Origin of the sequence: Pantoea agglomerans NBRC 102470 (assembly GCF_001598475.1) — a bacterium.
Classification (GTDB): domain Bacteria; phylum Pseudomonadota; class Gammaproteobacteria; order Enterobacterales; family Enterobacteriaceae; genus Pantoea; species Pantoea agglomerans.
Genome location: NZ_BCZA01000004.1, coordinates 57,289 through 172,631, shown reverse-complemented (window position 1 = coordinate 172,631; position 115,343 = coordinate 57,289). Strand labels below are relative to the sequence as shown.

General features: G+C 56.4%; 99 protein-coding genes, 3 tRNA genes and 1 other RNA gene (2 of these 103 only partly in view). 73 read left to right on the top strand and 30 right to left on the bottom strand.

Translation table 11 applies throughout. The features are described from left to right. Positions 1 to 432, bottom strand: the beginning of a protein-coding gene (gene metK, locus PAG01S_RS09280; RefSeq protein ID WP_062758390.1) for a methionine adenosyltransferase. It extends 720 nt beyond the left edge of the window; 432 of the gene's 1,152 nt are visible here — the first part of the coding sequence; it begins with the start codon at positions 430 to 432; the stop codon falls past the left edge of the window. Positions 433 to 1,275: 843 nt separating this feature from the next. Between metK and speA the strand changes: the two genes are divergently transcribed. The 3 genes from speA to PAG01S_RS09265 all read left to right on the top strand — a co-directional run bounded on the left by speA (position 1,276) and on the right by PAG01S_RS09265 (position 4,949). Further along, on the top strand, positions 1,276 to 3,252 hold the full coding sequence (gene speA, locus PAG01S_RS09275; protein WP_010248849.1) for a biosynthetic arginine decarboxylase: 1,977 nt from the start codon (positions 1,276 to 1,278) through the stop codon (positions 3,250 to 3,252). A 169-nt stretch (positions 3,253 to 3,421) separates the two neighbouring features. Next, positions 3,422 to 4,342 carry an agmatinase gene (speB, locus tag PAG01S_RS09270; protein WP_033769902.1) on the top strand — a complete coding sequence of 307 codons (921 nt, stop codon included), beginning with the start codon at positions 3,422 to 3,424 and terminating at the stop codon, positions 4,340 to 4,342. A 196-nt stretch (positions 4,343 to 4,538) separates the two neighbouring features. Continuing rightward, positions 4,539 to 4,949: a YidB family protein gene (locus PAG01S_RS09265; RefSeq protein WP_062758389.1), complete on the top strand. Its 411-nt coding sequence runs from the start codon at positions 4,539 to 4,541 to the stop codon at positions 4,947 to 4,949. Positions 4,950 to 5,004: 55 nt separating this feature from the next. Here the strand turns inward: PAG01S_RS09265 and loiP are convergent, their stop codons facing one another. Then, entirely contained in the window at positions 5,005 to 5,760 is a 756-nt protein-coding gene (gene loiP, locus PAG01S_RS09260) for a metalloprotease LoiP (RefSeq protein WP_031592558.1), read from the bottom strand. 271 nt (positions 5,761 to 6,031) lie between these two features. Between loiP and tkt the strand changes: the two genes are divergently transcribed. The 7 genes from tkt to PAG01S_RS09225 all read left to right on the top strand — a co-directional run bounded on the left by tkt (position 6,032) and on the right by PAG01S_RS09225 (position 14,445). Then, complete coding sequence (gene tkt, locus PAG01S_RS09255; protein WP_062758388.1) at positions 6,032 to 8,026, top strand: transketolase; 1,995 nt, start codon at positions 6,032 to 6,034, stop codon at positions 8,024 to 8,026. Positions 8,027 to 8,339: 313 nt separating this feature from the next. Then, the gene (gene epd / locus PAG01S_RS09250) at positions 8,340 to 9,359 is read left to right on the top strand and encodes an erythrose-4-phosphate dehydrogenase (RefSeq protein ID WP_010248839.1); all 1,020 of its coding nucleotides are present in this window, start codon (positions 8,340 to 8,342) and stop codon (positions 9,357 to 9,359) included. A 51-nt stretch (positions 9,360 to 9,410) separates the two neighbouring features. Next, positions 9,411 to 10,574 (top strand): phosphoglycerate kinase, encoded by a 1,164-nt coding sequence (gene pgk / locus PAG01S_RS09245; RefSeq protein WP_010248837.1) that lies wholly within the window; start codon positions 9,411 to 9,413, stop codon positions 10,572 to 10,574. A gap of 105 nt (positions 10,575 to 10,679) precedes the next feature. Further along, positions 10,680 to 11,759 (top strand): class II fructose-bisphosphate aldolase, encoded by a 1,080-nt coding sequence (gene fbaA, locus PAG01S_RS09240; RefSeq protein ID WP_010248835.1) that lies wholly within the window; start codon positions 10,680 to 10,682, stop codon positions 11,757 to 11,759. 190 nt (positions 11,760 to 11,949) lie between these two features. Continuing rightward, positions 11,950 to 12,831: a small-conductance mechanosensitive channel MscS gene (gene mscS, locus PAG01S_RS09235; protein WP_022623840.1), complete on the top strand. Its 882-nt coding sequence runs from the start codon at positions 11,950 to 11,952 to the stop codon at positions 12,829 to 12,831. 124 nt (positions 12,832 to 12,955) lie between these two features. Further along, positions 12,956 to 13,579 carry an arginine exporter ArgO gene (gene argO / locus PAG01S_RS09230; protein WP_062758387.1) on the top strand — a complete coding sequence of 208 codons (624 nt, stop codon included), beginning with the start codon at positions 12,956 to 12,958 and terminating at the stop codon, positions 13,577 to 13,579. 143 nt (positions 13,580 to 13,722) lie between these two features. Beyond that, positions 13,723 to 14,445 (top strand): oxidative stress defense protein, encoded by a 723-nt coding sequence (locus PAG01S_RS09225; RefSeq protein WP_010248826.1) that lies wholly within the window; start codon positions 13,723 to 13,725, stop codon positions 14,443 to 14,445. 256 nt (positions 14,446 to 14,701) lie between these two features. Here the strand turns inward: PAG01S_RS09225 and PAG01S_RS09220 are convergent, their stop codons facing one another. Next, entirely contained in the window at positions 14,702 to 15,607 is a 906-nt protein-coding gene (locus PAG01S_RS09220) for a LysR family transcriptional regulator ArgP (RefSeq protein ID WP_010248822.1), read from the bottom strand. A 182-nt stretch (positions 15,608 to 15,789) separates the two neighbouring features. On the opposite strand from PAG01S_RS09220, the gene rpiA reads away from it, so the two are divergent. Beyond that, the gene (rpiA, locus tag PAG01S_RS09215) at positions 15,790 to 16,449 is read left to right on the top strand and encodes a ribose-5-phosphate isomerase RpiA (protein ID WP_010248819.1); all 660 of its coding nucleotides are present in this window, start codon (positions 15,790 to 15,792) and stop codon (positions 16,447 to 16,449) included. Positions 16,450 to 16,728: 279 nt separating this feature from the next. Beyond that, positions 16,729 to 17,967, top strand: a complete 1,239-nt coding sequence (serA, locus tag PAG01S_RS09210; RefSeq protein ID WP_010248817.1) for a phosphoglycerate dehydrogenase — start codon at positions 16,729 to 16,731, stop codon at positions 17,965 to 17,967. A 344-nt stretch (positions 17,968 to 18,311) separates the two neighbouring features. Here serA and PAG01S_RS09205 read toward each other — a convergent pair whose 3' ends face one another. From PAG01S_RS09205 to zapA, 3 genes are all read right to left on the bottom strand, one after another. Next, the gene (locus PAG01S_RS09205) at positions 18,312 to 18,905 is read right to left on the bottom strand and encodes a 5-formyltetrahydrofolate cyclo-ligase (protein ID WP_010671060.1); all 594 of its coding nucleotides are present in this window, start codon (positions 18,903 to 18,905) and stop codon (positions 18,312 to 18,314) included. 92 nt (positions 18,906 to 18,997) lie between these two features. Then, positions 18,998 to 19,180: non-coding RNA, 6S RNA (ssrS, locus tag PAG01S_RS09200), on the bottom strand. A 39-nt stretch (positions 19,181 to 19,219) separates the two neighbouring features. Further along, entirely contained in the window at positions 19,220 to 19,549 is a 330-nt protein-coding gene (gene zapA / locus PAG01S_RS09195; RefSeq protein WP_008925677.1) for a cell division protein ZapA, read from the bottom strand. 170 nt (positions 19,550 to 19,719) lie between these two features. On the opposite strand from zapA, the gene PAG01S_RS09190 reads away from it, so the two are divergent. The 8 genes from PAG01S_RS09190 to PAG01S_RS09155 all read left to right on the top strand — a co-directional run bounded on the left by PAG01S_RS09190 (position 19,720) and on the right by PAG01S_RS09155 (position 29,762). After that, the gene (locus PAG01S_RS09190) at positions 19,720 to 20,298 is read left to right on the top strand and encodes a YecA/YgfB family protein (RefSeq protein WP_022623836.1); all 579 of its coding nucleotides are present in this window, start codon (positions 19,720 to 19,722) and stop codon (positions 20,296 to 20,298) included. A 46-nt stretch (positions 20,299 to 20,344) separates the two neighbouring features. After that, the gene (pepP, locus tag PAG01S_RS09185) at positions 20,345 to 21,667 is read left to right on the top strand and encodes a Xaa-Pro aminopeptidase (RefSeq protein WP_080717682.1); all 1,323 of its coding nucleotides are present in this window, start codon (positions 20,345 to 20,347) and stop codon (positions 21,665 to 21,667) included. Continuing rightward, complete coding sequence (gene ubiH, locus PAG01S_RS09180; RefSeq protein ID WP_062758385.1) at positions 21,664 to 22,842, top strand: 2-octaprenyl-6-methoxyphenyl hydroxylase; 1,179 nt, start codon at positions 21,664 to 21,666, stop codon at positions 22,840 to 22,842. The genes pepP and ubiH overlap by 4 nt, the downstream gene beginning before the upstream one ends. A 13-nt stretch (positions 22,843 to 22,855) precedes the next feature. Further along, the gene (gene ubiI, locus PAG01S_RS09175; protein WP_010671056.1) at positions 22,856 to 24,058 is read left to right on the top strand and encodes an FAD-dependent 2-octaprenylphenol hydroxylase; all 1,203 of its coding nucleotides are present in this window, start codon (positions 22,856 to 22,858) and stop codon (positions 24,056 to 24,058) included. Between the two features lie 432 nt (positions 24,059 to 24,490). Then, positions 24,491 to 25,588 (top strand): glycine cleavage system aminomethyltransferase GcvT, encoded by a 1,098-nt coding sequence (gene gcvT / locus PAG01S_RS09170; RefSeq protein ID WP_062758384.1) that lies wholly within the window; start codon positions 24,491 to 24,493, stop codon positions 25,586 to 25,588. Positions 25,589 to 25,611: 23 nt separating this feature from the next. After that, complete coding sequence (gcvH, locus tag PAG01S_RS09165; RefSeq protein ID WP_010248802.1) at positions 25,612 to 25,998, top strand: glycine cleavage system protein GcvH; 387 nt, start codon at positions 25,612 to 25,614, stop codon at positions 25,996 to 25,998. An 80-nt stretch (positions 25,999 to 26,078) separates the two neighbouring features. Next, a complete protein-coding gene (gcvP, locus tag PAG01S_RS09160) occupies positions 26,079 to 28,952 on the top strand; it encodes an aminomethyl-transferring glycine dehydrogenase (RefSeq protein WP_062758382.1) in 2,874 nt (957 codons plus the stop codon). A gap of 66 nt (positions 28,953 to 29,018) precedes the next feature. Beyond that, positions 29,019 to 29,762, top strand: a complete 744-nt coding sequence (locus PAG01S_RS09155) for an SDR family oxidoreductase (protein ID WP_010248798.1) — start codon at positions 29,019 to 29,021, stop codon at positions 29,760 to 29,762. A 30-nt stretch (positions 29,763 to 29,792) separates the two neighbouring features. Here the strand turns inward: PAG01S_RS09155 and PAG01S_RS09150 are convergent, their stop codons facing one another. After that, the gene (locus PAG01S_RS09150; RefSeq protein WP_062758380.1) at positions 29,793 to 31,232 is read right to left on the bottom strand and encodes a 6-phospho-beta-glucosidase; all 1,440 of its coding nucleotides are present in this window, start codon (positions 31,230 to 31,232) and stop codon (positions 29,793 to 29,795) included. A gap of 115 nt (positions 31,233 to 31,347) precedes the next feature. Then, complete coding sequence (locus PAG01S_RS09145) at positions 31,348 to 32,067, bottom strand: MurR/RpiR family transcriptional regulator (RefSeq protein WP_010248792.1); 720 nt, start codon at positions 32,065 to 32,067, stop codon at positions 31,348 to 31,350. Positions 32,068 to 32,236: 169 nt separating this feature from the next. Here PAG01S_RS09145 and trhA point away from each other — a divergent pair, with 169 nt between their 5' ends. Beyond that, entirely contained in the window at positions 32,237 to 32,902 is a 666-nt protein-coding gene (trhA, locus tag PAG01S_RS09140) for a PAQR family membrane homeostasis protein TrhA (RefSeq protein WP_062758378.1), read from the top strand. 58 nt (positions 32,903 to 32,960) lie between these two features. Here trhA and ygfZ read toward each other — a convergent pair whose 3' ends face one another. Next, positions 32,961 to 33,947, bottom strand: coding sequence for a tRNA-modifying protein YgfZ (ygfZ, locus tag PAG01S_RS09135; RefSeq protein WP_010248786.1), 987 nt, complete (start codon positions 33,945 to 33,947; stop codon positions 32,961 to 32,963). A gap of 226 nt (positions 33,948 to 34,173) precedes the next feature. Here ygfZ and sdhE point away from each other — a divergent pair, with 226 nt between their 5' ends. Further along, positions 34,174 to 34,440, top strand: a complete 267-nt coding sequence (sdhE, locus tag PAG01S_RS09130) for an FAD assembly factor SdhE (RefSeq protein ID WP_010248781.1) — start codon at positions 34,174 to 34,176, stop codon at positions 34,438 to 34,440. Beyond that, positions 34,415 to 34,825, top strand: coding sequence for a protein YgfX (locus tag PAG01S_RS09125; protein ID WP_010671050.1), 411 nt, complete (start codon positions 34,415 to 34,417; stop codon positions 34,823 to 34,825). Before sdhE ends, PAG01S_RS09125 begins: the two co-directional genes overlap by 26 nt. Before the next feature lie 128 nt (positions 34,826 to 34,953). Here PAG01S_RS09125 and fldB read toward each other — a convergent pair whose 3' ends face one another. Beyond that, positions 34,954 to 35,472, bottom strand: coding sequence for a flavodoxin FldB (gene fldB, locus PAG01S_RS09120; protein WP_010248777.1), 519 nt, complete (start codon positions 35,470 to 35,472; stop codon positions 34,954 to 34,956). A 102-nt stretch (positions 35,473 to 35,574) separates the two neighbouring features. On the opposite strand from fldB, the gene xerD reads away from it, so the two are divergent. The 5 genes from xerD to lysS all read left to right on the top strand — a co-directional run bounded on the left by xerD (position 35,575) and on the right by lysS (position 41,800). Continuing rightward, entirely contained in the window at positions 35,575 to 36,468 is an 894-nt protein-coding gene (gene xerD / locus PAG01S_RS09115) for a site-specific tyrosine recombinase XerD (RefSeq protein WP_010248689.1), read from the top strand. A gap of 21 nt (positions 36,469 to 36,489) precedes the next feature. Then, positions 36,490 to 37,203: a bifunctional protein-disulfide isomerase/oxidoreductase DsbC gene (gene dsbC / locus PAG01S_RS09110; RefSeq protein ID WP_010671049.1), complete on the top strand. Its 714-nt coding sequence runs from the start codon at positions 36,490 to 36,492 to the stop codon at positions 37,201 to 37,203. 3 nt (positions 37,204 to 37,206) lie between these two features. Then, positions 37,207 to 38,940, top strand: a complete 1,734-nt coding sequence (gene recJ, locus PAG01S_RS09105; RefSeq protein ID WP_033769918.1) for a single-stranded-DNA-specific exonuclease RecJ — start codon at positions 37,207 to 37,209, stop codon at positions 38,938 to 38,940. Between the two features lie 231 nt (positions 38,941 to 39,171). After that, positions 39,172 to 40,270, top strand: a protein-coding gene (gene prfB, locus PAG01S_RS09100; RefSeq protein WP_099257461.1) for a peptide chain release factor 2 whose coding sequence is annotated in 2 segments (ribosomal slippage) — positions 39,172 to 39,246 and positions 39,248 to 40,270 — 1,098 coding nt in all. Because the reading frame shifts where the segments join, the coding sequence is not laid out codon by codon here. Positions 40,271 to 40,279: 9 nt separating this feature from the next. Next, a complete protein-coding gene (lysS, locus tag PAG01S_RS09095; protein ID WP_010248682.1) occupies positions 40,280 to 41,800 on the top strand; it encodes a lysine--tRNA ligase in 1,521 nt (506 codons plus the stop codon). Positions 41,801 to 42,100: 300 nt separating this feature from the next. On the opposite strand, the gene PAG01S_RS09090 is transcribed toward lysS, so the two are convergent. Together PAG01S_RS09090 and PAG01S_RS09085 are read right to left on the bottom strand one after the other, a co-directional pair. Then, positions 42,101 to 42,727 carry a serine protease gene (locus PAG01S_RS09090; protein WP_029519406.1) on the bottom strand — a complete coding sequence of 209 codons (627 nt, stop codon included), beginning with the start codon at positions 42,725 to 42,727 and terminating at the stop codon, positions 42,101 to 42,103. A 45-nt stretch (positions 42,728 to 42,772) separates the two neighbouring features. Continuing rightward, on the bottom strand, positions 42,773 to 42,982 hold the full coding sequence (locus tag PAG01S_RS09085) for a hypothetical protein (RefSeq protein WP_062758376.1): 210 nt from the start codon (positions 42,980 to 42,982) through the stop codon (positions 42,773 to 42,775). Between the two features lie 105 nt (positions 42,983 to 43,087). Here PAG01S_RS09085 and PAG01S_RS09080 point away from each other — a divergent pair, with 105 nt between their 5' ends. After that, the gene (locus tag PAG01S_RS09080; RefSeq protein WP_010248677.1) at positions 43,088 to 44,251 is read left to right on the top strand and encodes an MFS transporter; all 1,164 of its coding nucleotides are present in this window, start codon (positions 43,088 to 43,090) and stop codon (positions 44,249 to 44,251) included. Here the strand turns inward: PAG01S_RS09080 and PAG01S_RS09075 are convergent. Continuing rightward, the gene (locus PAG01S_RS09075; protein ID WP_062758374.1) at positions 44,248 to 45,168 is read right to left on the bottom strand and encodes a LysR family transcriptional regulator; all 921 of its coding nucleotides are present in this window, start codon (positions 45,166 to 45,168) and stop codon (positions 44,248 to 44,250) included. The two genes, PAG01S_RS09080 and PAG01S_RS09075, sit on opposite strands and share 4 nt — an antisense overlap. Before the next feature lie 102 nt (positions 45,169 to 45,270). Between PAG01S_RS09075 and lysA the strand changes: the two genes are divergently transcribed. After that, complete coding sequence (gene lysA, locus PAG01S_RS09070) at positions 45,271 to 46,527, top strand: diaminopimelate decarboxylase (protein WP_062758372.1); 1,257 nt, start codon at positions 45,271 to 45,273, stop codon at positions 46,525 to 46,527. Positions 46,528 to 46,559: 32 nt separating this feature from the next. On the opposite strand, the gene PAG01S_RS09065 is transcribed toward lysA, so the two are convergent. Then, positions 46,560 to 46,868 (bottom strand): PTS lactose/cellobiose transporter subunit IIA, encoded by a 309-nt coding sequence (locus PAG01S_RS09065; protein ID WP_010671044.1) that lies wholly within the window; start codon positions 46,866 to 46,868, stop codon positions 46,560 to 46,562. Between the two features lie 178 nt (positions 46,869 to 47,046). On the opposite strand from PAG01S_RS09065, the gene PAG01S_RS09060 reads away from it, so the two are divergent. The 5 genes from PAG01S_RS09060 (at position 47,047) to PAG01S_RS09040 (ending at position 51,481) form a co-directional block, all read left to right on the top strand. Further along, positions 47,047 to 48,405 carry a PTS sugar transporter subunit IIC gene (locus PAG01S_RS09060; protein WP_010248669.1) on the top strand — a complete coding sequence of 453 codons (1,359 nt, stop codon included), beginning with the start codon at positions 47,047 to 47,049 and terminating at the stop codon, positions 48,403 to 48,405. Next, complete coding sequence (locus PAG01S_RS09055; protein WP_033772527.1) at positions 48,402 to 49,829, top strand: glycoside hydrolase family 1 protein; 1,428 nt, start codon at positions 48,402 to 48,404, stop codon at positions 49,827 to 49,829. Before PAG01S_RS09060 ends, PAG01S_RS09055 begins: the two co-directional genes overlap by 4 nt. A gap of 15 nt (positions 49,830 to 49,844) precedes the next feature. Continuing rightward, entirely contained in the window at positions 49,845 to 50,162 is a 318-nt protein-coding gene (locus PAG01S_RS09050; RefSeq protein ID WP_010248665.1) for a PTS sugar transporter subunit IIB, read from the top strand. A 96-nt stretch (positions 50,163 to 50,258) separates the two neighbouring features. Then, positions 50,259 to 51,032 carry an FCD domain-containing protein gene (locus PAG01S_RS09045; protein ID WP_010248663.1) on the top strand — a complete coding sequence of 258 codons (774 nt, stop codon included), beginning with the start codon at positions 50,259 to 50,261 and terminating at the stop codon, positions 51,030 to 51,032. Next, positions 51,029 to 51,481, top strand: a complete 453-nt coding sequence (locus PAG01S_RS09040; protein WP_022623821.1) for a GNAT family N-acetyltransferase — start codon at positions 51,029 to 51,031, stop codon at positions 51,479 to 51,481. Before PAG01S_RS09045 ends, PAG01S_RS09040 begins: the two co-directional genes overlap by 4 nt. A gap of 40 nt (positions 51,482 to 51,521) precedes the next feature. Here the strand turns inward: PAG01S_RS09040 and PAG01S_RS09035 are convergent, their stop codons facing one another. The 4 genes from PAG01S_RS09035 to mutH form a co-directional block, all read right to left on the bottom strand. After that, a complete protein-coding gene (locus PAG01S_RS09035; RefSeq protein ID WP_010248659.1) occupies positions 51,522 to 52,562 on the bottom strand; it encodes an NADP(H)-dependent aldo-keto reductase in 1,041 nt (346 codons plus the stop codon). A 140-nt stretch (positions 52,563 to 52,702) separates the two neighbouring features. Then, a complete protein-coding gene (locus PAG01S_RS09030; protein ID WP_003853956.1) occupies positions 52,703 to 52,921 on the bottom strand; it encodes a YgdI/YgdR family lipoprotein in 219 nt (72 codons plus the stop codon). Positions 52,922 to 53,039: 118 nt separating this feature from the next. Then, positions 53,040 to 53,750: a TerC family protein gene (locus tag PAG01S_RS09025; RefSeq protein ID WP_010248654.1), complete on the bottom strand. Its 711-nt coding sequence runs from the start codon at positions 53,748 to 53,750 to the stop codon at positions 53,040 to 53,042. Between the two features lie 99 nt (positions 53,751 to 53,849). Then, positions 53,850 to 54,527 (bottom strand): DNA mismatch repair endonuclease MutH, encoded by a 678-nt coding sequence (mutH, locus tag PAG01S_RS09020; protein WP_010248652.1) that lies wholly within the window; start codon positions 54,525 to 54,527, stop codon positions 53,850 to 53,852. A 684-nt stretch (positions 54,528 to 55,211) separates the two neighbouring features. Here mutH and rppH point away from each other — a divergent pair. The 12 genes from rppH (at position 55,212) to recD (ending at position 73,724) form a co-directional block, all read left to right on the top strand. After that, positions 55,212 to 55,739, top strand: a complete 528-nt coding sequence (gene rppH / locus PAG01S_RS09015; protein WP_009087042.1) for an RNA pyrophosphohydrolase — start codon at positions 55,212 to 55,214, stop codon at positions 55,737 to 55,739. 12 nt (positions 55,740 to 55,751) lie between these two features. Then, complete coding sequence (gene ptsP, locus PAG01S_RS09010; protein ID WP_010248647.1) at positions 55,752 to 57,998, top strand: phosphoenolpyruvate--protein phosphotransferase; 2,247 nt, start codon at positions 55,752 to 55,754, stop codon at positions 57,996 to 57,998. 326 nt (positions 57,999 to 58,324) lie between these two features. After that, positions 58,325 to 59,206 carry a prolipoprotein diacylglyceryl transferase gene (lgt, locus tag PAG01S_RS09005; RefSeq protein WP_010671040.1) on the top strand — a complete coding sequence of 294 codons (882 nt, stop codon included), beginning with the start codon at positions 58,325 to 58,327 and terminating at the stop codon, positions 59,204 to 59,206. Then, entirely contained in the window at positions 59,203 to 59,997 is a 795-nt protein-coding gene (gene thyA, locus PAG01S_RS09000; protein ID WP_062758370.1) for a thymidylate synthase, read from the top strand. The genes lgt and thyA overlap by 4 nt, the downstream gene beginning before the upstream one ends. A gap of 186 nt (positions 59,998 to 60,183) precedes the next feature. Next, positions 60,184 to 60,654 (top strand): prepilin-type N-terminal cleavage/methylation domain-containing protein, encoded by a 471-nt coding sequence (locus PAG01S_RS08995; RefSeq protein WP_062758368.1) that lies wholly within the window; start codon positions 60,184 to 60,186, stop codon positions 60,652 to 60,654. After that, positions 60,651 to 61,178, top strand: a complete 528-nt coding sequence (locus tag PAG01S_RS08990) for a prepilin peptidase-dependent protein (RefSeq protein WP_170933481.1) — start codon at positions 60,651 to 60,653, stop codon at positions 61,176 to 61,178. The genes PAG01S_RS08995 and PAG01S_RS08990 overlap by 4 nt, the downstream gene beginning before the upstream one ends. Further along, complete coding sequence (locus PAG01S_RS08985; RefSeq protein ID WP_033758709.1) at positions 61,175 to 61,579, top strand: DUF2509 family protein; 405 nt, start codon at positions 61,175 to 61,177, stop codon at positions 61,577 to 61,579. The genes PAG01S_RS08990 and PAG01S_RS08985 overlap by 4 nt, the downstream gene beginning before the upstream one ends. After that, positions 61,539 to 61,865, top strand: a complete 327-nt coding sequence (locus PAG01S_RS08980) for a prepilin-type N-terminal cleavage/methylation domain-containing protein (protein ID WP_244641243.1) — start codon at positions 61,539 to 61,541, stop codon at positions 61,863 to 61,865. The genes PAG01S_RS08985 and PAG01S_RS08980 overlap by 41 nt, the downstream gene beginning before the upstream one ends. A 101-nt stretch (positions 61,866 to 61,966) precedes the next feature. Then, a complete protein-coding gene (gene recC / locus PAG01S_RS08975; protein WP_062758365.1) occupies positions 61,967 to 65,344 on the top strand; it encodes an exodeoxyribonuclease V subunit gamma in 3,378 nt (1,125 codons plus the stop codon). Positions 65,345 to 65,452: 108 nt separating this feature from the next. Further along, positions 65,453 to 68,350, top strand: a complete 2,898-nt coding sequence (ptrA, locus tag PAG01S_RS08970; protein ID WP_062758363.1) for a pitrilysin — start codon at positions 65,453 to 65,455, stop codon at positions 68,348 to 68,350. Then, on the top strand, positions 68,347 to 71,886 hold the full coding sequence (recB, locus tag PAG01S_RS08965; protein WP_062758361.1) for an exodeoxyribonuclease V subunit beta: 3,540 nt from the start codon (positions 68,347 to 68,349) through the stop codon (positions 71,884 to 71,886). The genes ptrA and recB overlap by 4 nt, the downstream gene beginning before the upstream one ends. Beyond that, complete coding sequence (gene recD / locus PAG01S_RS08960; RefSeq protein WP_062758359.1) at positions 71,883 to 73,724, top strand: exodeoxyribonuclease V subunit alpha; 1,842 nt, start codon at positions 71,883 to 71,885, stop codon at positions 73,722 to 73,724. The genes recB and recD overlap by 4 nt, the downstream gene beginning before the upstream one ends. A 49-nt stretch (positions 73,725 to 73,773) precedes the next feature. Here recD and argA read toward each other — a convergent pair whose 3' ends face one another. After that, positions 73,774 to 75,102 (bottom strand): amino-acid N-acetyltransferase, encoded by a 1,329-nt coding sequence (gene argA, locus PAG01S_RS08955; RefSeq protein ID WP_010248624.1) that lies wholly within the window; start codon positions 75,100 to 75,102, stop codon positions 73,774 to 73,776. 232 nt (positions 75,103 to 75,334) lie between these two features. On the opposite strand from argA, the gene amiC reads away from it, so the two are divergent. Continuing rightward, positions 75,335 to 76,579 carry an N-acetylmuramoyl-L-alanine amidase AmiC gene (gene amiC, locus PAG01S_RS08950; protein ID WP_010248623.1) on the top strand — a complete coding sequence of 415 codons (1,245 nt, stop codon included), beginning with the start codon at positions 75,335 to 75,337 and terminating at the stop codon, positions 76,577 to 76,579. Between the two features lie 110 nt (positions 76,580 to 76,689). Here the strand turns inward: amiC and PAG01S_RS08945 are convergent. The 3 genes from PAG01S_RS08945 to PAG01S_RS08935 all read right to left on the bottom strand — a co-directional run bounded on the left by PAG01S_RS08945 (position 76,690) and on the right by PAG01S_RS08935 (position 77,039). Continuing rightward, positions 76,690 to 76,766: transfer RNA gene (locus tag PAG01S_RS08945), tRNA-Met, on the bottom strand. Positions 76,767 to 76,820: 54 nt separating this feature from the next. Further along, positions 76,821 to 76,897: transfer RNA gene (locus tag PAG01S_RS08940), tRNA-Met, on the bottom strand. A gap of 65 nt (positions 76,898 to 76,962) precedes the next feature. Continuing rightward, positions 76,963 to 77,039, bottom strand: a tRNA-Met gene (locus PAG01S_RS08935). 203 nt (positions 77,040 to 77,242) lie between these two features. On the opposite strand from PAG01S_RS08935, the gene mltA reads away from it, so the two are divergent. Both mltA and tcdA read left to right on the top strand, forming a co-directional pair. Further along, positions 77,243 to 78,391, top strand: a complete 1,149-nt coding sequence (gene mltA / locus PAG01S_RS08930; protein WP_010248620.1) for a murein transglycosylase A — start codon at positions 77,243 to 77,245, stop codon at positions 78,389 to 78,391. A 48-nt stretch (positions 78,392 to 78,439) separates the two neighbouring features. Continuing rightward, complete coding sequence (gene tcdA / locus PAG01S_RS08925; protein ID WP_033786744.1) at positions 78,440 to 79,252, top strand: tRNA cyclic N6-threonylcarbamoyladenosine(37) synthase TcdA; 813 nt, start codon at positions 78,440 to 78,442, stop codon at positions 79,250 to 79,252. On the opposite strand, the gene csdE is transcribed toward tcdA, so the two are convergent. Together csdE and csdA are read right to left on the bottom strand one after the other, a co-directional pair. Beyond that, positions 79,231 to 79,686, bottom strand: coding sequence for a cysteine desulfurase sulfur acceptor subunit CsdE (gene csdE, locus PAG01S_RS08920; RefSeq protein ID WP_062758357.1), 456 nt, complete (start codon positions 79,684 to 79,686; stop codon positions 79,231 to 79,233). The genes tcdA and csdE overlap by 22 nt on opposite strands. A 2-nt stretch (positions 79,687 to 79,688) precedes the next feature. Next, on the bottom strand, positions 79,689 to 80,897 hold the full coding sequence (gene csdA, locus PAG01S_RS08915) for a cysteine desulfurase CsdA (RefSeq protein ID WP_062758355.1): 1,209 nt from the start codon (positions 80,895 to 80,897) through the stop codon (positions 79,689 to 79,691). A 209-nt stretch (positions 80,898 to 81,106) separates the two neighbouring features. On the opposite strand from csdA, the gene PAG01S_RS08910 reads away from it, so the two are divergent. The 4 genes from PAG01S_RS08910 (at position 81,107) to rlmM (ending at position 84,122) form a co-directional block, all read left to right on the top strand. Continuing rightward, a complete protein-coding gene (locus tag PAG01S_RS08910; protein WP_010248613.1) occupies positions 81,107 to 81,331 on the top strand; it encodes a YgdI/YgdR family lipoprotein in 225 nt (74 codons plus the stop codon). A 334-nt stretch (positions 81,332 to 81,665) separates the two neighbouring features. Next, positions 81,666 to 82,583 (top strand): transcriptional regulator GcvA, encoded by a 918-nt coding sequence (locus PAG01S_RS08905; protein ID WP_003854641.1) that lies wholly within the window; start codon positions 81,666 to 81,668, stop codon positions 82,581 to 82,583. A 50-nt stretch (positions 82,584 to 82,633) separates the two neighbouring features. After that, entirely contained in the window at positions 82,634 to 83,029 is a 396-nt protein-coding gene (locus tag PAG01S_RS08900; RefSeq protein WP_010248611.1) for a DUF423 domain-containing protein, read from the top strand. Next, positions 83,022 to 84,122 carry a 23S rRNA (cytidine(2498)-2'-O)-methyltransferase RlmM gene (gene rlmM / locus PAG01S_RS08895; protein WP_010248609.1) on the top strand — a complete coding sequence of 367 codons (1,101 nt, stop codon included), beginning with the start codon at positions 83,022 to 83,024 and terminating at the stop codon, positions 84,120 to 84,122. Before PAG01S_RS08900 ends, rlmM begins: the two co-directional genes overlap by 8 nt. A 24-nt stretch (positions 84,123 to 84,146) precedes the next feature. Here the strand turns inward: rlmM and xni are convergent, their stop codons facing one another. From xni to queF, 3 genes are all read right to left on the bottom strand, one after another. Beyond that, positions 84,147 to 84,902 (bottom strand): flap endonuclease Xni, encoded by a 756-nt coding sequence (gene xni / locus PAG01S_RS08890; RefSeq protein WP_062758353.1) that lies wholly within the window; start codon positions 84,900 to 84,902, stop codon positions 84,147 to 84,149. Between the two features lie 34 nt (positions 84,903 to 84,936). Next, complete coding sequence (ppnN, locus tag PAG01S_RS08885) at positions 84,937 to 86,301, bottom strand: nucleotide 5'-monophosphate nucleosidase PpnN (protein ID WP_010672144.1); 1,365 nt, start codon at positions 86,299 to 86,301, stop codon at positions 84,937 to 84,939. Between the two features lie 169 nt (positions 86,302 to 86,470). Continuing rightward, positions 86,471 to 87,316 (bottom strand): NADPH-dependent 7-cyano-7-deazaguanine reductase QueF, encoded by an 846-nt coding sequence (queF, locus tag PAG01S_RS08880; protein ID WP_022623809.1) that lies wholly within the window; start codon positions 87,314 to 87,316, stop codon positions 86,471 to 86,473. 62 nt (positions 87,317 to 87,378) lie between these two features. Between queF and syd the strand changes: the two genes are divergently transcribed. The 4 genes from syd (at position 87,379) to PAG01S_RS08860 (ending at position 90,082) form a co-directional block, all read left to right on the top strand. Then, complete coding sequence (gene syd / locus PAG01S_RS08875) at positions 87,379 to 87,927, top strand: SecY-interacting protein (protein ID WP_062758351.1); 549 nt, start codon at positions 87,379 to 87,381, stop codon at positions 87,925 to 87,927. Between the two features lie 587 nt (positions 87,928 to 88,514). After that, on the top strand, positions 88,515 to 88,844 hold the full coding sequence (locus PAG01S_RS08870; protein ID WP_022623807.1) for a YqcC family protein: 330 nt from the start codon (positions 88,515 to 88,517) through the stop codon (positions 88,842 to 88,844). After that, complete coding sequence (gene truC, locus PAG01S_RS08865) at positions 88,844 to 89,623, top strand: tRNA pseudouridine(65) synthase TruC (RefSeq protein WP_033772508.1); 780 nt, start codon at positions 88,844 to 88,846, stop codon at positions 89,621 to 89,623. Before PAG01S_RS08870 ends, truC begins: the two co-directional genes overlap by 1 nt. 12 nt (positions 89,624 to 89,635) lie before the next feature. Further along, positions 89,636 to 90,082 carry a flavodoxin gene (locus PAG01S_RS08860; RefSeq protein ID WP_033758703.1) on the top strand — a complete coding sequence of 149 codons (447 nt, stop codon included), beginning with the start codon at positions 89,636 to 89,638 and terminating at the stop codon, positions 90,080 to 90,082. 78 nt (positions 90,083 to 90,160) lie between these two features. Here PAG01S_RS08860 and garD read toward each other — a convergent pair whose 3' ends face one another. Further along, entirely contained in the window at positions 90,161 to 91,720 is a 1,560-nt protein-coding gene (garD, locus tag PAG01S_RS08855) for a galactarate dehydratase (protein WP_010672140.1), read from the bottom strand. Positions 91,721 to 92,294: 574 nt separating this feature from the next. On the opposite strand from garD, the gene PAG01S_RS08850 reads away from it, so the two are divergent. The 6 genes from PAG01S_RS08850 to PAG01S_RS08825 all read left to right on the top strand — a co-directional run bounded on the left by PAG01S_RS08850 (position 92,295) and on the right by PAG01S_RS08825 (position 99,276). Beyond that, on the top strand, positions 92,295 to 93,656 hold the full coding sequence (locus tag PAG01S_RS08850) for an MFS transporter (protein ID WP_010248591.1): 1,362 nt from the start codon (positions 92,295 to 92,297) through the stop codon (positions 93,654 to 93,656). Next, positions 93,653 to 94,999, top strand: a complete 1,347-nt coding sequence (locus PAG01S_RS08845; protein ID WP_062758349.1) for an enolase C-terminal domain-like protein — start codon at positions 93,653 to 93,655, stop codon at positions 94,997 to 94,999. The genes PAG01S_RS08850 and PAG01S_RS08845 overlap by 4 nt, the downstream gene beginning before the upstream one ends. A gap of 10 nt (positions 95,000 to 95,009) precedes the next feature. After that, entirely contained in the window at positions 95,010 to 96,341 is a 1,332-nt protein-coding gene (gene gudD, locus PAG01S_RS08840; RefSeq protein ID WP_010248587.1) for a glucarate dehydratase, read from the top strand. 45 nt (positions 96,342 to 96,386) lie between these two features. Then, positions 96,387 to 97,157: a 2-dehydro-3-deoxyglucarate aldolase gene (garL, locus tag PAG01S_RS08835; protein WP_010248585.1), complete on the top strand. Its 771-nt coding sequence runs from the start codon at positions 96,387 to 96,389 to the stop codon at positions 97,155 to 97,157. A gap of 19 nt (positions 97,158 to 97,176) precedes the next feature. Continuing rightward, positions 97,177 to 98,061 carry a 2-hydroxy-3-oxopropionate reductase gene (garR, locus tag PAG01S_RS08830; RefSeq protein WP_060680910.1) on the top strand — a complete coding sequence of 295 codons (885 nt, stop codon included), beginning with the start codon at positions 97,177 to 97,179 and terminating at the stop codon, positions 98,059 to 98,061. Positions 98,062 to 98,136: 75 nt separating this feature from the next. Further along, positions 98,137 to 99,276, top strand: a complete 1,140-nt coding sequence (locus tag PAG01S_RS08825; RefSeq protein WP_031291930.1) for a glycerate kinase — start codon at positions 98,137 to 98,139, stop codon at positions 99,274 to 99,276. Between the two features lie 54 nt (positions 99,277 to 99,330). On the opposite strand, the gene barA is transcribed toward PAG01S_RS08825, so the two are convergent. After that, positions 99,331 to 102,060 carry a two-component sensor histidine kinase BarA gene (gene barA / locus PAG01S_RS08820; RefSeq protein ID WP_062758347.1) on the bottom strand — a complete coding sequence of 910 codons (2,730 nt, stop codon included), beginning with the start codon at positions 102,058 to 102,060 and terminating at the stop codon, positions 99,331 to 99,333. Between the two features lie 94 nt (positions 102,061 to 102,154). Between barA and rlmD the strand changes: the two genes are divergently transcribed. From rlmD to queE, 6 genes are all read left to right on the top strand, one after another. Further along, on the top strand, positions 102,155 to 103,471 hold the full coding sequence (gene rlmD, locus PAG01S_RS08815) for a 23S rRNA (uracil(1939)-C(5))-methyltransferase RlmD (RefSeq protein WP_033758700.1): 1,317 nt from the start codon (positions 102,155 to 102,157) through the stop codon (positions 103,469 to 103,471). A 29-nt stretch (positions 103,472 to 103,500) separates the two neighbouring features. Further along, positions 103,501 to 105,732: a GTP diphosphokinase gene (gene relA / locus PAG01S_RS08810; protein WP_010248576.1), complete on the top strand. Its 2,232-nt coding sequence runs from the start codon at positions 103,501 to 103,503 to the stop codon at positions 105,730 to 105,732. 158 nt (positions 105,733 to 105,890) lie between these two features. Then, positions 105,891 to 106,679: a nucleoside triphosphate pyrophosphohydrolase gene (gene mazG, locus PAG01S_RS08805; protein ID WP_050680051.1), complete on the top strand. Its 789-nt coding sequence runs from the start codon at positions 105,891 to 105,893 to the stop codon at positions 106,677 to 106,679. Positions 106,680 to 106,908: 229 nt separating this feature from the next. Then, a complete protein-coding gene (gene pyrG, locus PAG01S_RS08800) occupies positions 106,909 to 108,546 on the top strand; it encodes a glutamine hydrolyzing CTP synthase (protein WP_010248572.1) in 1,638 nt (545 codons plus the stop codon). A gap of 76 nt (positions 108,547 to 108,622) precedes the next feature. Beyond that, positions 108,623 to 109,918 carry a phosphopyruvate hydratase gene (eno, locus tag PAG01S_RS08795; RefSeq protein WP_010248571.1) on the top strand — a complete coding sequence of 432 codons (1,296 nt, stop codon included), beginning with the start codon at positions 108,623 to 108,625 and terminating at the stop codon, positions 109,916 to 109,918. 400 nt (positions 109,919 to 110,318) lie between these two features. Continuing rightward, positions 110,319 to 110,990 carry a 7-carboxy-7-deazaguanine synthase QueE gene (gene queE, locus PAG01S_RS08790; RefSeq protein WP_062758552.1) on the top strand — a complete coding sequence of 224 codons (672 nt, stop codon included), beginning with the start codon at positions 110,319 to 110,321 and terminating at the stop codon, positions 110,988 to 110,990. Between the two features lie 109 nt (positions 110,991 to 111,099). Here queE and queD read toward each other — a convergent pair whose 3' ends face one another. Then, positions 111,100 to 111,459 carry a 6-carboxytetrahydropterin synthase QueD gene (gene queD / locus PAG01S_RS08785; protein ID WP_010248568.1) on the bottom strand — a complete coding sequence of 120 codons (360 nt, stop codon included), beginning with the start codon at positions 111,457 to 111,459 and terminating at the stop codon, positions 111,100 to 111,102. A 299-nt stretch (positions 111,460 to 111,758) separates the two neighbouring features. Between queD and cysJ the strand changes: the two genes are divergently transcribed. The 3 genes in view from cysJ to PAG01S_RS08770 are tightly spaced (each overlapping or abutting the next) and all read left to right on the top strand, a layout consistent with a single transcriptional unit that may run on beyond the window. Then, positions 111,759 to 113,570, top strand: coding sequence for an NADPH-dependent assimilatory sulfite reductase flavoprotein subunit (gene cysJ, locus PAG01S_RS08780; RefSeq protein WP_062758345.1), 1,812 nt, complete (start codon positions 111,759 to 111,761; stop codon positions 113,568 to 113,570). After that, positions 113,570 to 115,291: an assimilatory sulfite reductase (NADPH) hemoprotein subunit gene (gene cysI, locus PAG01S_RS08775; protein ID WP_022623798.1), complete on the top strand. Its 1,722-nt coding sequence runs from the start codon at positions 113,570 to 113,572 to the stop codon at positions 115,289 to 115,291. Before cysJ ends, cysI begins: the two co-directional genes overlap by 1 nt. Next, on the top strand, positions 115,288 to 115,343 hold the 5' portion of the coding sequence (locus tag PAG01S_RS08770; protein ID WP_010248562.1) for a phosphoadenylyl-sulfate reductase. It continues 679 nt past the right edge of the window; the window shows 56 of its 735 coding nt (coding positions 1–56); it begins with the start codon at positions 115,288 to 115,290; its stop codon lies beyond the right edge, outside the window. The genes cysI and PAG01S_RS08770 overlap by 4 nt, the downstream gene beginning before the upstream one ends.

The window sequence follows — 115,343 nt, the reverse complement described above, 5'->3', positions numbered from 1 at the left end:
ACGGTGCGCATAGGTCACCGGCGCAGGCATCAGCACGTCTGTTTCGTTAGTGGCATAGCCGAACATCAGGCCCTGGTCGCCCGCGCCCTGTTCCAGCGGATCGGTACGGTCAACGCCCTGATTGATATCCTGAGACTGTTTACCAATCGCGCTTAATACCGCGCAGGAGTTGGCGTCAAAGCCCATATCGGAATGGACATAGCCGATTTCACGTACGGTTTTACGGGTGATCTCTTCGATATCAACCCAGGCGCTGGTGGTGATTTCACCGCCAACCAGCACCATACCGGTTTTAACGTAGGTTTCGCAGGCCACGCGCGCTTTAGGATCCTGTTCAAGGATCGCATCCAGCACAGCATCGGAGATCTGGTCGGCGATTTTATCGGGATGTCCTTCTGATACAGACTCGGACGTAAAAAGGTGTTTAGCCATTCTGTTCTTTACCTTAAATATGGTTTGAGTACGACTGCATAGCGCCAGTGAGGTGGTCTGACCTGACGCCCCTTCAGGCAAAGCCGCGAGCAGTGAGGTTGTGTCAGCACAGCAGGCCAACACCGCCTGGATAGTAACCTGTTTAGATGGAAAACCATCTGGACGGCTATTTTAGGATAGAGGGTAAACCAATTACCAGCCCTTTTTCTGTTTCAGCCTTTAACCTGTCTCTGTTATCGGCATAATTTGCTGACGCTACACGCAATTCCCCGATAATATTTTTGCATTTTACGGCTGTAAACTGTATAAAACGCCGCTGCTTTGATAGCAGCAGCAAGGATGACGCCACTGTTTGCGTCGCGCCTGTCAGACTCTGGTCTGGCTTTCACCCAGGTTGTTTTCCATGTGCCCCTGGCATATGCGGAGGTGATACAAGTAATGAACCACGCTTTTTCTTCTTCCGGTTCTCTGCGCTGCGGCGCTGCGCTGGCTCTCTCCTGCCTCCCATCTGTTTCTCTTTCCTGCCGACGCGATGTCCGATGCGGTAATTTTACCGACACAGGCGCAGGCTAATCTTTATCTCTGCTCGATCGGTTTTGTCTCTTCTCTGCGTTCGCGCAGCGGAACGACGCAGGTTATCCATGGTCAATACAGATCAGTTAAATGTTCTCTGTTTAAACGGAGATGGCCCGGGTGTTTTACACTTAACTCTCATGCGTGAATCGCGCTGACGGCAACGTAAGGTGAACAGGACATTGCGTTTAATGTGGCAACAGGTTTTCAGATTAGCGGCCATAAAGCCGGTTAACAGTTTCATCTTTCAACGGAAAATTGAGGTTCGCGATGTCTGACGACATGAAGAATATCAAAGGTTCGTCAGCTGGCGAACAGGGTACACTCCGCTCCATGCAGGAGGTTGCAATGAACGATCAGGATGCGAGCAAAATGTTGCGTACGTACAACATCGCCTGGTGGGGCAACAACTATTACGACGTTAACGAACTGGGCCACATCAGTGTCTGTCCCGATCCGGATCGTCCTGACGTGCGCGTCGATTTAGCCCGTCTGGTCAAAGAGCGCGAAGCGCAGGGCCAGCGTCTGCCTGCTTTGTTCTGCTTCCCGCAGATCCTGCAACACCGTCTGCGTTCCATTAACGCCGCCTTTAAACGTGCGCGTGAATCCTACGGTTACAAAGGCGACTACTTCCTGGTTTACCCGATTAAAGTTAACCAGCACAAACGCGTGATTGAGTCACTGATCCACTCCGGCGAACCGCTGGGACTGGAAGCGGGCTCAAAAGCCGAACTGATGGCGGTGCTGGCCCACGCCGGTCAGACCCGTTCGGTGATCGTCTGTAACGGCTATAAAGATCGCGAATATATTCGTCTGGCGCTGATCGGCGAGAAGATGGGCCACAAGGTCTATCTGGTGCTGGAGAAGATGACCGAAGTGCGGCTGGTGCTGGAAGAAGCAGAGCGTCTGAATGTGGTGCCACGTCTTGGTATCCGTGCGCGTCTGGCTTCGCAGGGCTCCGGTAAATGGCAGTCGAGCGGCGGCGAAAAGTCGAAGTTTGGCCTGTCAGCCACCCAGGTGCTGAAACTGGTTGAGATCATGCGCGAAGCGGGTCGCATCGACAGCCTGCAGCTGCTGCATTTCCATCTGGGCTCGCAGATGTCCAACATCCGCGATATCGCTACCGGCGTGCGTGAGTCGGCGCGCTTCTATGTCGAACTGGCCAAGCTGGGCGTCAACATCAAGTGTTTCGACGTCGGCGGCGGTCTGGGCGTCGATTACGAAGGAACGCGCTCGCAGTCTGACTGCTCGGTCAACTACGGCCTGAATGAGTATGCCAACAACGTAATCTGGGCGATTGGTGCTGCCTGTGATGAGCACGGTCTGGAGCATCCGACGGTGATCACCGAGTCGGGCCGTGCGGTAACCGCGCACCACACGGTGCTGGTCTCCAACATCATTGGTGTGGAGCGCAACGAGTTCAGCGAACCTGAAACGCCGGATGCGGATGCGCCGCGCCCGATCCTCAGCATGTGGGAAACCTGGCAGGAGATGCACGAGCCAAGTACCCGCCGTTCGCTGCGTGAATGGCTGCATGACAGCCAGATGGATCTGTTTGATATCCATACCGGCTACTCGTCAGGCACCTACGATCTCAAGCAGCGTTCATGGGCTGAGCAGCTCTATCTGAGCATCTGCCACTATATTCAGCAGCATCTCGATCCGAGCAACCGTGCACACCGTCCAATCATCGACGAACTGCAGGAGCGGATGGCGGATAAGATTTACGTTAACTTCTCGCTGTTCCAGTCAATGCCGGATGCGTGGGGTATCGATCAGCTGTTCCCGGTACTGCCGCTGGAAGGGCTGAACAAGAAGCCGGAGCGCCGTGCCGTGCTGCTCGACATCACCTGTGACTCCGATGGCACCATCGATCACTACGTGGATGGCGACGGTATCGCGACGACCATGCCGATGCCGGAATATGACCTTGATAACCCACCCATGCTGGGCTTCTTTATGGTGGGTGCTTATCAGGAAATTCTGGGCAACATGCATAACCTGTTTGGTGACACCGAAGCGGTGGATGTCTACGCACGCGAAAATGGCGATGTGGAAGTGCAGCTCTCCGATGAAGGCGACACCGTGGCGGACATGCTGCGTTACGTACAACTTGATCCCAACGAGCTGATGGCGCTGTTCCGCAATCAGGTTCAGGCATCCGATCTCGACGAAGAGCTGCGCGCGCAGTTCCTGGAAGAGTTCGAGAGCGGCCTCTACGGCTATACCTATTTAGAAGATGAATAATCGATTATGGCGACCGGTAATCGCATATTGCAGTTGCCGTTAACTATGTCGATAATCTGACTCACTCAATCCCTTCCTCGTCGGGCCTAACGACGCGGAGGGGATTTTTTTCATCTCAACCTTAATGGTTTGCGGGCTGGCCCGACTTACGCACATAGAGAGAGCAATTATGCATAACACGCTTGGCAATCAGTACGACAACTCCCTGGTTTCTAACGCCTTTGGTTTCATGCGTTTTCCGCTGAATTTTCAGCCTTACGACAGCGACGCCGAGTGGGTTATCACCGGCGTGCCGTTTGATGCCGCGACCTCGGGTCGTCCGGGCAGCCGCCTGGGTCCGGGCGCGATTCGCCAGATCTCCACCAATCTGGCCTGGGAAGGCTGCCGCTGGCCGTGGGATTTCGACCTGCGTCAGCGTCTGAACGTCGTCGATTGCGGCGATCTGGTTTACGCCTTCGGTGATTCGCAGGATCTCTCCGACAAATTGCAGGCCCATGCTGAAAAACTGCTGGCCAATGGCAAGCGCATGATGACCTTTGGCGGCGACCACTATGTCACACTGCCGCTGCTGCGCGCCCATGCAAAACACTTCGGCAAGATGGCGCTGGTGCACTTTGATGCGCATACCGACACCTACTCCAACGGCCCGACCTTCGACCACGGCACCATGTTCTTTACCGCGCCGAAAGAGGGTCTGATCGATCCGCAGCACTCAGTGCAGATTGGTATCCGTACCGAATTCGACAAGAGCCTGGGCTTCAACGTGCTGGATGCGGCGCAGGTCAACGACCGCAGCGTTGATGATATTCTCGCCGAAGTGAAACGCACCGTCGGCGATCTGCCGGTCTATCTGACCTTCGATATCGACTGTCTGGATCCGGCACATGCACCTGGCACCGGCACGCCGGTGATTGGCGGCCTGACCACCGATAAAGCGACCAAGCTGATCCGTGGCCTGCAGGGCATGAACATTGTCGGCATGGATCTGGTGGAAGTCGCACCGGGTTACGATCATGCTGATTTAACGGCACTGGCAGCGGCTACGCTGGCGCTGGATATGCTGCATGTTCAGGCTGTGAACAAAGGCTGATGCCTGCTGCCTGCCGGCTTCAGTCCGGCAGGCGCTGAACGCGGCGTCCTGTCCATCGGGCAGACGCCGCTGCTGTGATCTTCCTCTCTTTGCCGGATCCGATCGATTCCCTTCTGACCCCGACGGGTAACCGTCAGGCGCGAACCCCTATCTGCAACTAAACTTACAGCGTAAAAATGGCGTAGTGGAGATAATCATGGGCTTTCTTGATGAACTGGCTGGCGCACTGGATGGCAACCAGAGTGAAGGGCATCCGCCGGGACAGTTACAGGCTGTCTGGCATTGGGTGCAGGAGCAGGGCGGTATTGAAGTGCTGCTGCAAAAATTCCAGCAGGGCGGGCTGGGTGAGGTGTTTGGTTCCTGGATCGGCACCGGCGATAACCATCCGTTTGGCCACAGTGAGATTCAGTCTGCTTTTGGTCAGGATGAACTGCAGTCACTGGCCGACAAACTCGGCACCGATGTGAAAGGGGCATCGGGTACGCTGGCTGCGCTATTGCCGCAGCTGATTGATAAAATGTCGCCGCAGGGACACATGGATGAACAGGCGCTGCATGACAATAAGCTGGATCTGGGCTCGATGGTGGATCAGATATTTAAGCGCTAGCGGACTTCGCACGGCTAAGCGCGCACGCCGGATGCATGCGCGCTCAGAGGCGGAATTACTTGCTGTCGGCAGCAATTCGCTCACGAATATGCGCGGCGCGCGCTTCAGAGGCGGGATGCGAGTCAAACATCGAACTCTGACGTCCCTGTTCCATCTTCGCCAGCTTTTCAAAGCTGGTGGCCAGGCCCATTGGATCGATATTGCGCTTCTTCATCAGGTCGTAGGAGTAGTCATCCGCCTGTGACTCCTGCGTCTGGGAGAACTGCGCATTCACCAGTTTTTCACCCATTTCACCCAGCTGCGACTGCGACAGTGAACCAATCACGCCGCCAACCGAGGCGGCTGCGGTGCGGGCCGCGGTTGTGGCATATGCCAGCTGCATCGCCTTGCGCGTATGACCTAACGCGACGTGGCCCATCTCATGACCCAGCACGCCTTCCACTTCATTGTCAGTCATCATATCCATCAGACCGCTGTAAACACGAATACAGCCATTTGCCATCGCCCAGGCGTTGACATCTTTGGTCTGATAAACCTTGTAGTTAGCCGGTACGCCGTTGATGTTATCGCCCAACGCCGCGGCGATCTTGTTCAGACGCTGCTGATAATCACTGTTAGCAGGCGCAATCTGATTATCTTTGTCCATCTGCTCACAGGATTTATCGCTCAGCTGTTTTACCTGATCGTCGCTGAGGGTATAAGCCTGATACGCCTGCGCGCCCGACTGCATCAGCGCATTATTGTCTAAACCCTGACAGCCACTCAGCAGCGTCGTCAGTCCAAGCGCTAACACCATTTTTTTGATTTTCATGCTGTATCCCATTCATAACAAGGTAAGAAAAACAAACACCTGAAACTCAGACAGGTGAATAAACGATTTGGTTATAGCGTGCCAGTCTGCACTTTGCTAGCAGATATGGCTGGAAAAGCCATACGAAGCGGCTGCATTTAGCGTTTTACAGCATGTACTTTTGCCCCGTTTCTCATGTACATTGATGGGCAACTTTTTCCTTGTTTTGCCCGGTAACTCATTAATAACAATAAGTTAAGGTGCGAAGCATTAATCCGACCTGGAGTAGAAAATGCCCTCTCGTAAAGAGCTTGCCAACGCCATTCGTGCGTTAAGTATGGATGCAGTACAGAAAGCGAAATCGGGACATCCGGGTGCCCCAATGGGCATGGCGGACATCGCTGAAGTACTCTGGCGCGGCTTCCTGAACCACAACCCAACCAACCCGCTGTGGGCTGACCGCGACCGTTTCGTGCTCTCTAACGGTCACGGCTCAATGCTGATCTATAGCCTGTTGCACCTGACCGGTTACGATCTGCCCCTGAGCGAACTGGAAAACTTCCGTCAGCTGCACTCAAAAACTCCAGGTCACCCGGAATATGGCTACACCGTGGGTGTTGAAACCACTACCGGTCCGCTGGGGCAGGGCATCGCTAACGCAGTAGGTTTTGCCATTGCTGAGCGCACGCTGGCAGCACAGTTCAACCGTCCGGGTCATGACATCGTAGACCACAACACCTATGTCTTCATGGGTGATGGCTGCATGATGGAAGGTATCTCGCACGAAGTCTGCTCACTGGCCGGTACCCTGAAGCTGGGCAAACTGGTGGCGTTTTATGATGACAACGGTATCTCTATCGATGGTCACATTGATGGCTGGTTCACCGACGACACCGCTAAGCGCTTTGAAGCTTATGGCTGGCACGTGGTGCGCGGCGTCGATGGTCACGATGCGGATGCGATTGCGAAAGCGATCGAGGAAGCGAAAAGCGTCAGCGACAAGCCTTCACTACTGATGTGCAAAACCGTTATCGGTTTTGGTTCACCGAACAAAGCCGGTACCCATGATTCACACGGCGCACCGCTGGGTGATGATGAAGTGGCACTGACCCGCAAACAGCTGGGCTGGACCCACGCGCCGTTCGTAATTCCTTCTGATATCTACGCTGAGTGGGACGCGAAAGAAGCGGGCCAGGCGAAAGAGTCTGCATGGAATGAGAAATTCGCCGCTTACGCACAGGCTCATCCTGAACTGGCTGCCGAGTTTAAACGCCGCGTCAGCAACGAACTGCCAGCTAACTGGCAGGAAGAGTCGCAGAAGTTCGTTGAGCAGCTGCAGGCGAACCCGGCGAAGATCGCCAGCCGTAAAGCCTCACAGAATGCTATTGAAGCTTTCGGTAAAATTCTGCCGGAATACCTGGGCGGCTCAGCCGATCTGGCACCCAGCAACCTGACAATCTGGTCTGGCTCTAAGCCGATCAACGAAGATGCTGCGGGTAACTACATCCACTACGGCGTGCGTGAGTTCGGTATGACCGCAATCGCCAATGGCCTGGCGCTGCACGGCGGCTTCCTGCCTTACACCGCGACCTTCCTGATGTTTGTTGAATATGCGCGTAACGCAGCGCGTATGGCGGCACTGATGAAGATCCGTCAGATCATGGTCTACACCCACGACTCTATCGGTCTGGGCGAAGATGGCCCGACGCACCAGCCGGTTGAACAGATGGCGAGCCTGCGCACCACGCCAAACATGAGCCTGTGGCGTCCATGTGACCAGGTTGAATCCGCGGTGGCGTGGAAATATGCCATTGAGCGTAAAGATGGCCCGACTGCGCTGATCTTCTCCCGTCAGAACCTGGCGCAGCAGGAGCGTGACACGGCACAGCTGGCTAACGTAGCGCGCGGCGGTTACGTGCTGAAAGATTGCGATGGCACGCCTGAGCTGATCCTGATCGCCACCGGTTCCGAAGTTGAGCTGGCTGTCGGTGCCTGGGACAAACTCACCAGCGAAGGCCGCAAAGTGCGCGTGGTCTCTATGCCATCAACGGATGCCTTCGACAAGCAGAGTGATGAGTACCGTGAATCCGTGCTGCCAAAAGCGGTCAGCGCACGCGTCGCAATCGAAGCGGGCATCGCTGATTACTGGTTCAAATACACCGGCCTGAACGGCGCTATCGTGGGCATGACCAGCTTCGGCGAATCTGCACCTGCCGATCAGCTGTTCGAACTGTTTGGCTTTACCGTCGACAACGTCGTCGCGAAAGCGAAAGCGCTGCTGGCGTAAAACCGGTCAGGCGGGCCTGTTCCCGCCCGACTGTAAAAACAGAGGGACGAAATTTTCGTCCCTTTTATTTTTTATTCCTGCAGTAATAACCGCCTTTTGCCTTAATTTGTGACGCAGATCCAAATTTAAGCAGCCAGATTGATCACAATCATTCCTGTTATTCCTTCCTTCTATTATTGTAGCTGAACCGTTTCAGTCGCCAGGCAAATCGCCCTGGTTTCGGACAATGCCGGGTAAGAATCTCCTGTACAAAATGCAGTGAAACGCTCAGGCTAACGGCACGTTTTTTTCAGTCTGACGTGGCAGGAGAGAAATGACGGTACGGGTAGCGATAAATGGTTTTGGCCGGATTGGACGCAACGTCCTGCGCGCGCTGTATGAAACGGGCCGACGTGCAGAGATCACCGTGGTCGCGATTAACGAGCTGGCAGAAGCCACCGGTATGGCGCATCTGCTGAAATACGATACCAGCCATGGCCGTTTTGCTTTCGATGTCCGCCAGGAGCGCGATGTAATGTGGGTGGGTGGCGATACCCTGCGCATTTTGCACCGTGCAGCCATTGCCGATCTGCCGTGGCGTGAACTCGACGTGGATGTGGTGCTGGACTGCACCGGCGTCTATGGCTCACGCGCTGATGGCGAAGCGCATCTTCAGGCTGGCGCCAAAAAAGTGCTGTTCTCTCATCCCGGCGGAAACGATCTCGACGCCACAGTGGTGTATGGCGTTAACCAGCAGTTACTCACCGCCAGTGACCGCATCGTCTCCAACGCTTCCTGTACCACTAACTGCATTATCCCGGTGATTAAACTGCTGGATGATGCGTTTGGTATCGAATCCGGCACCGTCACCACGATCCACTCGGCGATGCACGATCAGCAGGTGATCGACGCCTATCACAGCGATCTGCGCCGTACGCGTGCAGCCAGTCAGTCGATCATCCCGGTGGACACTCGCCTGGCGGCAGGCATTACCCGTATTTTTCCGAAATTCAACGATCGCTTCGAGGCGATAGCCGTTCGCGTTCCGACGATTAACGTGACGGCCATTGATCTCAGCGTTTCTGTGCATCAGGCGGTGACGGCGTGTGAAGTTAACACCCTGTTGCGAAGCGCGGCAGAAGGGACATTTCGTGGTATAGTTGACTATACGGAATTACCGTTAGTCTCAGTAGATTTTAACCATGATCCGCACAGTGCCATTGTGGACGGAACACAAACGCGGGTCAGCGGTCAACACCTTATCAAGACCCTGGTCTGGTGTGACAACGAATGGGGCTTTGCTAACCGAATGCTCGACACGACGTTAGCGATGGCCGCAAGCGGTTTCAGGTAAGACGCGGTATGCGTCTGGCAAAACTTATGAGAATCAACGAGAGGATTCACCATGTCTGTAATTAAGATGACCGATCTGGATCTGGCTGGTAAACGCGTTCTGATCCGTGCCGATCTGAACGTACCGGTTAAAGAAGGTAAAGTGACGTCTGATGCACGTATCCGTGCTTCTCTGCCAACCATTGAAGCGGCGTTGAAACAGGGCGCGAAAGTAATGGTTACCTCTCACCTGGGTCGTCCGACCGAAGGTGAATACAATGAAGAGTTCTCGCTGCTGCCGGTAGTTAACTACCTGAAAGACAAGCTTAGCGGCACCACCGTGACCCTGGCAAAAGATTACCTCGATGGCGTTGAAGTCGGCGCTGGCGAACTGGTTGTGCTGGAAAACGTTCGCTTTAACAAAGGCGAAAAGAAAGATGACGAAGCGCTGTCTAAAAAATACGCTGCTCTGTGCGACGTATTTGTGATGGACGCCTTTGGTACCGCGCACCGCGCACAGGCTTCTACCCACGGCGTCGGCAAATTTGCCCCTATCGCCTGTGCTGGCCCGCTGCTCTCTGCAGAACTGGAAGCGCTGGGTAAAGTCATGAGCAACCCGGAGCGTCCGCTGGTGGCTGTGGTAGGGGGCTCTAAAGTCTCTACCAAATTTGACGTGCTGCAATCTCTGGTCAAAATCGCGGACACCGTGATTGTGGGCGGCGGCATTGCCAACACCTTCGTCGCTATCGACAATAACGTCGGCAAATCTCTGTATGAGCCAGACTTCGTTGAAGCGGCTAAAGGCCTGCGCGATCAGCACGGTATTCCGGTTCCAACTGACTCACGCGTTGGCACAGAATTCTCTGAAACTGCGACCGCTACCGTGAAAAAGGTTTCGGAAGTTGCGGATAACGAAGAGATTATGGACTTTGGTGATGAAACCGCACAGGCGATGGCTGCCATCCTGAAGGATGCTAAAACCATCCTGTGGAACGGCCCGGTGGGCGTGTTTGAGTTCCCTAATTTCCGTAAAGGCACCGAGATCGTGGCTAACGCCATTGCAGACAGCGATGCCTTCTCTGTTGCAGGCGGCGGCGATACCTTAGCGGCTATCGACCTGTTCGGCATCGAAGACAAAATTTCCTACATCTCTACCGGCGGCGGCGCGTTCCTTGAGTTCGTGGAAGGCAAAAAACTGCCTGCAGTTGCCATGCTGGAAGAGCGTGCGAAGCAGTAATCCTTTGGGGGCGATGCCTGGCGGCATCGCCTGAAGTCTTGCCCGTCTGGGCGTTTAAATCGACGTTCCTCAAGGGGAACAACGGTCACGAAACAGGACACAATCATGTCTAAAATTTTTGATTTCGTAAAACCCGGCGTTGTCACTGGTGATGACGTACAGAAGATCTTCAAAGTTGCGAAAGAGAACAAATTCGCACTGCCAGCCGTAAACTGCGTCGGCACCGACTCCATCAATGCGGCACTGGAAGCAGCGGCGAAAGTTAAAGCGCCAATCATCATCCAGTTCTCTAACGGCGGTGCTGCATTTATCGCGGGTAAAGGCTTCAAAACTGACAAACCACAGGGCGCGGCAATTTTCGGCGCTATCGCGGGTGCGCACCATGTCCACCTGATGGCTGAGCAGTATGGCGTGCCGGTTATCCTGCACACTGACCACTGTGCCAAGAAACTGCTGCCATGGATCGACGGTCTGCTGGACGCAGGTGAAGAGTACTTCCAGAAAAACGGTAAGCCACTCTTCTCTTCTCACATGATCGACCTGTCAGAAGAGTCACTGGAAGAGAACATCGAGATCAGCAGCAAATATCTGGCGCGCATGGCGAAACTCGACATGACGCTGGAAATCGAACTGGGCTGCACCGGTGGTGAAGAAGATGGCGTTGATAACAGCCACATGGACGCATCTGCACTGTACACCCAGCCAGAAGATGTGAACTACGCGTACGAAAAACTGAATGCTATCAGCCCGCGCTTCACCATTGCGGCATCATTCGGTAACGTTCACGGCGTTTACAAGCCAGGTAACGTGAAACTGACCCCAACCATTCTGCGCGATTCGCAGAAATATGTGTGTGAAAAACATGGCCTGCCGCACAACGCGCTGGACTTCGTTTTCCACGGCGGTTCAGGTTCTTCTGCTGCAGAAATCGAAGAGTCTATCAGCTACGGCGTGATCAAGATGAACATCGATACCGATACCCAATGGGCAACCTGGGACGGCATCCTGCAGTACTACAAAAAGAACGAAGGCTATCTGCAGTCGCAGCTGGGTAACCCGGAAGGCGCTGACAAGCCAAACAAAAAATACTACGACCCACGCGTCTGGCTGCGTTCAGCCCAGGCCTCTATGGTGGTGCGTCTGGAGCAGGCTTTCAAAGAGCTTAACGCTGTCGACGTGCTGTAACTGAAGAGTCGTTACCGTACAAAAAAGGCCCGAAAGGGCCTTTTTTTATGCACAATTTCTGGAAAAACAGGGTTAAACGCCGGTCGGTTTGGCGCTTAAGGAGATAATTGATTACCCTTTATGGCAGGGTGTCGGATGTCATCTGGCAGTTTTTTCATTCCCGGTGGGAATCTAACAACAGGGCTTATTAATGGAAGAGTTACACGTCGTCGACGGCTTAAACAACGCAGGTAACTGGCTGGTTCGCAATCAGGCGCTGATCATCAGCTATGCCGTAAATATCGTTGCAGCTATTGCCATCATTATTATCGGGATGATTATCGCCCGTATCATTTCTAATGCCGTAAATCGCCTGCTGCGCGCCCGTCACATAGACGCTACCGTGGCGGACTTCCTCTCCGCATTGGTGCGCTATGGGGTCATCGCCTTCACCGTTATCGCAGCGCTGGGACGCATCGGTGTGCAGACCGCCTCGGTGATTGCCGTGCTGGGTGCTGCGGGTCTGGCCGTGGGTCTGGCGCTGCAGGGGTCACTCTCTAACCTTGCTGCAGGCGTTCTGCTGGTCACCTTCCGTCCGTTTCGCACCGGCGAGTTCGTCGATCTGGGCGGCGTTATGGGAACCGTGCTGCATGTGCAGATTTTCTCCACCACGCTGAGAACGGCAGACGGCAAAATCGTGGTGGTGCCAAACGGCAAGATCATCAGCGGGAACATCGTCAACTTCTCGCGTGAACCGGTTCGCCGTAATGAATTTATCATTGGCGTGGCTTACGAGGCGGATGTGGATGAAGTGATCGCCTTACTGCAACAGGTTGTTGAAGCGGATAGCCGCGTGCTGAAAGATAAAGGTATCCAGATCGGTCTTAACGAACTGGCAGCCTCCTCTATGAACTTTGTGGTGCGTTGCTGGAGCAACAGCGGCGACCTGCAGGACGTTTACTGGGATCTGCTGAAGAACTTTAAGCGAGCGCTGGATGGAAAAGGGATTGGTATTCCTTATCCGCAGATGGATGTGCATCTGCATCAGAAGCCGACGCCTGAAGCAGAAGCAACCCAGGTTCAGCCACAGTAATCTTTAAGTGGGCGGCGCCTGTCGCCCATTCATTTTGCTAATCGCAGATTAATTCTTTCAATTTCCGCTAATCATCCTCTCTCTTTATACTTCTCCTCCTCTAATGATGTGAGGAAATAATCCTGTGTTATCTCTCTATTTTCAGGGGTTTGCCCTGGGCGCCGCGCTGATTCTGCCGCTGGGACCGCAGAACGCTTTTGTGATGAATCAGGGCGTGAAGCGTCAGTATCATCTGATGACGGCGGCCCTCTGCTCGCTGAGTGATATTCTGCTGATTTGCGGTGGGATCTTTGGCGGCAGCGCCTTGCTGAGCCAGTCTCCACTGCTGCTGATGGTGATCACCTGGGCGGGTGTAGCCTTTCTGTTGTGGTATGGCTGGGGCGCACTGCGTAGCGCTTTTCGCGGCGACGCCGATCTGGCGGACGGTGAGCCATTAAAGCAGAGCAGGGGACGCATTATCGCGACACTGCTGGCAGTGACCTGGCTCAATCCGCACGTCTATCTCGATACCTTTGTGGTGCTGGGCAGTCTTGGCGGTCAGTTGCCGACCACCACCGCGCGTCAGTGGTTTGCGCTGGGCACCATTAGTGCGTCGATCCTGTGGTTCTTTGGTCTGGCGCTGCTGGCCGCCTGGCTGTCACCACGCCTGCGCACCGCCAAAGCCCAGCGCATCATTAACCTGCTGGTAGGCGCGGTGATGTGGTTTATCGCCCTGCAACTGGCGCGCCAGGGCATTGCCGGATTTTGATCCCAACGTCGATCCGGTGCGGTTATTGCCGCGCGGAGGCCGAACTTTTGCCATAATGACCACTCAAAGCATGGCGCATACCGATGCGCTGTTGGGCTTCGCCGGTTGGAAGCCGTCATAGTACCTTTTCAAGGAGGACTTTCATGAAACTGAAAGCATTGGCTCTGGCCGCAATCATGAGCGCCGGGGCATTGCCTGGCGTACACGCTGATGAGTTACCGAACGGGCCACACGTGGTGACCTCAGGCAAGGCAACGGTCGATGCCCGTCCCGATATCGCCACGCTCTCTATCGTGGTGAACGTGTCGTCAAAAGATGCCGCAGATGCGAAAAAGCAGGCGGATAGCCGGGTTGCACAATATTTCGATTTTCTGCAGAAAAACGGCATTGAGAAGAAAGATATTGATGCGGCAAACCTGAGCACCCAGCCTGAGTACGATTACACCAAAGAGGGTAAATCCGTCCTGAAAGGCTACCGTGCGGTGCGTCAGGTGCAGGTAACCCTGCGTCAGCTGGACAAGCTGAATGATCTGCTGGACGGGGCGCTGAAGTCCGGTCTGAATGAGGTGCGTAGCGTCGAGTTAGGCGTGGCAAATCCGGAGAGTTACAAAGAGCAGGCGCGTAAAGCAGCGATTAAAAATGCGACTCAGCAGGCATCACAGCTGGCTGAAGGCTTTAACGCGAAACTGGGATCAATCTACAGCATTCGTTATCAGGTCGCTAACTATCAGCCGATGCCGATGAACCGTATGTATAAAGCGGCTGCAGCGGCAGATACCTCGGCGCAGGAGACCTACGATCAGCAGAGCATTAACTTTGACGATCAGGTTGATGTGGTGTTTGAGATCAAGCCCAATACGCCATAGTGCAAAACGGGGCTGATGCCCCGTTAAGACTGCCGATGAATCTCAGGATCTGACCGCAATGAATAAATTCAAAGCGAAGGGAACATGGTCAGAGGAGGAAAGCGTCCCGCGCCATGGACGGCGCGGGGCGAGCGGCCAGGGATTGGCTTAAGCGCCTTTCCGATCTGACCTTGTTCCCTGAGCCAATCCATCCTTACAGCCGTTCGGGGCATAATTTGTCAGCAGTAAAAACGGGGCTTTCGCCCCGTTTTTGTTTTCAGGCTGCGACGTCATCCTGACGCAGTACCCGATGTCCATGCGCAATCAGCGCATCGGTCACCCGACGCATTAACCGGCTTTCCGGCGCAAAACGATGCCAGTAGAGCATCCGGCGCTGACACAAGCCTGGCGTCAGATCTATTAACTCACCGCTCGCCAGCTCACGCTCAATCTGCAGATGCGGGATCATACAGCAGGTTGAACCCTGTCGCGCCATCTGCACAAAGGCTTCAGAGGAGTTCACGATGTGGCAGGGCACACTGCCCGGTGAGAGATCAAAGTTCTGTTGCAGGAAGGCCTGATGCATATCATCAAGATGGTCAAACGCCACCGCAGGCGCTTTCAGCAGGGCAGAGCGGGTGACGCCGTTGGGGAAGAAGCGATCGGCAAAGTCACGCGACGCCACAAACAGGTAGTCGAGCGCACCGAGCTGATCCACCAGACAACTGGGCAGCGGCTGCGGCTGAATACTCACCGCACCCACCACTTCACCACGACGCAGACGCTCCTGGGTGCGGGTTTCATCTTCGACCTGCAGATTCAGGCGTACGGGTGAATCTGCCAGCACATCCTTCAGCGCAGGCAGCAGCCAGGTCGCCAGACTGTCGGCATTGACCGCCAGCGACAGCAGCAGCGGCGTGGTGCCACTGTTCTCATCGCCCAGCCACTCCTCTTCCAGCAGTTCCACCTGGTGCAGCAACGCCAGCAGTTTCTGACCCTGTTCGGTCGGACGTGGTGGCACGGTGCGCACCAGCAGCGGCTGACCAAACAGATTCTCCAGCTGCTTGATACGCTGTGAAACCGCTGACTGGGTGATACATAATTTTTGAGCGGCACGCTCAAATCCGCGTTCGCGGATCACTGAATCCAGCGCCTGAAGCGTTCGATAATCCGGGCGTTTCATTATTCTTCTCTCTCCTTCAGGATGGATGTCACTATGCCACAAAAGTATCACCTGTGATGGCTCTCTTGTTTTTTGTGGGCTGGCTTCCAAAGCGATAAATCCGCGTCGGTCAGCCGAGCATTTTCAGCAAGCCTTGTTTTATACTACGCGCACTTCGTTGTCGCACAGGTTTTAAACATACCATGACCCAGGATGAACTGAAAAAAGCCGTTGGCTGGGCTGCACTTGAGTACGTGCAGCCGGGCACCGTTGTTGGTGTGGGCACCGGATCCACCGCTGCCCACTTTATCGATGCGCTTGCCACGGTCAGGCATCAGATTGAAGGTGCCGTCTCCAGCTCGGATGCCTCAACCCAGAAGCTGAAGAGCCTGGGTATTCAGGTGTTCGACCTGAACGAGATTGACCTGCTGTCGGTGTACGTAGATGGCGCGGATGAGATCAACCCACAGATGCAGATGATCAAAGGCGGCGGCGCGGCGCTGACGCGCGAAAAGATCGTGGCCGCCGTGGCTGAAACCTTTATCTGTATCGCTGACGCTTCAAAAGAGGTCGATGTGCTGGGCCGTTTCCCGCTGCCGGTCGAGGTGATCCCAATGGCGCGCAGTTATGTGGCGCGTCAGCTGGTGAAAATGGGCGGCTTGCCTGAGTATCGTCAGAACGTGGTCACCGATAACGGCAACATTATTCTCGATGTGCATAATCTGCGCATTCTCGATCCCATTGAGCTGGAAAAAACCATCAACGCCTTGCCTGGCGTCGTTACCGTGGGCCTTTTTGCCGCGCGTGGTGCCGATATTGCACTGATTGGCGGGCCTGATGGCGTGAAAACCATCAAAAAATGATCTGTCCGGCGTCGATGCGGCGTCGGTTATTTCTGCCTGCAAATCATCTTTTCTCGCTGCGGTGAAATTTGGTGACTTATGTCACATAACCGTCATCGGCAGCGGGTTCGTTCTCTCTTCCAGTCCGACCTCCTTATTTTGTCCGGCAATGTGCTGCCGTCAGCCGCTGCCGTGCTGGCGGCCGGGCAATCGTTTGTATTGCCCGACGCGATTTTTTTGATATTTTGACAGAAGGCTGGCTTATGGTAGTCCTCATTGAATGCTGAATAGGATCGGGAAATGGCAAAGGTATCACTGGAAAAAGATAAGATTAAGTTCCTGCTGGTGGAAGGTGTCCATCAGAGCGCGCTGGAGAACCTGCGGGCTGCAGGCTATACCAACATCGAATTCCATAAGGGCGCACTGGATTCCGACGCGTTAAAAGCATCGATCCGTGATGCACACTTTATTGGTATCCGTTCCCGCTCCCAGCTCACTGAAGAGATTTTTGCGGCGGCTGAAAAGCTGGTCGCCGTTGGCTGTTTCTGTATCGGCACCAACCAGGTTGATCTGCAGGCGGCTGCCAGCCGGGGTATTCCCGTGTTCAATGCGCCGTTCTCAAATACCCGCTCGGTTGCGGAGCTGGTGATTGGTGAGATGCTGCTGATGCTGCGTGGCATCCCGGAAGCGAATGCGAAAGCACACCGTGGCATCTGGAATAAGATTGCCAAAGGCTCATTTGAAGCGCGTGGCAAAAAACTGGGTATTATCGGTTACGGCCACATCGGAATGCAGCTGGGCGTGCTGGCAGAAAGCCTGGGTATGCATGTTTTCTTCTACGACATTGAAAACAAGCTGCCGCTGGGTAATGCCACGCAGGTACGCCATCTGGCCGATCTCCTCAACATGAGCGACGTTGTCAGCCTGCACGTGCCGGAAACCGTCTCTACACAGGATATGATTGGTGCAGAGCAGCTGGCGCAGATGAAGCCTGGCGCGCTGCTGATTAACGCCTCACGCGGCACGGTGGTGGATATCCCGGCGCTGTGCGATGCGCTGGCCAGCAAGCATGTGGGTGGCGCAGCCATCGACGTCTTCCCGAGCGAGCCAGCTACCAACAGCGAGCCGTTTATCTCTCCACTGAGTGAGTTCGACAACGTGATCCTGACGCCGCACATTGGCGGCTCGACGGAAGAAGCGCAGGAGAACATCGGCATTGAAGTGGCGGGCAAGCTGGCGAAATACTCCGATAACGGCTCGACTCTCTCGGCTGTTAACTTCCCCGAAGTGTCACTGCCGATTCACGGTATCAGCGCCAGTCGTCTGCTGCATATCCATGAGAACCGCCCTGGCGTGCTGACGGCCATCAACCAGATTTTTGCCGAGCAGGGCATCAACATCGCCGCCCAGTATCTGCAAACCTCGCCGTTTATGGGCTATGTGGTGATCGACATTGATGCAGAGCCGGAAGTGGCTGAGAACGCGCTGCAACTGATGAAGGCGATTCCGGGTACCATTCGCGCCCGTCTGCTTTACTAAGCGCTACCAACCTGAACGGGCGCTTAGTCGCGTCTCTTCAGGTAGTTAATACAGGCTGTCCCGATTTGCTGTAAGACCGAGACTGCGAAGGGAACACGGTCAGATCGGAAAGATGCAAAAGCCGCCATCCATGGCATGCCCGGCCCGCGCGATTACGCACCTCATCCCTGAGGTGCGCCCGTAACCGGGCCAACGCGTTGCGTTGTTTAAAAACGCTCCCGGCGTTTTTATCCGGGCGGCGGGACGCTTTCCTCTTCTGACCATGTTCCCTGCGCGTTGAGCTATTTCATTGCTGCCAGATGCGCCCAGGTATGGGTTTTCACTTGTCTGCAAAAGCGACTCTTCTACTCCCACTGCCAGAGTTTTGATGGCGTCATTACCGCCGGCAAAGGCACATCCCATTCTGCCACCGGCAGGCTATCGACCTGCTGACAATCGTGTGCCAGGCCCACCGGCAAAAAACCGTGCTGCCGCCAGTTCTGCAGGGTGCGATCGTAGAAGCCGCCGCCCATCCCCAGACGCTGTCCATGCTGATCAAACGCCACCAGCGGCACCATCATCAGATCCAGTTGATCAAGGGTGATCACCTGCCGGATATCCAGCGGCGGTTCAGGAATGCGCAGCTTATTTTTGAGCAATGGAGTATCGGGCGAGTAGCGCAGAAACAACAAATTACCGGGAGAGAAGGGGTGTAAAACCGGCAGACAGACCGTTTTCTTCAGATGCCAGAGGCGCGCAATCAGCGGGCGGGTATTCAGTTCGCCATCCACCGACAGAAACAGGGCGATATTGCGCGCTTCAGTCACCGGGGCGTAGTTGAGCGCATGTTCAGCGAGCTGCTCAGCGGCCTGCGTTTGCTGCTCATCGGTAAGTGCCCGTCGCAGATGTCGCACATGCTGGCGAATCGCCTGACGCTGGGTCATTGAAGGTTCAGACATGGAAGGTTCAGACATGATTTCCCCGCCGGATAAGTCGCTGTTGAGCGACTATAACATGTCAGTCAGGGGAAAAAAGCAGGACTACAGGAAGAGAGATCTCCGAGATGCCGCCGTAGGCTGTAACCCTTGAACCCTTGGTTCAAGGTGAACATGCCGTCATAACCATCAGGCTTCTCGGACGAACCGAGCATGCACACAGGTTACGAGCGTCACATTCTGTTTTTTCGAAATATCGGCTCAGGGGACTGGCCCACATGCAAACATCTCAGAGAAAATTTACCTCACCGTTACTTAAGTATAGCAACCATGAAGTTTTATTCGAACTTCGCACCCTCACGCTCAGAGATGCGACCCTGCTCAACTAATGCCTGTTCAATCGTCTGCTGCAACATACGGATACGCTGTTCCATATTAGCAGCATAATCGCGCGTTTTCACTTTCTCTTGCGCCAGCTCGTGGCAGACGTTTAACGCGGCGATGAACACCAGTTGTTCTGTATTGGTGACTCTAGTGCGAACTTTTAGATCTTGCAACCGTTGATTGAGATCTTCAGCCGCGCTATTGAGCGCATCTTGCTGCTCTGGCGGACAATTTACTCTCAACGAACGACCAAAAATTTGTAAATCTACCGGTTGTGCAGACATGCCACCTTCCTGACTGATTACTTCGCTCGCAACTCCCTTAGCAGTCAATGGCTTGGGAGGCGGGCAACTATATAGACCCACGAAATAAGATACAACCCCTTTTCTGGAAACCTTGAGGCAGCTAGTGGTAGCATAACACGAACTTATTCTGCCAACGACGATGAAAACTTATGTCCTTACAGAACGCAACCCCCGATTACAACGCGCTCGCGGCGGTGCTCTCACAGCAGGGTGTTGGAATGACGCCCGCAGAAATGCACGGCCTGCTGAGCGGGATCCTCTGCGGTGGTAACCAGGACACCAGCTGGAAGACGCTGGTACACGATCTGGCTAACGAAGGCATGGCGTTTTCACACACTCTTGCCGTGCCACTGGCGGAACTACACGAGCATACGGCGACCACGCTGGAAGATGAAGGCTTCCTGTTTCAGCTGCTGCTGCCTGCTGACGACGATATCACTGTATTTGACCGTGCCGACGCGCTGGCGGGCTGGGTTAACCATTTTCTGCTCGGCCTGGGCGTAACACAGCCTAAACTGGATAAAGTCACCGGCGAAACCGGCGAAGCAATCGATGATCTGCGCACTATCGCACAGCTCGGTTACGAAGAAGATGAAGACCAGGAGGAGCTGGAGCAGTCGCTGGAGGAGGTGATTGAGTACGTTCGTGTCGCCGCGCTGCTGTGCCACGATACGTTCACCCGCCCGCAGCCAACCGCGCCAGAAGTGCAAAAACCGACGCTACACTAATTTCAGGTCAACGAGTTTAACCGGTCAGTTTACAGGGAGTGCAGAGATGATTTCACTGGAACGATTCCTGCAGCGTCGTCAGGCGCTGCTGGCGAAGATGGTGCCTGGCAGCGCAGCGTTAATCTTTGCTGCGCCAGAAGTGATGCGCAGTAATGACACCGAATATCCGTTCCGCCAGAGCAGCGACTTCTGGTATTTCACCGGTTTTAACGAGCCGCAGGCGTTGCTGGTGCTGATCAAAAGCGATGAGAATCATAACCACAGCGTGTTGTTTAATCGCGTGCGCGATCCTGCGGCGGAAACCTGGTCTGGCCGCCGTCTGGGTCAGGAGGCCGCACCCGACAAACTGGGCGTCGATCGCGCTTTACCCTGGAATGATATTGGTGACCAGCTGCACCTGCTGCTGAATGGCCTGGATGTGGTTTACCATGCGCAGGGCGAATATGCCCACGCGGACACACTGGTGTTCAGCGCGCTGGATAAGCTGCGTCGCGGCTTCCGCCAGCATCTCAGTGCGCCCGATACCCTCACTGACTGGCGTCCCTGGGTGCATGAGATGCGCCTGTTTAAAGATGCGGATGAGATTGAACTGTTACGTCGCGCCGGGAAAATCAGTGCACTGGCGCATACCCGCGCCATGCAAACCTGCCGGCCAGGCCTGTTCGAGTATCAGCTCGAAGGGGAAATTCAGCACGAATTTAACCGTCACGGCGCGCGTTTTCCCTCCTATAACACCATTGTGGGTGCCGGAGTTAACGGCTGCATTTTGCACTACACCGAAAACGAAAGCGAAATGCGCGACGGCGATCTGGTGCTGATCGATGCAGGCTGTGAGTTCCACGGCTATGCAGGCGATATCACCCGCACCTTCCCGGTTAACGGCAAATTCAGCCCGGCGCAGCGCGCGATTTATGACATCGTGCTGGCTTGCCTCAACCGCTCGCTTGAACTGTTCCGGCCGGGCATCAGCATTCGTGAAGTGAATGATGAAGTGGTGCGTATCATGGTCACCGGGCTGGTGGAGCTGGGCATCCTGGAGGGCGACGTCGATACATTGATCGCCGAGGAAGTCCATCGTCAGTTCTATATGCATGGCCTGGGCCACTGGCTGGGACTGGATGTGCATGATGTCGGCCACTACGGCACCCCGAGCCGCGACCGCGTACTGGAGCCCGGCATGGTGTTAACCGTCGAGCCGGGTCTTTATATCGCACCGGATGCCGACGTGCCCGCGCAGTATCGCGGCATTGGTATCCGAATCGAAGATGACATTGTGATCACTGAAGATGGCATTGAAAATCTCACCGACAGCGTCGTGAAAGAGGCGGATGAGATTGAAGCACTGATGGCGGCGGCAAAACAGGCATGACGATTCTGATTGCCGGTGGCGGCATGACCGGGGCGACGCTGGCGATGGCGATCTCCCATCTGACCCAGGGCACACTGCCGGTAACGCTGATTGAAAGCAGCGAGCCTGGCAGTCGGGCGCATCCCGGTTTCGATGGCCGCGCTATTGCGCTCTCTGCCGGTACCTGCCAGCAGCTTGCGGACATCAATCTGTGGCAGCACATCGCCCGTTGTGCCACGCCGATTACCGACATCCATGTCTCCGATCGCGGTCACGCCGGTTTTGTGTCGCTGGCGGCGTCTGACTACGCTATTCCGGCGCTGGGACAGGTTGTCGAGCTGTTTGACGTCGGTCAGCGTCTGTTTGCGGAACTGAAAAAAGCACCCGGCGTAACGCTGCGCTGTCCGGCTCGTGTCATCCAGGCTAACCGCCATGAGCAGCAGGTTGAGGTGACGCTGGACAGTGGCGAACAACTCAGCGGCAAACTGCTGGTGGCGGCAGATGGCACGCGCTCTGCGCTGGCGGCTTCGTGCGGCATTCAGTGGCAAAGAGACGACTATGAACAGCTTGCCGTGATTGCCAATGTTTCCACCGCGCTGCCCCATCAGGGCCGGGCATTTGAACGTTTTACCGAACATGGCCCGCTGGCGCTGTTGCCGATGTCCGGCAATCGCCTGTCGCTGGTCTGGTGTCATCCGGTTTCGCAGCGTGAACGCATTGAGCAGTGGAGCGAGGCCGAATTCCTCCGCCAGCTGCAGCGTGCCTTTGGCTGGCGGCTGGGTAAATTTACCCACACCGGCCAGCGTGAGTATTACCCGCTGGCGCTGCACCGGGCGATGTCGCCAGTGACGCATCGCGTGGCGGTGGTGGGCAATGCGGCGCAGACGCTGCATCCGATTGCCGGGCAGGGCTTCAACCTGGGCCTGCGAGATGTGATGTCGCTGGCTGAAACGCTGGCAGCCGCCCATCGGCAGCAGCAGGACCCCGGCAGCTATGCGGTGCTGCATCATTACCAGCAGCGTCGTCAGCCCGACCGCGCCGCCACCATCGGTATCACCGACGGACTGGTTCGCGTCTTTGCGAATCGCTATGGCCCGCTGGTGGCAGGACGTAACCTGGGCCTGCTGGCGATGGATCATCTGCCGTGGTTAAGAAATCAACTGGCTGAGCGCACGCTTGGCTGGGTTAAGCGTTAATAAAGAGGCTCAGATGCAAACTTTTGATGTGGTGATTGCCGGTGGCGGTATGGTGGGACTGGCGGTGGCCTGCGGCTTGCAGGGCAGCGGACTGCGCATCGCCGTACTGGAAAAATCACCGGAGCCACCGCTGGCGCTGAGTGCGTCACCGTCAGTTCGCGTGTCGGCAATCAATGCCGCCAGCGAACGGCTGCTGCAGAAGCTGGATGTCTGGTCGACCATTCTCTCGCTGCGCGCCAGCGCTTATCACGGTATGGAAGTGTGGGATAAGGACAGCTTCGGCTCCATCGCCTTTGATGATGAGCAGCAGGGCCTGTCGCATCTGGGTCATATCATTGAAAACCCGGTGATCCACAATGCGCTCTGGCAACGTGCCAGCGCCTGCAGCGACGTGACGATAATGGCACCCTCGCAGTTACAGCAGGTCGCGTTTGGTGACAACGAAGCCTTTGTTACTCTGCAGGATGGCAGCATGTTAAGTGCGCGATTAATGATTGCCGCTGACGGCGCTAACTCCTGGCTGCGCAACAAAGCCGATATTCCGCTGACCTTCTGGGATTACGATCACCATGCGTTAGTGGCAAACGTCCGCACTGAGAAGCCGCACGACGCAGTAGCGCGCCAGGTGTTCCACGGCGACGGCATTCTGGCTTTCCTGCCGATGCAGGATCCGCATCTCAGTTCCATCGTCTGGTCGCTCTCGCCGCAGGAAGCGAGCCGTCTGGAAACCATGCCGGAAGCGCTGTTCAATCAGCAGCTCTCGGTGGCGTTTGATATGCGGCTCGGCCTGTGCCAGCTGGAAAGCGAGCGCAAATCGTTTCCGCTGGTGGCGCGCTATGCCCGCAACTTCGCGGCACACCGTCTGGCGCTGGTGGGCGATGCGGCTCACACCATTCATCCGCTGGCGGGTCAGGGCGTTAACCTTGGGTTTATGGATGCCGCCGAGCTGATCGGTGAGATTCGCCGCCTGCATCAGCAGGGCAAAGATATTGGTCAGCACCTCTATCTGCGACGCTATGAGCGCAGCCGTAAGCACAGCGCCGCGATGATGCTGGCGGGAATGCAGGGCTTCCGTGAAATGTTCGCAGGCAATAATCCGGCGAAAAAATTGCTGCGCGACGTGGGTCTGAAACTGGCTGACCGCCTGCCGGGTGTTAAACCCATGATGCTGAAGCAGGCGATGGGCCTGAATGATCTGCCCGCCTGGCTACGCTAAATCTGCCCTTCTGTTAAGCCAGCTTCTGCTGGCTTTTTTTATGCCTGACACCGCTCTGCACCACAAAAAGGCAACGCTGCACCAGCACAGGTCTTCGTTTGATTTATTCTAATTTTGCGGGCGAATTCGCATTACTTTTTCTCATTCTTCTGTCCGCTAAGCGCGGGATTTTTTTAACATCCTGAATGCCATCCCGCATAAATTTGCTGCGTATATTTAAATTCCCTGCATTTATTGCGCGATTAATCACAAAATTGCAGTTTTATATCCTGTTGGCAGCCGTTCCTGGTTAGGCTGTGCCTCTGCTTTCGACCCCGGTTTGCTTATGGTTAATCGTCAGATTCGGTGGTAACGTCAGCCATAAGAGAACGTTTGCGTCGGCACTGAATTCCGGCGCACTTTTGCACTTACTCGCTTCTGCACAGGATGGTTATGACTCAGCAAACACCTCTGTTTGAACAGCATCAGGCCTGCGGTGCCCGCATGGTGGATTTTCATGGCTGGATGATGCCGCTGCACTATGGCTCCCAGATGGATGAACATCATGTGGTGCGCACCGACGCCGGTATGTTTGATGTCTCTCACATGACCATCGTCGACCTGACAGGCCCGCGTACCCGTGAATTCCTGCGCTACCTGCTGGCAAATGATGTGGCAAAACTGACCCAGCCAGGCAAAGCGCTCTACACCGGGATGCTGAATGCCTCGGGTGGCGTCATTGACGATTTGATTGTTTACTTTATGAGCGAAGAGTTCTTCCGCCTGGTGGTGAACTCTGCCACCCGTGAAAACGATCTTGCCTGGATCACGCAACACGCGCAGGGCTATGGCATTACGCTGACGGAACGCGACGACCTGGCGCTGATTGCCGTGCAGGGTCCGCAGGCGCAGCAGAAGGCTCAGACGCTGTTCAGCGAGGAGCAACGTCAGGCTGTTGCCGGCATGAAGCCATTTTTCGGCGTGCAGGCGGGCGACCTGTTTATCGCCACCACCGGCTATACCGGCGAAGCGGGATATGAGATTGCTATGCCTGCAGAGGAGGCGGCCGATTTCTGGCAGCGTCTGCTGGCTGCTGGCGTTAAACCTGCCGGACTGGGCGCACGTGACACGCTGCGTCTGGAAGCGGGTATGAATCTGTATGGTCAGGAGATGGATGAAGGCGTTTCACCGCTGGCTGCCAACATGGGCTGGACGGTCTGCTGGGAACCTGCTGACCGCGATTTCGTCGGCCGGGAAGCGCTGGAACTGCAGCGTGAACGCGGTACCGAAAAGCTGGTGGGGCTGATCCTCACAGAAAAAGGGGTGCTGCGTAACGGCTTGCCGGTGCGTTTTACCGATGACCAGGGGCAGCCGCAGGAGGGGATCATCACCAGTGGCTCTTTCTCTCCGACGCTGGGTTGCAGCATCGCCCTGGCGCGCGTACCGGCCTCAGTCGGCAGCACCGCCATCGTTGAGATCCGTAACCGCCAGATGCCGGTCCAGGTTACCCGTCCCGTTTTTGTCCGCGCCGGTAAACCGGTCGCTCAGTAAATTTTATTCAGGAGAAATGGCCAATGAGCAATGTGCCGAATACGTTGAAGTACCGCGACAGCCACGAGTGGGTGCGCAAAGAAGAAGATGGCAGCTACACCGTGGGTATCACTGAACACGCGCAGGAGCTACTGGGCGACATGGTGTTTGTCGATCTGCCGGAAGTGGGCGCGACGTTTGCCGCTGGTGAAGAGTGCGCGGTCGCGGAATCCGTTAAAGCGGCTTCAGATATCTATGCGCCGATCAGCGGTGAGATTGTGGCGGTCAACGAAGCACTGACTGACTCACCGGAGCAGGTCAACAGCGAGCCTTATGAAGGCGGCTGGTTATTCAAAATCAAAGCCAGCGACGCGTCTGAAATCGACACGCTGCTGGATGCGGATGCTTACAAAGCCTCCATCGACGAGTAGTCGTCAGGCGGCCTCACACAGAGGCCGCAGATTTATGTTTGCTCTCCGGTTCCCCCAGCCCGATTCAGGATTTACTGCTAATGACTCAGACTCTCAGCCAGCTTGAACACAACGGTGCATTCATTGAGCGCCATATCGGTCCTTCACCTGAGCAGCAGGCGCAGATGCTTGACGCTATTGGTGCCCGTTCGCTGGAAGTGTTAATCAGCACGATTGTGCCGGCAGACATTCAGCTGCCAGGCCCGCCAGCGGTTGGCGAAGCCGCCACTGAACAGCAGGCTCTGGCCGAACTGAAAGCGATTGCCAGCCAGAATCTGCGTTACAAATCCTGGATCGGTATGGGATACAGCGCGGTGATCACCCCGCCGGTCATCCTGCGTAATATGCTGGAGAATCCGGGCTGGTACACCGCCTATACCCCGTATCAGCCTGAGGTCTCCCAGGGCCGTCTGGAAGCGCTGCTGAACTTCCAGCAGCTGACGCTGGATCTTACCGGCATGGATATCGCGTCCGCCTCACTGCTGGACGAAGCAACCGCTGCCGCTGAAGCGATGGCGATGGCAAAACGCGTCAGTAAGCTCAAAAATGCCAATAAATTCTTCATTGCCGATGATATCCATCCGCAGACGCTGGATGTGGTCCGCACCCGTGCGGAGACGTTCGGTTTCGAACTGATTATTGATAGCGCGGACAAAGCACCCGATCATGACGACCTGTTTGGTGTGCTGCTGCAACAGGTGGGCACCACCGGCGAAGCGCACGATTACAGCGCGCTGATTGCCGGACTGAAAGCCCGCAAAGTGGTGGTCAGCGTGGCGGCGGACTTTATGTCGCTGGTGTTACTGGAAGCGCCAGGCAAACAGGGTGCAGACATTGTCTTTGGTTCAGCTCAGCGCTTCGGCGTGCCAATGGGCTACGGCGGCCCTCACGCGGCCTTTTTCGCCAGCCGCGACGAGCATAAACGCTCTATGCCAGGCCGTATCATTGGTGTTTCACGTGATGCAGCGGGCAACACGGCGCTGCGTATGGCGATGCAGACCCGTGAACAACATATCCGCCGTGAAAAGGCCAACTCCAACATCTGTACGTCGCAGGTGCTGCTGGCAAACATCGCCGGTCTCTATGCGGTGTTCCACGGCCCGGCGGGCCTGAAGCGCATTGCCTCACGCATTCATCGCTTCACCAACATTCTGGCGGCGGGACTGCAACAGGGCGGCCTGAAGCTGCGCCATCAGCACTGGTTCGATACGCTGACGGTGGAAGTGGCGGATAAAGCCGCTGTGCTGAATCGCGCCCTGAGCTTTGGCGTTAACCTGCGTAGCGACATCCATAACGCCGTGGGCATCACGCTGGATGAAACCACCTGCCGCGAAGATATTCTGGCGCTGTTTGCCATTCTGCTGGGTGATGAACACGGCCAGGACCTGGAAAAGCTCGACAGCGAAGTGGCCAGCGAAAGCCACGCGATTCCTGCTGGCCTGCAACGGCACAGCGAGATCCTGACCCATCCGGTGTTCAACCGTCATCACAGCGAAACCGAGATGATGCGCTACATGCACAGCCTGGAGAAAAAGGATCTGGCGCTGAATCAGGCGATGATCCCGCTGGGCTCCTGCACCATGAAGCTCAATGCCGCGGCTGAGATGATCCCGATCACCTGGCCGGAATTTGCGGAGCTGCATCCATTCTGCCCGGCTGAACAGGCTACCGGCTATCTGCAGATGATCGGCCAGCTTTCACAGTGGCTGGTGCAGCTCACCGGCTATGATGCACTCTGTATGCAGCCAAACTCCGGCGCGCAGGGTGAATATGCCGGACTGCTGGCGATCCGCCGCTATCACGAAAGCCGTGGCGAGGGCGATCGTCATCTCTGCCTGATCCCGAGCTCGGCGCACGGGACTAACCCGGCCTCAGCCCAGATGGCGGGCATGGACGTGGTGGTCGTGGCCTGCGATAAACAGGGCAACATCGACCTTGGCGATCTGCGCGAGAAAGCGGCTCAGGCGGGCGACAAACTCTCCTGCATCATGGTGACTTACCCGTCAACCCACGGCGTTTATGAAGAGACCATTCGCGAAGTGTGCCAGATCGTGCATCAGTATGGCGGTCAGGTTTATCTGGATGGCGCGAACATGAATGCGCAGGTCGGCATCACCACGCCTGGCTATATCGGCGCGGATGTCTCGCACCTGAATCTGCATAAAACCTTCTGCATTCCGCACGGCGGCGGTGGTCCGGGTATGGGACCGATTGGCGTCAAAGCGCACCTGGCCCCGTTTGTGCCAGGACACAGCGTGGTGCAGATTGACGGTGTGCTGACGCAGCAGGGCGCCGTATCCGCAGCGCCGTTTGGCAGTGCATCCATTCTGCCAATCAGCTGGATGTACATTCGCATGATGGGCGCGGAAGGGCTGAAACAGGCCAGCTCGGTTGCGATTCTGAATGCCAACTACATTGCCCGCCGCCTGCAGTCGGCCTATCCGGTGCTCTACACTGGCCGTGACGGTCGGGTGGCGCACGAATGTATTCTCGACATCCGTCCGCTGAAAGAGCAGACCGGCATCAGTGAGCTGGATATTGCTAAGCGCCTGATCGATTACGGATTCCACGCACCAACGATGTCCTTCCCGGTGGCGGGCACCCTGATGGTGGAGCCGACTGAATCGGAGAGCAAAATCGAACTGGATCGCTTTATCGACGCGATGCTGGCGATCCGCATGGAGATTGATCGGGTGACGTCAGGTGAATGGCCGCTGGATGACAACCCACTGGTTAATGCGCCGCATACTCAGCTGGAAATCGTCAGTGAGTGGTCACATCCTTACAGCCGTGAACTGGCAGTCTTCCCGGCGGGCAGCCACAACAAATACTGGCCGACGGTAAAACGTCTGGATGATGTGTTTGGCGACCGTAATCTCTTCTGCTCCTGCGTGCCGATGAGCGACTATCAGTAATTTTCCCGCAGGCAAACGTTAACCATAAAGGGCCGATTCGTCGGCCCTTTGTACTGGAGAATCAGCATGAAACTGGCACTGGTTACGGGGGGCAGCCGCGGTATCGGGCGGGCCACGGCGCTGTTACTGGCCGTCCGGGGTTATCGGGTTGCGGTGAACTACCGTCAGCGCGAAGCGGAAGCTCAACAGGTGGTGGCGCAGATCCGGCAGCAGGGCGGTGAAGCCTTTGCTGTTCAGGCAGATATCAGTGATGAAGCCCAGGTGATGGCGATGTTTGCGCAGCTCGACCAGCAGTCCGAACCGCTGGCGTTGCTGGTGAACAACGCCGGGATTTTGTTTCAGCAGTGTCGCACCGAGCAGCTGGATGCGGCACGCCTGCATAAGGTCTTTGCCACCAACGTGATTGGGTCTTTTCTCTGCTGTCGTGAGGCGGTTAAGCGGATGGGCACGCATCACGGCGGCCAGGGCGGCTCCATCGTCAACGTCTCATCGGCCGCGTCGCGTACCGGTGCGCCTGGCGAATATGTCGATTACGCCGCTTCAAAAGGGGCGATGGACACGCTGACCAGAGGATTGTCGCTGGAAGTGGCGCAGCAGGGGATTCGGGTCAACGGCGTACGTCCGGGATTTATCTATACAGAGATGCATGCCGATGGCGGAGAGCCAGGCAGAGTAGACAGGCTTGCCAGCGTGATCCCGATGGGACGCGGCGGTGAAGCAGAAGAGGTGGCGGAAGCGATCGTCTGGCTGGCCAGCGACGCGGCCTCTTACGTCACCGGCAGCATCATTGACGCTGCCGGTGGGCGTTAACTCTTTTCGCCGCTGATGCGGCGTGATGACTTACAGGTTTTCGCCGTTACTGGCGATAACCTGCTGATACCAGCTGAAACTCTTTTTCTTCCCACGAGAAAAATCGCCACTGCCATCATCGTTTTTATTCACATGAATAAAGCCGTAACGTTTGTCGTACTGGCCGGTGGTGAAAGAGACGCAATCGAGGCAGCCCCACGGCGTATAGCCCATTAATTCAACACCATCGTACGCCACAGCTTTCTTCATCTCTTCGATATGCGCACGCAGATAGTCGATGCGGTAATCATCTTCAATTACGCCATTGGCGTTTGGCTTATCGATAGCACCAAAGCCGTTTTCAACAATAAACAGCGGCTTCTGGTAACGCTCATACAGCTCGTTCATGGCATAGCGCAGGCCAACCGGATCGATCTGCCAGCCCCAGTCGGACGCTTTCACATGCGGGTTTTTCACCACACCTTCAAAGCCGGTGATCGGATCGTCAACGCCGCTGGCATCGGTTTTCACCGCGTTGCTCATGTAGTAGCTGAAACCGACATAGTCTGCACAGCCCTGGCGCAGCGTCTCGGCATCATCCGCTTCCATCTGAATGTCGTAACCCTTACGCGCCCACTCTTTCAGGGTGTAGGCCGGATAGTAGCCGCGCATCTGCACGTCACTGAAGACATAGCGCTGATGCATCGATTCCTGCGCCAGCACCACATCGTCCGGGTGGCAGGAGAAGGGATAGACCGGCACCATGGCGATCATGCAGCCAATCTGAAAGTCAGGATTGATGTCGTGGCCGAGTTTCACCACTTTTGCACTGGCAACAAACTGGTGGTGCATCACCTGATACATCGCCTGTTCAGGTTTCTCATGTTCGGTAAAGATCACGCCTGAACAGCAGTACCCAAACAGCGGATACTGCCAGTTACGCTGGTTGTTGATCTCATTGAAGGTCATCCAGTATTTCACCTTGTTTTTATAGCGGTTCAGCACCACTTCGCTGAAGCGCACAAAGAAGTCGACCACTTTGCGGTTGTGCCAGCCGCCATACTCTTTGACCAGGTGATAAGGCATTTCGAAGTGCGAAAGGGTGATGACCGGTTCAATGCCATACTTCAGCAGTTCATCAAACAGGTCGTCATAGAATTGCAGGCCTGCTTCGTTGGGCTGTTGCTCGTCACCGTTAGGGAAGATACGGGTCCAGGCAATCGAGGTGCGGAAACATTTGAAGCCCATCTCGGCAAACAGCGCGACATCCTGTTTGTAGTGGGAGTAAAACTCCACACCCTTGTGGTTCGGGTAGAAATGACCCGGCTGCACGCCGTCGGTGATCACCCGGTCAACGCCGTGTGAACCGCCGGTCATCACGTCAGCAATGCTGACGCCTTTGCCGCCCTGATCCCAGCCGCCTTCAACCTGATGCGCTGCCACCGCTCCGCCCCAAAGAAAGCCTTTTGGTAACTGCAATTCTGCACTCATGCTTCACCCCATTACGGATATTGAAATTGAGCTGAGTGTAGCAAGGCAATAATGAAAGTCACGATATAACAGCGCGGCAATAATTGCGTTTGTTACATCCAAAAAACAGGCTGTTTTATTTCCCCAGCTGGCGGCCGATTGCTTCAATAATATAGGTCACTGGCACCTGAGTCGTAATGTCGGAATTGTCCGCCATACGGATGATGGGCACATGGTAGCAGAGGTTGAAATCACCGATCTTCGCCAGCGAGCAGCTCTCCGTGTTGGTTATCGCAATGATTTTGCACTTATTCAGGCTGAACTGGCTGGCAATGCGCAGGATCTCTTCCGTTTCGCCGGAGACCGATAAAATAATGGCAATGGCGTTTTCATAGAGATCGGGACTGACCGGATAATAGGGATCGTCAATCGCGTGGCTGAATTTACCGAGGTTAGAGAAAAAGCGTGCGCCATATTTTGCCAGGCTGCCGGAGGTGCCGACGCCAATAAAGAAGACCCGCTCAGCCTGATTAATCTTCTGCGCGGCCTCAGCGATGAGCTGTTCAAACTCCGGATTATTGATGCTCTTAAAAAAGCTCAGCATTTCACTGACGCCCGCCGTGTTGAGCATTGGCGCACTTTGCTGTTCGTTTAAGCGCAGGCGGATGCGGAATTCCGACCAGCCTTCACAGCCCATCTTGCGACAGAAACGCAGCACGGTGGTGGTGGAGACACCAGCCTGCTCAGCCAGCTCGCGGATCGTCATGTAGCTGACGCCTTCGCGGTGCTTAATGATGAACTGATAGACCTGCATTTCCAGATCGTTAAGGCGGGCGAGATCGCTATGCGAAAACATGAATGACTCGTTGAACAGTGGACTGGCGGCCAGTTTACCAGATTCATCACCCGGTTTAAGGGATAGTGAATTTCACCACGATAATTTTAGCGTACAAGTGTACACTGAAAAAATTGTTGGCTACGCTGGATAACGATATCACCGCTATGGAGCTGCTCAGGAACCTGTTATGACCCCCACACTCTCTCACAAACATCAACACGCCGCGGGCTATTCGTTCGCCGAGGAAATTGCCAACAGTATCAGTCACGGTCTTGGCTGCCTGTTCGGCATCGTCGGTCTGATACTGATGCTCAATCAGGCCATCGAGAGGCAGGCCGACACCCTCACTTTTATCAGCTACAGCCTCTATGGTGGCAGCATGATCCTGCTGTTTCTGGCCTCGACGCTCTATCACGCTATTCCGGCTGGCCCGGCCAGACCCTGGCTGAAAAAGTTCGATCACTGCGCCATCTATCTGCTGATTGCCGGCACCTATACGCCGTTTCTGCTGGTCGCGCTGAGGACGCCGCTGGCATATGGACTGATGGCGGTGATCTGGGGGCTGGCGCTGGCCGGTATCCTGTTCAAGCTCACGATTGCGCATCGCTTTAAAGCGCTGTCGCTGGTGACCTATCTCTGTATGGGGTGGCTGTCACTGATTGTGGTTTATCAACTGGCGATGATCCTGCCGCCGGGCTGCATCTGGCTGCTTGCCGCAGGCGGGATTATCTATTCGCTGGGAGTGATTTTCTATGTGGCGCGCCGCATTCCGTTTAACCACGCCATCTGGCATTTGTTCGTGCTGGGCGGCAGTCTCTGCCACTTCTGCGCTATCTACTTTTATGTGCGCTGAATTGAGCCTCTGAATTGCGGTACTGGCCCTTCCCTTAGCGGAAGGGCCATACGCTCAATCAGCTCTCATCAAGCGAGTAGGGCAGCGGCTGAATGGTCAGATGTCCGCCTTCATCGCCTTCCACCCGCAACACGCTGTCCGGCTCCAGATCGTTATTCATCACGACCTGAATCCAGCTAATCCCGTCATCTAACTGCACCGCAGCCAGCACGCTGCCGGTTCGACGCCAGCGTTCACCCATCTGCAACTCCAGCGGGGCATTGGCTTCGGGCAGATGACTTGCCTGACCCGCCAGCCAGTAGAGCGCGCGTTTATTGGCGCCGCGATATTTCGCCCGGGCCACCATCTCCTGACCGGCATAGCACCCTTTTTTAAAGCTGATAGCATCCAGCGCCTGCAGGTTGGTGGCCTGCGGAATAAACTGCACGCTGGTGGCGGGATCAATCACCGGAATGCCCGCTTCAATATCCAGCGCCAGCCACTGCTGACTGTCATTAAACTGTGCATCGTCATTGAGCTTCTGCTTCAGCGCTTCTGCCTGGGCCAGCGAAGTGACAATCAGAAAACGTTCGGCCGGATGGGCAAACCACAGCAGCGTGGTTTCTCCCTGCTGCACCACCGGTTTTTCGCTGTCGGGCAGGCTATCAAACAGATTTGCCAGCGCGGCGCGCGCCTGAAAACCGGCCACGCCCAGCAATACTGACTCATCATCAGCCACCATCGACACTTTCGAAAACACGGCGTATTTCTTTAACTCGGGCAGCTGGGTGTCGCGCAGCTCACGACGGATCAGATAAGCATAGCCTTCACCGCGATGGAACAGGCGCATATTGCTCCACATTTTACCTTTAGCATCGCAGTGTGCGGCGAGCGAATGGTGGTCGGCATCCAGCGCGGCGACATCCAGCGTTAACTGACCCTGCAGGTAAGAGGTGCTGTCGGCGCCGGTAATGGAAACCAGCGCCCAGCTATCCAGTGACATCAGGGTTAACGGCAGACGAGACGACGCGGCAGGCTGGCGCGGCGGTAAAGTAAATGTGGGCATGGAGATATCCTGTATAAGAAGGTTCATCCGGAATAATATCTTTAATGTTAAAATAGCCGACTGGCAATGCAACCTGTTTACGGAAAACGGCGCACAAAAGGCGTGATAACCCTGAAAAGATCCAGCCTGAAATGTGGCAGGTTGCACAGCATGCGACGCTGCGCCTGCGAGCCGCATTAAACCAGGTTACACTAGGCGCCACGTTGTGAATTGTGGAAATTGATGCATGGATATTAATGATAAATCACGCATTCAGTGGGCCTGCCGTCGCGGCATGCTGGAACTGGATGTGGCTATTATGCCGTTCTTCAAATTTGAGTATGAGACGCTGAGCGACACCGATAAGCAGGTCTTTGTGGATTTGCTAAAGAGTGACGATCCCGATCTGTTTAACTGGCTGATGAATCACGGTGAGCCAAAGGATCCGGAGCTTAAGCGGATGGTGAACCTGATCCAGCAGCGTAACCATGCTCGCGGCCCGGTGGCAATGTAAGCTACGGCCCTCTCGCCTGGCGTGCGGGTTAGTCTGCGCCTGGCTGATAGCAGCCGTGACTGGCGTGGTGCTGATGACGCTGCCTGCAGGCGGCTGGCTGGTTAAAGCGCCGATTATTCTGCTGTTGCTGGCTGAGGGCTGGCGCAGCGTTTGGCGATTGATTCAACGGCACGGTACGTTACAGCGGGAAAGCGTCCATTGCTGGATCTGGCAGGGAAAACGCTGGCGGCCAACTCAGCCACTTCGCTGGTTACCCGTTGGCGTGCTGCTGGTGGCGAAGAGCGAACAAGGTGCCACGCTGCGCTGGTGGCTGATGCAGGACAATATGCAGCCTGGCGAATGGCGGGCGTTACGCGCCTGTTGCTTCAGCCCGGCGCGGCATTAATGGCAGCAGTGCAGGCAAGAGCGTCTGAAGCCGTTCATCTGCCTGCACTGCGGTTCGATAATGACAGGCAAGAGCGATTAAAGCCGCTTACCTGTTCAGGCTACGGTTCGACACCGGCAGAAGGGCCGTCAGAGCAGTCCTGCGGTTTCGGTTAACACCTGCTCGCACCACTGCTCAACGCGCTCATCGGTGACCTCGAACTGATTCACATCATCAAGCGCCAGACCCACAAACTGCGAGCCATCTGCACTCAGCGGTTTCGGGCTGGTGAACTCATAGCCTTCAAGCGGCCAGTAGCCAACAAAACGTACTCCCATCGGCTGCAGCAAATCGTGCAGCATGCCGAGCGCATCTAAAAACCACTCGCCATAGCCAATCTGATCGCCCATGCCATACAGTGCGACAATCTTGTTTTGCAGATTCAGCGCGGGCAACTGCGGCCAGATCGCCTCCCAGTCCTCCTGCAACTCACCGAAATCCCAGGTCGGGATGCCCATGATCAGCAAATCGTACTGCTCCATCAGGCGCGGGTCGTCATCTTTCACGTTATGCAGCGTCACTAACTCTTCGCCAATAAAATCGCGAATTTTCTCCGCTACGATTTCGGTGTAACAGGTACTGGAACCGTAAAAAAGACCGATTTTCATGCAGATAACACTCTGTAAATACTGACTTTGGCGCAATTGTACCAGAAGCGCTGCTGAATCAGGCATAATGAGCATGATTTTACACCAGACGGCGGAGATAACGTGCAGGACAGCGATCTGACAGAACAGTTTCTTGATGCGCTCTGGATTGAACGCAATCTGGCGCAGAACACTCTCTCCTCTTATCGCCAGGACCTCCAGACGCTGACCGGATGGCTGGCGCATCATCAGCTGACGCTGCTTAGCGTGGCGCCGCTGGATCTGCAGCAGTTTCTGGCTGAACGGCTGGAGGGAGGCTACAAGGCGACCAGCTCAGCGCGGCTGCTCAGCGCCATGCGTCGCCTGTTCCAGTATCTTTACCGCGAAAAGCTGCGCCCGGACGATCCCAGCGCGCTGTTGTCAGCCCCAAAACTGCCGCAGCGTTTACCGAAAGATCTCAGTGAGGCGCAGGTCGAGCGACTGTTGCAGGCGCCGAATATCGATATCCCGCTGGAGCTGCGCGACAAAGCGATGCTGGAGCTGCTCTACGCCACGGGCCTGCGCGTCTCCGAACTGATTGGCCTGACGCTCAGCGACATCAGCCTGCGCCAGGGCGTTGTCCGGGTTATCGGTAAAGGAGATAAAGAGCGGCTGGTGCCTTTAGGTGAAGAAGCGGTTTACTGGCTGGAGCAATATATGGAACATGGTCGTCCGTGGCTGCTCAACGGTCAGACGCTGGACGTGATGTTTCCCAGTAATCGGGCGCAGCAGATGACGCGCCAGACCTTCTGGCATCGCATCAAGCATTACGCCACGCTGGCGGGGATCGACAGCGAAAAGTTATCACCGCATGTGATGCGCCATGCCTTTGCGACCCATCTGCTGAACCACGGTGCCGATCTGCGTGTCGTACAGATGCTGCTGGGACACAGCGATCTCTCCACCACCCAAATTTATACGCACGTCGCCACTGAGCGCCTGCGTCAGTTGCATCAACAACACCATCCGCGGGCCTGAACCGCGGCGATAAGGACAAAAATGAACAAGCATTTTGCCATGCTGGCTCTTTTAGCCAGCGCCTTTTCCGGTCTCGCACAGGCCGATGACAGCGCCATTCAGCAATCACTTAAAAAGCTCGGTCTGAACCAGACGGAGATCAGCCCGTCACCGCTGCCGGGTTTTAAAACCGTGCTGTCAGAAAGCGGCGTGCTCTACGTGACCGACGACGGCAAACACATGATCCAGGGTCCGCTCTATGACGTCAGCGGCAAACAGCCGGTCAACGTCACCAACCAGCTGCTGGACAAAAAAGTCGAAGCGCTGGTGCCGGAGATGATCGTCTACAAAGCGCCTAAAGAGCAGCACGTGATCACGGTCTTTACCGACATCACCTGTGGCTACTGTCACAAGCTGCACGAGCAGATGGCGGACTACAATGCGCTGGGCATCACCGTGCGCTATCTGGCGTTTCCGCGTGAAGGGCTGAATGGTCAGATTGAGCCAGCGATGAAAGCGATCTGGTGCAGCGCCGACCGCAATAAAGCGTTTGATGAGGCGATGAAAGGCAATGCGCCGAAGATGGCCGCACCAGACAGCTGCAAAATCGATATTGCCCAGCACTATAAACTTGGCGTGCTGTTCGGCATTCAGGGCACGCCCGCGATGCTGACTGACAGCGGCATGATGATCCCAGGTTATCAGTCGCCGCAGGAGCTGAAGCAGGTGCTGGACAATCAGAAGCGTGGTGGTTAATCGGTGGTAAAACAGGATGTGGAACTCCGTCGCCGTGAGGTGACGGTTGACGATGCGCTTCCGGCGACGCTGCCGCCGCTGCTGAAACGACTCTATCTGCAACGCGGCGTGCGCGACGCGGCAGAGCTGGAGCGCGGGGCGAAAAACCTGCTGCCGTACCAGTCCTTAAGCGGGATTGAGAGCGCAGTGGAACTGCTGCATCAGGCGCTGCTGGATGGGCGTCGCATTATGGTGGTGGGCGACTTTGATGCCGATGGCGCGACCAGTACCGCGCTGACGGTCATGGCGCTGCGCAGCATGGGCGGCGGCAACGTGCAGTATCTGGTGCCTAACCGCTTTGAAGATGGTTATGGCCTCAGCCCTGAAGTGGTTGAGCAGGCGCGGGCGCGCGGTGCGGCGATGATCCTGACCGTCGACAACGGCATCTCCTCCCACGCCGGCGTTGAATGTGCCCATCAGCACGGGATTCCGGTGCTGATTACCGACCACCACCTGCCGGGCGAGACCTTACCGGCCGCTGAGGCGATCGTTAATCCCAATCTGCCGGACTGCAACTTTCCCTCACGTGCACTGGCGGGCGTGGGCGTTGCGTTCTATCTGATGCTGGCGCTGCGCGCCCATCTGCGTACCCAGGGCTGGTTTGGTGCCACTCGCACCGAACCCAATCTGGCGGAGATGCTGGATCTGGTGGCGCTCGGCACGGTTGCCGACGTGGTGCCGCTCGACGTCAACAACCGCATTCTGGTGTGGCAGGGACTCAGCCGCATCCGGGCGGGAAAATGCCGGCCAGGCATCCGGGCGCTGCTGGAGATTGCTAATCGCGATGCGCGTCAGATGGCGGCCAGCGATCTCGGCTTTGCGCTGGGGCCACGGCTCAATGCCGCAGGCCGGCTCGACGATATGTCGGTGGGCGTGGCGCTGTTAATGACTGAGGATCTCAGTCAGGCACGGATGTTAGCCAGTGAGCTGGACGCGCTGAACCAGACACGAAAAGAGATAGAGCAGGGCATGCAGAGCGAAGCGCTGGCGCTGTGTCAGGCGCTGGAGCGTGAGCAGCGCGATCTGCCGCTGGGGCTGGCCTTTTATCATCCCGAATGGCATCAGGGGGTGGTGGGGATCCTCGCTTCCCGTCTGAAAGAGCGTTTCCATCGTCCGGTGATTGCCTTTGCTCCGGCGGGCGACGGCACGCTGAAAGGCTCAGGCCGCTCAATTGCCGGTCTGCATCTGCGCGACGCGCTGGAGCGTCTGGATACGCTGAATCCCGGCCTGATGCTGAAGTTTGGCGGTCATGCCATGGCGGCAGGCTTATCACTGGAAACCGCACGCTACGAGGAGTTTCGTCAGCGCTTTGCCGATCTGGTCGGTGAGTGGCTGGATGGCGAATCTCTGCAGGGCATCATCTGGTCAGATGGCGCGTTGCAGCCGCAGGAGTTTTCGCTGCAGACCGCTGAGATGCTGCGCGAAGCGGGGCCCTGGGGCCAGGCGTTCCCGGAACCCGCTTTTGACGGCAAATTTAAGCTGCTGCAACAGCGGCTGGTGGGCGAGCGACATCTGAAAGTGATGGTCGAACCGCTGGACGGCGGTCCGCTGATCGACGGGATTGCCTTTAATGTCGATACCACGCTGTGGCCCGACAGCAGCATTCGTCAGGTCGAGCTGGCCTATAAGCTGGATATCAATGAGTATCGCGGTAACCGCTCGGTACAGCTGATCATTGACCATATCTGGCCGCTTTGATTTTTATAAGGCGCGCGCGTCTCCGGTCACGGCAGAGGCGCGTCAGCCTGTTTTTTCCCTGCGTTAACCTGCTGTGCGAGCGGTTGTCGTCGCAGCCCGATAAGCAAATGCAACGCGTCACGCCGCCCCGGCATCAGCCCGCTGTCTCAGCGCTACAATCTGCCGCCAGTTTCGGGTAAACTTGTGCGTTAAATTTCCTGTCCCATCGAACATAAGAAAGACGCTAAAGCCATGTTTGAAATCAACCCGGTCAAAAACCGTATTCAGGACCTCAGTGAGCGCAGCGACGTTCTTCGGGGGTATCTTTGACTACGATGCCAAGAAAGAACGCCTCGAAGAAGTAAACGCCGAGCTGGAACAGCCCGATGTCTGGAACGAACCTGAGCGTGCTCAGGCGCTGGGCAAAGAGCGCTCCTCGCTGGAAGCGATCGTGCAGACGCTGGATCAGATGTCGCAGGGCCTGGAAGATGTGCAGGGTCTGCTTGAACTGGCGGTAGAAGCGGAAGACGAAGAGACTTTCGACGAAGCGGTTGCCGAGCTGGATGTCCTTGAGGGCAAGCTGGGCGAGCTGGAATTCCGCCGCATGTTCTCTGGCGAGTATGACAGCGCCGACTGCTACATCGATCTGCAGGCGGGTTCCGGCGGCACCGAAGCGCAGGACTGGGCCAGCATGCTGATGCGTATGTATCTGCGTTGGGCTGAAGCCAAAGGCTTCAAAACCGAAATTATCGAAGAGTCTGAAGGTGAAGTTGCAGGCATTAAATCTGTGACCATTCGCGTGTCAGGCGACTACGCCTTTGGCTGGTTACGTACAGAAACGGGCGTGCATCGCCTGGTGCGTAAGAGCCCGTTTGACTCCGGCGGCCGTCGTCACACCTCCTTCAGCTCAGCCTTTATCTATCCGGAAGTGGATGACGATATTGATATCGACATCAACCCAGCCGATCTGCGCATTGACGTCTATCGTGCGTCAGGGGCGGGCGGCCAGCACGTTAACCGGACGGAATCTGCGGTACGTATTACCCATATTCCAACCGGTACCGTCACCCAGTGTCAGAATGACCGTTCTCAGCACAAGAACAAAGATCAGGCGATGAAGCAGATGAAAGCGAAGCTGTACGAGCTTGAGATGCAGAAGAAAAACGCTGAGAAACAGGCGCTGGAGGACAATAAGTCCGACATCGGCTGGGGAAGTCAGATCCGTTCTTACGTTCTCGATGATGCACGCATCAAAGATCTGCGCACTGGCGTAGAGACGCGTAACACCCAGGCGGTGCTGGACGGCGACCTGGATCGATTCATTGAAGCTAGTTTAAAAGCAGGGTTATAAGGAACCGACATGTCTGAACAACAACCGCAGAGCGCTGATGCCGCCGTTGAGTTAAATAACGAACTGAAAGCGCGTCGCGAAAAGCTGAGCGTGCTGCGTGCAAATGGCGTGGCGTTTCCTAACGATTTTCGTCGTGACAGCCTCTCAAACCAGCTGCATGAGAGCTATGGCGAGAAGAGCAACGAAGAGCTTGAAGATCTCGGCATCGAAGTCAGCGTTGCCGGACGTATGATGACCCGTCGTATCATGGGTAAAGCCTCTTTCGTGACCCTGCAGGATGTGGGTGGCCGGATTCAGCTTTACGTCTCGCGTGACGATCTGGCTGAAGGCATCTACAACGAGCAGTTCAAAAAGTGGGATCTCGGCGATATTCTGGGCGCGCGCGGCAAACTGTTCAAAACCAAAACCGGCGAACTGTCGATTCACTGTTCTGAACTGCGCCTGCTGACCAAAGCACTGCGTCCGCTGCCGGACAAGTTCCACGGCCTGGCCGATCAGGAAACGCGCTACCGTCAGCGTTACCTTGATCTCATCGCCAACGAGGAATCGCGCAACACCTTCAGAATTCGTTCGCAGATCATGGCCGGTATTCGCCAGTTCATGGTGGGCCGCGACTTTATGGAAGTGGAAACCCCGATGATGCAGGTGATCCCTGGCGGCGCGTCTGCGCGTCCGTTCATCACCCATCACAATGCGCTGGATATCGACATGTATCTGCGTATCGCTCCAGAGCTTTATCTGAAGCGTCTGGTGGTGGGCGGATTCGATCGCGTGTTCGAGATCAACCGTAACTTCCGCAACGAAGGTATTTCGCCACGTCATAACCCAGAGTTCACCATGATGGAACTCTATATGGCTTATGCGGATTACAAAGATCTGATCGAGCTGACCGAAAGCCTGTTCCGTACGCTGGCGCAGGATGTGCTGGGCAGCACCGTGGTGCCTTACGGCGAGCAGGAGTTTGATTTCGGTAAGCCGTTTGAAAAACTGACCATGCGTGAAGCGATCAAGAAATACCGTCCGGAAACGGATCTGGCCGATCTGGAAGACTTTGATAAAGCGGTGGCGATTGCTCAATCACTGCACATCAAGGTTGAGAAAAGCTGGGGTCTGGGCCGTGTCGTAACCGAAATCTTTGAAGAGACCGCTGAAGCGCATCTGATTCAGCCGACCTTCATCACCGAATATCCGGCTGAAGTCTCTCCGCTGGCCCGTCGTAACGACGAGAACCCGGAAATCACCGATCGCTTTGAGTTCTTCATTGGCGGTCGTGAAATCGGTAACGGCTTCTCCGAGCTGAACGATGCGGAAGATCAGGCTGAGCGTTTCCTGCAGCAGGTGAATGCCAAAGATGCTGGCGACGACGAAGCGATGTTCTACGACGAAGACTATGTCACCGCACTGGAGCACGGTCTGCCGCCAACCGCCGGTCTGGGTATCGGTATTGACCGTATGGTGATGCTGTTTACCAACAGCCACACTATCCGCGATGTGATTCTGTTCCCGGCACTGCGCCCAGGCAGCAAGTAATCGTTATGAGTCGCTGTCAGGCCTGATCTTCAGGCCTGACAGCGTGATGACAAAGCCGAATCAGAGTGAATTTGGCAGCAACTGATAAACTCACGGCACAGGGAACACGGTCAGAAGAGGAAAGCGTCCCGCGCCATGGATGGCGTGGGCCGAGCGGTCATGGATGACAGTTTTTGCGTCTTTCCGATCTGACCGTGTTACCTGTGCAGGCTCGGTCTTACAGCGAATCAGGCCCGACTTTGTCACCAAGCTTAAGGCCGGAAATTCCGGCCTTTTTTACATCTGTTCGTTCAGCAGATATCAGGATTTAATCGCCTGATCCAGCCATGTCTGAAATCGCGAGTAAGGCACATAGAGCGCAACGTTCTTATAGAGTGTCTTACCGCTGACATTGTCGTTGATGTTATTGCTGTAGCCAATAATCACGCCCGCCAGCGTATCGTCAGAGGCGTTATAGACTGCGCCGCCCGACATCCCTTTAACCACCCCCGCATTCGCCGCCACCACGACGCAGTCTGATTTGTTCCAGCTGTTCGCCAGCGTGGTATTAATCAGGTTCTGCCCGCTGGAACTGACCGGCATGGCCGAAATAAAACTGTAGCCGTAGAGATTGACCTGATCGCCGATGTGGCTGTTACGAAAGTTGGGTGGCAGGTTCATTTCGCTGTTTTTGTGGTAGACCACGGCCAGATCGCATTGCGGATGCCAGGCTTTGACCCGGTAAAGCGAAAACTTTGCCACATGTGCGGCGGTCAGGCTGTACTCCGGCGTCAGTGGGATGGTGGTACCGAGCGTGCCTAAACCCAGCACGGTGGGAATGCCGGTCACGGTCATATCCACCCGTTTTTCAGCTTCTTTACTGTACTCATAATGACCCACCGAGCAGCCGGTTAAGCCAAACACCATTAAGGCTATGAGTCGTTGCATTCTCTCTCCCTGCGTCAGAAGTTGATCACATCACCTGGCAATTGATTAGGGATATATCGGCAACGTTAAGGATTTATTAATTAAATACGCACTAAAAAGCGTAACGGGTTCGCGGGAAATGACAACCTGACCCTGGGTCATGCGCGCTTTAACGGGCTTTGCCAGCAGGCTGACAAAGCCATTTGTTCTGGCAAAGCGGCAGATTATTGCGCCCCCGGCAATAATCCTTTGCTGCGCGCAGGCTATGTCGCGCATCAGCACTGTGCTGTAATGCTCACCGTGACGCAGATCAAATTTTAATAAGCGTCGAGGGGCTGCACGTCTGTGCAGTTCACCTGCAAATGATATTGGGAGAGTGTTATGCCTGTAGCATTAATGGCGCTGGCGTTGAGTGCGTTCGCCATCGGGACCACCGAGTTTGTCATTATGGGATTGCTGCCGGAGGTGGCGCGTGACCTTCAGGTGTCGATTCCGTCGGCGGGCTGGCTGATCAGCGGTTACGCGCTGGGCGTGGCGATAGGTGCGCCGATTATGGCGCTGCTTACCGCCAGGCTGCCGCGTAAAAAAACGCTGATTCTGCTGATGGTGATATTTATTGTCGGCAACCTGCTGTGTGCGCTGGCTTACAACTATAACCTGCTGATGCTGGCACGCATCGTCACCGCGCTTTGTCACGGTGCCTTCTTCGGTATTGGCGCGGTGGTCGCCGCCAGTCTGGTGCCAGCCGGTCGCCAGGCTTCCGCTGTCGCACTGATGTTCACCGGACTGACCTTAGCCAACGTGCTGGGCGTTCCGCTGGGAACCAGTTTCGGACAGATGTTTGGCTGGCGAGCCACCTTCTGGGGCGTGGCAGTGATTGGCGTGCTGGCGTTTATCGCCCTGATCGTGAGTCTGCCCAACAATAAACAGGAAAAGCCGGTTCACCTGGCGAGTGAAATTGGGGCACTGGCCAACGGGAAACTGTGGCTGTCGCTGCTGATGACGGTGTTCTTTGCCGCGGCGATGTTTGCGCTGTTCAGCTACATTGCGCCGCTGCTGCTAGAGGTGACGGGCATCAGCGATCGCGGCGTCAGCTGGACGCTGTTCCTGATTGGCGCAGGCCTGACGGTCGGTAACATTCTTGGCGGCAAACTGGCCGACTGGAAAGTCTCCTTTAGCCTGATCCTCAGCTTCTCCCTGATCGCCATCTTCTCGCTGCTGTTCAGCTGGACCAGCCATGCGCTGTGGCTGGCGGAGATCACCCTGTTCCTGTGGGCGATGGCGACCTTTGCGACGGTGCCGGGTCTGCAGATCAACGTGGTACGTCACGGAAAAGAGGCGCCTAACCTGGTCTCAACCCTGAACATTTCGGCGTTTAACGTGGGCAATGCGCTGGGTGCCTGGGTCGGCGGTGCGGTGATTGGCCGTGGATATGGCCTGACGGCGGTGCCGGTTGCTGCCGCTGCGCTGGCGGCAATCGGCCTGCTGATCTGTCTGATCACCTTCCGCAAATCGGGCCGCGCAGCCGCCAGGGTTCGCGCTTAAGCCAGGCGGGCGGCGATGCGTGTCGGAAAGTCAGCCACCTGCCGTTGCAGATGGCTGACAAAGGCATCGACCAGCGCCGATGCAGGGCGGTGCTGCGGCCTCACCAGGCTGACGGTAAACGGAACCGCCACGCTGAACTTACGCATCACCACACCGCTGTCGGCGTAATCCAGCGCCGTCAGCGGATTCACAATTGAAATGCCCACGCCCGCTCTGACCATGGCGCACACCGAAGCGGCACTGTGCGTCTCCATCACCAGCCGCCGCTCGACGCCCTGCTCATGAAAAAGCGCATCCAGCAACTGACGATAGCTGTCACTGCGCGACAGGCTCACATACTGTTCGCCCGCAAAATCGTGCGGCGTCAGCTCTGAACGCTGACTCAGAGGGTGATGCTGAGGCAATACGCACACTTCATCGCAGGTGAGCAGGGCGAGACGGTCAGTGCCGGCCGGAGCGTGCTGGGTTTCGGTTAAGCCGATATCGTAGCGCTGTGCTGACAGCCACTCCTCCAGCAGCGGCGACTCCTGCGGAATCACATTCAGGCTCACATCCGGGTAGCGCTGTAAAAAGGGCTGACACAGTGGTGGCAGCAGCGACTGCGAAAAAACGGGCAGGCAGGCGATCGACAGCTCACCCTGACGGAACTGGCGCAGCCCTTCAGCCGCTTCCATGATGCGATCCAGTCCGTACCAGGATCGCTGCACCTCTTCGAAAAGACGCAATCCCTGCACCGTCGGTTGCAGGCGACCACGAACCCGTCCGAACAACTCTAATCCCAGCTGCTGCTCCAGGCGTGCCAGCTCCCGGCTCACCGTCGGCTGTGAGGTGTGCAGCAGTGTCGCGGCCTGAGTCAGATTGCCGCTGGTCATCACCGCATGAAAAATCTCGATATGCCGCCAGTTAATGTTCGCCACGCACCCTTCCTATATCCATTCTGCATAGATGCTATTAAAACAGATATTTTTCGCTATGACACGATTCTGGCTTAATGCAGCTATTGCCACAGGAGAATTGCCATGCCACGTTCCTTACAGAGTACCGAAACCGCACTCAGCGCCGCTAACCTGCTGCCGCTGGCACGCCGCTACGCCGGGCCATTCTGGGCTTATGATGCGCAGATTATTCAGGCGCGTATTGCCCAGCTGCAGGCATTTGATGTGGTGCGCTTTGCGCAGAAGGCCTGCTCGAATACGCATATCCTGCGCCTGATGCGCGCAGCAGGCGTGAAAGTGGACTCGGTATCGCTGGGTGAGATCGAACGTGCGCTGGCCGCGGGTTACCAGCCCGGCGGTGATGAGATCGTCTTTACCGCGGATCTGTTCGATCAGCCGACGCTGGAGCGGGTGACCGCGTTAAAGGTGCCGGTTAATGCCGGATCGATCGATATGCTGCATCAGCTCGGCGCGGTCTCACCGGGACATGCGGTGTGGCTGCGGGTCAATCCTGGTTTTGGTCACGGCCACAGTCAGAAAACCAATACCGGTGGCGAAAACAGCAAGCACGGGATCTGGCATGCCGATTTAGCCGGGGCGCTGGCGGCGATTAAACAGCACGGCTTGCAGCTGGTGGGCATTCATATGCATATCGGCTCTGGCGTCGATTATGCGCATCTGCAGCAGGTCTGTGATGCGATGGTTGAACTGGTGATGGCGTCGGGTCAGGATCTGACCGCGATCTCTGCGGGCGGCGGCCTCTCTGTGCCTTATCGCTATGGCGAAGAGGCGATCGATACCGATCACTATTTCGGCCTGTGGGATGCAGCGCGGCAGCGTATCGCTCAGCATCTGGGTCACGCGATAAAGCTGGAGATCGAACCGGGCCGTTTCCTGGTGGCCGAGGCCGGTGTGCTGGTCTCTCAGGTTAGGGCGGTTAAGTCGATGGGCAGCCGTCACTTCGTGCTGGTCGATGCCGGTTTCAGTGACCTGATGCGTCCCTCCATGTATGGCAGCTATCACCATATCTCGCTGATGGCGGGCGATGAGCGGGCCATTGATGAGCAGCAGACTATCGACACGGTGGTCGCTGGCCCGCTGTGCGAATCGGGTGATGTCTTTACCCAGCTGGAGGGCGGCATGGTCGAACCACGCGCGATTCCGGCGGCAAAGGTTGGCGATTACCTGGTGTTCCACGACACCGGTGCTTACGGTGCATCCATGTCCTCTAACTACAACAGCCGTCCGCTGATCCCGGAAGTGCTGTTTGAGCAGGGCCAGCCGCGCGAGATCCGCCGCGCGCAGACTATTGAGTCGCTACTGGCACTGGAAATCAGCTAATCACCTCGCTCAGGCGGCCGGCGCGCCGCCTGTCAGCCATAGATCTCTTTGCGCAGCATGACCAGCTCCTCTGCCAGCTCGCGGCACAGCATTGCATTCATCAGATGATCCTGCGCATGCACCAGAATCAGCGTGACCGGCAATTTTCCGCTTCCCTCGTCTGCACCAATCAACGCGGTCTGAATTTTATGTGCCGCTTTTGCCGCGGTATCTGAAGCTGCCAGCGCCGCGTCAGCCCCGGTCCAGTCGCGTTTGCGCGCACACTGAATCGCCATCATCGCCGACGAACGGGCTTCCCCTGCATTGATCAGCAATTCCATCATGGTCTGTTCGTAATCCATAACGCCTCCGCTATTGGTATGCCAAATTGGCCGTTTTAATCATACTGGAATGCCAATAAGCGTTTCCGGGAGGCTCGTCACAGAAAAAACCGAGGGGATTCGTCATTTTGGTATGCCACTAACAGGGAAGACCACGACGATTACAGGAATACCGATCTTACATCTCTGAGGGTTGATCATGTCTCTACAGGACCGCCTTATCGATTCCCTGGGCAGCTTTGCTACCCGCTTTAACAGTTATCGCTACATCATGGCGATTAAAGCCTCATTCATTACCCTGATGCCGGTGATCATTGTTGGCGCTTTCTCGGTATTGATCTCTAACATGGTGCTGGACAGCAAAAATGGCCTTGCCAGCTTTGCCGCCCTGGCTTTTTTAGCTGACCTCAAGCCCATCACCAGCAGTATCAATTACGCCACGCTCAGCTTTCTCAACATTGGTGCGGTGTTCCTGATTGGTATTGAGCTTGGGCGCATCAACGGTATAAAAACGCTGTTTCCCGGCCTGCTGGCTATCATCTGCTTTGTATCCGTGACGCCGACCACCTTACAGATGATGGTCGATGGGCAGATGCACCTGGTCACCGACGTGCTGGCCAAACAATTCTCCGATACCAAAAGCCTGTTTCTCGGCATGTTTATCGCCATCCTATCAGTAGAGATCTACTGCCGCCTCGAACAGGTTGAGCGGCTGAAAATCAAAATGCCCGACACGGTGCCGCCCAACGTGGCCGCCTCTTTCTCCGCGCTCATCCCCTCAATCATCACCGTGACGCTGATAGCGACTTTTGGCTTTATCTTCCATCGCGTCACCGGCATGTACCTTTACGATGCGGTATACCAGGTGGTGCAGCAGCCGCTGGAGTCGGTGGTGCAGAGCCTGTGGGGCATTCTGATTCTGATGTTCGTCGCCCAGCTGTTCTGGGTGATTGGTATTCACGGCAACCAGATGGTGAAGCCGATCCGTGAGCCGCTGTTGCTGGGCGCGATTATGGTCAACATGACCGCTTTTGAGCAGGGAAAAGAGGCACCGAACATCATCACCATGCCGTTCTGGGATGTTTATATGAGCATCGGCGGCTCCGGCCTGACCATCGGGCTGCTCACCGCCGTGATGCTGGCAACGCGACGCAAAGAGATGCGTGAAATCGCCAAACTGTCGTTCGGGCCAGGCATTTTCAATATCAACGAGCCGGTTATATTTGGTATGCCGATTATGCTTAACCCGATACTGGCTATCCCTTTCATCATCACACCGCTAGTGACAGGTTCTATCGGCTACTTCGCTACGGTGATGGGATTTGCCGGGAAAGCCGTGGTGATGGTGCCATGGACCACGCCTCCGATTATCAATGCCTGGCTGTCAACGGCCGGATCGATGGGTGCGGTGGTGACGCAGATCGTCTGCATTCTGGTGTCAGTACTTATCTATCTGCCATTTGTGAAAGTCGCAGCCCGCCGCGCGGATGCAGCAGAAGCAGCGGAAGCAAAGAGCCTGCAACCTGAGCTGAACCCTAACCGAACGGAGGTGTTATGAGTCGTCAGACTGTCCACATACCTGAGAATTTCATTCTGGGAGCTGCTGCCTCCGCCTGGCAGACGGAAGGCTGGAGCGGAAAAAAAGCGGGGCAGGACTCCTGGCCTGACGCCTGGTATCAGCAGGATCGTCACGTCTGGCACAACGGCTACGGCCCGGCGGTTGCCACCGACTTTATCAACCGCTTTAGTGAGGATGTGGCGCTAATGAAGGCCAGCGGGCTGACCCACTACCGCACTTCAATCAACTGGTCGCGTTTCCTGATCGATTACGAAACCGCTACGGTCGATGAGGAATACGCGGCTTACTATGACCGGCTGATTGATGAAATGCAGCGCCAGGGCATTGAACTGATGCTCTGTCTGGAGCATTACGAGCTGCCCGCCACGCTGCTGGAGCAGTATGGCGGCTGGCAGTCAAAGCATGTCGTTGAACTCTTTATCCGTTATGTCGAACAGGTGTTTAAACGCTATGCCGGTCGGGTCACGCGCTGGTTTGTGTTTAACGAGCCGATTGTGGTGCAGACCCGCGTCTATCTCGACGCGCTGCGCTGGCCTTATGAGCAGAACACCCATAAATGGATGCAGTGGAACCACCACAAGAATCTTGCTACCGCCCGGGTAGTGAAGCTGTTCCGCGCGGCAGGCTATGCCGGTCGCATTGGTACCATACTCAATCCGGAAGTCACCTATCCGCGATCGTCAGCCCCGCACGACCAGAAGGCGGCGCATATTTATGACCTGTTCTACAACCGGGTGTTTCTCGATCCCGCCATTAAAGGCGAGTATCCGGCGGAGCTGCTGGCGCTGCTTGATAAGCATCAGATTGAGTGGGAAACCACCCCGGAAGAGCTGGCGATTATTGCCGCCAATACCGTCGATGAAGTCGGGCTTAATCTCTACTATCCGCATCGCGTGAAGGCACCGTCCCGCGCCTGGCATCCCGAGACACCCTTTCATCCCGCCTGGTATTACGAACACTTTGAACTGCCGGGGCGACGGATGAACCCTTCACGCGGCTGGGAAATTCAGCCTGAAATTATCTGGGATATGGCGCAGCGGATGCGCGATGAGTACGGCAATATCCCGTGGTTTGTGGCGGAAAGCGGTATGGGAATAGAGAACGAAGCGCAGTTCAAAAATGCCGACGGGGAGATTCAGGACGATTACCGCATCGCGTTTATCAGCGAGCACCTGCATCAGGCGATACGCGCCAGTCAGGCGGGGATTAACTGTCAGGGCTACATGCTGTGGGCGTTTACCGACAATGTCTCGCCAATGAATGCCTTTAAAAATCGCTATGGTCTTATCGAAATCGACTTAGATAAGCAGCGTCAGCGCCGTATGAAGAAATCTGCCCACTGGTTCCGTACGCTGCGCGACACGCAGCAATTTACCCTGTGGCTTGATGATGAGCCGAAATAACGCGAGGAAACGAGCATGAAACGAATTGTTCTGGCCTGTGCTGCGGGCATGTCGACCTCAATGGTGGTGACGCGGATGGAAAAGGAGGCTGCCGCTCGCGGACTGGCATTTCAGATCTACGCCATTCCGGAGCAAAACCTGCGTGAAGAGCTGCAAAACTACGGCAACGAGGTGGTGGTCGTGCTGCTCGGGCCACAGGTGCGCTTCAAACTGGAGGAGAACAGAAAACTCACCGACAGCTATCAGTTGCCCATCGCGGTGATCGATACGGTTGCTTACGGCACGCTGAATGGTGCAAAGGTACTCGATCAGGCGCTGGCTTTGATACACTGAGCCCCAGTTTGCGAGCCAGCCTCTCCGGTTCGCGGGCATTGTCGCGCAGGGAACCGCGGCAATGCCGTTAGCGCATTGATTGCAAAGGGTGACAGTGTGGACAAAGCCGAAGCGCCGCAAGAAAAAAAGCAGTATCAGGAAATTGGTCAGCACCTGCGTCAGCAGATCTGTGACGGGCACTATCCGGTGGGATCGCGCCTGCCGCCTGAACGTCAGCTGGCTGAAACCTGGGGCGTCAGCCGGACCATCGTGCGCGAGGCATTATTGATGCTGGAGCTGGAAGGTACGGTGGATATCCGCCAGAGCTCCGGCGTCTATGTGATGCGTATTCCTTCCGCCAGTGATGATGAAGAAGAGGCCTTCTTCCGCAGCGACGTTGGCCCGTTTGAAATGCTACAGGCACGTCAGTTGCTGGAGAGCAATATTGCAGCCTTTGCCGCAAAAATGGCGACCAAAGCGGACATTGAAAATCTGCGCCGAACGCTGGAACAGGAGCAGCGTGCTATCGCCGCCAACGACAGCAGTCAGGACAACGACAAGTTGTTTCATCTGCTGCTGGCGGGTGCCAGTCAGAATCAGATGCTGCTCGATACCGTCACCAGCATCTGGCGACATCATGACAGTAGCCCGCTCTGGCAGCAGCTGCGCCCGCAGTTTGAAACCCGCGCCTATCGCCTGAAGTGGCTTGGCGATCACCAGACTATCCTGGCCGCTCTGCGTCGGCGTGATGTGATGGGGGCCTGGCAATCTACCTGGCAGCACCTTGAGAACGTCAAGAATACGCTGCTGGAGCTTTCCGACGCCGATGCGCCTGACTTTGATGGCTACCTGTTTGATTCAGTCCCGATCTTTCAGGGGAAACTGATGTGATTGAGATTGTATCGCTCAGCGATGCCCCCCAATTTGCCGATCAGATCATCGACTGGCAGTGGCGCGCATTTGGTGAAGCCACCAGCCGGGCGTTCTTTGCCAGTGTGGTGAACAGCAGCCTTATCGGTGCTGATTTTCCGGTGACTTTCGTTGCCGTGGAGGCGGGCAGGGCAGTCGGCACGGTGGGATTCTGGCGCTGCGACCTGATCAGCCGTCAGGATCTTTTCCCCTGGCTGGCGGCGCTCTATATTGATGAGTCGGTGCGCGGCAAAGGTGTCAGTGAAGCACTGCAGCAGCATGTCATCGCCTATGCGCAGGCACAGGGCTATCCACGGCTGTGGTTATGGTCAACGTTTGGGGGCTACTACGAACGTTATGGCTGGCTGCCACAGGGCGAAGCGCTGGAGTATCCCGCTAAGCCGGTAAAACTCTATTATCGCGACCTGTAAGTGATGCCAGCCGCCATCGCGGCAGCTGGCAACAGAACGCTCAGGGAGCCGGATAAGTATAACGACGGTGGATCGCCTCAATGCCTTCCAGGATCTCTGCATTTAAGGTCAGATTGAAGCTGTCGATATTGATCTGCAACTGTTCAGGCGTAGTGGCGCCCAGCAGCGTGCTGGCCACAAACGGCTGCTGACGCACATAGGCCAGGGCCATCTGCGACGGGTCGATCTGATGCTGCTGAGCCAGTGCCACATATTCGGCAATCGCCTTTTGTGACTGCTCGCCGCTGTAGCGGGTAAAGCGGCTGAACAACGTGTTGCGTGCGCCCGCAGGCTGCGCGCCATTCAGGTATTTGCCGCTCAGCGTTCCAAACGCCAGGCTGGAATACGCCAGCAGCTCTACGCCTTCATGCTGGCTGATTTCGGCCAGACCCACTTCAAAGCTGCGGTTCAGCAGGCTGTAGGGATTCTGAATGCTGATAATGCGCGGCAGCTCATGCTTCTCCGCCAGCTGCAGATAGCGCATCACGCCCCACGCGGTTTCGTTCGACACCCCGATATAGCGGATCTTACCAGCGCGCACCTGTTCGGTCAGCGCTTCCAGCGTCTCCAGCAGCGTCACCTGAGCAGTGGTTTCGCTGTACTGATAGCCAAGCTTGCCAAAATAGTTGGTCTGACGCTGTGGCCAGTGCAGCTGGTAGAGGTCAAGGTAGTCAGTATTCAGGCGTTTCAGGCTGGCATCGAGTGCTGCGCGGATGTTTTTACGGTCCAGCGCCATATCCGGGCGAATCGACGCATCATTGCCACGTGAAGGCCCGGCCACTTTACTGGCAAGAATGATTTTGTCGCGGCTGCCGCGCTGTTTAAGCCAGCTGCCAATATATTGTTCGGTCAGACCCTGGGTTTCCGGACGCGGGGGCACCGGATACATCTCGGCAGTATCAATAAAGTTGATGCCGGAACGGATAGCTAAATCCAGTTGAGCATGGGCGTCGGCTTCGCTGTTCTGTTCGCCAAACGTCATGGTGCCCAACCCCAGCTGACTCACTTCCAGCGTGCTGTGGGGAATACGATGATAGTGCATTGCCAGCTTCCTTTTCTTTATGGAATGGAATGTTGTGTCCTCAGGGACTATAGCGCGAGCAATGGCGGGGAAGGAAGGGGGAAAAGTCGGGGAAATCACCTGCCAGCCGGGAATCGGTGGCAGGTGATTAAATCGGGCACTTAACGTTCAATGATCGTAGAAACCTCATCGCTGTTAATCTGCACCATATGACCCGTCTGGTCAGTGTACTCCACCAGGCCGGTCTCTTTATCAATGCTCGGCTTGCCTTCGGTCATGATCATCCGGCCATCTTTGGTCGCCATGACATAATCAGAACTGCATCCACTTAAGAATGCGGCGGTTACCATCACCAGTGCTACTCCTGCCAACCCTTTCATCACGCCTAATCCTCACAAATGGTCAAGTGCAAACAGTGTAGTAATAAATGGTTTTGCCGGCAGGGTTAATCGTATGAATCTGAAAATAACCGGGCGAGCAGGCTCGCCCTTGACTTTATCAGGCGTGCTTTTTCTTACTGCGCATCAGGTTAAGACACTCAACCGCCATTGAGAAGAACATAGCGAAATAAATGTAACCTTTTGGTACGTGGACCGCAAAACTCTCCAGGATCAGGGTGAAACCGACCAGAATCAGGAAAGAGAGAGCCAGCATTTTCACTGACGGATGGCGGTCAACAAACTCACCGATCGCGCGCGCAGCGAACATCATCATCAGCACGGCAATAACCACCGCCGCCATCATAATGAACAGATGATCGGAGAGGCCGATGGCCGTGATCACCGAGTCGAGGCTGAAAATAATGTCGAGCATCATGATCTGCACAATCGCACCCAGGAAGGAATGGACGCGGGTGTTGTGTTCGCCTTCGCTGCCTTCGATCGTTTCATGGATCTCCATGCTCGATTTCCACAGCAGGAACAGTCCGCCAAACAGCAGAATCAGATCGCGCGCCGAGAACGCATGATCCATCAGCGTAAAGAGCGGGTTAGTCAGACGGGCTACCCACGCGATAGAAGCCAGCAGGCCAAGACGCATCAGCATCGCGCCCATCAGACCAATGCGACGTGCGCTGGCTTGCTGGTGTTTTGGCAGTTTAGCGACCACCAGCGACAGGAAAATGATGTTATCAATACCCAGCACCACCTCAAGGATGGTCAGGGTGCCCAGCGCCAGCCAGGCGTTGGGATCGGAAATCCACTCAAACATACCGACATTTAATCCTAAACGAAAAGTAAACGGCGATTATACGCATTCAATTCGCCGATCTCCCACAAAATTGCGACACATCAACGCGGGTGGCGACGTTCAGAGGAGAAAATGACGCGCCAGCAGGGGCCCGGTGAAGCTTTTCTTCAGGTAGAAACCGCGCGGCAGCGTCATGATTGGCTGGCCCTGATCGCCGATTCCTTCTGTCAGCGCTTTGCTATTGGCGGCTTTGGGCCGGATTTGCAGCCAGGCACCATGTCGCGCGGTAATCTGCTCTACGCGACCCAGCACAATCATATCCATCAGCTCTTCCCAGTCCTGTCGCAGCATCTCATCTTCTTCCGCATCGGGGCTCCATAACAGCGGCGCGCCGACACGGCGTTCCCGCAGCGGAATCTCACGCCCGCCTTCAACCGGGATCCACAATACCCGCGCCAGCTTGTGGCGCACATGGCTGGTGAGCCAGGTCACGCCGCTGTTGCCGGTCAGAGGTGCCACGCAGACAAAGGTGGTTTCCAGCGGTTTACCCTGCGCATCAATCGGGATGGTTTTCAGTTCGATACCCAGATGGGCAAAGTCCTGCTCCGCTTTGCTGCCTGCGCTGGCACCAAGATGCCACTCCAGCAGCATGCCGACCCAGCCCTTGTCGCGTTTGAGATCCGCAGGCATGGGCAGACCGGCGCGCGCGGCCAGGGTTTCCAGGGTCAAACCGGCTAAATCCTGCGCGCGTGCCAGCAGGCTGGCTTCATCTTCAGGTGGTCCTGGCTGGTAACTCATGGTGAACACTCGCAATGATTAAAATTTGTACAACAGCAGGTGAGTCACGTTTCTCACATAAAAAATCTGCGTCAGGGATCGATAATAACATGATAGATCGTGCTTTTTTTAGCGGATTGCACGCTCGCCGCCCCAGGTGCTTCAGGGTTATCCCAGCTTACCCGCAACAATGAACAGGATCTCCAGCCCGGTTATCCACAGAAAAATGGGATAACCACCGTCTGAGTGCGGTACTGGTTCCATTTACAGCCTTGACTTTTCACGATCTGGCCATAATTTCGCCGCTCTGGCCTAACCCTGAGCGATTATCTGTGGATAAAAAGCAGTGTGCTTATATTTTAAGCAATTGTCAGTTACCATGAAAATATTCACTGTTTATAAAAGATTTACTGGTAAGGTTTTTGATTTAATATCATTAAAAATCAAACGGATGTGTTGATGGTTCTTTTTGGCTCTTCAGCGTGCACGGAAAAGGTTATTCAGATAACTCCCGCGTTCTGCACAAAGCTATCCACAGAAAAGGTGAATAAGATCGATCTTTTTCTCGGTCATTGTTTATAACTTTGCCATTTTCTGTGAGTTATCCCGGCGATGATGGCTTAACCCCCCATGAATCCAGTGGTTTACCGCCTGTAAGGAGTGTGAAACAATCAGCTCATTCAAATTTTGCTTTGAGGTAGTCCGGTGATCGATGATGATGGCTACCGCCCGAATGTTGGTATCGTAATCTGTAACCGGCAGGGACAAGTGTTATGGGCCAGGCGCTTTGGACAGCACTCCTGGCAATTTCCTCAGGGAGGCATCAATCCCGGTGAAACCGCAGAACAGGCGATGTATCGCGAACTGTTCGAAGAGGTCGGATTACACCGGAAAGATGTTCGAATACTTGCTTCTACCCGTAACTGGTTACGTTACAAGTTGCCAAAACGTTTGGTGCGTTGGGACACAAAGCCGGTATGTATCGGCCAGAAACAAAAGTGGTTTCTTCTGCAGTTAATGTGTAATGACGCGGATATCAATGTGCAGCACAGCAGCACGCCCGAGTTCGATGGCTGGCGCTGGGTCAGTTTCTGGTATCCGGTGCGTCAGGTTGTCTCCTTTAAGCGCGACGTTTATCGTCGGGTGATGAAGGAATTCGCTGGCGTGGTGATGTCTATGCAGGAGAGTGCGGGGCAGCGAAATAATCCTGCCCATCGACGTAAGAGAGGATAGGCCACGCCCTTTATGCTCACTCAGTTGCGCGAAATTGTAGAAAAAGTGGCGAGTGCGCCGCGTCTCAATGAAGCACTCGACATCCTGGTTAATGAGATCTGTCTGGCGATGGATACGGAAGTCTGTTCCGTTTACCTCGCCGACCACGATCGTCACTGCTACTACCTGATGGCGACGCGCGGACTTAAAAAACCGCGTGGCCGCACCGTGACCCTGGCGTTTGACGAGGGGATCGTCGGTTTAGTAGGCCGTCTGGCCGAACCGATTAACCTTGCTGACGCCCAGAGTCATCCCAGCTTTAAATATATCCCCGCAGTGAAAGAGGAGCGCTACCGCTCCTTCCTCGGCGTGCCGATTATCAGCCGTCGCCAGTTACTGGGCGTGCTGGTGGTACAGCAGCGCGAGCACCGTCAGTTTGATGAAAGCGAAGAGTCGTTTCTGGTCACCCTTGCCACCCAGATGGCGGCATTGCTGTCGCAGTCGCAGATGGCTCAGCTGTTTGGTCAGTTCCGGCAGACGCGGGTGCGCGCAATTGCAGCTGCGCCTGGCGTGGCGGTGGCACCGGGCTGGGTGGATGAGACGCAGCCACTGCTCGATCAGGTTTCGGCTGCCTCAACGCTGGATGTTCATCGCGAACGTGAGCGTCTGTCGCTCGCCATGAGCGAAGCCACCAGTGAATTTCGTCGCTTCAGTAAACGCTTCAGCGCCAGCGCTCAGAAAGAGAGTGCGGCCATTTTCGACCTTTACTCTCACCTGTTAACCGATGCCCGACTGAAAAAAGATCTGTTCGATGAGATCGAACGCGGATCGGTCGCCGAATGGGCAGTGAAACAGGTGATCGAGAAGTTTGCTGAACAGTTTGCCAGCCTGACGGACACCTACCTGCGTGAACGCGCAGGCGATCTGCGGGTGCTGGGTCAGCGCCTGCTGTTTCACCTTGACGATACGCTGGTCGGGACCAATGCCTGGCCGGAACGCTTTGTGCTGGTGGCCGATGAGCTGACCGCCACCACTTTAGCTGAGCTGCCGCATGAGCGGCTGGCGGGCGTGGTGGTGCGTGACGGCGCAGCCAACTCCCATGCGGCGATTCTGACGCGCGCGATGGGGATCCCGACGGTCATGGGCGCTGACATCCAGCCTCATCAGCTCAACAAACGTTTGCTGATCGTCGATGGGTATCGCGGTGAACTGTTGATCGATCCCGAGCCGGTGCTGGTGCAGGAGTACCAGCGTTTGATCAGCGAAGAGAATGCGCTGAGCAAAATGGCGGAAGGCGTGGTCGATCAGCCCGGTGAGCTGAAAAGCGGCGAGCGCGTGCAGGTGATGCTGAATGCCGGCTTAAGCCCGGAGCATGAGCAGACGCTGGGCAACTGGGTGGATGGCATCGGTCTCTACCGCACCGAAATCCCGTTTATGCTGCAGAACGGCTTCCCGTCGGAAGAGGAGCAGGTGGCGCAGTATCAGGGCATGTTACAGCTGTTTCACAACAAGCCTGTGACGCTGCGTACCCTGGATGTAGGAGCAGATAAACAGCTACCCTACATGCCTATCAGTGAAGAGAATCCCTGTCTGGGCTGGCGCGGCATCCGCCTGACGCTTGACCAGCCGGAAATTTTCCTGGTGCAGGTGCGCGCGATGCTGCGTGCCAACGCCGCATCCGGCAACCTCAGTATTCTGCTGCCGATGATCAGCCATATCGATGAGATTGACGAAGCGAAAAAGCTGATCGATCGCGCAGGACGCGAAGTGGAAGAGATGCTGGGCTATACGATCCCCGCGCCACGCATCGGCATCATGATTGAAGTGCCGTCGATGCTGTTTATGATCCCGCATCTGGCGTCGCGGGTCGATTTTGTCTCGGTTGGCACCAACGATCTGACCCAATATCTGCTGGCGGTGGATCGCAACAACACCCGCGTGGCCAATCTCTACGACTCGCTGCATCCGGCGATGCTGCGTGCACTGAATACGATTGCGCAGGAAGCCCGTCTGGCCAATCTGGAATTGTGCCTGTGTGGTGAAATGGCTGGCGATCCAATGTGCGTGGCGCTGCTGGTCGGGCTGGGGTATCACCATCTCAGCATGAACGGCAAAAACGTACCACGGGTGAAATACCTGCTGCGCCATCTGGATCACGAAGAAGCGCAGCAACTCAGCGAGCAGGGTATGAATGCTCATACCGCCACCGAGGTTCGTCATCTGGTCTCGACCTTTATGGAGCGTCGCGGGCTGGGTGGATTGATCCGCGGCGGTCGCTAAGCGCCACTTCAGGCTATTTTATTTGCCATTCTGGCCCCGGGCAGTGCTCACACAGGCTGCTTTAGCAACCTGAACGCCCGTCAGGGCGGCCCTGAAGGGACGAGCACAGCGAGTAATCCTCACGTACTACGTGTACGCTCCGGTTGTTGCGCGCTTTTCGTGACCAGTCTGGTTGCAACAATGTACGCCTGACGGGTCAGACTCTGGGCGTTATCCGCGTTTACATTTGCGGGACAATTCACAAAACCGGCTGTGCTATGATGCGCAGCCTTAATTTATGTGCCTGACAACGCCCCTTTTCAGGGTTGAAAAATAGACGGTGAATGATGAATAACGGCTATATTGCATTTCCGCAGTTCGATCCGGTGATCTTCTCGATTGGACCGGTTTCGCTTCACTGGTACGGTCTGATGTATCTGGTGGGCTTTGTTTTCGCCATGTGGCTGGCTGTCCGCCGCGCCAATCAGCCGGGCAGCGGCTGGAAAAAAGAGGAAGTGGAGAACCTGCTTTATGCCGGTTTCCTGGGGGTCTTCCTGGGTGGACGCATCGGCTATGTGCTGTTCTACAACTTACCGCTGTTCCTGGAAAATCCACTCTATCTGTTTAAAGTCTGGGATGGCGGCATGTCGTTCCACGGTGGCCTCATCGGGGTGATTGTCGTCATGCTGGTCTTTGCCCGTCGCACCCGACGTAATTTCTTCCAGGTGGCTGATTTCATCGCGCCGCTGATCCCGTTCGGTCTGGGTGCCGGTCGTCTCGGCAACTTCATTAACGGTGAGCTCTGGGGCCGTGTCGATCCGGGCTTCCGCTATGCCATGCTGTTCCCTGGCTCCCGCAGCGAAGATGTCGCGCTGGCCGCCACCAATCCGCAATACCAGGCGCTGCTCAACACCTACGGCGTGCTGCCGCGTCATGCTTCGCAGCTCTATGAACTGGCGCTGGAAGGGATAGTGCTGTTTATCATCCTGAATCTGTTTATTCGTAAGCCACGCCCGATGGGCAGCGTCTCTGGCCTGTTCCTGATTGGCTATGGCGCCTTCCGTATTATCGTTGAGTTCTTCCGCCAGCCGGATGCCCAGCTTGGCCTGTTTGAAGGCGGAATCAGTATGGGACAGATCCTCTCTGTGCCGATGATTATTGCCGGTATTATTATGATGATCTGGGCGTATCGTCGTCGCCCGCAGCCACAATTTCGCGAGGAAAAATGAAACAGTATCTGGATTTAATGCAACATGTGCTGCACGAAGGCACGCCAAAAGCTGACCGTACCGGCACCGGTACGCTTTCAATTTTTGGTCACCAGATGCGTTTCAATCTGCAGGATGGTTTTCCGCTGGTCACCACCAAGAAATGTCATATCCGCTCGATTATTCATGAGCTGCTGTGGTTTCTGAAAGGTGATACCAACATCGGTTATCTCAAAGATAACAACGTCTCCATCTGGGATGAGTGGGCGGATGAGAATGGCGATCTCGGCCCGGTGTATGGCAAACAGTGGCGCAGCTGGGGAACGGCCAGCGGCCAGGAGATTGACCAGCTAAGCCAGGTGATGGAGCAGCTGAAGCGCGATCCCGACTCACGCCGGATTATCGTTTCTGCCTGGAACGTCGGCGAGCTGAGCGAGATGGCGCTGGCTCCTTGCCACGCGTTCTTCCAGTTCTACGTGGCGGACGGCAAACTCTCCTGCCAGCTCTATCAGCGCTCGTGCGACATCTTCCTGGGCCTGCCGTTTAACATCGCCAGCTATGCGTTGCTGGTACATATGGTGGCGCAGCAGTGCGATCTGCAGGTGGGCGACTTCGTCTGGACCGGCGGTGATACCCACCTCTACAGTAACCATCTGGAGCAGGCGCGCCTGCAGCTGACCCGCGAACCGCGTCCGCTGCCATCACTTGTTATCAAACGCAAACCGGCGTCGCTGTTTGACTATCAGTTCGACGATTTTGAGATTGAAGGCTACGATCCGCATCCCGCGATCAAAGCCCCTGTCGCCATCTGATTCGCGATAAAAGATAACGCCCTGGCACTTCGCCGGGGCTTTTTTTTGCCCGCAAACCGGTAAATCTGCGGCAACGCTCGCACGCTTCTGCCAATTCATGCTATTGGGGAAGATTCTCTGCGACGTGCTTTCCAGCCTGCCAAACCGCACCTTGTTTCATCTGTTCATCACCCGCACTCTGACACCATGAAAACAGCACACTTACGCGGTTTTACCCTGCCGGAACTGCTGCTGGTGATGGTGATTGCCGGCATGCTGAGCGTTGCCGCGCTGCATGGCTGGCAGCGCTGGCAACAGCGGCAGCAACTGCGCGACAGCGCTCAGCAACTGCAGGGATTCCTGCTTCGGCTGCGTGCCCAGGCCAACCGGCAAAATAGCGACCTGATTTTATGGTCACGGCCTGGCGATCCCTGGTGCATCGGTGCCGGAAGCCGCCCCGTTGCAGGCTGTGATAGCCGAAAACGGCTGCAATTCGTAGCGCCGCACGCTGGCGTTGCGCTCTATGACATCCGGGGTGAACCGGGCTTCTATGGCCGACGTAATGTGGCCCGGGCGGGCAGCATCGAGCTGGGTAACAGCGCCGGACGAATGCGGCTGATTATCTCGGCAAGAGCCCGTATTCGCCTCTGCATGACGGATGAGGAGACGTGCCGTTGAAAATGGCCGGATTCAGCCTGCTGGAGATGCTGATCGCCTTAGCAATCAGCGCCGTCGTGATGTTAAGTGCTGGCCGTTTTCTGCCGCTGCTGCTGGCAGAGAACGCCGGCGTGATGCAACAGGCGCAGCTGCGTCAGGAGTTACAGCAGATGATGGCGACACTGGAAAAAGCGGTGCGGCGTGCCGGTTATTGTCACGGTGAGTGTGGCAGTGGGGCGCTGCAAATCAGAGAGAACTGCCTGCTGCTGCGCTGGGATGAGAACAGCAACGGTAAATGGGAAGGGGTGAGCCATGCAGAGAGTGACTATTACGGTTATCGCCTGCGACAACAGCAGCTTGAGATGCAGCGAGGTGTTGACCAGTGTCAGTCAGCGGGCTGGGAGCGGCTCTCCGATCCCGCGTTTATGACGCTGGAGCAGTTCAGCGTCAGCCAGCAGGGCACGCAGGTCAGGATAGTGCTGCAGGCACGGGCCGGATGCTGGCTTGAAACGGTGGAGAGCTGGATTGAGGCAGAGAACCTGTGAAGCAGCGAGGCAGCAGCGCCCTGGGCATGGTGTTGATGATTATGGTCATCGGCAGCTTTACGCTGCATGCCAGCCGTAAGATGTCTGAGCAGGGAATGCGACTGCTGGCGGATGAGCAGCAATTTATTCAGGATTTCTGGCGGGCGCAGTCTGCGCTGCAATGGGGCTTCTCCCTGAGCTGGTCAGCCAGTGAGGCGGCCAGCTGTCAGCAGGATGATCGCCAGGGCTGGCGCAGCTGTTTACAACGAGGTGAAAAGGATGAAGGTCTGCTTAAAGGGGAGGCCAGCGGCAGTGGCATGGCAGTCTGGCAGTGGGTGCGGTTACGGGGCAATCAGATTACCGCGTTGCCGCACGGCTGGATTGACTACTGCCCGCTTACGCCCCCGGCCACCTGCCAGTAAGCGCGGTGGATTCAGCCTGCCGGAAGTGTTGTTTGCTCTGCTGTTAATGGCATTAAGCAGCAGCACGCTGTTGCACTATCATCGCGCACTGGCACTGGGATTCAGCCAGCAGTGGTATCAGCGTGAGGCATGGCGGGTGGCTGAGCAGCAACTGATGGGACATGAGAGCCCCGGCTGGACCTCAATACTGCAACAGCAGAGCGGCCCTTCAGGTTGCACACTGGATCGGGCTGACGTGACGGGGCCTTATCAGCGCAGTGCCACCCTGACGCGGCTGCGATGTTAACTCTTCCCGGTTGCCCTTTTGATGGGTTTCAACCGCGATACGCGGTAAAGTGACAGAGCCGCAATACCGCAGTCACGTTCTGAGTTATCACAGGAGTTTTCATGTTTCACGTTTATCACTCAAATCAGCTTGATGTGCTGAAGATTCTGGCGGCTGCGGTGATTAAACATGACCCTCTTGATGATCCTTTCGCCTCAGAAATGGTGCTGGTGCAGAGTCCGGGTATGGCGCAGTGGCTGCAGATGGAGCTGGCGCAAACCTTTGGTATTGCTGCTAATATCGAATTTCCGCTGCCCGCCAGTTTTATCTGGGAGATGTTCGTCCGCGTACTGCCCGATATCCCGGTAGAGAGTGCTTTCAGTAAGGCCAGCATGGGCTGGAAGCTGATGCACCGGCTGCCGGAGATGCTGAAGCATGAAGAGTTTACCTCTCTGCGTCACTATCTCCATGACGACGGCGACAAGCGTAAACTGTTTCAGCTCAGCTCCCGCGTGGCCGATCTGTTCGACCAGTATCTGGTCTATCGTGCCGACTGGCTCAACAGCTGGGAGCGCGGCGAAACCATTGAGGGGCTGGGCGAGGCGCAGCGCTGGCAGGCCGCACTGTGGCGCGATCTGGTGAGTTATACCCAGGCCCTGCGCCAGCCTGAATGGCACCGCGCCAACCTCTATGCGCGATTTATCCAGACGCTGGATCAGGCGAAAAGCACGCCGGAAAATCTGCCCAAACGGGTCTTTATCTGTGGCATCTCTGCGCTGCCGCCGGTCTATCTGCAGGCGTTGCAGGCGCTGGGACGTCACATCGACATCCATCTGCTGTTCACCAATCCCTGCCGCGATTACTGGGGCGATATTCAGGATTATGCGTTTCTGGCGAAACTGCAAAGTCGTCAGCGCCGACGTCATGGTGCTGATGAATCACGCGGACTCTTCCGGGATGCAGAGCAGGCACCGGCGCTGTTTAACGACGCTGGTGAACAGCAACTGACCAACCCTTTGCTCGCCTCCTGGGGCAAGCTGGGGCGTGACAACCTGTTTCTGCTCAGTCAGATGGAGTCAAACGACGACATCGATGCTTTTGTCGATGTGGAGCCGGACAACCTGCTGCACTGTATGCAGCACGATCTTCTCAATCTGCAGGATAACGCCATCATCGGACTGAATGCGGCGGAACTGGCACACAGCGATCAGAAGCGCTGCCTGGATCCGGAGGATCGATCAATTGCGGTGCAGGTCTGCCACAGTGCCCAGCGCGAAGTTGAAGTGTTGCAGGATCATCTGCTGGCAATGATGGAGGCCGATCCGACGCTGAAAGCACGTGACATCATCGTCATGGTGGCGGATATCGACGCCTACGCCCCTTTTATTCAGGCGGTGTTCGCCAATGCACCTGCCGATCGCTATCTGCCGTTTGCGATTTCAGATCGCCGTGCCAGTCAGGCTCATCCGGCCATTGTGGCGTTTTTGCATCTGCTGGCACTGCCGGACAGCCGTTTTGTCTCGGAGGATGTGCTGGCGCTGCTCGATGTCCCGGCGCTCGCTTCCCACTTCGCCATTGATGAAAGCGGCCTGCGTTTACTGCGGCGCTGGGTCAGCGAATCGGGGGTACGCTGGGGGCTGGATGATGCCAGCGTAGAAGCCCTGTCACTTCCGGTTACCGGCCAGCACACCTGGCGCTTTGGCCTGCAGCGTATGCTGCTGGGTTATGCGATGGAGAGCCACAACGGTGACTGGGAAGGAATTCTGCCTTATGACGAGTCGGGTGGTCTGGTGGGGGAGCTGGCGGGACATCTGGCCGAGCTGCTCTCCCGGCTTAATCACTGGCGGCAGCTGCTTGCCGAACCCCGGCCACTGGCGGCCTGGCTGCCCATGTGCCGGGAACTGCTCAATGCCTTTTTCAGGCCCGATGCAGAAACCGAGGCCGCCTTGCTGCTGGTGGAAGAGCAGTGGCAGCAATTGATTGAATATGGCATGGATGCGCGGTTTGAAGAGGCGATTCCGGTGGCGCTGTTGCGCGATGATCTGCGTAGCCGGCTTGATCAACAGCGCATCAGTCAGCGTTTCCTGGCGGGGCAGATTAACTTCTGTACCCTGATGCCAATGCGCTCCATTCCTTTTCAGCTGGTCTGTTTGCTGGGCATGAACGACGGCGTCTATCCCCGTACTTTAGCACCGTTAGGTTTTGATCTGATGCAGCAGCAGTCCCGCAAAGGCGACCGCAGTCGCCGCGATGATGACCGCTATCTCTTCCTGGAGGCGATGATTTCGGCGCAGCAGCAGCTCTATATCAGTTATATCGGCCGGGCGATTCAGGATAATACGGAACGCTACCCCTCGGTGCTGGTCACAGAACTGCTGGATTACATTGGACAGAGTTTTTATCTGGACGGTGATGGCCATCTTGAGCTGGATGAGAGTGCCGAACGGGTGCGGATGCACCTGCAGCACCTGCACAGCCGGATGCCGTTTGCCGCCGAGAATTTCCAGCCTGCTGCCAGACTGCAAAGTTTCGCCCGTGAGTGGCTGCCTGCTGCGCGAGGCGCGGGGCAGCCGCAGCCCGATTTTGTGCAGCCGCTGGAGGCGCCGTTAATTGACGCGCTGACGCTGGAGGCGTTCCTGCGCTTCTGGCGACATCCGGTCCGGGCCTGGTTCCACCAGCGGCTTGGCGTGAGTTTCTGGCTGGAGGAGAACGAACTGCCCGACAGCGAGCCGTTTGCGCTCGACAACCTTGAGCGTTATCAGATTAACGCGCAGTTGCTGAATGCCCTGGTCGAAGGCGAGGATACTCAGCGGCTTTATGCGCACCATCGTGCGGCCGGTAATCTGCCTTATGGCGCGTTCGGTGAGCTGTTCTGGCAGGCGCAGCGCGATGAGATGCAGGAAGTAGCGGCAGAAGTGGTCACCCAGCGCAGCGACGGCGAGAGCTGGGAAGTGAATCTGCAACTGGAGCAGGTCAGCTTAACCGGGTGGCTGACGCAGGTTCAGAGCGATGGATTGCTGCGCTGGCGGCCTGGCGTACTCAACATGAACGACGGACTGCTACTCTGGCTGGAACATCTGGTCTACTGCGCGCTGGGCGGCACCGGCAGCAGCCGGATGTTTGGCCGGCAGCAGAGCCGCTGGTGCTTCCTTGCTGTGCCGCAGGCAGAGGCGATTGCTGCGCTGAATGAGTATGTCACGGGGTATCTCGCGGGTATGCGTCAGCCGCTGATGCTGCTTAACAAAAGTGGCGGCGCATGGCTGACCGCCAGCTACGACAAAAAAAGTCAGCAGTTACTGACTGATGAGGCAACCCAGCTTAAGGCGCGTAATCGCCTGCTGACGGCCTGGTCAGGCAACTATCAGCTTGAGGGTGAAGGCAGCGATCCCTATCTGCAACGTCTTTGCCGGGTGCTGGATGAGCCACAACTACAGCAGATAACTGAGGCGGCACAGCGCTGGTATTTACCGGTACTGGCTGCACATCAGGATGATGAATAGCCGATCAGAAGGCGTTTTTGCTGACTGACTCATTACACAGAAATTTTGCTCTGCTTTGAGCCGCCGCGTCCGACATTGGCGGTTTATCGGGAAACGAGAGGGGTTTACATGCGGGTACACGCACGCTGGATAGCGGCGCTAATGTTAAGCCTGATGGCTTGCACAGCGCAGGCGCAGGAGCAGGCATCATCAGGCTGGCAGCCGGTTAACGACACTATTCGCAAAAGTGAACAGGATCCCCGCCACTATCAGGCTATCCGGCTTGATAATGGGATGACGGTGTTACTGGTTTCCGATCCTGTGGCACCGAAATCGCTGGCGGCGCTGACGCTGCCGATAGGATCGCTGGACGATCCCGATCAGCAGGCGGGACTGGCGCACTACCTTGAGCATATGGTGCTGATGGGTTCAAAGCACTACCCGCAGCCCGACAACCTGGCTGAATTCCTGAAAAAACATGGCGGCAGCCACAACGCCAGCACAGCCTCCTACCGCACCGCCTTTTATCTGGAAGTGGAAAATGACGCGCTGGAACCGGCGGTTGATCGCCTGGCGGATGCGGTGGCTGAGCCGCTGCTGGATCCGGTTAACGCTGACCGCGAGCGCCACGCCGTGAATGCCGAGCTGACCATGGCGCGCTCGCGCGATGGCCTGCGTATGGCACAGGTCGGCGCGGAAACCCTGAACCCGGCGCATCCGGCGTCACGTTTCTCGGGCGGCAATCTTGAGACCCTGAAAGATAAGCCAGGCAGCAAACTGCATCAGGCGCTGCAGGACTTTTATCATACGCATTACTCCGCCAATCTGATGAAAGCGGTGATCTACAGCAACAAACCGCTGCCGGAGATGGCGTCGATTGCGGCTAAAACCTTTGGCCGGGTGCAAAATCATGACGCCAGCGTGCCGGAGATTACGATGCCGGTGGTGACCGATGCGCAGCAGGGCATCATCATCCATTACGTTCCGGCTCAGCCGCGCAAGCAGCTCAAAATTGAATTCCGCATTGCCAACAACAGCGATCGGTTCCGCAGTAAAACCGACACGCTGATCAGCTATTTAATCAGTAACCGCAGCAAAAACACGCTGACTGACTGGTTGCAAAAACAGGGGCTGGCCGACGGGGTGAATGCGGGCGCTGACCCGATGACCGAGCGTAACAGCGGCGTATTTGCGATTACCGCGTCACTGACTGATAAAGGGCTGGCACAGCGCGACCAGGTCGTGGCGGCGATATTCAGCTACATCAATCTTCTGCGTCAGCAGGGGGATGATAAGCGCTATTTCGATGAAGTTTCGCATGTGCTGGCGCTCGACTTCCGCTATCCCTCAATTACCCGCGATATGGATTACATTGAATGGCTGGCCGACACCATGCTGCGCGTACCGGTTGAACATACGCTGGATGCACCCTATCTGGCGGATCAATACGATGCCGCCGCGATTAATGCCCGGCTGGAAGAGATGACCCCGCAGCATGCGCGTATCTGGTACATCAGCCCGCAGGAGCCGCACAACAAAAAAGCCTATTTTGTGGATGCGCCTTATCAGGTTGAGAAGATCACCCCACAAACCTTTGCAGACTGGCAGCAGCGCGCCAGCCAGATTACGCTGGCGATGCCCGTGCTGAACCCCTATATCCCGGACGACTTCACCCTGTTACCGTCAGACGGCAAAACGTATCAGCATCCGGTGAGACTGGATAACCAGGATGATATGCGTATTTACTGGATGCCCAGTCGTTATTACGCCAGCGAGCCAAAAGCGGCGATCACCCTGGCGTTACGCAATAAGCACACCATCAGTGATGCCCGTCAGCAGGTGCTGTTTGGCCTGAATGACTACCTTTCCAGCCTGGCGCTGGACGAGCTAAATTCACAGGCTTCAGTGGGCGGCATCAGCTTCTCAACGGGTGAAGATGAAGGGCTGGTGTTCAGCGCCAACGGCTTCACCCAGCGTCTGCCGACGCTGCTGAAGAAACTGGTGGAAGGTTATGCCACTTTCCAGCCGACAGAACAGCAGCTGGAGCAGGCTAAATCCTGGTATCTGGAGCGGCTGGACGCGGCGGAAAAGGGCAAAGCGTTTGAACAGGCGATTCAGCCGATGCAACTGCTGTCGCAGCTGCCATATACCCAGCGCGAGGCTCGCCGCAAGCTGGTAAGCACACTCTCACTTAAGGATGTTACTGACTATCGCGATACGCTGTTCCGCGACGCGACGCCGGAGATGCTGGTAGTGGGCAACCTCAGTGCTGACAGCGTGACGCAGCTGGGGCATGAGCTCAAACAGCAGATGCAGAGTCATGCGACCCGCGACTGGCTTAGTCAGTATGTCTCGATTAAAAAACCGCTGAAAGCCAACCTGCAACAAAAAGGCAGCAGCACCGACTCCGCTCTTGCCGCGCTCTATGTTCCACTGGGATACAGTGAATATCAGAGCATGGCGCACAGCTCCATGCTGAGCCAGATTGTGCAGCCGTGGTTCTACAATCAGCTGCGGACCAAAGAGCAGCTCGGCTACGCGGTGTTTGCCTTCCAGATGCCAGTGGGTCGCCAGTGGGGAATCGGCTTCCTGCTGCAAAGTAACAGCAAACAACCGGGCTGGCTGTTGCAGCGCTATCAGGCCTTCTACCCGCAGGCGGAAAAACGTCTGCGCAGTATGAGCCAGGCAGACTTTGCCCAGTATCAGCAGGCGATGATCAATGATTTGCAGCAGCGTCCTCAGACGCTCTTTGAGGAAGCGGATCGCTTTAGCCGCGACTTTGATCGGCAGAATGATCAATTTGATACCCGGCAAAAAATGACAGAGCAGGTTCAGCGGTTAACCCCGGCCAGCCTGGCAGACTTTTTCCGGCAGGCCGTGATCGAACATAAGGGCATGGTGATGACCTCGCAGATTGCAGGCACCGGCAATGGCAAAGTTGAGTTTGCCCGTCAGCCTGGCTGGAAAACCTGGAGTGAAGTGGCACAACTGCAGCAGTCGCTGCCGGTAAAGAGTGAGACCCAATGACGCAGTTACCTCCCGTATCGCTGAATCCTTTAACGCTGCCGCTCAGAGGCGAGCGGCTGATTGAGGCGTCAGCGGGCACCGGAAAAACCTTTACCATTGGTCTGCTCTATCTGCGCCTGCTGCTGGGGCTGGGCGGTGAAAACGCCTACAGCCGGCCGCTCTCTGTCGAAGAAATTTTAGTCGTGACCTTTACCGAGGCCGCGACCGCCGAATTGCGCGGGCGCATCCGCGAGAATATTCATCAGCTACGTCTGGCCTGTATCCGCGGCAAAAGCAGCAATCCGATGCACCAGTTACTGCTGGAGCAGATGCCGGATCTGAGTCAGGCCGCCGCGCAGCTGCTGGCTGCCGAGCGGCAGATGGATGAAGCCGCCATTTTTACCATTCACGGCTTCTGTCAGCGGATGCTGAATCTCAATGCCTTTGAGTCGGGCATGCTGTTCGAGCAGGAGTTGATTGAAGATGAGCAGGCGCTGCTGAAGCAGTCGGCCGCCGATTTCTGGCGTCGTCAGTGCTATCCACTGAGTCTGGATGTGGCACGGATCATCGCCGCAGAGTGGAGCGGGCCGGACAGCCTGCTGACCACGCTGCGCCCCTGGCTGCAGGGGGAGTCGCCGGGGCTGAAACGTCCGCCTGCCGCCGATGAGACGCTGGCATCACGCCACGCACGCAATCTGGCGCGCATCGAGGCCATCAAGCAGCAGTGGCAGGCGCTCAGCGCCGATGTTGAGGGCATTATCACTGCATCTGGCGTTGATAAGCGCAGCTACAGCAGTAAACATCTGCCCAACTGGGTCGCCCGCGTCACGCAGTGGGCCAGCAGCGACACGCTGGATTATCAGCTGCCCAAAGAGCTGGAGCGCTTTGGACAGCAGGTGCTGGAGGAGAAAACTAAAAAGGGTGAAGCGCCGCGTCATTCGCTTTTTGAGGCGATCGATCAGTTTCTGGCAGAACCGCTGTCGCTGCGGGATGTCATCATTGCACAGGCGCTGACCGATGTGCGCGCCACGGTGCAGCGCGAGAAACGGTTACGTGCACTGTTAGGCTTCGACGATCTGCTCAGTAAACTGGATGAAGCGCTGCAGCAGCCAGGTGGCGTTTTGCTGGCAGAAACCATCCGGGCGCGTTACCCGGTGGCCCTGATTGATGAATTCCAGGATACCGATCCGCAGCAGTACCGCATCTTCCGCACGCTCTATATTAATCAGCCTGAACAGGCACTGTTTCTGATCGGCGATCCTAAGCAGGCGATCTATGCGTTTCGCGGTGCGGATATTTTTACCTATCTGCGGGCCAGAAACGAAGTCAGTGCTCACTACACGCTGGATACCAACTGGCGTTCATCACCTGAGATGGTCGGGAGCGTCAACCGCCTCTTTTCTCAGCTCGATTCGCCTTTTCTGTTCTCGGCGATCCCCTTTCAGCCAGTTAAGCCTGCTGCGCCCAATCAGTCGCTGAAACTGATTTTTGACGAGCAGCAGCAACCGGCGTTACGGTTCTGGCTGCAGCCTGGCGAGGGCGTGGGTAACAGCGATTACCAGCAGTTTATGGCACAGCAGTGTGCGGCCGATATCAGCCGCTGGCTGGTGGCCGGACAGCAGGGGCGCGCCCGCCTGGGCAAAGGCGAGGCGCTGCAGCCGGTGCGGGCTTCCGATATCACCGTGCTGGTGCGCAGTCGTAATGAGGCCGGTTTAATCCGCGACGCGCTGAATGCGCTGTCGATTCCTTCGGTCTATCTCTCCAGCCGGGACAGCGTCTACACCACGCCGGAAGCGCGCGAACTGCTCTGGTTACTGCAGGCGATACAGGCACCCGAGCAGGAACGTCTGCTGCGCAGCGCGCTGGCGACCTCAATCTTTGCTATTGATGCAGCAACGCTCGACGCGCTGACACAGAATGAACGCGAGTGGGATGCGCTGGTGGAGCAGTTTGCCGTCTGGCAGCAGCTGTGGCATCAGCGCGGCGTGTTACCGATGCTGCGTGACGTGATGATCAAGCGGCAGCTTGCGGAGAATATGCTGGCCTCGGAGAACGGTGAACGTCGCCTGACCGATCTGATGCATCTGGGCGAACTGCTGCAGGAAGCTTCGGTGCAGCTGGAGAGTCCGCACGCCCTGGTGCGCTTCCTGGCGCAGCAGATTGCCCGGCCAAACAGCCAGGCCTCCAGCCAGCAGCTGCGTCTGGAAAGCGACCGCCATCTGGTGCAGATCATCACCATCCATAAATCGAAAGGACTGCAATATCCGCTGGTCTGGCTGCCATTTGCTGCCGGGTTCCGCGAGGCGGCCAGCGCGCTTTATCACGATCGCGACACGTTCACAGCACTGCTGGATGTGCAGGGTGATGCACAAAGTCTGGCGCTGGCCGAAGAGGAGCGCCTGGCGGAGGATCTGCGTCTGCTCTACGTGGCGCTGACCCGTTCGGTCTATCACTGCAGCGTCGGCATTGCGCCACTGATCAAAGGCACCCGCAAAAAAGAGGGCGAAAGCGACCTGCACAAGAGCGCGCTGGGCTACCTGGTGCAGCAGGGCGAGGCGGCGGATGCGCAGCAGCTCAGTCAGCGACTGAATGCGTTAACCGGTGAAGGGATTGCGCTGGTTGAAGAGGCTCTGCTGCCGGGAGAAATGTGGCAGGATGCGCAGCAGGGCGATGAGGTTTTAAGCAGCCGCGACATTACGCGCGCGCTGGCTGACGTCTGGCGGGTAACCAGTTATTCAGGCCTGCAACAGCATCACAGCTCGGCGCTGCTGGATGCGATGCCCAACTTTGATCTTGATGCAGCGGGCGAAGAAGAGAAGGGTGAAGAGGCTGCATTGACACCCCACCACTTTCCGCGCGGAGCGGCACCCGGTACGTTTTTGCACGGTCTGTTTGAGTCGATCGACTTTACCGAACCGCCGGACAGCGTCTGGCTGGAAGATCAGCTGCAGCATAATGGCTATCCGCTGAGCTGGTTGCCGGTTCTGGAACAGTGGATTGACCGGGTCTTACAAACGCCGCTCAATGCTGAGGGGCTGACGCTGTCGGCGATAAAAAGCAGCGAACGCCTGATTGAGATGGAGTTCTATCTGCCGATCAACAATCTGCTGACTGCGGCGGATCTTGACGCTCTGCTGCGCCGGCACGACAGCCTCTCTCAGCAGGCCGCCCCCCTGGATTTTCGTCAGGTGCGGGGCATGCTGAAGGGCTTTATCGATCTGGTCTTCCGCTGGCAGGGAAAATATTATCTGCTCGACTACAAATCGAACTGGCTGGGGGATAGCCACGCCGCTTACACGCCAGAGGCGATGGCACAGGTGATGATCGGCCACCGCTACGATCTGCAATATCAGCTCTATACGCTGGCGCTGCATCGCTATCTGCAGCATCGTTTGCCGGACTACGACTATCAGCGTCACTTTGGTGGGGTGTTTTATCTGTTTTTGCGCGGGATGGATGGCAGCTCGCCGGACAACGGCATTTTCGCCACCCGACCTGCTGAAGCCTTTGTGGAAGAAATTGATGCACTGTTTGGTGAAACCGGGGAGATGTTATGAGTGACATGCTGAGTCTGCTGCTGCAGGCGGTAGAGAAGCGTCTCCTGCGACCGCTGGATATACAGTTTGCCCAACTGGTGGCCCCGGAATCACAGCCTGGGCTGCTGCTCGCTGCGGCCTGCGTCAGCGCTGACGCGGGTGAGGGGCACGTCTGTTTACCGCTGAGCAACCTCTGCGAAGCGAATCTGTTCGCTGGTCGCCAGCCTGCGCTGGCTCAGGCGATCTGGCACGCCGCTGGTGCGCCGGAAGACTGGACAGCACGCTTTGCTGACTGGTCGGCTGTGAGTGATGGCAGCCTGGTTACGCCGCTGGTGCTGAGCAATCAGCGTTTATATCTGCATCGGCTGTGGCAAAGCGAAGGCCGGGTCGCCAACTTCTTCGCTGCGCAGGAAGTGAAAACTGCGTTTGATATGCATGCTGCAGGCGACGTGCTGAACAGCCTGTTTGACGACCAGCCGGAGAACTGGCAGAAAATTGCGGCGGCCGTGGCGCTGACCCGCAAGACTGCGGTTATTTCCGGCGGGCCGGGTACCGGTAAAACCACCACAGTGGCGAAACTCCTCGCTGCCCTGATTCGCCTGAATCCCGGTGCACTGCGGATTCAGCTGGCGGCACCGACCGGCAAAGCCGCCGCGCGGCTGACCGAGTCACTGGGCAGTGCACTGCAGGAACTGGCGGTCAGCGACGAAGAACGCCGGCGTTTTCCTGCCGAAGCCACCACGCTGCATCGCCTGCTGGGCGCACAGCCCGACACCCAGCGGCTGCGCTACCATGCCGGTAACCCACTGCACCTTGATGTGCTGGTGGTTGATGAAGCGTCGATGGTCGATCTCTCAATGATGGCAAAACTGATCGCCGCGCTGCCTGCCCATGCCCGCGTCGTGTTTCTGGGCGATCGCGATCAGCTGGCCTCGGTCGAAGCCGGTGCGGTGCTGGGCGACATCTGCCGCTGCACCGAAAGCGGCTACAGCCTGGCGCGGGCTGAACAGCTCGCGCTGCTGACCGGCTGCACACTGCAGGGCAGTGACGATGTGCAGGCACCCGCAGTCCGCGACAGTATCTGTCTGCTGCAGAAGAGTTATCGTTTTGATGACTCATCTGGCATCGGCCAGCTGGCAAAAGCGATCAATCGTGGCGATGCAGAGCAGGTCAGGGCGGTGTTTGCTGCGGCTTATGAGGATATCAGTTACCAGCCGCTGAACAGCGCTGACGCTTATCAGGCGATGCTGGATGAGGTAGCCCAGGGTTATCAGCCCTTCCTGCAGTTGATCAGACAGCAGTCGTCGCCCGCAGAAGTGATTGCCGCTTTTGGCCGTTATCAGCTGCTGTGTGCATTACGTGACGGGCCATTTGGCGTGCAGGGTCTGAACCAGCGTATTGAGCAGCGACTGATGCAGCTGCAGCGCATCCGTCGTCCTGGCATGGGCAGCCGCTGGTATGAAGGGCGTCCGGTGATGATCACCCGAAATGACAGCGCGCTCGGCCTGTTTAATGGCGATATCGGCATGACGATGCGGGATGAAGAGGGCAACCTGAAGGTCTTTTTCCCGCTGCCGGATGGATCGATCAAGGCGATTCAGCCGAGCCGGTTACCCTCACATGAAACGGCCTGGGCGATGACGGTGCACAAATCACAGGGCTCGGAGTTTGATCATACCGCGCTGGTGATGCCCACGCAGTTTCTGCCGGTGCTGACCCGTGAACTGGTCTATACCGCGATTACACGTGCACGGCGGCAACTGACCATCTACAGCGAACCCGGCGTATTTCAGCGTGCCGTGCAGCTGCAAACGCAGCGACGCAGCGGTCTGGTGGAGCGACTAGGGGAATCTGGCTGAGAAGAGAGGGGACAGACCACGCGGGGGGGCCTGTCCCTTACGGATTGAATCAGGTGAGATCGGCCATCAACACTTTTGAACGGCGCTGATAGTTATACATCTCTTTTTTACTCTCGGGCAGGGACTCAATATCTACCGGCGTAAAGCCGCGTTCCTGGAACCAGTGGATGCTGCGGGTGGTTAAAACAAACAGTTTTTCCAGCCCCATCTGGCGTGCCTGAAGTGCCACGCGCTGCAGCAACATCTCACCACGTGAAGAGCTGCGATAGTCAGGATGAACCGCCACACAGGCCATTTCGCCAATCTTTTCATCCATAAACGGATAGAGTGCTGCACAGGCGATGGTCAGATTATCGCGCTGAATGATGGTGAACTTATCAATTTCCATTTCCAGCTGCTCGCGCGAGCGACGCACCAGAATACCCTGCTGCTCCAGCGGACGGATCAGTTCGAGGATGCCGCCGATATCATTGATATTGGCGCGACGGATCTGCTCTGCCGACTCCATAACGATCTGGGTACCGATACCGTCGCGTGAGAAGAGCTCCTGCAACAGCGCGCCATCTTCCTGATAACTGATTAAATGGCTGCGGCGAACACCACTGCGGCAGGCTTTCACCGCCCCACGCAGGAAGCGAACGGTCCCGGAAAGATAATCGCCTTCCTTTTCAATCTCATCGATACGGGCCTGCGCATCATTCGGGAAGAGCTCGGAGATGATTTCACCCTCGCTGTTCAGCACGCCCTGCTCAGAGCAGAAGCCGATCATTTTCTCCGCTTTGAGTTTAATCGCCAGCTGGGTAGCCACTTCTTCCGAGGTCAGGTTAAAGCTTTCGCCGGTAACTGAAACCGCAACCGGGCCCATCAGCACAATCGCATCGTTATCCAGCTGACGATGAATGGCCTCTTCATCAATACGACGGATACGGCCGCTGTGACAGTAATCCACGCCATCATCCACGCCCAGCGGCTGTGAAATAATGAAGTTGCCGCTGACCACGTTGATATGCGCGCCCTGCAGCGGCGTGTTGTTGAGACTCATTGAGAGGCGGGCCGTGATATCTAACTGCAGTCGGCCGGCGGCCTGCTTCACTAACTCCAGCGATTGCGCGTCGGTGACCCGGGTAAACTTATGGTAAACCGGCTCCAGCTGCTGCTGAGCCAGGCTGGCATCAATCTGCGGTCGTGCGCCATACACCACGACGAGGCGAATGCCCAGGCTGTGCAGCAGACCGATATCATTAACGATGCCAGAGAAGTTCTCATGCTCAATCGCTTCGCCACCCAGCATGATGACAAAGGTTTTACCCCGGTGGGCATTGATATAGGGAACGGTATGGCGAAAACCCTGAACCAGTTCGGTACTACGTTCCTTCACGGCCAACCCTCAGTGAATGTTTATTCGTATTTTTTGTATTTTTATGCTTTTACGCCCGGTTTTGCAAGTCTTAATCCTGACGAAAATTTACGTTTTTCTGGGTGTCAAAGCCGCTAACAGCCTGCATTATTTAGGGTTTCCGGGGTGACATCATGCTGCGGATTGGATAAAGTTTTCGCCGCCATTTTAGTAACTGGCGCTTTTTTAGACATTACACAGCAGCTGGAGCGGCATGTCAGACGTTAATTCCCATTTTTCACGCAGACGATTTTTACAGGGGACGGGCGCCTTACTGCTGTTAAGCGTCAGCCGGACAGGGTTGGCGGCGAAGAACCACATTGTGGCGGTGCGTATCTGGCCCTCATCGACCTACTCGCGGATGACGCTGGAGTCCAATGTCGCGCTGAAGTACAAGCAGTTTGCGCTGAGCAATCCCGAACGCCTGGTGATTGATATTCAGGGGCTGCATCTCAATCCGGTTCTGAAAGGGGTAGATAAGCAGGTTCGGGTCGACGATCCCTTTATTAAAAATGCCCGTGTCGGTCAGTTCGACAGCAACACAGTGCGCGTGGTACTGGAATTAAAGCGCAACGTCGCGCCGAAGATCTTTAATCTCTCGCCGGTCGCCGGGATCAATCACCGGCTGGTGGTCGATCTCTATCCGAGCCAGAACCAGGTTGAGGACGATCCTCTGCTGGCTCTGCTGAAAGATTATAACCAGGGCGATCTGGAGAAAGATGAAGGGGTGCAGGCGCCCTTACCCGGCAAAGCGGGGCGCGATCGTCCAATCATTATCATGATCGATCCCGGTCACGGCGGGGAAGATCCGGGCGCGCACGGCAAATATAAGACCCGCGAGAAAGATATTGTGCTGAAGATTGGACGGCGACTCAAAGCGCTGATCGATAAAGAGTCCAATATGAAAGCCTATATGACGCGCAATGAAGATGTCTTTATTCCGCTGCGCGTCAGGGTTGCCAAAGCCCGTAAACAGCGTGCCGACCTCTTTGTGTCGATCCATGCGGATGCCTTTACCAGCCGCGCGGCACGCGGCTCTTCAGTGTTTGCCTTATCAACCAGCGGTGCCACTTCGGCGGCGGCTCGTTTCCTGGCTCAGACTCAGAATGAATCAGACCTGATTGGCGGCGTCAGCAAAAGCGGTGACCGCTATCTCGATCACACCATGTTCGATATGGTGCAGCGTCAGACGATTCATGACAGCCTTAAATTCGGCAAAGAGGTGCTGCATCGCATGGGGCGCATCAACCATCTGCACAAACGCACCGTGGATCAGGCCGGATTTGCGGTGCTGAAAGCCCCTGATATCCCGTCAATTCTGGTAGAGACAGCGTTTATCAGTAATGTGGAGGAGGAGCGCAAGTTGCGAACCACCCGTTACCAGCATCAGGTGGCAGAGGCGATTCTGAACGGCATCAAAGCGTATGTGGAGAGTGGGGCTGCACTGGCCCATCGGTAAGGGAGTGCGGGTAGCCGGGCTATCCGCGCGCTTTTCAGGGCAGAGAGAGGCTGAAGCGGCTTTTGGGAACGTCAGAAACAAAAAAACACCCTTTCAGGTGTTTAAATGATTGGTTGCGGGGGCCGGATTTGAACCGACGACCTTCGGGTTATGAGCCCGACGAGCTACCAGGCTGCTCCACCCCGCGTCCGTATCATACTTTTTTCACATTGTGACTTCTGTAAAACAACTGCAGAAGTATTGGTTGCGGGGGCCGGATTTGAACCGACGACCTTCGGGTTATGAGCCCGACGAGCTACCAGGCTGCTCCACCCCGCGTCCGTATTGCTTCTATTACTTTTACTTCTCACATTGTGACTTCTGTAAAACTGCTGCAGAAGTATTGGTTGCGGGGGCCGGATTTGAACCGACGACCTTCGGGTTATGAGCCCGACGAGCTACCAGGCTGCTCCACCCCGCGTCCGTGGAAGCGCACTATACTCTCCGCGCTAATTCATGCAACCCCTTTTTGCAGATAAAAGCCAAATTAACAGCCAGTTGCTGAAGGATTCAACCATCTGGTTAATTATTAAACTGATATGCGTGACGTCTGAGCGGATGCATTTCATTCTGTCGGGGGCTTTGCTATCGTCGCGGGGCGAACAGTTATAAAAAGAGAAGATAATGAAATCACATTGGGTGAAGTATGCACTCACTGGCGCGTTAATAACGCTGCTGGCGGCCTGTAGCTCCAAACCGACCGATCGCGGTCAGCAATATAAAGATGGCAAACTGGAACAACCGCTGGCGCTGGTGAATCAGCCCAATGCCAAAGGCGCACCAGTTAATGGCAGAGACTTTGGCGAGCAGGTCCGTCAGATTCAGTCCGCCTCATCCGCCCTGTATAGCCGTCAGAACGGCACCTATAGCGCGATTGAGAGCTGGCTGATGGCGGGTGCCGATACCCGACAGCTTCGTCAGTATGGGCTTAACGCCTGGCAGATGGAGGGAACGGATAACTACGGTAACGTGCAGTTCACCGGTTACTACACGCCGGTAGTAGAAGCGCGTTATACCCGTCAGGGTGAATTCCAGTATCCCATCTACCGCATGCCACCGCGCAAACGCGGAGAAAAATTACCGAGCCGCGCCTCTATCTATAGTGGCGGACTCGATGACCGCTACATCATCGCCTACAGCAATTCCCTGATTGATAACTTCATGATGGATGTGCAGGGCAGTGGTTATGTCGACTTTGGCGATGGCCGCCCGATGACCTTCTTTGGTTACGCCGGTAAAAATGGCTGGGGTTATCACAGCATTGGCAAAGAGCTGATCGATCGCGGTGAAGTGAAGCGCGAAGATATGTCGATGCAGGCGATTCGTCAGTGGGCGCAGGAGCACTCACCGCAGGAGGTCCGTGCGCTGCTGGAAACCAACCCATCATTCGTCTTCTTTAAGGCTGAGCCATTTACGCCGGTGCGCGGTGCCAGCGCAGTTCCGCTGGTGGCGAAAGCCTCCGTTGCGTCTGACCGCTCAATTATTCCGGCGGGCACCGTACTGCTGGCTGAAGTGCCGCAGTTAAATGAGAAGGGCAAATTCAACGGCAAATATGAGATGCGCCTGATGGTGGCACTCGACGTGGGTGGCGCGATTAAAGGCCAGCACTTTGATATCTATCAGGGTATCGGCCCGGACGCCGCGCATCTGGCGGGCTTCTATAATCACTACGGACGCGTCTGGGTAATCAAAGCCGCGCCGGGTGCCGGACAACCGCTGTTCTCCAGCCCGCAAAACGGTAATAATGGTTCACTGCTTCTCGGCGCTAACTAATTTCTTCTCTGCGGGCCTTCGGGCCCGCACGACGTAACAGGTTCAACTATGAAAGTGTTAAATGACGCCTGGCATCAGCGCTTTGGCGGCACGGCGCGTCTCTATGGCCAGGATGCGCTGCAACGTTTTGCTGACGCACACTTCTGCGTCATCGGTATTGGCGGTGTCGGATCCTGGGCGGCGGAAGCGCTGGTGCGCACCGGGATTGGTAAAATCACCCTGATTGATATGGATGATGTCTGTATTACCAACACCAACCGACAGCTTCATGCGCTGCAGGGCAACGTCGGCAAAGCTAAAACGGACGTGATGGCAGAACGACTGCGTGCGATTAATCCTGACTGCGAAGTGATCTGCATTGATGACTTTATTACGCCAGAGAACACCGCCGAACTGATGGCAGCCGGTTTCGACTATGTGATCGACGCTATCGACAGCGTGCGACCGAAAGCGGCGCTGATCGCCTGGTGTCGCCGGAATAAGATCCCGCTGATCACCACCGGTGGCGCGGGTGGGCAGATCGATCCCACTCAGATCCAGGTCGCCGATCTGGCGAAAACCATCCAGGATCCGCTGGCGGCAAAGCTGCGCGAACGACTGAAAAGCCTGGGCGTGGTGAAAAACAGCAAGGGCAAACTTGGCATCGACTGCGTCTTTTCTACCGAAGCGCTGGTCTATCCGCAGGCTGATGGCAGCGTCTGTGCTTCACGCAGCACAGCGGAGGGGCCGAAGAGAATGGATTGCACATCCGGCTTTGGCGCGGCCACCATGGTGACCGCCACCTTCGGCTTTGTTGCCGTCTCGCATGCACTGAAGAAGTTTCTGGCGCGTGCTGCCCGTCAGGACGCCGTCAGCGCCTGACGCGCGGCGTGCTCCACTGCGGCGGCCAGCGCCTGCAGGCCGCTGCTGCGGGAGGCACTGAGCTGGGCGCGCAGGCCCAGTTCATCAAACAGTTTTAAGGGATCCATCGCCAGCAGCTGTTGCGGCGTCTGGCCCTCGACGGCGGTCAGCAGCACGGCCAGCAGACCGCGCACAATACGTCCTTCACTGTCACCATAGAAATGCAGCGTGCCATCCTCGCATAACTGGCTGCCCAGCCAGACCCGATTTTCACAACCGCTCAGTTCAATTTCCGCTGTTTTCAGTTCCCCGGGTAAGTCAGGCAACTGGCGGCTCAGCTGGATCAGCTGACGATAACGATCTTCCCACTGATGAAAGCGGCCAAAGCTCTCTTTCAGGCTGGCAACGGTAATCTGTTCGCCAAACGGGTGTGGCGCTAACGGCGATGAATGCATAATCAAAACTCCGATAACAGCGAGATGGCGCTCTTCATAGCGCGCACCAGCGCATCAACATCCTGCAGATTATTATAGGGTGCAAAAGAGGCCCGCAGCGTGCCGCTGACGCCCAGCGCCGCCAGCAACGGCTGCGCGCAGTGCTGGCCAGCGCGCAGGGCGATTCCCTGCTCAGCCAGCAGCGTCACCAGATCGCTGTGATGCAGGCCAGCGAATTCAAATGCCAGCAGGCTGGCATTTGAACAGCGGAAGCTGCGGAAACCGGGTAATTCCGCCAGCTGCTCTTCCGCCAGCGTCGCAAGCTGCTGACTCCAGCGCTCCGCTTCGGGCAGATCGTACTGTGCCAGCCAGCTCAGTGCTGCACTCAGGCCCACCACGCCCGCCACATTCGGGGTGCCAGCCTCAAAACGCCACGGCACCGGCTGCGGCGTGAATCCGCTGAAATCGACATCCGTTATCATCTTACCGCCGCCCTGCCAGGGCTCCATCGCCTCCAGCAGTTCCGCTTTGCCATATAACGCGCCAATGCCCATCGGGCCGTAAATCTTATGTCCGGAAAAGGCGTAAAAGTCGATATCCAGCGCCTGTACGTCAGGCGGACAATGCACCACGCCCTGTGCGCCATCGACCATCACTTTCGCGCCCACGGCGTGAGCGAGCGGGATCGCCTGAGCGAGTGCGGGACATCCGCCGGTGACGTTCGACATCTGTCCGACCGCCAGCAGGCGGGTACGGCTGTTGAGCAGGGCGGGCAGCTGGCTGATATCCGGCAGGCGATCCGCGCCTAACGGCCATTTTACGACGCGGGCACCGCACGCCTGCGCAGCCATCAGCCAGGGCACCAGGTTGGCGTGGTGTTCTGCCTCGCTGACCACAATCTCATCACCAGGCTGTAAGCGCGGGCGCAGCCAGCTGTTCGCCACCAGGTTTATCGCTTCGGTGGTACCGCGCGTCCAGACAATCTCACGATCGTCAGCGGCGTTAAGCCAGCGGGCAACCTGGTTGCGCGCCTGCTCATAGCGATGGGTTAAGGCCTGGGCGGCGGCAAACTGGCTGCGATGGACTGTACCCGCGCTGAGGCTGTAAAACTGCTGCGTGCTGTCGATGACGGCCTGCGGCTTCAGCGTGGTCGCTGCGCTGTCGAGATAAACGCCTGCGTCGGCGAGTGCGGGAAACTGCTGGCGAAATGCGGTGGGATTGAATGCGGTCATGCCTGGTCCATGATAAGAAAAATTAGGACCACACTGAAAGAATGGTCTGCGTCTGGCAAAGCTGGAAAAGCGCGTTATGCTGAATATTGCAAGGTTTGAACCAAACCCGCATAACGATCGGACGTTTACTAGTCGATCTCACTTATCGGCTGCCTCTGGTTAGCGTAACGCGGGTGGTTTGATGCAATCAATCTACAAGGAGATAGCAGATGAAAAAATTAACCGCAGTACTGGCCGTGTGTACCCTGGCTTTTACCCTGAGCGCCTGTTCAAGCAATTACGTGATGCATACCAATGATGGTCGCACCATTGTGGCTGCCGGCAAGCCTAAAGTCGATAACGATACCGGCATGATCAGCTATAAAGATGCGAATGGCAACGAGCAGCAAATCAACCGCTCTGATGTCAAAGAGATGGTAGAGTCTGGCAACTAAGCAGCAAAAAAAAAGCACCGCAATTTGCGGTGCTATTTAAAAATCACTATGGACAGACAGGGTAAATCTACAGGAATTAAGAGTTCGATCCGCAATCGTCGGATCAAAAATTGCAAACACAACATCACGACCACAAGCCAAAAGCTTTCAGAAAATCTGCGAACTCACTCACAAATCTAAAAACTTTTCGTTCCGGCTCAGGAAGTGCGGCAACTATAGGTATTTGCTGGAGGTTCCTCAACGGACAAATTATAATGCCTCGGATTAAAAATTCTAATACGTAAACGCTTTGTATAAGCCAGCGTATTTTTTGCCGATCCGGATACGGAAAACCATGTCGAAACGCCTTCCTCCTCTCAACGCACTGCGTGTTTTTGATGCAGCTGCACGCCATTTAAGCTTTACCAAAGCCGCAGAAGAGCTGTTTGTCACCCAGGCTGCTGTAAGCCATCAGATTAAATCTCTGGAAGATTTTCTGGGGTTAAAGCTATTTCGCCGGAGGAATCGTTCGCTATTGCTGACCGAAGAAGGACAAAGCTACTATCTCGATATCAAAGAGATTTTCTCGGCAATCAACGAAGCGACCCGCAAACTGCAGGCGCGCAGTGCCAAGGGTGCGCTGACCGTTAGTTTACTGCCGAGCTTTGCCATTCAGTGGCTGGTTCCCCGCCTCTCCAGCTTTAATATGGCTTATCCGGGAATCGATGTGCGTATCCAGGCGGTTGACCGCGACGAAGAGAAACTGGCCGACGATGTCGACGTGGCGATTTTTTACGGTCGGGGTAACTGGCCCGGCCTGCGGGTTGAAAAACTTTATGCCGAATATCTGCTGCCGGTCTGTTCACCGTCGCTGATGACCGGGGATAATCCGCTGAAAACGCCGATGGATCTGTCGCGTTTTACTCTGCTGCATGATGCCTCCCGCCGGGACTGGCAATCTTATATCCGGCAACTGGGCCTGCAGCATATCAATGTGCAGCAGGGGCCAATCTTCAGCCACAGCGCCATGGTATTGCAGGCGGCGATTCATGGTCAGGGCGTGGCGCTGGCGAATAACGTCATGGCGCAGAGCGAAATAGAAGCCGGGCGATTAATCTGCCCGTTCAATGATGTATTAGTCAGTAAAAACGCTTTTTATCTGGTTTGTCATGACAGTCAGGCAGAACTGGGTAAAATAGCCGCCTTCCGGCAGTGGATCCTGGAAAAAGCTGCAACCGAACAAGAAAAATTCCGCTTTCGCTATCAACAATAACGTATTGATTTATTTGCATTCAGATGCAAAAGGACTCTGAGGATCGGTTAATGTCCAGTCGTGCCATGTTTGTTTTTTCGGCTATCAGCGGATTTCTGCTGGTGGCTTTTGGCGCATTTGGTGCCCACGTTTTGAGTCAGTCGCTTGGTGCGGCTGAAATGGCCTGGATTCATACCGGGCTGGAATATCAGGCTTATCACACCTTAGCGGTGATGGGGCTGGGTGCTGCGATGTTACGCCGCGCCAATATCTGGTTTTACTGGAGCAGTGCGCTGATGGCGCTCGGCACCGTGCTGTTTAGTGGCAGCCTCTATTGTCTGGCGCTGTCACATCTGAAGTTTTGGGTTTTTATCACCCCCGTGGGCGGGGTCTGTTTCCTCGCCGGTTGGGTATTGATGTTGATTGGCGCGCTGCGTCTTAAACGAAAGGCAGAACGCCATGAATAAAGTTTTACTCTATTGTCGTCCCGGTTTTGAAAAAGAGTGTGCGGCGGAAATCAGCGCCAAAGCGGCTGAACGTGAAATCTACGGCTTTCCACGGGTTAAAGATGACTCTGGCTACGTGCTGTTCGAGTGCTATCAGTTTGAAGATGCCGAGCGGCTGGCACGTGAGTTGCCGTTTGACGAGCTGATTTTTGCCCGTCAGATGCTGGTCGTCGGCGAAATGCTGCGTGACCTGCCGCAGGAAGATCGCATTACCCCGATTGTCGGCATGCTGACCGGCGTAGTGGAAAAGGGCGGCGAACTGCGTGTTGAAGTGCCAGACACCAACGAAGCCAAAGAGCTGACTAAGTTCTGCCGCAAGTTCACCGTGCCGCTGCGCTCGGCACTGCGTGAAAGCAAGATCCTGTTGAATTATGAGAGCCCGAAGCGCCCGGTCGTGCATGTGTTTTTCATCGCACCGGGCACCTGTTACGTCGGCTACTCCATCCGGGAAAACAGCTCGCCGTTTTACATGGGTATTCCACGCCTTAAGTTCCCCTCCGATGCGCCAAGCCGTTCCACCCTTAAGCTGGAGGAGGCGTTTCACGTCTTTATCCCTGCGGATGAGTGGGATGAGCGTTTAGCCAGCGGCATGTACGCCGTGGATCTCGGTGCCTGTCCGGGCGGCTGGACCTATCAGCTGGTTCAGCGCAGCATGATGGTGTATGCGGTGGACAACGGACCGATGGCACCGAGCCTGATGGATACGGGCCAGGTGATGCACGAGAAAGCGGATGGCTTTAAATTCCGTCCGCCACGCACCAACATCAGCTGGCTGGTGTGTGACATGGTGGAGAAGCCGGTGCGTGTGGCTAACCTGATGACCGACTGGCTGGTCAACGGCTGGTGCCGTGAAGCGATCTTCAACCTTAAGTTGCCCATGAAAAAGCGCTATGAAGAGGTGACGCAGAATCTGGCCATGATGCAGGAACGATTCGATGATAATGGTATTAACGTGCAGATTCGCGCTCGTCAGCTTTACCATGACCGCGAAGAGGTGACCGTACATGTGCGCCGAATCTGGGCGGCTGCCGGTGGTCGTCGCGACGAACGTTAATCGCCGGGCTGAGTGCAAGGGCACTCAGCCGGTATAACGCAGCGTATTCAGATTGCCCTGCAGCACCAGATCCCGCTTCAGGGTTGCGACCTGACGGCTGATCTCTGCCATCTGCTGACCCTCAGCGAGCTTCTCCCGCCATCTGGCTGGCACCTGATCCAGTTGCTGATAGATCCCTTCAAGCGTGTGAAACTCTGTTAGTAGCTGTTTCGCGCTTTTCGGACCGATGCCGGTGATGCCCGGAATTTTACTGCTGCTGATGCCGCACAATCCCCAGTAGTCGGGTAACCGCTGGGGCGCCACACCAAATTCAGCCTCGATAAAAGGCAGATCAAGCCAGCGTTTCTGGAAGTAGTCGCGGATGCGGATCTCGGGTGCCAGCAGCTGACAGTAGCCTTTGTCGGTTGAAACAATGGTGGCCTGATGTCCGGCCTGAGCCATTTTCACCGCCAGCGTCGCCGCTAAATCGTCCGCCTCATCCTCGCCCGCTATCCAGCAGCTTACGCCTGCGGCGCGAAAGGCCTCCTGTAACGCCGGCATCTCTGCCTTTAAATCGTCTGGCATCGGCGGGCGACCGCTTTTGTAATCGGGTAGCAGCTGATGACGCCAGCCCTGATGACGCGCTTCGCCATCAAATACCGCCACCGCATGAGTCGGATGGGCGTGACCCAATATCTGGCGCAGCGCAGCCACGCAGCCTTCGACACAGGGGGAGCCCTGTACCGCATGCAGACGGCGAATCAGATTCAACGCGTCAACAATAACAAGATGAAGAGCCATGAGAGTATGGGCAGCCCGGGGGCTGCCTCCTGGTTTATTTGATAATTTCGTAGCAGGGAATGTAGGCGGTGCCTGGCAGTTTCATGCGTTGCTGTGCAACGAATCCCTGCAGCAGCTCATCCATGCGGTGCATGATGTCGGGGTCGCCATGCAGTTTGTAGCGTCCCTTCTCGCGGATTTCGCGGATGCCCATCTCTTTGACGTTACCGGCTACGATACCTGAGAAGGCGCGGCGCAGGTCAGCAGCCAGCTTTTCGGGTGGCTGATTGGTGTAGAGATTGAGATTCGCCATATTTTCATGGGTTGGCAGGAACGGCACCTGCAGATCGGGTTCAATGCGAATCGACCAGTTAAAGCTGTAAGCATCGCCGGTTTCGCGACGATTCTCTTTTACCTGCGGCATCGCTTTCTTCATCAGACGCGCCACTTCGGCTGCATCGTTGATGATGATCTGATAATGCTTACGCGCCTGTTCGCCCAGGGTGTTAACGATGAAATCATCCAGCACGCGGAAGTAGTCGGCGCTCTCTTCCGGCCCGGTCAGGATCAGCGGTAATACCTGATCGCTGTTCTGCGGATTCATCAGGATGCCCAGCAGATAGAGCAACTCTTCTGCGGTCCCTACGCCGCCCGGGAAAATGATGATGCCATGGGCAATGCGCACAAAAGCTTCCAGACGTTTTTCGATGTCCGGCATGATGATCAACTCATTCACCAGCGGATTCGGCGGTTCTGCCGCAATGATGGAGGGTTCGGTCAGGCCGATAAAGCGGCTGTCACGATAGCGCTGCTGAGCATGGCCTACGGCGGCCCCTTTCATTGGCGCTTCCATCACACCCGGCCCGCAGCCGGTACAGATGTTCAGTTCACGCAGTCCAAGCTGAGTTCCGACATTGCGGCAATACTGGTACTCAACGGCGTTGATCGAGTGACCGCCCCAGCAGACCACGGTGTTGGGATACTCGCCGATGTGCAGTGCCCGCGCGTTACGCAGAATGGAAAACACGGTGTTGGTGATAGTGGCGGAGTCATTTTCTTCAGCCGCAGTGAACCGACCCGGCATGTTGAGCTGACCGCTGACAAACAGGATGTCACGCAGCACCGCAAACAGGTTAGCCTGCAGTGAACGGATGATGCGGCCATCCACAAACGCCTCTTCCGGTGGATTGATCAGCTCCAGTTTGACGCCGCGCTCACGGCGCAACACATTGATGTCGAAATTTTCAAAGCGGGAGAGCAGCTCCTGGCTGCTGTCAGTCTGGCTGCCGGAGTTAAGCACGGCAAGAGAGCAGTTGCGAAACAGCTGGTAGAGGTCGCTGCTGGCTGTGCGCTTGAGCATATCGACTTCCAGCTGTGAAAGCAGATCCATTGAGCCAAGAGGGCTGATATGGGTAATCAAATGAACTCCTTTACACCCGCCTGGGTGCGTGTTGGCACTGCAACGGCAGTGACGAAAATCCCTGGTCGGCCACCCGCAGGTAGCCGCCATCACCAGAGTAGCCTTGTCGGCCCGCACAGCTCAAGCGGAACTGCGCTTAGTGCACGCAGCCTGCGAGAAGTCTCGCAAACTACTGACGGACCAGCCGCGAAAAACCGGGCGAGAAGGGCACATTAGTGCGCCATGGATTGATATCCAGTCCGCCACGACGGGTGTAGCGTGCATACACAGTCAGCGCTTCCGGATGGCAGAAACGCATCACATCATTAAAAATGCGTTCGACACACTGCTCGTGAAATTCGTTGTGCTGGCGGAATGAGACCAGATAGCGCAGCAGCGCTTCACGGTCGATACGCGGGCCTTTATAACGAATCATCACGGAGCCCCAGTCGGGCTGATTGGTAATCAGACAGTTTGACTTGAGCAGGTGGCTGACCAGCGTCTCTTCAACGATTTCGCTGCCCGCAGCATCGGCCAGATAGTCAGCATTGAAGCGGTAATCCTCTATGGCGATATCCTGCTCATCAATACAAACCCCCTCAAAATGGCCGATGGGCTGACCTTCCACTTCATTGAGACGGAACAGCGCGACCCGCGCTTCACCTTCAGCACAGGCACTCAGGTCACGCTCCAGCGTCTGACGAACCTCGCCCCAGTCGGCAAAGCGGGTCTGGTTGAAACTGTTAAGGTAGAGCTTGAAGCTTTTTGACTCGATAAGGTTGCGGCTCTGCGCATCGAGCACCACTTCGCCAACGGCAACCTGTGGCAGACCTTTGCTGTTGAGCCACGAGAGTTCATACAGGGTCCAGATATCACTGCCGGTAAAGGGCAGGCTGTCGGGAAACAGGCCAAGTGGTTCACGATTCAGGCTGCGCGGCACCGCCTGCAGTAAGCTGTTGTCATAATGATCGTGATAGGCTGTGGGTTTGCCCAGCGTCAGGTTGCTGAGTGCCTGATCCTGTTCGTGAGTAGTCATTGCGGTTACCACCAAAATTAATCAAAGTGGCTAAGTGTAACCCATCAGAAGTGAGAATATGAATGATGCAGCAAACTGCCGCCGCGTTGCGCGACTTTACCACCCGATACTGCCAGCAATGGCTTCAGCAGGCCGGGCATGCGCCGGCCAGCAGCGATCTCTTTGGTGTACCTTCGCCCTGTGCCCTGGAGGATCGCGATCAGCGGGTCGTCTGGCAGCCGCAGCCTTTTACTCTGCCACAGACGCTGGATGCGGTTGAGCGGGCGATCGACATCCAGCTCCAGCCGCAGATCACGGCTTTCTATACCACGCAGTTTGCCGGCGATATGCAGGCCAGTTTTGGTGAGAATCAGCTGACACTCTTACAGGTCTGGAGTGAGGATGATTTCCTGCGGTTACAGGAGAATCTGATCGGGCATCTGGTGATGCAGCGCCGCCTTAAACAGTCGCCTACGCTGTTTATCGCCACCACCGAGTCAGAACAGGAGATCATCTCGCTTTCTAATCTCAGCGGCGAAGTGATTCTGGAGCAGCCCGGCGGTAAACAGCGTGTGAAATTAGCGGAAACGCTTGAGATATTTCTTAAGTCATTACAACCGGTTATCATCTGAGTTGCAGTGATTTGCCCCTGGTCTTGTGAGACATCTCTTACACGTGCTGTGAGAGATCGCTATATAACAGGTGAGACTTCCGGAAGGCTGAGATGTAAAAATATTGTGAATCATCAACTTAATGGCGTTTATCTGAATTTACGCCGCACATTTCGTAAAGTTCTGCTGTGAGTACCTTGTGCGCGTAACGAGTTCTGTCAAAATGTTTCGCACTGCAGGAGGCTCAGGAAAAAGATATCGTCAGGATGATGATAAGCCATGAGGCAGGAACGTAACGGAGCTTACGGCACACGGAAGGTTTCAGGATGAAACAGGATCGCTCAGGATTGAGCAAGGGACACCTCCAGGATGGAGAATGAGAACCCCCTCAGAAGAGGTGGTGGGCCAGGATGCTAAGGATACATCAGGACGATGCGCGACAGGAGTTCGCACTGGACAAGTTGTCATGGAAGAGCAGGGAGCATTAACGTGGCGGGATGGCTGCAAACGAACCGGGAGCACTGTTTATACAGTGCTCCCTTTTTTTGTGCCTGTGCCAACAAGTGATATGCTTGCCGCCCATTTTTGACTGCTCGCGGAGGTGGCGCATGACGCCTGAACAATTGATTACGCAACGGCTGGAACAACTGGAAGCGGTGATGCGTGAGCATCATCTCTGGCAGAGTACCCCGCCGGCCGAGGGGGCGCTCGAGAGCCGCGAACCCTTTTGCCTGGATACACTGGAGCCGCTGCAGTGGCTCCAGTGGGTGTTAGTCCCGCGGATGCATGCCCTGATTGCGGCCCGACATCCGTTACCACAAAATTTTGCCGTGGCCCCCTATTATGAGGTGGCTCTGGTGCCTGACCAGCCGGGTATTGCGCCGCTGTTGCTGACCCTGCGTCAACTTGATGCGTTAATCACTGATGCTGCCCACTGATGCTGGAGATACTCTATCAGGATGAGTGGCTGGTTGCCGTCAACAAGCCCAGCGGCTGGCTGGTTCATCGCAGCTGGCTGGATCGCCATGAAACGGTGTTTGTGATGCAGACCGTTCGTGATCAGATTGGACAGCATGTGTTTACGGCGCATCGTCTCGACAAGCCCACGTCAGGGGTACTGCTGATGGGGCTCTCCAGTGAAGTCGGACGTCTGCTTTCGCTGCAGTTTGAACAGCACCAGATGCAGAAAACCTACCACGCTGTGGTTCGCGGCTGGCTGGAGAGCAGCGGGACGCTCGATTATCCGCTGGTGGAAGAGCTGGATAAAATTGCCGATAAACACGCCACGGAAGCGCGCACCGCACAGCCCGCGGTCACCGATTATCAGTCACTGGCAACGGTCGAGATGCCGGTCGGCATTGGCCGTTATCCCACTTCGCGTTATAGCCTGGTTGAACTGGCTCCTAAAACCGGTCGCAAGCATCAGCTGCGTCGTCATATGTCACACCTGCGTCATCCGATTATTGGCGATTCGGCGCACGGCGATCTGCGTCAGAACCGGGGTGCTGCCGAACATTTTGGCGCTAACCGCCTGATGCTGCACGCCAGCAGCCTGGCATTAACTCATCCGGTAACCGGTGAACCGTTGCTGCTTCGCGCCGGACTGGATGGCGTCTGGCAGAATCTGATGAACCAGTTTGGCTGGCAGGATCGCATTCCTGAGGTGCCGCGGGTTGAGTTTGACGCAGCGCCAGGACAGGATAACGTTTCAGAATAAGGGAGAAAGCAGATGGCAAAGATTGGCATTTTTGTAGGTACGGTATATGGCAATGCGCTACTGGTCGCGGAAGAAGCAGAGCCCATTCTGCAGCAGCAGGGGCACAGCGTAACGGTGTTTGACGATCCGACGCTGGCTGACTGGCAAAACTATGCCAGCGACGTGGCGTTAATTGTCACTTCTACTACCGGGCATGGCGATTTTCCCGACACGATTTCAGGTCTGTTCCATGCGATTAAAGATCAGCTCGGTCATCAGCCCGCGCTGCGCTATGGCGTGATTGCACTGGGTGACAGCAGCTATGACCATTTCTGTGGCGCGGGTAAAACCTTTGACGCGCTGCTGCAGGAGCAGGGCGCTCAGCGGATCGGTGAGGTGTTACTGGTTGATGCCACTGAAAATCCGGAACCGGAGGCGGTAACCTCGCCGTGGGTTGAAGCCTGGGGCGCGCAGCTCTGATTGCAAGGCCAGGCTTATCTCTGCCTTAGCTGAGATAAGCCTGTGTTGTGCGCACGGCGATGTCCGTTGAGTGCAATATCAGGTGACAGGCGCCGGGTTAAACACCGCCAGCTGATTACGAATGCCCCAGCGATCGGACCAGGTCTGCTTTCTGCCACTGGCGATATCCAGAATCAACTCAAACAGTCGCCAGCCCACCTGCTCAATACTCTCTTCACCGGTAGCAATCGTCCCGGCATTGATGTCCATCAGATCGTGCCAGCGCTCTGCCAGCGCATTACGCGTCGCCATCTTGATCACCGGAATCGCTGCCAGTCCGTAAGGCGTCCCGCGACCTGTAGTAAACACCTGCAGGGTGATACCGGATGCCAGCTGCTGCGTACCGCAGACAAAATCGCTGGCGGGCGTCGCCGCGTAGATCAATCCGCGTCGCGTAGGCCGCTGGCCGGGCGAGAGCACTTCAACGATGGCGCTGCGTCCCGATTTTGCGATCGAGCCAAGCGCTTTTTCCACCACGTTCGCCAGCCCGCCTTTTTTATTGCCCGGCGACGGGTTAGCGCTGCGATCGGTCTGGCCCTGGTCGAGGTAATTATCATACCAGGCCATCTCCTCCAGTAAGCGCTTACCGACTTCCTGATTAATCACCCGCGGCGTCAGCAGGTGAATCGCATCACGCACTTCCGTGACTTCCGAGAACATCACGGTGGCACCGCAACGCACCAGCAGATCAGAGGCGAAGCCCACTGCCGGATTTGCCGTCACGCCCGAAAACGCATCGCTGCCACCACACTGCATGCCGACAATCAGTTCTGCTGCGGAGCAGGTTTCGCGCTGGCGCTGATTCAGCCGCTGGAGATGACGCTCCGCCACCTGCAGAATCTCATTGACCATCGCGCCAAAGCCCACCAGCTTTTCATCCTGCAGACGCACGATGTCATGATCGTCCAGCGAAATCGCCTGCACGTCGGGGGTGCCAGTCAACAGACGCTCTGGCTGTAACTTTTCACAGCCGAGGCTGACGATCATCACTTCGCCGCCGAAATTCGCATTCAGCGCCAGGTTATGAATGGTGCGAATCGGCACGACCGCCGCCGGTGCGTTGATCGCCACACCACAGCCATAAAGGTGGTTCAGGGCAACCACACCATCCACGTTCGGATAGCGCGGCAGTAAATCCCGTTCAATGATCTGTACGACATGATCCACCACACCGGCCACGCAGTGGACGCTGGTGGTGATGCCGAGCAGGTTACGCGTGCCTACGCTGCCATCCGCATTGCGGTAACCTTCAAAGGTATAGCCCTCCAGCGGCGGCAAATCAGGCGGAACCTGAGTGGCTAACGGCAGACTCTCCAGCGGAGGGGCTTCCGGCAGCGCGACCAGTGACTCGTCAATCCAGCTGCCCTGGGCAATATCCCGCAATGCATAGCCAATGACTTCGCCATAACGCACGATCTCTGCACCCTGATTAATCGCGCTCAGCGCCACTTTGTGGCCCTGCGGCACATGCTCTGTGAGGGTCAGACCATCCGCAAACTGCGTACCGGCTGGCAGACCGAGGCTGTTAACCACAATCGCCACATTGTCGTGCTCATGGACTTTGATATAGAGCGGTTGTTCATCTGTTTTTGGGTTCATCGCTCACCTTCCCGTCTGTCGTACCGTACTTGTGCGGCACGCTGTAATGATCTGACCTGTCACGCCCTTGTTTGCCAGCTTCAGTATAGGGAGGCGGGGCGGGTCGCGCATTGTGCAAATGACCACCATTAAGGCAATTCGTCTCGCTGTTTTGGGTCGATTATCCAAAAGCAAGTGAAGACCCTCACAAACAGCGGGGGAAAGCGTTATCCGGGGCGGATTTTGCACGGGTATTTGCCACTTTCGTGAGCTATACCGCAGGCTTTTGTGCATCCGCAAGACAATCACTTCAATAAGGCGATTATTCCAGGGCGATGCGCCAATGTGATCGCCACAGGCTGTTCTTATACTGAGTTCCGTTAGCCAAAGTCAGGTTATCTGTCACGACGTATTATTCATCCGAAAGAGGTTGCCTGGGATTATTAACCGCCGCGGCTGCCAGACACCGGATGGATAAATAAAGTTTGCCAAAACAAAAAGATCGCCGTGTTTAACCCAACTTCTCTCTGATACCCAACGCGATGTGTATGCAGTCAGAGCGAATGTAGCTCACGCTATATTTCAGGAGTGCATCATGAATAGTTTCAGCCAGACCGCGGAAACGGTGCAGAAACGCACCAATGCCCGTTACTGGATTGTGGTGATGTTATTTATCGTCACCTCATTCAACTACGGTGACCGCGCAACGATTTCGATTGCCGGTTCGGCGATGTCAAAAGATATTGGCCTCGATTCGGTCGGACTCGGCTATATCTTCTCAGCCTTCTCATGGGCGTATGTTATTGGTCAGATTCCGGGCGGCTGGCTGCTTGACCGCTTCGGCTCAAAACGCGTCTATTTCTGGAGCATCTTTACCTGGTCGCTCTTTACCTTTTTGCAAGGGTTCGTCGATCTGTTCAGCGGCTTCGGCATCATCATGTCGCTGTTTATTCTGCGTTTCCTGGTCGGACTGGCCGAAGCGCCCTCCTTCCCTGGCAACAGCCGCATCGTCGCGGCCTGGTTTCCGGCGCAGGAGCGCGGCACGGCCGTGGCGATCTTCAACTCGGCCCAATACTTCGCCACCGTTATCTTCGCGCCCATCATGGGCTGGCTGGTCTCTTCCGTGGGCTGGGCGCACGTGTTCTGGTTCATGGGCGGCCTGGGCATCATCCTTAGTTTCATCTGGCTGAAAGTGATCCACGATCCCACCGATCACCCTGGCGTGAATAAAGCCGAACTGGAGTACATGGAGCAGGGCGGTGCGCTGATCAACATGGATGTCAAAAAGGATAGCCGCAAAGTGAGCTGGAGCGAGAAGTGGTTCCAGATCAAACAGCTGCTGACGTCACGCATGATGCTGGGTATCTACCTCGGTCAGTACTGCGTTAACGCCTTAACCTACTTTTTTATCACCTGGTTCCCGGTCTATCTGGTACAGGCGCGCGGCATGTCGATTCTCAAAGCGGGCTTTATTGCCTCGATTCCGGCGGTGTGCGGCTTCCTCGGCGGCGTACTGGGTGGGGTGATCTCCGACTGGCTGATGCGTAAAACCGGCTCCCTGAATATCGCGCGTAAAACGCCGATCGTGCTCGGCATGCTGCTCTCTATTTCGATGGTGATGTGTAACTACACCGATACCGAATGGGTGGTGGTGTTCTTCATGGCACTGGCGTTCTTTGGTAAAGGCATCGGTGCGCTGGGCTGGGCGGTGATGGCAGATACCGCACCGAAAGAGATCAGTGGCCTGAGCGGCGGTCTGTTCAACATGTTCGGTAACTTCTCTGGCATCGTGACGCCTATCGCCATCGGTTACATCATCGCCACCAGCGGCTCCTTTGAAGGCGCGCTGATCTATGTCGGTATTCATGCCTTTGTCGCCGCATTCAGCTTCCTGGTGATCGCGGGCGATATCAAACGTGTCGAACTGAAAACCTGGCCCGGTAAGGATGCATTATGAATACGCAAAGTTCGCCGGTGATTACTGAGATGCAGGTTATCCCGGTCGCCGGTTATGACAGCATGCTGCTCAATATTGGCGGTGCGCACAACGCCTGTTTTACCCGCAATATTGTGGTTCTCACTGACAGCGCCGGTCACACCGGCGTCGGTGAAGCTCCCGGCGGCGACACCATCTATCAGACGCTGGTTGAGGCGATTCCGCAGGTGAAAGGCCAGCAGATTGCGCGAATGAACCGTCTGGTGCAGCAGGTGCACAAAGGCAATCAGTCGGCTGACTTCACCACCTTTGGCAACGGTGCCTGGACTTTTGAGTTGCGGGTCAACGCGGTAGCGGCGCTGGAAGCAGCGCTGCTTGATCTGCTGGGACAGTGTCTGGGCGTACCGGTGGCTGAACTGCTGGGGCCAGGTAAACAGCGTGATGAAGTGACGGTGCTGGGCTATCTGTTCTATCTCGGTGACCGCCGCAAGACCGATCTGCCCTATCTGAGTGGTGAGCAGGCCAGCCACGACTGGTATCACCTGCGTCATCAGGAAGCGCTGACCAGCGATGCCGTGGTGCGGCTGGCTGAGGCGGCTGCGGATAAATATGGCTTCAAAGATTTTAAGCTCAAAGGCGGCGTGTTGCCGGGCGAGCAGGAGATTGCCACCGCGGCGGCGCTGAAGCAGCGCTTTCCCGACGCCCGCATTACGGTCGACCCGAACGGCGCCTGGCTGCTGGACGAGGCGATAGCGCTGTGTAAAGGGATGCGGGATGTGCTGAGCTACGCTGAAGATCCGTGCGGCGCGGAGCAGGGCTATTCGGGACGTGAAGTGATGGCCGAGTTCCGGCGCGCAACCGGCTTACCGGTGGCCACCAATATGATCGCCACCAACTGGCGCGAGATGAATCACGCGGTGATGCTCAATGCGGTCGATATTCCGCTGGCGGATCCTCACTTCTGGACGCTGAGCGGTGCCGTGCGGGTCGCGCAGCTCTGCGATGAGTGGGGCCTCACCTGGGGCTGCCACTCCAATAACCACTTCGATATTTCGCTGGCGATGTTTACCCATGTGGGTGCGGCGGCGCCAGGTAATCCTACCGCGATTGATACCCACTGGATCTGGCAGGAGGGCGATCAGCGCCTGACGAAAAATCCTCTGCAAATCCGCAACGGGAAAATTGCCGTACCGGATGCGCCGGGTCTGGGCATTGAGCTCGACTGGGAGCAGGTAAACAAAGCCAATCAGCTTTATCAGTCACTGCCCGCCGGTGCGCGTAACGACGCCACGGCGATGCAATATCTGGTCCCCGGCTGGACATTTGATCGCAAACGCCCGGCATTTGGCCGTGCAACAGCATAAGGAGCAGGAGATGAGTTCAACACCGAAAGTCACCGCCATGCAGGTTATTCCGGTCGCAGGCTACGACAGCATGCTGCTGAACCTCAGCGGCGCTCACTCGCCATTCTTTACCCGCAACATTGTGATTATCAAAGATAACGCCGGACACACCGGCGTCGGCGAAATCCCGGGCGGCGAAAAAATCCGCCAGACGCTGGAAGATGCAGCGTCGCTGGTGATTGGCAAAACCGTGGGCGAATACAAAAACATTCTCAGCCTGGTGCGCAGCACCTTCGCCGACCGCGATGCCAGCGGGCGCGGCACCCAGACCTTCGATCTGCGCACCACTATTCATGTGGTGACCGGCATTGAAGCGGCGCTGCTCGACCTGCTGGGTCAGCATCTGGAGGTTAATGTGGCCTCGCTGCTGGGCGACGGACAGCAGCGCGACCGCGTTGAGATGCTCGGTTATCTCTTCTACATCGGCGACCGCCGCAAAACGTCCCTCTCTTACCAGAGCCAGGAGAGCGATCCCTGCGACTGGTATCGCCTGCGCCACGAAGAGGCGCTAACCCCGGAGACGGTGGTGCGGCTGGCGGAAGCGGCGTATGAGAAATATGGCTTCAACGATTTCAAACTCAAAGGTGGCGTACTGCGCGGCGGCGAAGAGGCCGAAGCGGTCACAGCGCTGGCTAAGCGTTTTCCTGAAGCCCGTATCACCCTTGATCCCAACGGGGCCTGGTCGCTCAACGAGGCGATCATGCTCGGCAAACAGCTCAAAGATGTGCTCGCCTACGCAGAAGATCCCTGTGGCGCGGAGCAGGGTTACTCCGGCCGTGAAGTGATGGCGGAGTTCCGCCGCGCCACCGGCATGCCAACCGCCACCAATATGATCGCCACCGACTGGCGTCAGATGGGCCATACCCTGTCGCTGCAGTCGGTGGACATTCCGCTGGCGGATCCGCACTTCTGGACCATGCAGGGTTCGGTGCGGGTAGCACAGATGTGTCACGACTTCGGCCTGACATGGGGCTCGCACTCCAATAACCACTTCGACATTTCGCTGGCGATGTTCACCCACGTCGCCGCTGCCGCGCCGGGCGCGATCACCGCCATTGATACCCACTGGATCTGGCAGGAGGGCAATCAGCGCCTGACCAAAGAGCCATTCCAGATCAAAGGCGGCATGGTGCAGGTACCGCAGAAGCCCGGTCTCGGCGTCGAGCTGGATATGGATCAGGTGATGCAGGCCAACGCGCTCTATCAGAAGCAGGGGCTGGGCGCGCGTGACGATGCCGAAGCGATGCAATTTTTAGTACCGGGATGGACCTACGACAACAAACGTCCCTGCCTGGTACGTTAACCTTTTCGGCTTCCCACGGGGAGCCATCGTCACAGGAGTTTAACCATGAGTAATGCAGCCTGGCCAAATGGATTTCGTCGTCGTTTGTTAGCGGGTGAAACCCTGATCGGCAGCTGGTGTGCGCTTGCCAGCCCGATCTCAACCGAGATTTTAGGGCTGGCCGGTTTTGACTGGCTGGTCCTGGATGGTGAACACGCGCCCAACGATATCACCACGTTTGTGCCACAGCTGATGGCGCTTAAAGGCAGCCACAGTGCGCCCGTGGTGCGTCCGCCCTGCAACGAGCCGGTGATCATTAAGCGTCTGCTGGATATCGGGTTTAACAACTTCCTGGTGCCATTTGTCGAGACCGAAGAGGAAGCAGTGCGTGCCGTCGCATCAACCCGCTATCCGCCAGCCGGCATTCGCGGTGTCTCGGTTTCGCACCGCAGCAACATGTACGGCACCCTGCCGGATTACAACAGCACCATCAATGACAACATCACGGTGCTGGTGCAGATCGAAACCCAGCAGGCGGTCGACAACATTGACGCCATCGCGGCGGTGGACGGTGTCGACGGTATTTTTGTCGGGCCGGGCGATCTCTCTGCTGCGCTGGGCTATCTCGGTCAGCCTGCGCATCCTGAAGTGCTGAAAGTGATTAAACACATTTTTGAACGCGCCAAAGCCGCCGGTAAGCCGAGCGGCATTCTGGCACCGGTGGAAGCGGACGCGCGTCGTTATCTGGAGTGGGGTGCCACTTTTGTCGCCGTCGGCAGCGATGTCGGTATGTTCCGCAACGCCTCTCAGGCGTTATGCGACAAATTTAAGCGCTAATCAATCAAGGGGAAACGCAATGAAAATTGGATTTATCGGCCTGGGTATTATGGGCAAACCAATGAGTAAAAATCTGGTGAAAGCCGGTTATTCGCTGGTGGTGCGCGATCATAACGCTGACAACGAAGCGGAACTGACTGAACTGGGCGCGACCGTGGCGAAATCGCCAAAAGAGGTGGCTGAGCAGTGCGATGTGGTGATTACCATGGTGCCCAACTCGCCGCAGGTCATCGAAGTCTGCCTGGGTAAAAATGGCATTATCGAAGGGGCGAAGCCAGGCCTGGTGGTCATCGACATGAGCTCAATTGCGCCGCTGGCGAGCCGTGAAGTCCATGATGCGCTGGCAGAAAAAGGGATCAAAATGCTGGATGCGCCGGTCAGTGGCGGTGAACCCAAAGCGATCGAAGGCACGCTCTCTGTGATGGTCGGCGGTGATAAAGCGGTGTTCGATGCCTGCTACGACATCATGAAATCGATGGCGGGATCGGTGGTGCATACCGGCGACATCGGTGCGGGTAACGTGACTAAGCTGGCCAACCAGGTGATTGTGGCGCTGAATATTGCGGCGATGTCCGAGGCGCTATCACTGGCGACCAAAGCGGGTGTGAATCCGGATCTGGTCTATCAGGCGATTCGTGGCGGCCTGGCCGGCAGTACGGTACTGGATGCCAAAGCGCCCATGGTGATGGATCGCAACTTCAAACCCGGCTTCCGTATTGACCTGCATATTAAAGATCTGGCGAACGCGCTGGATACCTCGCACAGCATCGGCGCGCATCTGCCGCTGACGGCGGCGGTGATGGAGATGATGCAGGCGCTGCGTAACGACGGACAGGGTAGCGCCGACCACAGCGCGCTGGCCTGCTATTATGAGAAGTTAGCGAAGGTTGAAATCGCCCGCTAAAACCCGGTGTCGGTCTCTGCGGAAACCGGACTGGTTCAGAGCCGTTTCAATTACTCAACTGCGCTCGGATTGCCTATGAAAATCGTAATCGCACCGGATTCATATAAAGAGAGTTTATCCGCCCTGGATGTGGCATCGGCGATTGAAGCGGGTTTCCGTGACATCTTTCCCGATGCGCATTACGTGAAAATACCGGTCGCCGACGGCGGTGAAGGAACGGTAGAAGCGATGGTGGCGGCGACGAAGGGAAAAATCGTCAGGCTGAAGGTGACGGGGCCGCTGGGAACAGAGGTCGACGCCTTCTATGGCCTGTCCGGCGATGAGTCCACCGCCTATATCGAAATGGCAGCGGCCAGTGGACTGGAGCGGGTGCCTGCATCGCAGCGTGACCCGCTGATAACGACCTCATTTGGCACCGGCGAGTTGATCAGACATGCGCTGGATAAGGGGGTCGGCCACATCATCATTGGTATCGGCGGCAGCGCCACCAATGATGGCGGAGCCGGCATGATGCAGGCGCTGGGCGCCCGGCTGCTGGACGACCAGGGCTGCGAGATCGGTCACGGTGGCGGTGCACTCGCCGATCTTGCCAGCATCGATATTGACGCGCTGGACGCCCGCATTCATCAGTGCCGCATTGAAGTGGCCTGTGACGTCACCAATCCGCTGACGGGCAAAGAGGGTGCATCGGCCATTTTCGGCCCACAGAAAGGGGCGACACCGGCGCTGGTGCAGCAGCTCGATCAGGCGCTGGCCCATTACGCCGCGATTATTCACCGCGATCTCGATATTGATGTGCTGCATATCCCGGGCGGCGGCGCAGCGGGCGGTATGGGGGCGGCGCTGCATGCCTTTTGTCAGGCGGAGCTGCGGCGCGGCATTGAGATTGTTACTGAGGCGCTGGGGCTGGCTGAAGAGGTAAAAGATGCGGACCTGGTGATTACCGGTGAAGGGCGTATCGACAGCCAGAGTATTAATGGCAAAGTGCCGATCGGCGTCGCCAGCGTGGCAAAGCGCTTTAATAAGCCGGTGATTGGCATCGCCGGAAGCCTGACGGCCGATGTCGGCGTGGTGCATCAGCACGGGATCGATGCGGTATTCAGCGTGCTCTACAGCATCTGTACGCTGGATGAGGCACTCGCCAGCGCCGGAAAGAATGTTGAGATGACGGCGCGTAATGTGGCAGCCACGTTAAAGCTGGCCGGGTTTAACTAACCACCAGCATTACCCGGCCACTCCACATCGGCCGGGTTTAACTCACCGCCAGCCTTATCCAATCCCTAACAGCTGGCGGGCTTCTCGGGCGACGTTCTCCATCTCATCCTGCAGCTCCAGCAGTTCCGGCTCCAGCGCAGCGATATCGCTGGCCTCCAGCAGCTCTCTTTCCAGCTGATGGCAGAGTTGCTTCATGCGCGGCACGCCGCTGTAGCTGGCACTGCCGTGCAGCTTGTGAATAATCTCACGCAGGGCGTTGACCTCATTGGTCGACATAAACTGCGCCATCTTCGCATGCACTTCCGGTAAAAATTCCAGCAGCATTCGCAGCAGATCGCGCGCCAGATCGGCTTTGTTCGCCGCCTGTCGCAGCGCCAGTTGCCAGTCCAGCGTGGGTAATATTGGCAGCAGTTCCGGCACGGTGACCACCGGTGGTGGCGTATAGCGCGCCAGCAACTGTCTTAACTTGCTCTCATCAATCGGTTTGGCAAGATAGTCATTCATGCCCGCCTTGATCAATTGTTCACGCTCGCCATCAATCGCATGGGCGGTGACCGCCACAATCGGTGTACTGGCATGATGCGGCATGCTGCGGATAATTTCGCTGGCGCGAATGCCATCGATGTCCGGCATCTGAATATCCATCAGAATCACATCCAGCGACTGCTGACGTGCCTCACGGATGGCGTGTTCGGCGCTGCTGCACAGCAGGATGTTCTGCACCTGCTCCTCCAGCAGCGCGCCAATCAGCTTGAGGTTGGCGGGGTTATCATCCACCGCCATCACCGTCAGCGGCAGCCGGGGTGAAAGCGGCAGTTCACTGATCTGACGGGTATGCAAATCCAGTAACATCGGCAGGAGTCGCGTCAGGGAGATCGGTTTAGCGATGCAACCGTCAATGCCGCGTACCTTCAGTTCATCCGCCAGCAACATCATCGGGCTGGGGAGCGCCATCAGCACGTTGTCGGCCCGATCCAGCAGCGCATTAATCATGCGTTCATTGAGCAGCTCAGGCTGGCTGATGTCGACCGGCATCGCCATCAGCAGCAGCGGATAGTGAGACGCTTTTAAACCCTCCAGCGTTTCGCTGTAATCGATCTGCAATGGTGTGGCGCTTAACATCTCCAGTGCTGCGCTGGCAACGTTAGCATCCGCTTCAACATAGGCAATGCGCGCATGTGACAGCGCATCCAGCACGCGTGGCATGCCGGGCGCATTGGGATTGAGATCCAGCTGCACGCGAATCACAAAGGTGGAGCCCTTGTCCGGCTGACTGCTGAAGGTGATTTCGCCGCCCATCTCCCGCACCAGTTTCTGGGTGATCACCAGCCCCAGCCCGGTGCCGCCATGACGGCGCGAAATGCTGGCGTCAGCCTGACGGAACGCCTGGAAAAGCTGTGTCTGTTGCTGCTCAGAGATGCCGATGCCGCTATCTTCAACCTGAATCTCCAGCTCGACGCGCGACTGCGTAATCACCCGCTGTCCGACGCGCAGGCCGATATACCCTTTCTCGGTAAACTTGATGGCGTTACCGATCAGGTTAATCAGAATCTGTTGCAGGCGCAGCGCATCGCCAATCACATTGTCCGGCACGCTGCTGTCACACACCACCGTCAGCTCCAGCCCTTTGTCATGCGCCGACGGGGCCAGCAGCACCAGCGTTTCATCCAGTGTGGCACGCAGCGGGAAGGGGATCGCCTCCAGCATCAGTTTGCCCGCTTCCAGCTTCGAGAAATCGAGCACGTCATTGATAATACTAAGCAGGTTATTGGCTGAACGTTCAATGGTCTGCATATAGTCGCGCTGGGTGGTGCGCAGCTGGGTTTTCAGCATCTGCCGGGTAAAGCCCAGCACGCCATTAAGCGGCGTCCGCAGCTCATGCGACATATTGGCCAGAAACTCAGATTTGATACGCGCCGCTTCCTGGGCGCGTTTCTTCGCCAGATCCAGCTCAACGTTCTGAATCTCCAGCTGTTCCAGCGTCTCTCGCAGATCGTAGGTCGCCTGATCGATATTGTGCTGCATCTCTTCGTGATAGGCGGTCAGCGACATCGCCATCGCATTAATCCCGTTTTTCAGAATGCTGAGTTCACCCAGCATGTATCCCTCAACGCGGCTGTCGAGCTGGCCGCGACGGATGCGGTCAACGGTGGTGACCATATTGCGGATCGGGCCGGTGACATCACGCATCAGACGATAGGCAAACAGCATGGCCAGGCAGAAGCAGAAGAGCAGCATCAGCGTGGCGACAAACACCTCTTTATACTGCTGCAGGCGCACCGACTGCAGATCCAGTTCTATCGCCACGTAGCCCAGCGGATTTCCCGACGGCTTGGCATCTTCGTCCGGCAATTCATCCACATCGTAACGCTCGGTGGTGATCGGTGTGCGCAGAATCAATACGTTGCCGTGACGTTCCATGGAGACATCGTCGGGCAGGGCGCGGATATCATCCTGTTGCAGCAGGCTGAGGTTCTGCTTGTGATTGGAGGTGACGTAGAGCTGGTTGTGATTATCAAACACCGAGATCGCCCGGACGATGCCGGAATGGCGGCGGTGCAGCAGGCTGACCAGTTCACGCATGGCGTCACGATTGTGCCAGGTCATGCTGTATTCGCTGGAGATCGCCAGCGGTTCAATGATATTGGCTCCGGCATCGATAACCTGGCGCTGCAGTTCATTGTAGCGGTGCACCACAAAAAATGAGCTGAGCAGCAGGCCAACCATCAGCGTGGGTGCCAGAATTAAAATCATCATTCGCGCCCGCAGGCTGTATTTGGTCATAATAGTCGCCTGGCTACTCCGGCATTAACGTCCCTGTGCATGCTGTCGACAAAAACAATGCAGGTCGTTTTCGATAAAGAGAATTAATAACACTATGGCGCAATTTTACGTTGCAAAACAGCGCGTGACGACGCAACAACGGATCACCGTCACCATTGAGGCGCTTGATCCGTTCGGACAAGGGGTGGCGCGTCACAAGGGCAAAACCCTTTTTGTCGCCGGTGCCCTGCCTGGGGAACAGGCGGAGGTCATGCTGACAGAGGATAAACGTCAATTTGCCCGGGCGAAAGTGACACGACTGATTAGCCGCAGTCCGGCGCGAGTCACGCCGCGCTGCCCACATTATGAACGCTGCGGCGGCTGCCAGCAGCAGCATGCCGATGTGGCGCTGCAACAGCAGAGCAAAGCCCAGGCGCTGAGCCGGATGCTGCGTCAGGCCGCCGCACAAGACGTGGCGGTGGATGAGGTGATCGCCGGTCAGCCCTGGGGCTATCGTCGTCGCGCCCGTCTGGGGCTGCAATGGCAAAATAAGGCGCAGCGGTTGCAGATGGGCTTCCGTCAGGAAGCCAGCAACGATCTGGTTGATATTCAGCAATGCCCCATTTTAGTGCCCGAACTTGAGGCTTTACTGGTTCCATTGCACCAGTGTCTCAGTGACTTACGCGCCGTCAGGCGTCTCGGGCATGTGGAGCTGGTGCTGGCAGACAACGGGCCGCTGATGATTCTGCGCCATCTTGATGCGCTGCATGCGGATGACCGTGAAAAACTGGAACAGTTTTCGCATAAGCATCAGCTGATGCTGTTCCTGGATGCGGGCGAGGAAGAGTTGAGTGCGTTAAATGAGTCGACGCCGTTTTATCAATCTCACCAGCTTAAGCTAACCTTCAGCCCACAGGATTTTATTCAGGTTAATGATGGTGTTAATCAGCAGATGGTCGCGAAGGCAATTGCCTGGCTCGATCTGCAGCCGGAAGACCGGGTGCTGGATCTGTTTTGCGGCATGGGAAACTTCACACTTCCTATAGGAATCTTCGTACATAATGTGGTTGGTGTGGAGGGGATTGCAGCATTAGTGCGGCAGGCAGCGTATAATGCTGATTTGAATAATCTTAAAAATGTCAGTTTCTTTCAGCATAATCTGGAAGAAGAAGTGTCGCGCCAGCCGTGGGCGGCACAGGGATTTAACAAGGTATTACTCGATCCGGCACGCGCCGGGGCTGCGGGCGTAATGGCGCATGTGGTTAAACTTGCACCAGATCGCGTGGTCTATGTTTCGTGTAATCCCACCACACTCGCCCGCGACAGCCAGACATTGCTGTCGGCAGGCTACCAATTGGAAAGGGTCGCGATGCTGGATATGTTCCCACATACCCGTCATCTCGAATCCATGGTGCTGTTCAGAAAAACATAAGCGATGTATGTCGTTGTGCAGGAGAGGTTATGGTTGCGGTCAGAAGTGCGCATTTAAATACTGAGGGGGATTTCGCCCTCGACCAGTGGATCGCCAGTCTCGGTATTGCCAACCCGCAATCATGTCAACGTGTGGCCGAGACGTGGCGCTACTGTGAAGCGCAGACGCAGGGCCATCCTGATCAGTCGCTGCTGCTGTGGCGCGGTATTGAGATGGTTGAAATCCTCTCAATGCTCAGCATGGATATCGAAAGCCTGTGTGCGGCGCTGATTTTCCCGCTGGCTAACGATGAAGTGGTGAGTGAAGAGGAGCTGGAAACCGCCGTCGGCAAAGGCATTGTCTCGCTGGTACACGGCGTGCGCGATATGGACGCCATCCGCCAGCTGAAAGCGATCCACAACGACTCCATGGCCTCTGAACAGGTGGATAACGTTCGCCGCATGCTGCTGGCGATGGTGGAAGATTTCCGCTGCGTAGTGCTGAAGCTGGCTGAACGCATCATGAACCTGCGCGAAATGAAAGATGCGCCGGAAGATGAGCGGGTACTGGCCGCCAAAGAGAGCACCAATATCTATGCGCCACTGGCCAACCGTCTCGGTATTGGTCAGCTCAAATGGGAGCTGGAAGATTACTGCTTCCGCTACCTGCATCCCGACGAATATAAGCGCATCGCCAAATTACTGCATGAGCGGCGTATTGACCGTGAGCAGTACATCGAAAACTTCGTCAGCAATCTGCGCAAAGAGATGGTCAAAGAGGGCGTGCGCGCCGAAGTCTATGGCCGTCCGAAACATATCTACAGCATCTGGCGCAAGATGCAGAAAAAATCGCTGGCCTTTGATGAGCTGTTTGACGTGCGGGCGGTGCGCATCGTCGCCGATCGCCTGCAGGATTGCTACGGTGCGCTGGGTACGGTGCATACGCTCTATCGCCATCTGCCCAGTGAATTCGATGACTACGTCGCTAACCCCAAACCCAACGGCTACCAGTCGATTCATACGGTGGTGTTAGGGCCGCAGGGCAAAACGGTGGAGATCCAGATCCGTACCCGCCAGATGCATGAAGATGCCGAGCTGGGCGTGGCGGCGCACTGGAAATATAAAGAGGGGCCAACTTCCAGCAGCGCGCGTGGCGCGGCCGGTCATGAAGAGCGGATCGCCTGGCTGCGTAAGCTCATCAGCTGGCAGGAAGAGATGGCGGACTCCGGCGAACTGCTGGAAGAGGTCCGCAGCCAGGTGTTCGATGACCGGGTCTACGTCTTTACCCCGAAAGGCGACGTGGTGGATCTGCCCGCTGGATCGACGCCGCTCGACTTTGCCTATCATATTCACAGCGACATCGGTCACCGCTGCATCGGCGCGAAAATCGGTGGCCGTATCGTGCCGTTCACCTACCAGCTGCAGATGGGCGATCAGGTTGAAGTGATCACCCAGAAGCAGCCGAACCCGAGCCGCGACTGGCTCAATCCGAATCTGGGCTACATCACCACCAACCGTGGGCGCTCGAAGATCCACAACTGGTTCCGCAAGCAGGATCGCGACAAGAATATAATCGCCGGACGGCAGATTCTGGATAACGAACTGAATCAGCTGGATATCAGCCTGCGCGAAGCCGAAAAATTGCTGCTGCCGCGCTATAACGTGACCTCGCTTGAAGAGCTGCTCGCGGCGATTGGCGGCGGCGATATCCGTCTTAACCAGATGGTTAACTTCCTGCAGGCGAAGCTGAACAAGCCGAGCGCCGAAGAGGAAGATCGCGAAGCGCTGCGTCAGCTCACCCAGAAGTCGTACACTCCCTCTTCACGCAAAGAGAGCGGACGCGTCGTCGTGGAAGGCGTGGGCAACCTGATGCACCACATTGCCCGCTGCTGCCAGCCGATTCCGGGGGATGATATTGTCGGCTTCATCACCCAGGGGCGCGGCATCTCTATTCATCGCGCCGACTGCGACCAGCTGGCTGAACTCATTTCGCATGCGCCGGAACGTATCGTCGATGCGGTGTGGGGCGAAAGCTACTCCAGCGGCTATTCGCTGGTGGTGCGCGTGACCGCCAACGATCGCAGCGGCTTACTGCGTGACATCACCACCATTCTCGCCAACGAGAAAGTGAATGTCCTGGGCGTCTCAAGCCGCAGCGACACCAAAAAACAGCTGGCGACCATCGACATGGATATTGAGATCTACAACCATCAGGTACTGGGACGTGTCCTGGCGCGTCTGAACCAGGTCTCTGATATCATTGACGCCCGTCGCCTGCACTGATATTCAGGCAGGCACTGAGGCAACCGGCAGCTGGAGGTTGCGCAGGCGTTTTCTGCACCACCAGACACGGCCGGACGCGGTGAATAGCGTCCTGCCGTGTTGGACGCTTTGCCTCTTCGCCCGTTGCCTGTCATCTCACTAATCAAGGATCCTCCTGAATGAACGCTATTGAGCGCCTGCTTGGCATAATGAAAACCCTGCGCGATCCACAACATGGCTGTCCGTGGGATCGTGAACAGACCTTCGCCACCATCGCGCCCTATACGCTGGAAGAGACCTACGAAGTGCTGGACGCTATCCAGCGCGAAGATTTTGACGATCTGCGCGGTGAGCTGGGCGATCTGCTGTTTCAGGTGGTGTTCTATGCACAGATGGCCAGCGAACAGGATCGCTTTAATTTTGAGGATATCTGCCACGCAATCAGCGACAAGCTGGAGCGCCGTCATCCACACATTTTTGGCGATGCCACAGCAGAAACCAGCAGCGAAGTGCTGAAAAACTGGGAAGCGATAAAAACCGCTGAGCGGGCTGACAAAGCCCAGCATTCGGCGCTGGATGATATCCCTAAGGCACTGCCCGCACTGATGCGCGCCCACAAGATTCAGAAGCGTTGTCACAATGTCGGATTCGACTGGACCACGCTGGGGCCGGTGGTGGCTAAGGTGCATGAAGAGATTGATGAAGTGATGCACGAGGCGCAGCAGAGCGTGGTGGATGGTGAGAAGCTGGAAGAGGAGATTGGCGACCTGCTGTTCGCCACGGTTAACCTGTCGCGTCATCTTGGCAGCAAAGCAGAGACCGCGCTGCAAAAGGCCAACGACAAGTTTGAGCGCCGCTTCCGCGAAGTCGAAGCGATCATCGCTGCACAGGGGTTAAGTATGCCGGGTGCCACGCTGGAGCAGATGGAAGCCGCCTGGCAGCAGGTGAAACGGGGCGAGAAGCGCTGATTATTCCAGCGCTGTGCATAAAGTCACCGCTTTCGCTTACTCGATTCAGCCTGACGGCAACTTTGTGACGCACGTCAACATTTCATTGGCGGCTATCGGCTATGTTAGCCGCAGCAATGCGTTGGAGGATGGCGGTGATTCATCAATTGTGGCTGATAGCGGTTTCCAGTATACTGTTTTCCCGTCCTGGTTATTCCACCGTCTTTAAACCTAAACTCTCAGGTTCAGCATGACAACGAATTATATTTTTGTGACCGGCGGGGTCGTTTCCTCTCTGGGTAAAGGCATTGCCGCAGCCTCCCTCGCAGCCATTCTCGAAGCCCGTGGTCTGAACGTGACCATCATGAAGCTGGACCCGTATATCAACGTGGATCCAGGCACCATGAGCCCGACGCAGCACGGTGAAGTTTTCGTCACTGATGACGGCGCTGAAACCGATCTGGATTTGGGTCACTACGAGCGCTTCATCCGTACCAAAATGTCGCGTCGTAACAACTTCACCACTGGCCGTATCTACTCAGAAGTCCTGCGCAAAGAGCGCCGTGGCGACTATCTGGGCGCAACCATTCAGGTTATTCCGCACATCACCAACGCCATCAAAGAACGCATTATTGAAGGCGGTGAAGGTCATGATGTGGTACTGGTCGAAATCGGCGGCACGGTCGGGGATATCGAATCACTGCCGTTCCTGGAAGCGATTCGCCAGATGGCCGTTGATGTGGGCCGCGAACACACCATGTATATGCACCTGACGCTGGTGCCGTATATGGCGGCTGCCGGTGAAGTGAAAACCAAACCGACCCAGCACTCGGTGAAAGAGCTGCTGTCGATTGGTATTCAGCCAGACGTGCTGATTTGCCGTTCTGACCGTGCCGTACCGGCCAACGAACGCGCTAAAATCGCCCTGTTCTGTAACGTCCCTGAAAAAGCGGTTATCTCGCTGAAAGACGTTGATTCCATCTACAAGATTCCTGGCATGCTGAAATCGCAGGGCCTGGATGACTATATCTGCAAGCGCTTCAACCTGAATGCACCGGAAGCCAACCTGGCCGAATGGGAGCAGGTGATCTACGAAGAAGCCAATCCGGGTGGTGAAGTCACCATCGGTATGGTGGGCAAGTATGTTGAATTGCCGGATGCCTACAAGTCGGTCATCGAAGCGCTGAAACATGGCGGCCTGAAAAATCGCGTCACCGTGAACATCAAACTGATCGATTCGCAGGATGTTGAATCACGCGGTGTCGAATTACTGAAAGATCTGGATGCGATTCTGATCCCGGGTGGCTTCGGTTACCGGGGCGTGGAAGGCAAGCTGATGACCGCGCAGTATGCACGTGAAAACAACGTGCCGTACCTGGGCATCTGCCTGGGCATGCAGGTTGCGCTGATGGAGTTCGCCCGCAATGTCGCCGGGATGCCAGGCGCCAACTCCACGGAATTTGTGCCAGACTGTAAATATCCGGTGGTGGCATTAATCACCGAATGGCGTGACGAAGATGGCAACGTCGAAGTCCGCAGCGAGCAGAGCGATCTGGGCGGCACCATGCGTCTGGGCAGCCAGCAGTGTCAGTTAACGCCGGGCAGCCAGGTTCGCCAGCTCTACGGCTCTGACACTATCGTTGAGCGCCATCGCCACCGCTATGAAGTGAACAATATGCTGTTAAAGCAGATTGAAGCAGCCGGTCTGCGCGTAGCAGGTCGCTCTGGTGATGATCAACTGGTTGAGATTATCGAGATCCCGAACCATCCGTGGTTTGTGGCCTGCCAGTTCCATCCTGAGTTTACCTCGACCCCACGCGACGGCCATCCGTTGTTTGCCGGCTTTGTTAAAGCCGCACATGAGCATCAGAAGCGTTTAGCGAAGTAAGTTTCACAGGCAGCGCGCGAACTTTTCGCGCGTTGCTTGTCTTAGGATTGACTAACTTGTACTGAGGAAAATCGTAATGTCCAAAATCGTAAAAGTCATCGGTCGCGAAATTATCGACTCACGTGGTAACCCGACTGTTGAAGCTGAAGTGCATCTGGAAGGCGGTTTCGTAGGCCTGGCAGCTGCACCATCAGGTGCCTCTACCGGTTCACGCGAAGCGCTGGAACTGCGTGACGGTGACAAATCACGTTATCTGGGCAAAGGCGTAACCAAAGCCGTTGCTGCAGTAAACGGTCCGATTGCTGAAGCGGTAAAAGGCAAAGACGCGAAAGATCAGGCGAACATCGATAAGATCATGATCGACCTGGACGGTACTGAGAACAAATCTAACTTCGGTGCTAACGCCATTCTGGCTGTTTCACTGGCAGCTGCTAAAGCCGCTGCAGCCTCTAAAGGTCAGCCGCTGTATGAGCACATCGCTGAACTGAACGGCACCCCAGGCAAATACTCTATGCCACTGCCAATGATGAACATCATCAACGGCGGCGAACATGCCGACAACAACGTCGACATCCAGGAATTCATGATCCAGCCGGTTGGCGCTCCGAACCTGAAAGAAGCCATCCGTATGGGTTCTGAAGTGTTCCACAGCCTGGCAAAAGTGCTGAAAAGCAAAGGCATGAGCACTGCAGTGGGCGACGAAGGCGGCTACGCGCCTAACCTGGGTTCCAACGCCGAAGCGCTGGCTGTTATCGCTGAAGCGGTAAAAGCAGCAGGCTACGAGCTGGGCAAAGACATCACCCTGGCGATGGACTGTGCGGCATCTGAGTTCTACAAAGATGGCAAATACGTTCTGGCCGGTGAAGGCGGTAAATCGTTTACCTCTGAAGAGTTCACCCACTTCCTGGAAGATCTGACTAAACAGTATCCGATCGTTTCTATCGAAGATGGCCTGGACGAATCTGACTGGGACGGCTTCGCTTACCAGACCAAAGTACTGGGCGACAAAATCCAGCTGGTGGGTGATGACCTGTTCGTTACCAACACCAAAATCCTGAAAGAAGGTATCGATAAAGGTATCGCTAACTCCATTCTGATCAAATTCAACCAGATCGGTTCTCTGACCGAAACTCTGGCTGCGATCAAAATGGCGAAAGATGCGGGCTACACTGCCGTGATCTCTCACCGTTCAGGCGAAACCGAAGATGCGACCATCGCTGACCTGGCGGTAGGTACTGCAGCGGGCCAGATCAAAACCGGTTCAATGAGTCGTTCTGACCGTGTTGCTAAGTACAACCAGCTGATCCGTATCGAAGAAGCGCTGGGTTCTAAAGCGCCATTCAACGGTCTGAAAGAAGTTAAAGGTCAGTAATGACTGTGCGTTGATGTCGCGCTAAGTGACATCATCGGCCTCTGAAGCCCCGCCTTGTGCGGGGCTTTTTGTTGGTGGCGGTGTGCAGACGCAGATGGAAAGGCCCGATCGCCAAAGCGGCATCTCTGCCGGCCGGGTCCGCGCGATTACGCACCTCATCCCTGAGGTACGCCCGTTACCGGGACAACGTTTTGCGTTGTTCAAAAACGCTTCCGGCGTTTTTGTCCTGAGCGCGGGACGCTTTGCTCTTCGGTCCTGGCCATCCACGTTCTGAGCCTGTCAGCCGTCTGAAGCCCCTCATTTGTGTTTTGTCCGGCGCGGAGAAAAGGCACAACGCGTGGTTGAGCTGCGCGGCAAATCTGCCATAATCAGCGCCCTGTTTTTTTCAAGCGAGTCCGTAATGCAATACCCGATTAACGAAATGTTCCAGACACTGCAGGGCGAAGGTTATTACACCGGCGTGCCTGCCATTTTCATTCGTTTGCAGGGATGCCCGGTGGGCTGTAGCTGGTGCGATACCAAACACACCTGGGAAAAGCGGACAGATCGGGAAACGTCGCTGGGCGATATTTTGATCAAGACGGTGGAAAGCGACGCCTGGGGTGATGCCGACGCGGCGACCCTGGTGAGTGCCATTGCGCAGCAGGGCTGGACGGCGCGTCATGTGGTGATCACCGGCGGTGAACCTGCGATTTACGATCTGCGTCCGTTAACCACTGCGCTGGAGCAGCACAGTTTCCAGTGCCAGATTGAGACCAGCGGAACCCACGAGATCCACTGTTCCGAACGGACCTGGGTGACCGTCTCGCCGAAGGTCAACATGCGCGGCGGCTACGATGTTCTGCCCCAGGCGCTGAGCCGGGCCGATGAAATCAAGCATCCGGTAGCGCGCGAGCGTGATGTGGAAGCGCTGGATCGGCTGCTGGCAGGCATTGATGACACCAAAGCGCGTATCATCGCCCTGCAGCCAATCAGCCGCAAAGATGATGCAACCCGGCTCTGTATTGAGACCTGCATTGCCCGTAACTGGCGTCTGTCGATGCAGACCCATAAATATCTCAATATCGCCTGATCCTGATAAAGCGGCACGCAATGAGCCGTTAACTACAGGAAAGCGTTGAGCGTCAGAGGCAGGACGGAGAGAAGAGCCGCGTCGGATCGAAGGGTTCGATCCGACAGGGTTAGCCGCGGTAAACGCAGCCTGCGGTGCAGGTTTCTTTGATCATCACCGCGCTTAGCAGCGGCAATTGCGGCTTCATCTGATCCCAGATCCATTTCGCCAGCACTTCGCTGGTGGGATTTTCCAGGCCGGGAATATCATTCAGATAGTAGTGGTCCAGCCGATTGTAGACCGGCTTAAACGCCGCTTTCAGCTCAGCAAAATCCATAACCCAGCCGGTATGCGCATCCACTTCGCCGGTAATCTCCAGACGAACCAGGAACGAATGACCGTGCAGACGGCCACATTTGTGTCCGGCCGGCACATTCGGTAAATGATGCGCGGCTTCGAACTGGAACTCTTTAAACAAGGTGGTAGACATAGTGGTTCTCAGACATTAAAAAACCGCTGAATTCTACCTGATTACCGCTTTTTTCGCACCCGCCCCGCACAAACCGATCCTTTTCCTGCGCGTTTATACAGTGGTGTCCAGCTAATTAACTGATATATCACCGCTTTGCTTACCACTTTTAACGATTATTCCTACCTGGAAAACCATTTAGTCATTTTGGTTATTTGATATGTCGAAGGTGTATTTAATCGTTAATATACGGACCGGTAACCTACGCACTCTTCCGCCATTTTACGGTCCGGACTTCTGATACTGGAATTTTTAACGCGATGACGACTCAGGCACCTGGTTCAATGCTTCCGCTCTCCCCGGAACAACTCGCTCGCTTACAGGCGGCGACGACAGATTATTCCCCGACTCAACTGGCGTGGCTGTCAGGCTATTTCTGGGGCAGGGTGGAACAGACCCCGGGTAGCGCCGTCGCCAGCACTGCATCTGTTCCGGCTCCGGCCGAAGCGCCCGCCATTACGCTGCTTTCTGCCTCCCAGACCGGCAACGCACGTCGTCTGGCTGAGCAGTTGCGTGATGACCTGCTGGCCGCAAAGCTGAACGTAAACCTGGTGAATGCCGGTGATTACAAGTTCAAACAGATTGGCCAGGAAAAAATGCTGGTGGTTGTAACCTCCACCCAGGGCGAAGGCGAACCGCCAGAAGAGGCGGTGGCGCTGCATAAATTCCTGATGTCGAAAAAGGCACCGAAAATGGAGGGTGCCGCCTTCGCAGTGTTTGGCCTGGGCGACACCTCTTATGAATTCTTCAGTCAGGCGGGTAAAGATTTTGACAGCCGACTGGCGGAGCTGGGCGGTGACCGTCTGCTGGATCGCGTTGATGCGGATGTAGAGTATGCGGAGCAGGCCACCGCCTGGCGCAGTGCGCTGACTGAGATCCTCAAACAGCGCGTTCCCACTGAATCCCCGGCGCAGGCTGCGGCGACAGCAGCCGGCAGCGTCAACGAAGTCACCACCAGCCCCTATACTAAAGAGTCGCCGCTCAGCGCGAGTCTGGCGGTGAATCAGAAAATTACCGGACGGGACTCAGACAAAGATGTGCGCCATATCGAAATCGATCTGGGCGATTCCGGTCTGCGCTACCAGCCTGGCGATGCGCTGGGCGTCTGGTATGAGAACGACGCGGCGCTGGTCAGCGAACTGCTGGAGCTGGTCTGGCTGAAAGGCGATGAGCCGGTAGAAGTTCAGGGGAAAACCCTGCCGCTGGCGGAGGCGCTGCAGAAGCATTTCGAGCTGACGGTTAACACCGCGCAGATCGTGGCGCAGTATGCCCAGCTGTCACGCAACGCGGAGTTGCTGTCACTGGTGGATGATAAAGCCAGGCTGCAGCACTATGCGCAGCACTATCCGATTGTGGATATGGTGCGCCTGGCACCGTCCGAACTCAGCGCTGAACAGCTGACCGGACTGCTGCGACCGCTGACGCCGCGACTCTACTCTATCGCCTCTTCGCAGGCTGAAACCGATACCGAAGTGCATATCACCGTCGGTGCCGTTCGCTTTGATATTGAAGGTCGCCAGCGTGGCGGCGGTGCATCGACCTGGCTGGCCGATCGCATCGAAGAAGAGGGCGAAGTCCGGGTCTTCATCGAACACAACGACAACTTCCGCCTGCCGGCTAATCCGGATGCGCCGGTGATCATGATTGGCCCGGGCACCGGCATCGCGCCGTTCCGCGCCTTTATGCAGCAGCGCGACAACGACGGTGCCAGCGGCAAAAACTGGCTATTCTTTGGTAATCCGCACTTCACCGACGATTTCCTCTATCAGGTGGAGTGGCAGAAATATGTTAAGGATGGTCTGCTGACCCATATCGACCTCGCCTGGTCACGCGATCAGGCAGAGAAGATTTACGTACAGGATAAGATCCGCGCGAAAGGGGCCGAAGTGTGGCGCTGGATCGAAGAGGGCGCGCATCTTTATGTCTGTGGCGACGCGAATCGTATGGCAAAAGACGTCGAGCAGGCACTGCTGGATGTGGTGGTCGAACACGGCGGAATGGATCGTGAAACGGCCGACGAATTTTTAAGTGAGCTGCGCATTGAGCGCCGTTATCAGCGAGACGTTTACTAATGAGCGATAAACACCCTGGACCGCTGGTTGTAGAAGGCAAATTAGCAGACGCTGAGCGTCTGAAGAAGCAGAGCAACTATCTGCGCGGCACCATTAAAGAAGATCTGGAAGAGGGTCTGACCGGCGGTTTTACCGGCGACAACTTCCTGCTGATCCGTTTTCACGGCATGTACCAGCAGGACGATCGCGATATTCGTGCCGAACGTGCGGAGCAGAAGCTGGAGCCGCGCCACGCCATGATGCTGCGTTGCCGGTTGCCGGGCGGCATCATTACGCCGACTCAGTGGCTGGCCATCGACAAATTTGCCACCGATAAAACCATCTATGGCAGCATCCGTCTGACTAACCGTCAAACCTTCCAGTTTCACGGCATTCTGAAGAAGAACGTTAAGCCGACGCATCAGATGCTGCATGAAGTGGGGCTGGATGCGCTGGCGACCGCCAACGACGTCAACCGTAACGTGCTCTGTACGTCGAACCCGGTTGAGTCGGAGCTGCATCAGGAAGCGTATGAGTGGGCGAAGAAACTCTCTGAGCATCTGCTGCCACGCACCCGTGCCTATGCGGAGATCTGGTGGGATAAAGAAAAAGTCGCCACCACCGACGAAGAGCCGATCCTCGGTGAAACGTATCTGCCGCGTAAATTCAAAACTACCGTGGTGATCCCGCCGCATAACGACGTGGATCTGCACGCCAACGATCTGAACTTTGTCGCTGTCGCCGAGCACGGCAAGCTGGTGGGCTTTAACCTGCTGGTGGGTGGCGGGCTGTCGATTGAGCACGGTAACAAAGCGACCTATGCGCGCACCGCCAGCGAGTTTGGCTATTTCCCGGTGGAGAAGATCCTCGACGTCGCCGAGGCGGTGGTCACGACGCAGCGCGACTGGGGCAACCGTACCGACCGTAAAAACGCCAAAACCAAGTACACCCTGGAACGCGTTGGCGTCGAGACCTTTAAAGCCGAAGTTGAAAAACGGGCAGGCGTGACGTTTGAGCCGATCCGTCCTTATGAGTTCACCACCCGTGGCGATCGCATTGGCTGGATTAAAGGCATCGACAACAAATGGCACCTGACGCTGTTTATCGAAAATGGTCGCCTGCTCGACTATCCGGGCCGACCGCTGAAAAGCGGCATCGCTGAAATTGCGAAAATCCATCAGGGCGATTTCCGCCTGACCGCTAACCAGAACCTGATTGTGGCGGGCGTGCCGGAAAGCGAAAAAGCGCAGATCGAAGCAATCGCGCGCGAACATGGTCTGATGGATCACGTTACGGCACAGCGCGAAAACTCGATGGCCTGCGTGGCGTTCCCGACCTGTCCGCTGGCGATGGCAGAAGCCGAGCGCTTCCTGCCTGCCTTCGTGACCAAAGTGGAAGGGATCATGCATGCGCATGGCGTTGGCGATGAGCACATAGTGTTACGCGTTACCGGTTGTCCCAACGGCTGTGGCCGTGCCATGCTGGCTGAGCTGGGTCTGGTGGGTAAAGCGCCAGGTCGCTACAACCTGCATCTGGGTGGAAACCGCAGCGGAACGCGTATTCCCCGCATGTACCGTGAAAACATTAACGAAAGCGAAATTCTCGCCACCATTGATGAGCTGGTGGGACGCTGGGCCACTGAGCGCCAGGCCGCGGAAGGCTTTGGTGACTTCACCATCCGCGCGGGCATTGTTGCGCCGGTGCTGGACCCGGCACGCGACTTTTGGGAGGAAGCAAAATGAGTCACCCCGACCTCGCAGCACTGAATGAGATGTCCAAAGTCCAGCGTGCTAT

Coding starts and splice junctions, on each gene's coding strand:
- PAG01S_RS08910 (WP_010248613.1), top strand. CDS start 81,107: ATGAAAAAATTAACCGCAGTACTGGCCGTGTGTACCCTGGCTTTTACC.
- eno (WP_010248571.1), top strand. CDS start 108,623: ATGTCCAAAATCGTAAAAGTCATCGGTCGCGAAATTATCGACTCACGT.
- xni (WP_062758353.1), bottom strand. CDS start 84,902: ATGGCTCTTCATCTTGTTATTGTTGACGCGTTGAATCTGATTCGCCGT.
- csdE (WP_062758357.1), bottom strand. CDS start 79,686: ATGCATTCATCGCCGTTAGCGCCACACCCGTTTGGCGAACAGATTACC.
- PAG01S_RS09060 (WP_010248669.1), top strand. CDS start 47,047: ATGTCTCTACAGGACCGCCTTATCGATTCCCTGGGCAGCTTTGCTACC.
- syd (WP_062758351.1), top strand. CDS start 87,379: ATGATGCAGCAAACTGCCGCCGCGTTGCGCGACTTTACCACCCGATAC.
- ptsP (WP_010248647.1), top strand. CDS start 55,752: ATGCTCACTCAGTTGCGCGAAATTGTAGAAAAAGTGGCGAGTGCGCCG.
- queF (WP_022623809.1), bottom strand. CDS start 87,316: ATGACTACTCACGAACAGGATCAGGCACTCAGCAACCTGACGCTGGGC.
- thyA (WP_062758370.1), top strand. CDS start 59,203: ATGAAACAGTATCTGGATTTAATGCAACATGTGCTGCACGAAGGCACG.
- lgt (WP_010671040.1), top strand. CDS start 58,325: ATGAATAACGGCTATATTGCATTTCCGCAGTTCGATCCGGTGATCTTC.
- PAG01S_RS09145 (WP_010248792.1), bottom strand. CDS start 32,067: ATGTTTTCGCATAGCGATCTCGCCCGCCTTAACGATCTGGAAATGCAG.
- garR (WP_060680910.1), top strand. CDS start 97,177: ATGAAAATTGGATTTATCGGCCTGGGTATTATGGGCAAACCAATGAGT.
- PAG01S_RS09090 (WP_029519406.1), bottom strand. CDS start 42,727: ATGCAACGACTCATAGCCTTAATGGTGTTTGGCTTAACCGGCTGCTCG.
- PAG01S_RS09150 (WP_062758380.1), bottom strand. CDS start 31,232: ATGAGTGCAGAATTGCAGTTACCAAAAGGCTTTCTTTGGGGCGGAGCG.
- PAG01S_RS09025 (WP_010248654.1), bottom strand. CDS start 53,750: ATGTTTGAGTGGATTTCCGATCCCAACGCCTGGCTGGCGCTGGGCACC.
- speA (WP_010248849.1), top strand. CDS start 1,276: ATGTCTGACGACATGAAGAATATCAAAGGTTCGTCAGCTGGCGAACAG.
- pyrG (WP_010248572.1), top strand. CDS start 106,909: ATGACAACGAATTATATTTTTGTGACCGGCGGGGTCGTTTCCTCTCTG.
- fldB (WP_010248777.1), bottom strand. CDS start 35,472: ATGAAAATCGGTCTTTTTTACGGTTCCAGTACCTGTTACACCGAAATC.
- PAG01S_RS09265 (WP_062758389.1), top strand. CDS start 4,539: ATGGGCTTTCTTGATGAACTGGCTGGCGCACTGGATGGCAACCAGAGT.
- recB (WP_062758361.1), top strand. CDS start 68,347: ATGACGCAGTTACCTCCCGTATCGCTGAATCCTTTAACGCTGCCGCTC.
- PAG01S_RS08995 (WP_062758368.1), top strand. CDS start 60,184: ATGAAAACAGCACACTTACGCGGTTTTACCCTGCCGGAACTGCTGCTG.
- PAG01S_RS09155 (WP_010248798.1), top strand. CDS start 29,019: ATGAAACTGGCACTGGTTACGGGGGGCAGCCGCGGTATCGGGCGGGCC.
- queD (WP_010248568.1), bottom strand. CDS start 111,459: ATGTCTACCACCTTGTTTAAAGAGTTCCAGTTCGAAGCCGCGCATCAT.
- pgk (WP_010248837.1), top strand. CDS start 9,411: ATGTCTGTAATTAAGATGACCGATCTGGATCTGGCTGGTAAACGCGTT.
- fbaA (WP_010248835.1), top strand. CDS start 10,680: ATGTCTAAAATTTTTGATTTCGTAAAACCCGGCGTTGTCACTGGTGAT.
- speB (WP_033769902.1), top strand. CDS start 3,422: ATGCATAACACGCTTGGCAATCAGTACGACAACTCCCTGGTTTCTAAC.
- PAG01S_RS08860 (WP_033758703.1), top strand. CDS start 89,636: ATGGCAAAGATTGGCATTTTTGTAGGTACGGTATATGGCAATGCGCTA.
- serA (WP_010248817.1), top strand. CDS start 16,729: ATGGCAAAGGTATCACTGGAAAAAGATAAGATTAAGTTCCTGCTGGTG.
- trhA (WP_062758378.1), top strand. CDS start 32,237: ATGACCCCCACACTCTCTCACAAACATCAACACGCCGCGGGCTATTCG.
- tkt (WP_062758388.1), top strand. CDS start 6,032: ATGCCCTCTCGTAAAGAGCTTGCCAACGCCATTCGTGCGTTAAGTATG.
- ptrA (WP_062758363.1), top strand. CDS start 65,453: ATGCGGGTACACGCACGCTGGATAGCGGCGCTAATGTTAAGCCTGATG.
- relA (WP_010248576.1), top strand. CDS start 103,501: ATGGTTGCGGTCAGAAGTGCGCATTTAAATACTGAGGGGGATTTCGCC.
- PAG01S_RS09050 (WP_010248665.1), top strand. CDS start 49,845: ATGAAACGAATTGTTCTGGCCTGTGCTGCGGGCATGTCGACCTCAATG.
- mscS (WP_022623840.1), top strand. CDS start 11,950: ATGGAAGAGTTACACGTCGTCGACGGCTTAAACAACGCAGGTAACTGG.
- loiP (WP_031592558.1), bottom strand. CDS start 5,760: ATGAAAATCAAAAAAATGGTGTTAGCGCTTGGACTGACGACGCTGCTG.
- PAG01S_RS09030 (WP_003853956.1), bottom strand. CDS start 52,921: ATGAAAGGGTTGGCAGGAGTAGCACTGGTGATGGTAACCGCCGCATTC.
- ubiI (WP_010671056.1), top strand. CDS start 22,856: ATGCAAACTTTTGATGTGGTGATTGCCGGTGGCGGTATGGTGGGACTG.
- PAG01S_RS09055 (WP_033772527.1), top strand. CDS start 48,402: ATGAGTCGTCAGACTGTCCACATACCTGAGAATTTCATTCTGGGAGCT.
- PAG01S_RS09225 (WP_010248826.1), top strand. CDS start 13,723: ATGAAACTGAAAGCATTGGCTCTGGCCGCAATCATGAGCGCCGGGGCA.
- PAG01S_RS09205 (WP_010671060.1), bottom strand. CDS start 18,905: ATGTCTGAACCTTCAATGACCCAGCGTCAGGCGATTCGCCAGCATGTG.
- rlmM (WP_010248609.1), top strand. CDS start 83,022: ATGAATAAAGTTTTACTCTATTGTCGTCCCGGTTTTGAAAAAGAGTGT.
- PAG01S_RS09085 (WP_062758376.1), bottom strand. CDS start 42,982: ATGCGCGACATAGCCTGCGCGCAGCAAAGGATTATTGCCGGGGGCGCA.
- mltA (WP_010248620.1), top strand. CDS start 77,243: ATGAAATCACATTGGGTGAAGTATGCACTCACTGGCGCGTTAATAACG.
- PAG01S_RS08900 (WP_010248611.1), top strand. CDS start 82,634: ATGTCCAGTCGTGCCATGTTTGTTTTTTCGGCTATCAGCGGATTTCTG.
- rlmD (WP_033758700.1), top strand. CDS start 102,155: ATGGCGCAATTTTACGTTGCAAAACAGCGCGTGACGACGCAACAACGG.
- pepP (WP_080717682.1), top strand. CDS start 20,345: ATGATTTCACTGGAACGATTCCTGCAGCGTCGTCAGGCGCTGCTGGCG.
- cysI (WP_022623798.1), top strand. CDS start 113,570: ATGAGCGATAAACACCCTGGACCGCTGGTTGTAGAAGGCAAATTAGCA.
- sdhE (WP_010248781.1), top strand. CDS start 34,174: ATGGATATTAATGATAAATCACGCATTCAGTGGGCCTGCCGTCGCGGC.
- amiC (WP_010248623.1), top strand. CDS start 75,335: ATGTCAGACGTTAATTCCCATTTTTCACGCAGACGATTTTTACAGGGG.
- lysS (WP_010248682.1), top strand. CDS start 40,280: ATGTCTGAACAACAACCGCAGAGCGCTGATGCCGCCGTTGAGTTAAAT.
- lysA (WP_062758372.1), top strand. CDS start 45,271: ATGCCACGTTCCTTACAGAGTACCGAAACCGCACTCAGCGCCGCTAAC.
- PAG01S_RS08825 (WP_031291930.1), top strand. CDS start 98,137: ATGAAAATCGTAATCGCACCGGATTCATATAAAGAGAGTTTATCCGCC.
- tcdA (WP_033786744.1), top strand. CDS start 78,440: ATGAAAGTGTTAAATGACGCCTGGCATCAGCGCTTTGGCGGCACGGCG.
- garL (WP_010248585.1), top strand. CDS start 96,387: ATGAGTAATGCAGCCTGGCCAAATGGATTTCGTCGTCGTTTGTTAGCG.
- queE (WP_062758552.1), top strand. CDS start 110,319: ATGCAATACCCGATTAACGAAATGTTCCAGACACTGCAGGGCGAAGGT.
- mutH (WP_010248652.1), bottom strand. CDS start 54,527: ATGAGTTACCAGCCAGGACCACCTGAAGATGAAGCCAGCCTGCTGGCA.
- gcvP (WP_062758382.1), top strand. CDS start 26,079: ATGACTCAGACTCTCAGCCAGCTTGAACACAACGGTGCATTCATTGAG.
- cysJ (WP_062758345.1), top strand. CDS start 111,759: ATGACGACTCAGGCACCTGGTTCAATGCTTCCGCTCTCCCCGGAACAA.
- epd (WP_010248839.1), top strand. CDS start 8,340: ATGACGGTACGGGTAGCGATAAATGGTTTTGGCCGGATTGGACGCAAC.
- PAG01S_RS09125 (WP_010671050.1), top strand. CDS start 34,415: ATGCTCGCGGCCCGGTGGCAATGTAAGCTACGGCCCTCTCGCCTGGCG.
- ubiH (WP_062758385.1), top strand. CDS start 21,664: ATGACGATTCTGATTGCCGGTGGCGGCATGACCGGGGCGACGCTGGCG.
- recC (WP_062758365.1), top strand. CDS start 61,967: ATGTTTCACGTTTATCACTCAAATCAGCTTGATGTGCTGAAGATTCTG.
- ygfZ (WP_010248786.1), bottom strand. CDS start 33,947: ATGCCCACATTTACTTTACCGCCGCGCCAGCCTGCCGCGTCGTCTCGT.
- PAG01S_RS09080 (WP_010248677.1), top strand. CDS start 43,088: ATGCCTGTAGCATTAATGGCGCTGGCGTTGAGTGCGTTCGCCATCGGG.
- dsbC (WP_010671049.1), top strand. CDS start 36,490: ATGAACAAGCATTTTGCCATGCTGGCTCTTTTAGCCAGCGCCTTTTCC.
- zapA (WP_008925677.1), bottom strand. CDS start 19,549: ATGTCTGCACAACCGGTAGATTTACAAATTTTTGGTCGTTCGTTGAGA.
- PAG01S_RS09190 (WP_022623836.1), top strand. CDS start 19,720: ATGTCCTTACAGAACGCAACCCCCGATTACAACGCGCTCGCGGCGGTG.
- garD (WP_010672140.1), bottom strand. CDS start 91,720: ATGAACCCAAAAACAGATGAACAACCGCTCTATATCAAAGTCCATGAG.
- PAG01S_RS09220 (WP_010248822.1), bottom strand. CDS start 15,607: ATGAAACGCCCGGATTATCGAACGCTTCAGGCGCTGGATTCAGTGATC.
- truC (WP_033772508.1), top strand. CDS start 88,844: ATGCTGGAGATACTCTATCAGGATGAGTGGCTGGTTGCCGTCAACAAG.
- gcvH (WP_010248802.1), top strand. CDS start 25,612: ATGAGCAATGTGCCGAATACGTTGAAGTACCGCGACAGCCACGAGTGG.
- csdA (WP_062758355.1), bottom strand. CDS start 80,897: ATGACCGCATTCAATCCCACCGCATTTCGCCAGCAGTTTCCCGCACTC.
- recD (WP_062758359.1), top strand. CDS start 71,883: ATGAGTGACATGCTGAGTCTGCTGCTGCAGGCGGTAGAGAAGCGTCTC.
- barA (WP_062758347.1), bottom strand. CDS start 102,060: ATGACCAAATACAGCCTGCGGGCGCGAATGATGATTTTAATTCTGGCA.
- PAG01S_RS08850 (WP_010248591.1), top strand. CDS start 92,295: ATGAATAGTTTCAGCCAGACCGCGGAAACGGTGCAGAAACGCACCAAT.
- PAG01S_RS08845 (WP_062758349.1), top strand. CDS start 93,653: ATGAATACGCAAAGTTCGCCGGTGATTACTGAGATGCAGGTTATCCCG.
- PAG01S_RS08870 (WP_022623807.1), top strand. CDS start 88,515: ATGACGCCTGAACAATTGATTACGCAACGGCTGGAACAACTGGAAGCG.
- PAG01S_RS09065 (WP_010671044.1), bottom strand. CDS start 46,868: ATGGATTACGAACAGACCATGATGGAATTGCTGATCAATGCAGGGGAA.
- gcvT (WP_062758384.1), top strand. CDS start 24,491: ATGACTCAGCAAACACCTCTGTTTGAACAGCATCAGGCCTGCGGTGCC.
- PAG01S_RS08905 (WP_003854641.1), top strand. CDS start 81,666: ATGTCGAAACGCCTTCCTCCTCTCAACGCACTGCGTGTTTTTGATGCA.
- PAG01S_RS09035 (WP_010248659.1), bottom strand. CDS start 52,562: ATGCACTATCATCGTATTCCCCACAGCACGCTGGAAGTGAGTCAGCTG.
- gudD (WP_010248587.1), top strand. CDS start 95,010: ATGAGTTCAACACCGAAAGTCACCGCCATGCAGGTTATTCCGGTCGCA.
- rpiA (WP_010248819.1), top strand. CDS start 15,790: ATGACCCAGGATGAACTGAAAAAAGCCGTTGGCTGGGCTGCACTTGAG.
- mazG (WP_050680051.1), top strand. CDS start 105,891: ATGAACGCTATTGAGCGCCTGCTTGGCATAATGAAAACCCTGCGCGAT.